Origin of the sequence: Pseudotamlana haliotis (assembly GCF_008806375.1) — a bacterium.
GTDB classification, from domain to species: domain Bacteria; phylum Bacteroidota; class Bacteroidia; order Flavobacteriales; family Flavobacteriaceae; genus Pseudotamlana; species Pseudotamlana haliotis.
In genome coordinates this window covers 1-102,059 of sequence record NZ_WAAT01000045.1, presented here as the reverse complement: position 1 = coordinate 102,059, position 102,059 = coordinate 1, and the positions used below count along the sequence as shown (strand labels likewise).

Sequence of the window (102,059 nt, the reverse complement as noted above, 5' to 3'; positions counted from 1 at the left end):
CAACTTTTGCGCTTGATCCTATTGAAATCTATGGGGTTTCGCCCATTTCAGGTTTTTTATTTTTTAGGTATTTATCAAGGAAATTTAAAATGCTACTATAAGCCTCTATCTGGTTTTCTTTTTTTACAAATCCATGGCCTTCATCTTCAAATAAAACATATTCAACAGGAACATCGTTTTCTCTAACACTTGCAACTATTTCGTCAGATTCTATTTGTAAAACTCTTGGGTCTTTTGCACCTTGTAACACGATTAAAGGCTTAGTGACTTTGTCGGTGTGAAATAATGGTGAAATACGTTTTAAGCGTACAGAGTCTGCTGTAAACGGGTCACCAAGTTCTTTGTACAAGGCCACTCTAAATGATTCCCAATACGGTGGGATGCTCTTTAATGTTCGCATCCAATTGGTCACGCCAAATAAGTTTACACCAACATCAAATTCTTCTGGGGTATAGGTGAGGGCAGCCATAGTCATATAACCTCCATACGAACCACCAATAATACCGATATGCTCACCATCAATTTCGGTTTGTTGTACTAACCAGTTTTTTCCTTCTACACAGTCTTGTAAATCTGTTTCACCATGCTTTTTATCATCCATTTGAAAAAAGGTTTTACCATACCCACTACTTCCCCGATTATTTACTGCTAAAACAGCGTACCCATGGTTAACTAAATACTGAATTAAAGCACTGAAGTTTTGACGAGTTTGTCCGCCAGGCCCACCATGAACCCATACCATTGCAGGAACCTTATTTGATTCTGATGCTTGATGAGGTAAATAATAGATAGCAGGAATTTCTGTACCATCAAATGATTTATAGCGAATAACTTTTGCAGTTACTAAATCTTCTGGATTAATGTCTTTATTTAGTACATGACTTAACTTAGTTTGTTTTTTAGTTTCCAAATTGTATGTGTAAAGATCTGAAGGAGAATTAGAGCCTCCTACGTACATACGCATCCATTTCTCATCGCTACTAAAACCTACACTAGTAATACTTTTATTATCAAAATCTGGTAACACAATAGGCTTCATGGTTTCATAATCTAGGACTTCAATAGTGTTTTTTCCGTCTTCATTAATATAAACCACCATATAAACTTCGTTATTAGTCAATCTAAATCCCGATATATCCCATGATTTTTCAAGTAGTTTTTTCTTTTCTTTAGTATCTAAATGATATGACATTAAATATAAAAACTCTCCGCCGTCATCTGTGGTATAATAAAATGTTTTATTGTCTTTTGAAAAATCTTGAGCAAAATTCGCACTTAAATTAGCATTTATTTTAGTGGTTTTATTAGTGTTTACATTGAAGATGAATAAATCTTCATCATTTGTATTCATGGCTTTTGAGAGTGCGATGTAATTTTCATCATCAGACATGGCGCTGTAGTCTAAACCATCATTATTTTGATAAATCATTTCAGAAGAGTAATCTTCTATTGCTAATTTATATACATCGAAAAAACGAGGATCACGTTTGTTAGATCCGAAATATAAAAAGTTTTCATCCTTAGACCAGCCATAAAATAAGGATTTGGCACCAGGAAAAGGAGTGATATCTGCTATACTACCATCTAACTCTCTAACAAAAAGATGATTAATTTCATCACCGTTGTCATCAGCTTGTAAAAGTATTCTATTGTCATTAGGAAAATAGGATTCAGCAAAAAAAGAGGTGCTATCCGATTGAGTAATAGGTGTTACTTCTCCTCCTTCAATTGGAATAGTATAAGCATTGTATATTCCGGTTCGATTACTTGTTATTAATAGATTGCTGTTGTCTGGAGAAAAGCTTCCACCGTCGACAGATTCATTGTCCATAAATTGTTCAATAGAATATTGATTGACTTGTCTTTCAATTTCCTTAGATTTTTCTTTGCAAGAAAATAAAAGAAGTACCAGTATAAGTCCTGAAATTTTAGTTTTCATGAGATGATTGTTTTTCTTGTTAACTGTTTATTAGTGTGTTAGTTGTGAATATACGAATTATTTTATCGTATATAGCTAATTATCTGAGGCCTAATTTGGAACAACAAAAAAAAACTGTTCAAAAATATTTTCAAACAGTTTTAGAGATATTAAAATATCAATTTCTATAAAAGTAAAAGGCTGAAAGCTGTTCCAGCCTTTTCAATACCTATGATCAATAGAGGTAACTTTTTACTTAATCTTATTTAAAAGCGCCGTGGTTTCAATAGCAGGGTACCAAGAGGATACTGTAGCATCATCAATAGAAAACGAAAAAGTATAATCGTTTGAAATTATAGTGCCAACGTAAGATCCATAACCAAATGTTTGTCCGCCATGCCCTAATGATTGCTCCATGATATTAGTAACACCAGCGCCGTAATAAATAACATTAAGAACCATTGAGTTGAAATAGTCGTTTTTAATAGTGTTTAAGGTATTTGGGTCTTCAAATAATTTGCCCTTATTCCAAGCGGTTATAAAAGTTCGCATATCATCTAAAGTGGATAAAATTTCCCCAGCCGAACCTGCTAAAGTAAAAGGTGTTAAAGTGACTTTGTCTTTATAATGGCCTTGTGGTCTTTTAGCTAAAGGGTACTGAGAACCAAAATAAGTGTCTTTTAATTCCAAAGGGTTTAAAATATTATTTTGAATATATTCTTGATAGCTTTGCTTTGAAAGCTTTTCAATAATCATACCGAGTAAAGTGTAGTTCGTATTACAATAAGTAAACTTTGTACCTGGAATAAATACATTTTGATCAGGGTTAGATTTCGCCATATTAATTAGACGTTCTGGTGTAAAAACTTCAGAAGGATCACTATATAATTCAACTACTTTTTCTTCATCTTCTAGGAAATATTCAGGAAGTCCAGAAGTATGGTTTAAGAGGTTAATTATCTTAACAGAATCGATATAGGTTTTACCGTCTATAGTAAGTAAATCTTTATATAGAGATTGGTTAGGTAAAAACGAAGTTAAGTAATCGTCTAGCTTTAATTTTTTATTTTCTATAAGTTGAAAAATTGATGTAGCGGTAAACATTTTTGTACAACTTCCAATTTCATATAATTCGTTAAATGTGCTAATCGTTTCGTTTGTTCTACCATCAAAGCCACTGTAATATGCTTTGGTATTTGGGCCTTTAATACTAGCAGTCATTCTACATCCATTTGTTGTCGCTACTTTAGCTACTATGGAGTCTAAACCCGATTTAGCAAATTGTGGGATTTCTACTGTAGGTGTCTTATCGATATGTTTATCGATAGATTGTGTGTTTTCTTGATTTTTACAAGAAAGAAGGGTAAAGATAACAACAATTAAAAGTGTGATATTTCTCATTGAGATATTTTAAAAGCTATAAATTAATTCTTTTTTTTTATTTGAAGAAATAAATTACGTATTTCTATTATTTAATAGAGCCTTAGTCTTTTTAATTAGAAGTAATACCAATTATAACCTAAAATGAGCCCTATAATTTTTTTCTATTAAACTCATATTTCAATAAAAAATAAAACCGTAGCGCTGCTACCTCGCTGCCGGCTGTCAGGTACTTTGATTTTGTATTTCATCTGAAGAAAAATAACTCAAATTAAGAATACGACATTATAAAATTAAATTGGTATAAGTTTATAGTTTGGGAGCGTATTATTATAAATTTAAAAAGGCCTGAATAATAATATTATTCAGGCCTCAATATATCGTTTGAAGTCGTAATGCTTGGGTTATTTAAGTTTTAATACCCAATAGAATCAATAATTTCTAATCCGTATCCAATTAATCCAACACGTTTGCTACGCTTTTCAGAATTTGATATTAAGCGTAACTTATGAATGTTTAAATCATGCAAGATTTGAGCACCAATACCAAAATCACGATTATCCATGTTAATTTTAGGAGCTTTGGCTATGGTTTCTTCCGTTTGGTTTTCTTTTAAGAAAGACAACCTATTAAGAATATCCATTGATTGGGCTTCTTGATTAATAAAAAGAATGGCACCTTTTCCTTCGTCGTTAACCACTTTAAACATAGCATTTAATTCGTCGTCAGCCTTGTTGGTAAGCGTCCCTAAAATATCGTTGTTTACAAGTGTAGAATTAATTCTTGTTAAGACAGGTTCATTAGCTTTCCATATGCCTTTAGTTAAGGCGATGTGTACTTGATTGTTGGTCGTTTGTTTATAAGCTCTTAATCGGAAGCTACCAAAACGGGTTTCTATTTGAAAATCTTCTTTTTTCTCAATTAAAGAGTCATGTTGCATACGGTATGCCACTAAATCTTCAATAGAAACAATTTTGATATCATGTTTTTTCGCGACTTCTATAAGTTCTGGAAGTCTTGCCATTGTGCCATCTTCATTCATGATTTCTACAATAACACCTGCTGGTTCTAAGCCTGCTAATCGTGCGAAATCTATAGCGGCTTCAGTGTGTCCTGTACGTCTTAAAACACCACCTTCTTTAGCAACTAAAGGAAAAATATGTCCTGGTCTAGCCAGGTCATAGGGTTTGGTTTCTTCATCTACAAGCGACTTTATCGTTAATGCACGATCGGCTGCAGAAATCCCAGTGGTAACACCTTTTCCTTTTAAATCAACAGAAACGGTGAATGCGGTTTCCATATGGTCAGTGTTGTTACGTACCATCATATGTAAATCTAAATCCTTACAACGGTTTTCGGTTAAGGGCGCACAAATGAGTCCGCGACCTTGAGTCGCCATAAAGTTTATGATTTCTGGAGTAATCTTTTCAGCGGCAGCTAAAAAATCACCTTCATTTTCTCTGTTTTCATCATCTACAACGATAATGACCTTCCCTTGTCTGATATCTTCTATTGCAGAATGGATGGTATTAAGTTTGAATTTTGGCGTTGTATCTTGTGTCATAGGATCTAATATCATGGTGCAAAGATATTGCTAATTTTATTGATTATAAACAAATTGATTTGAAGTCTCTTTTTAATTGCTTTTGTAAAATGAAAAAAGGAATCGGGTAGAGGATGGAGCTCATTAGAATGATAATAAGTTGAGCTGTTTTAATAGTAGCTTCTTTTTGTTTATAGAATTGTAATGTATTTAAAATGGATTTTATAAAATAAATAACGAAAAGGATAAATAGTATAGCAGCTAGTTGAAGAGCCGCTAGTGCTAAAGCTTCTTGTTTGTTATTATTTAATATAAAATATAAAACGACAAGTATTACAGAAAGGCTATAAACAATCATGGCGATTTTTGCATGAGCTGTATAGTTTTTTAGTGTGCTTCTTAATTGCGGACAAATAGCTGCATCTTCCTTATTTACTTCTATTAATGGATTGTGGATTTCGTCTTCAGCCATGTCTTTAAGTAGCATTTTCTTCTGAACGAAGTACACTATAAAAAACAGAGGGAAACCGACTAATACATATAAAATAGAATTCGTTATAAGTTGTTTTTTAACATGTTTCTTGAAATTAGAGAAACTAATAAAGGAACGCGTAAATGCGAATAAATAGATAATACCAATCACAATCCCAACGATAAATAGTGTTTTACCTATAGATTCATAATTGTTGTTTTCTAATATTTTTCCGACCAAAATAAATGGTGCAAAAATGAAATAAATGATTAGTGCCAGTTTAGAATCTTCATCATTAGCTATTTTTAATCGAATGGTTTCGTTAAAGCGGTCATCTGAATATTCACCAGAAAATTTAAGCTGCTGCTTGGTAACTCCTCGAGAATCTAAAATAGCTAAAGCACTGTTTTTATACTTGATGTCATAATTATAGTGCTTGTAGTTTTTTAAAATATCAATGAGTTTGGCATTGTCATAACCAAGTAAAGTGTTATATTCTTCAGTATTAATATCAAAAGTCGAAAGATCTCTCTCTTGAGGTTTAATTTTGATACCAAATAATTTCTTAAGCGGTTCTAAAATACCTTGACTTTCAAATAAGCCTCTATCTGCTGTTGCTCTTTTAGTTAGAAAAATGCCTAAGGGTAACATGATTAATGTAGAGAACCAACTTGCAAGAATAGGATGGAATCCACCGCTTTTAGCACTGTTTGTCGAGAATATTCCAATAAAGTGATAGGTGAGAAAAAGTAGAATAGCAATAACCATTGGTAGTCCAATACCACCTTTACGAATCAAAGCTCCTAATGGTGCTCCAACAAAAAAGAGGATGATGCAGGCAAAGCCTAAGGCAAATTTTTCATGCAAAGATATGACATGTTTATTCAACCAAGTTCGAGCAACTTTTATCGTTTTCTCTTTTGTGGTTAAAATTTGATTTGAACTTATCAGTGCTTTGGTGGCTACATCTACCAATTGAACTTTACTTTTTGTGTCGTAAAGATCAAGGATTTCTCCTGTATAGATCGAGTCCTTAGGTATGGCTTTTGTTGGCGCATCGTATCTCATGAAACCAGAACGTTGGTATAAGGTATTACTAAAATGTTCATGATCTGATTTGCTTTTTTCAACTAAGGAGTCAATGGCTTTATTTAAACCAGGAACATCAAGCATATTGTATTTATCGTCTTGAGATTTTTCTTCAAAATCAACGTTATTAAGATCAGATAAATCAATGTTCATGAGTTTCTTATCGAAACTACTTTTGATAAATGGTTTTTTTAATCGGGCCTTATGGGTTTTAGGTTTAACATCATTATAATAATGCCCATCGGTTAATATAAGGGTAAGGACATTAGAATCTTCCTTACTTGTAAGCTCACCTTTTTTAGCTTTGATTACTGTTGCATTTGTTCGGCCGTCATCACCTTTAATATGAATGGTTACATTATCTAAAAACTGATCACGATCACCATATTTTTTATCAAATTTAATGGTGTAAGCTTCCATTTCATTAAACTGACCTTCTGCTAATAACATGGCAGGTTTTAATTTGGCGATGTTTCGTCTGAGATTATATGAGTTGTATTCAGCCCATGGTATCACATTATTGGAAAAGAAAAAGGTAAGAATACCTAAGCCTACGATAAAAATACTTAACCCAGACATGGCACGCTGTAATGAAATACCTGTAGATTTCATCGCTGCAAACTCATAATTTTCGGCAAAACTACCAAAAACCATGATGGAGGCTAAAAGTATGGTAAGAGGTAATACTAAAGGGATTAGCTTAGGCATAAAGTAAAATAAGAACTTTACAATGACCATGATATCTAAATCCTTTCCAGCTAACTCTTTTATATAAAGCCAAATGGTTTGTAAAACAAAAATCATCATGAGTATTAGAAATACACTGATGAAAGTTTTAAGGTACGAGGTGAGTATGTAGCGATCGAGTATTTTCACTTCCTAGTCTTAGTCTAGATTATTGATGTAATAATCTTTGTATTTTGAAGCATCAAAGGTAAATGTGTTTTTTGATAATTGTTCATTCGTTTGGAATGAATTTACAGTAAGGGTTGTTTTTGTTCCGTTTTCACCTACTTGAATCAAATTGTATATGTGCTTAGTCTTAGCGTCAATACCGAGAAGGATATTTTTGATTTCAGAATTTGAATCGATTGGCGTTAATTTCACATATTGAATTTTTCTACCTTTAATATCTTGTTTGATGTCTAATTCTGAAGTGTAACCATCTTCATAAAATGAAAGCATTTTACTAGGTGTAATTACATCTTTATCGGCATCAATATGTGAAGAAATAGTGACTTCTTCATCTTCAGTGCTAATGCTATAAAGTTTATTACCATCAAAAAGTTGTGTCACCCCCAAGATGTTTAAACGGTATTTTTCACCTTGTAAAATCACATCACCTTTAGTGACTTGTTTAATATTTTCTGAAGGGTTTTCTAAAGCGTATTTAAAATCTAGAGAAATATTATCATAGTTTTTTATTTTACTAGATACTTGGTTTAATAAGTCTTTCGCATTGTTTTGTGCAAAGCCTTGAAACGACAGCGCGATTAATACGATGGTAATGAGTTTTTTCATGGTATAAATTATATTTCGTTTTCTAAATGTTGATCTAAAGCAATTAAATCGGGAACTAAAACCTGTCTGGCTTTACTGCCTTCAAAAGGTCCAACAATGCCAGCAGCTTCTAATTGATCGATAATTCTTCCCGCTCTATTATATCCTAACTTTAATTTACGTTGTAATAATGATGCCGATCCTTGTTGTGCTGTAACAATTACTATTGCAGCATCTTTAAAGAGTTTATCACGATCAGAGATATCTATATCAAGACTTGTGCCACCTTCTTCACCAACATATTCAGGTAGTAGGTAGGCGTCTGGGTAGGCTTTTTGAGCTCCAATAAACTCGGTTATTTTTTCAACTTCAGGAGTATCCACAAAAGCACACTGTACACGAATGAGATCGTTACCTTGAGTGTAAAGCATATCACCACGACCTATAAGTTGATCGGCTCCTGAACCATCTAAAATGGTTCTTGAATCAATTTTAGACGTTACTCTAAAGGCAATACGCGCTGGGAAGTTGGCTTTTATAATACCTGTAATTACATTTACAGACGGACGTTGCGTTGCAATAATCAAGTGAATACCAATAGCACGAGCTAATTGTGCTAAACGTGCAATAGGGGTTTCAACCTCTTTTCCTGCCGTCATAATTAAATCAGCGAACTCATCAACCACCAGAACGATGTATGGTAAAAATTGATGACCGTCATTCGGATTCAGTTTTCGGGCTTTAAACTTGACGTTATATTCAGCAATATTTCTACATAAGGCATTTTTAAGCAATTCGTAACGGTTATCCATTTCAATACACAGCGAATTTAAAGTATTGATTACTTTGGTATTGTCTGTGATAATCGCGTCTTCACTATCAGGAAGTTTCGCTAGATAATGGCGTTCAATTTTATTGAATAAGGTTAATTCTACCTTTTTAGGGTCAACAAGCACGAATTTAACTTCGGCTGGGTGTTTTTTATAAAGTAATGAGGTTAAAACAGCATTTAGTCCAACCGATTTACCTTGCCCAGTTGCACCAGCCATAAGCAAGTGCGGCATTTTTGCTAAATCAACCACAAAGGTTTCGTTGCTAATGGTTTTTCCTAAAGCTACTGGGAGTTGCATCTCTGAACTTTGGAATTTTTTTGAAGCAATCACCGAGCGCATCGAAACAATTGTTGAATCTTTGTTTGGGACTTCAATACCAATTGTTCCCTTGCCTGGAATAGGAGCAATGATACGAATACCAAGCGCAGATAGGGATAAGGCAATATCGTCTTCTAAGTTTTTAATCTTTGAAATACGCACGCCTGCTTCTGGCACAATTTCATAAAGCGTTACTGTTGGTCCAATAGTGGCTTTAATACTGGCAATGCCTATTTTATAGTTGCTAAGTGTATCAACAATTCTATTTTTGTTTTCCTCTAATTCCTCTTGGTTGATCTTGATGCCTTCAGTATCATATTTTTTCAATAATTCAAGAGGCGGGTATTGAAATTTTCCAAGTTCGAGAGTAGGGTCAAATTGACCAAAATCTTCAACCAGTTTATTCGCTAAATTATCTGCTTCCGAAAGTTCTTCTTTAACCTCTTCAACCTTAATTTCTAACTCAGAATCGTCGTCTTTTTGAGGCGGTTTAGGTGTAGATTTAGGAACAAGCTCAATTTCAGATTCTGGTTCAGGTTCTGAAACATTAACTTCAAAAGCGGTTGTTTCCGTCTTGGGTTGTTCGGGCTCTTTTTTGGTTGGTTGGTTGTTTTCTAATGAAGCCTCGTGCGCCTTTTTAATTTCTTCGGCTTCTTCAGCTAAATTGTTGTCAATAGGCACAATCTCTTCATCAGTACTAGAAAGTTCGTCTTTAATATCTTTTTTGGCCGATTTAAAGAAAGCAACAATACTCTCAAAAGTCACTTTAAATCGTATAGCCAAATAAATGATTAATCCGAATACTAGTAATAATATGGTTCCAGTTTTTCCAATATAATCTTGGAGGTAGCTGTTGACTTCAAACCCAACGGTTCCGCCTAGGATATCGTTTCTATTTCCGAAGAAACCAAATAAAACCGATAACCAAATTATAATATAAACACCCCAAAACCAGTGTTTTCTCAGTTTGTCTAGGCTTAAGTTCATTAAAACAAACACCCCTGAAAGTAATACTAATTCTGAGAAAATGAATGAAGCTAAACCAAATCCGCGTTGAATTAATAAATCACTTAACCAAGCACCAAATTTGCTGAGCCAGTTTTTTGTTTTCACCTCTCGGGAAGTGAATTCAGAAAGGGCACTTTGGTCTATTTGACCATTAAATAAATGGGATACAAAAGCAATACCTATGAGCAAACCAGAAATAACAAGAAAGCTCCCTAACACCAGTTTTTGCTGGCTAGACAACTTAAAACTAGGCATTTTAAATTTTTTTCTAGGTGCTTTTTTAGGTTTGGGTTTGTTTTTAGCCATTAATGAGTTGTTGATTCAAATTGAAATACTAATAAATACTGCATTAAAATGTTTCGTAAAGCAGCAAAAATACAAATTACTAACGTTTATCCTAAAGGTAAAAGTATTTTAAAAAATCTTTGGAAGATAGATAATAAAACCAACAATACAAGAAAAAACAGAGGCTATAAAAACAGCCCCTGCCGCAATATCTTTAATTAAACCAATTTTAGTATGGTGTTCAGGGTGTATAAAATTTGCTATTTCTTCTATGGCGGTATTCATACCTTCCATACTCATTACTAAACCAATGGCTAAGGTTTGTGCCAGCCATTCGTAGCTTGAAATATCAAAAACAAACCCGAACACGGTTACGATTATAGCGATGGCACATTGAATTTTTATACTCGATTCCGTTTTTATTAATAAAAACGCGCCTTTAAAGGCATACCCAACACTTTTTATTCGGTTTACTAAAAGGGATTCTTTTTTTTGCATTTTAAAGCGCTTCTAAAGCTGCTTTATAATTTGGTTCGTCAACGGTTTCATTAACTTGTTCGGTGTGTTTTACCACGCCATTTTCGTCTAAAACAACGATACAACGTGAATGTAAAGCTTCCAAAGGACCATCAACAAAGTCTAAACCGTATGCTTTTCCGAAGCTACCATCTTTATAATCTGAAAGGCTAACAACATTTTCGATACCTTCAGCACCACAAAAGCGGCCTTGAGCAAAAGGTAAATCACGAGAAATACAAACGACTTTAGTGTTCTCTAAGTTGCTAGCTTCTTTGTTGAAGGTACGTACAGACTGAGCACAAGTACCTGTGTCAACACTAGGAAATATGTTTAAAACGACTTTGCTTCCTGAAAAATCACTCAAACTTTTAGAGGATAAATCGGTTCCGGTTAAGGTGAATTCTGGAGCTTTTGTGCCTACCTCAGGTAATTTTCCAGAGGTGTTTATTTTGTTTCCTTTTAATGTTACTGTGGCCATTGTTTTGTTTTTATGTTTAAGGAGATAAAAATACTAATAATTACGGGTTTTGTCTAAATTGAGAATATAATTTTAGGTCTCATAGTTTTTCTGAAAATAACTTCAGAGGTTGGACGCTATTGAATAGCGTTAAGCTTCATGATAACTTATTCAATTAGAATATATAAGGTCTTTTTTTACAGTTTGAAATTCAATAAATTTCTGTATTTTTAATTGTTTTTAACTAAAGAAACTGATTAAACGGACTCAAATACTTGTCATCTGTTATTTCTATTCAATAGATATCTAGTATAGTTTTTTGATTATTACGGGGTAGATTATTAACATTTGCTTGGGATTTTTTTTGAACACCTGTTCGTAAATTTGTAATCAATCTCCACGCTCTTAAAATCATTTTTTACAATTAAATCATAATTATAATGGAAGGTTATCAAAATTCATCAGAAAAAAGTGAAAGCAAATGCCCATTTTTTGGAGGCGAACAAAAGGTGACATCAGGTAGCGGTACTAGAAATCGTGACTGGTGGCCTAATGAGTTGAAATTAAATATTCTCCGACAACATACAGTGAAGTCTAACCCTATGGGTGAGGATTTTAACTATGCTGAAGCTTTTAATAGTATAGATTTTAAAAACTTAAAACATGAGGTCATGGAGTTGCTTACGCACTCTCAAGATTGGTGGCCAGCAGATTACGGACATTATGGACCATTTATGATAAGAATGGCTTGGCACAGTGCCGGTACTTACCGTGTAGGTGATGGTAGAGGTGGTGCTTCAACCGGAAATCAGCGTTTTGCACCATTAAACAGCTGGCCTGATAACGGAAATTTAGATAAGGCGCGTTTATTGCTATGGCCTATTAAGAAGAAATATGGTAAACACATTTCTTGGGCCGATTTATTGATTTTAGCAGGTAACTGCGCTTTAGAATCAATGGGCTTTGAAACCTTTGGATTTGCCGGTGGTCGTGTTGATGTTTGGGAGCCAGAACAAGATATATATTGGGGATCTGAGAGCGAGTGGTTAGGCAATCAAGAGCGTTACAAAGATGAAGAATTAGAGGGCCAATTAGGAGCGTCTCATATGGGGTTAATTTATGTAAACCCTGAAGGCCCTAACGGAAAACCAGATCCGCTGGGTTCTGCTATCGATATTAAAGAGACTTTTGGTAGAATGGCTATGAATGACGAAGAAACTGTGGCGCTTGTTGCAGGTGGTCATACTTTTGGAAAAGCACATGGTGCTGCAAACCCAGATGAGTATTTAGCGGCTGAACCTGCCGGAGCTTCTATAGAAGAAATGAGTACAGGTTGGAAAAATAGCTTCGGAACTGGTGTTTTAGACGATACTATTACCAGTGGTATTGAAGGTGCTTGGACACCTAACCCTACAAAATGGGATCATGATTATTTTGATGTGTTGTTAAACTACGATTGGGAGTTAACACAAAGTCCAGCCGGAGCACACCAATGGAAGCCTACTGAAGCTTCAAAAGCTAGAATGGCGCCTCGTGCCGGTGATGCATCGAAGCAACAATCACTTATGATGACTACCGCAGATATGGCGCTTAAAAAGGATGCTACTTATTTAGAGATTTCAAAACGTTTCCATAAAGATCATAAAGCTTTTGAAGATGCTTTTGCGCGTGCTTGGTTTAAATTAACCCATCGTGATATGGGGCCAGTATCTCGTTATTTAGGACCAGAAGTGCCTAAAGAGGAATTATTATGGCAGGACCCAATTCCTGCTGTGGATTATACTTTAAGTGAAGATGATATCAAGGCTTTAAAAAATTTAATTTTAAGCTCGGGATTAAGCATTCCTCAACTAGTTACTACAGCTTGGGCTTCAGCGTCAACATACAGAGGTTCAGATATGCGTGGTGGAGCTAATGGCGGACGCATAAGACTAACACCTCAAAAGGATTGGGAAGTTAACAACCCAAAAGAGTTGGCTCAAGTTTTAGAAGTTTATGAAGGTATTCAGAAAAATTTTAAAGGATCAATTTCTATAGCAGATTTGATTGTTTTAGGTGGTTCGGTTGGTGTTGAAGAAGCCGCTAAAAATGCTGGTTATCTTGTTGAAGTTCCATTTTCAGGAGGAAGAGGTGACGCTTCTCAGGAACAAACAGATGCGGATTCGTTTAGTTATTTAGAACCACAAGCCGATGGATTTAGAAACTTTCTTAAGCCAGGTTTATCGGTTTCAGCTGAAGATTTATTAATCGATAAAGCCAATTTGTTAACGCTTACTGTTCCAGAAATGACTGTTCTAGTTGGTGGCTTACGTGCATTAGGTGCTAACTATGATGGCTCTAAGCATGGTGTGTTTACTGATAAAGTCGGACATTTAACTAACGACTATTTCTCAAATCTTTTAGATTTCAGATATACTTGGAAAGCGTCTTCTGATGACGATGCTTTTTTCTCTGGAAGTGAAAGAAAATCAGGAAAAGAAACCTTTACAGGAACACGTGTGGATCTTATTTTTGGTTCAAACACAGAACTCCGTGCCATTGCCGAAGTTTACGGCGCAGATGATGCACATGAAAAATTTGTACACGATTTTATTGCAGCTTGGACTAAAGTGATGAACTTAGATCGTTTTGATTTAAAAAAGTAGTAATTGATTGATGATGCATGTTATAATCATTCAAATTAATATCGTTGTCATTCAGAACGAAGTGAAGAATCTGTTGATGGTTAATAATATTCCTGGTTAACTCGGAATGCCAAAATCAATATATTTTTGACAAATTAAGGATAATCATTAATTTATAAATTGGGATAAGCAGTTAAACTCTTATCCCATTTTTTTTAACCCTATAATAAATGGAAAACAAAGCTATATTTTTTAGTAAAATACAAGATGGTAATGAGGAAGAAATTATCAGTATGTTGAAAACTCAACCAGATTTGGTTGATGCTAGAGATGACCGCGGATTTCCGCCATTAATTTTGGCTTCTTATTTTGATAAAGATGCCATTGCAAAAACTTTAATTGATTATAAAGCGCCAGTAGATGCTAGGGATGCTATGGGAAACACCGCCTTAATTGGTGTGGCCTTTAAGGGGAATCTAGCCCTAGCTGAATATTTATTGGAACATGAGGCTGATATTAACGCAAAAAACAATCAAGGCGTTACTCCTTTAATCTTTGCTGCCATGTATGATAAGCAAGACATGGTTAACTTTTTGTTAAAAAAAAGCGCTGATAAAACCCTTACCGATCAAGAAGGTAAAACAGCGCTAGACCATGCGAAATCAAAAGGTTTTTCTGAACTTGTTAAAGTGTTGGAAGACTAGGAGATTTAGTGGTTTTTTTTAGGTTTTATTGAAATTAGTCATCTAAAACTTTAATCATTTTAAATGATTTCATCAAATGAAATAAGCCTGGTAGAATGACTGCGCCACCTATAATTAGCGAAATCGCTAGTACATTGATTACCTTTTCAGGAGAAGCCGATTCTATGAGATTAATTTGAGTATTGTAACCAATAATTAAAATTGGAAAATGGGTCATTACGGCTGCGGCTAAGATTAATGTCACTTGAATACCCGCTAGTGCTCTGGAAGTTACTTTTTTAGCCTTTTTGATACTTTGAACTAGTGGGAAAATTAAAATGAAAGATAAAATCACGCCGCCTAGGGTTAGTGGATTTTTTATAAAGTCGGTTACAAAAGTAATTTCATGGTAAAATCCGTAACAAATAACTATAAATCCGATGCCTACAACGGCAGCAGTCGCTTTCTCTGCTTTTGTAACGTAAACGTGTCGGTCATTTGCATGTGATTCTCCAATGAGAAGAATAGAAGCTAAGAATGTGCATAAAGCCGCAAAAAACAGGCCTACTAGTATTGAAAAACCATTAAACCAAGGCTGAACAAAAAGTTCCACGAAGTTGTAGTCTTCAAAAGATTCGGTTATAATAAGTTGTCCTGAAATCATTGATCCCACAGTCGTTCCTAAAAATATTGGGGTTATTAAGCTGGAAATTCGAAACATCCAGTCGTATAAAATTTGCGATTTATCTTTAAAGGCATCATAATGTCTAAATACAAAAGCCACACCACGCATGGTAATCCCTAATAAAACGAGGGTTAAAGGAATATGTAAAAAAACTGATAGGACATTATAGAACTTTGGAAAACCTACCCATAGAATAACGACCAATATGATAATCCAAATATGGTTAGCTTCCCAAACAGGACCCATCACACGATACAGCGTTTTTTTAGTGAGCTGCTGATTTTTTTTAGTAGAAAACAATTCAACAATACCCGCTCCAAAATCTGCTCCAGCTAGAATCACGTAGAGTAACAATGAAAACATTAAAAAGAATAAAACAATATATAGCATTTTACTTCAGATAAGGATGGTTAAGAGATTTTATTTGTCGCATCATAAGCCAAGTCACAGCAATTGTTAATATGCCGTATAAGCCCATGTACATATAGAAGCTGTAAATCATACCAGGCATTGGTGTTACTGCATCTTTGGTTCTCATGATATTATGGATAATCCAAGGTTGTCTACCAACTTCGGTAACTATCCAACCCGCTTCTAAAGCAATAAACCCGAAAGGGCCTAAAAGGGCAAACAGAAGCCAAAATTTTCGTTTTTCCCACCATGATTTTTTTATTAAACTGATAAAAAAGAGTAATCCAACCAATAGAAGTAGGGTACCTATACCCACCATAATTTGGAAGGCGTAATGCACTATAGGCACATTAGGGTGTACATCTTCTGGGAAGTCATTAAGGCCTTTTACTTCAGCGTCAAAATCGCCAAAAGCTAAAAATGATAAGGCTTTCGGGATTTCAATTTTATGGGTAACTTCTCTGGTCTCTTCATTTACAATACCACCAATAAGTAATGGTGCGCCCTTTTTGGTTTCGTAGTGGGCTTCCATGGCAGCCAGTTTAACAGGTTGGCGTTCTGCAATGTCTTTAGCCGATAAATCACCACTAATAGGTTGTAAGATGGCTGCCACTGCACCAAAGGTAATGGCGATTTTAAAAGCTTTTTTATGTAAGTCTAAATGGCGTCTTTTATATATTTGATAGGCATGAATACCAGCAACTGCAAAACCTGTGGCAGTAAATGCCGCTAAAGTCATGTGCAAGGCTTGGGTAAACCAAGCGGGATTTAATAGCGCTTGAACAGGATCTATGTTTACAAATTCACCATTAATATAATCGAAACCAGAAGGGGCATTCATCCAACCATTTGCCGATACTACGAGGATTCCAGAGGCTACACCAGAAACACCAACAATAACTCCCGTAAACCAATGAAATTTTTCAGGGATTTTATCCCAGCCATACAGGTAAAAGCCTAAAGCAATAGCTTCAACAAAAAAGGCAGCACCTTCTAATGAAAAAGGCATACCAATAATGGGCCCGGCATGTTTCATGAATTCAGGCCATAGGAGCCCAAGTTCAAAAGACAAAGCGGTTCCAGACACGGCGCCTACAACAAAGAAAATAGCAACACCTTTTTGCCATGATTTAGTAAGTTTAAGGTATACAGGGTCTTTGGTATTTAGCCATTTTTTGTGTGCTACAATCATAAAAAAAGGCATGACCATCCCTACACAGGCAAATACAATGTGAAAAATGAGGGTAAATGCCATTTGCAGTCTTGCGGCATCTAAATTATCCATAAAAGTTGGTTTAGTGTACGAAAACAAATATAATTGATATCCTTATGTAAACCGTAATTTTTTGGGGCTAAATCTATGTCATAAGCGAAAATTTCACTTTATTCTTTAACAATTTCAATCTCAAATAGCTTGTCCCAACGTTTTCCGGTCACGAAAATAGTCTTCGTTTTTGGGTTATAAGCAATACCATTTAAAACATCTAAGCCTTCATGTTGTGTCACTAAATTTTTAAGAGGTGTGAAGTCAACCACGGCAATTACGGCTCCGTTTTTAGGATTAATGATAGCCACACCGTCTTTTTGGTAACGGTTCGCGTAGATAAGTCCGTCAATCCATTCCATTTCATTAATACCAACAATTTTTCCTTTGTTAGTGTACACTTGAATGTAATCTTCCTCTGTAAGCGTATCTGGGTTTAGTAGCCAAATTTTTTCGGTACCGTCACTTTTATATATGGTATTATCAATATGACATAAACCCCAACCTTCTTTGCTGTTTCCGTATTTAAAAGAATTAATTTTTTCTAGGGTATTGGCATCGTAAACGAATCCAGTGCCTTTTTGCCAAGTGAGCTGATATACTTTATCGTTCAAAACGGTTAAGCCTTCCCCAAAATAAGCATCATCTAAATTGATGTTTTTTAAAATTTCACCCGTTTTATAGTCTACTTTTCTAAGTTTCGATTCTTTATACTGCCCAGTGCTTTCATACAAGGTGTCTTTATAAAACTCTAAACCTTGAGTGTATGAGGTAATATCATGAGGATATTCATTGATGATTTTATAAGTATATACTTTAGGTAATTCACTATTTAATATAGTGAAGGGAGAAGTTGTCGTTTGTTTTTCACCTTCAAAATATACAACCGCTTCTAGTACATGTTTTCCTAATGTTTCATTTTCTAAATTGTAACCAGAATTTATAGGTTCACCATCTAAAGAATAAAAAACAGAGTCAATGGTCTGTTCTTTTACGTTTTCTATGTCCAAATTTAAGGTCTTATTATTAGAAATATTTCCTTTTTTGGCATTGGTTGTGATAGAAAAATCACTTTTTTTTGAATTTCCGTTAGAGCCGCAAGAAAAAACAGCGAGGCTTAAAAATGTGATTGCGAGTTGTTTGAATGATGTCATGTTACGAATATAATTTAAGGCAAGATATTTATTAAAAATCAGTTTAAAAAATCATTGTGATATTTTTAAAAGGTTGTATATTTGCACCCGGCAAGTCCTACACAACCAGCTCCTGTTGAATCCTCCAGGTCGGGAACGAAGCAAAGGTAAATGGTCGTAGCGGTGTGATGTAGGTAGCTTGCCTTTTTTTGTACCCAAAACTCAAATCTTGATAGCACATCTAGCTTCAAGATTTTTTAATTTAGGGCTGTTCGTTTACTTCAATTCAGCTTTAATTAGTCTTACTTTTTATCACAAATTCATTAATTCATCTTTGTTTATAAATCATAATATTTTTACTACAAAAAATAATGATGGTTTGAGATAAATATGTAAATTTGGGATTTTTGTAAGATTTGTCTTCTTGTGATAATAAGAAATTAATTATTTTAAAATGCTTTGTGTTCTGCTTCAGAAGACTTAGTAACGACTAAACTTTAAAATTGATGTTGAAAATTTCATATAAGCTTGGCCTTTTCCTTTTAGTAGGCCTCATGTTGGTAAACTGTAAAGGTGCTCAAACGACCGCAAATAATGATGATATAGTAGTGACTTACGATAGTATTCTTCCTAAGAAAACCTTTTTACCTGTTCAGTTAGAATATGCCGAATTATTAAATACGGTACCTGACTCTATACAAAACATAAAATTGTACAGCTTTATTGATGATTGGATGGGGACGACGTATGTGCTTGGCGGTGAAACTAAAGATGGTATTGATTGTTCTTCATTTTCACAGCTGCTTTATATGGAGATTTACGATAAGTATATTGAACGTACAGCACATAAGCAATTTGAATCGGAATATATCAATAAGTTTCGAGGTATGGAGTTTTTACAAGAAGGTGACTTGTTGTTTTTCCATAAGGAAGGTGAGCAAAAAATTTCACATGTTGGGGTGTATTTGGCCAACAATAAATTTATTAATGCCACATCATACAAAGGAGGAAGTGGTACTAGCGGTGTGAAAATTTGTGATATCACCAATCCGTTTTGGGAAAAGCGTTTTGTAGCCGGCGGAAAAAGAAATGATTTACAATAGTTTGACTTTAAGCCCTATAGATGAATAACGAACTTCAAAACGTATACGAAGAATTATCACAGTGCTTCTACAAGTTAAGAGCAGAAGTTTTTGTTACTGAACTAGAAGAGAAAACAACTTTGAGTGACTCTGATACGGTGGTTTCTTGCAGAAGTACGTTTAATAGGGGGTATCGCAGTGACATTAGCCAACTAACTTTAGTTGATGACCAAAAAGACAATGCTTTTCTAAATTTTGATTTAGCTCGCAACGGACTCTATGATTTACTTCCAGAAGGTGTTTTTCATAAAGTAAATGATAGAAGTAATCACGTTAGCTATACGGCTTACCGGAAACAGCAAAGTAAAGAAGAAGAAGCGGCTCGACTGTTATTTGCACCTATTGAAAATGAGTTTTTCAGGCAACGGGTAGCCATAGAAAAAAAGGAAAAGGCCATAGTTCGCGACTTCAATAATTTGGAGGATGGTTTTTTAATGGACTTTTGGAAAATTGACCAATCGATTCCTCAGGTTTATGCGGCTAAATTGATGCGTTTGTTGCCTTATGCTCATCAAATTGCCGGTGATTTAGAACAGACTTTTTTAAGTCTAGAGAAATTACTAGGTGTTGCTGTTTCTTATAAAAAAGTGTTTGAAACCATAGAGGTTAAGCTACAAACACCATCTGAAAATAGACTAGGGATTGATTTTATTACACACCAAGAGACTTTAAGTGTACAACAGCCTGTAATTTACGTGAGTATTCAGCCTTGTAAAAAAAATGAAGTCGACCAGTTTTTAGGAAAAAGTGGATTGCTACGCTTCGTAGAGGTGTTTTACAGTTTTTTTATTCCTATCGAATACAACGTTAGAACTGAAATTGAAGTCAACCAAGAAAATGAGTTTATACTAGATAAGGAAGTTGGTGCCTATTTAGGTATGAGTACTAGAGTTTAATTATTATGAATACAATGATGGTAAGTTTATTAAATAATGATGTTTTTAAAATAAGTTTAATTCTTGTGCTGCTAAGTTCCTTGCTTATGGCACTGGTGAAGAATGTACGCCAGGTGTTTACTAAAAACAAACTAAAGGCTCTTATTTATGCCTTGGTTTTAGCTTTATTGTTTGGCTTAGCAGGTCTATTAACTTATGACAAAATTTTAGATAATTCGTCAACAAATAGCTATTTAGCTATTGAGTTTGTCTTTTTTATTTTAGGCATTGTTCATGTGTTTGCTCTTCGAAACGTTTTTAAAGAACTTATAGAAAGCAAACAGCCTTTTTTAGGTGAATTGATCTTTACAATGGCCTTTTTAGGTGTTGCTTCAATGGTTTTTGTTCAAGTAGTAAGCAAGTTTAAAGCAGAATTTGTTTGGGTTTATCTTTCAGCGGGCCTAACCTTTATGGTGCCGTTTTTGGTTTTAAAAACCTATGAATTTGCCATGTCTATCCCTGTTGAAGTTTATAAAAAATGGTTTTACCCAATTAACCAAGAAATTAAAGACCCTACTAGTAATGAATTAAGTAATCCGTTGGTTATTAGTTTTGAATTTAAAAAGAAATTGGATGACCAAGAATTACGACGCTTTAAGGTGAAAGCTCCAGAACACATGGAGTTTGGAAAGCTCTTTTACTTTTTCGTAGATGATTACAATGCTTTACACCCCGAGCATCAAATTGAAATTTCAGACGCAAAGAATGAGGCATCGGCTTGGATTTTTTATTTCAAACCACGATGGTGGAAGGGATTGCGTCATATTGATGCGACCAGAACCGTAGAATGGAATGGAATCAGAGAAGAGAGTAACATTATTGTACAACGCATAGAGGCTTAAAGACAAGCCGTATTTAATATTTAAAATTATGTCATTTTTATCAAAATTAAACATCGAAAGCGATGAAATGAATGTGCTAGATTGTTCTTTTGAATTTTCTCAAGGGGCAGATTATAACGGTAGGCCCGCTGAAAACCCGCGTGGCGGACAAATAAGACTACTTGTAGAATCAACTTCTAAAACCGATTTTATGGACTGGGCGATTTCGCCAGAAATGGTAAAAAACGGTGTCATTACTTTCTACAAACGTGAAAACATGGCAAGTCTAAAAAAAGTTGAATTTAAAAATGCCTACTGCTTGCATTATCATGAACATTTTAATGCGCATGATACAGAACCTATGCAAACGCAATTGGTTATTTCAGCTAATGAAATTACCATAAAAGGAACGACTTTTTCTAATAATTGGCCTACAAAGTAAGACCATGTCATTTTATGATATCGTAGCTTAATTGTTTTATAATTTGCTTTATGGAAAATGAAAATCTATTAAAACTAAAAAAACTAGTACAAAGTCAAGCTGATTATGCTTTAGAACTTAGTTTGAGTGATAATCAGAGAGGCTTTAGTCGTACAGGCCTGGGTAAGCACCTAGAGTTTCTTTTGAATTCTAAAAATCATGAAATTGATTTTCTTTTAAGTGAAATATCAAAAGAGCAATTAAAGGAACAAAAGGAAACTCTTGAAGCACCTGATTTCTCCAAATATATTAGATATTCAAGTACTCTATTTTCACACAAGGAGGTTTTTGTTGGTGATAAATGGGTTCTAGTTCCTAATGATGCTTGTGTTGATTTTAAAATGACTTCTTTAAGTAGACAACGCGCATTTTCAGTGACTATCAGCCATGGAAATAACCACGCAACATTTACTTCTACAGAGCGTTTAGAGTCATATCAAGAGCATAAAAAAATAATAGAAGGGCATGATGTCTTTATACAGCTAGAAGATGATTATATCAGTAAAAAAGAACACGATTGGATGCTTTTAGCTGCTCAATCTTATGGTGTTACCAAAAAGCATATAGGCGGGTTAGGGGATGTTACCGAACTTTATAATAGAATTCCAAAAGAATTTAAACGTAGTTACGCCTATAAAATAACGAAGGTCACCAAAAAAGTGGGAAAACCGGCAAAGGCGGGTAAAATATTTCAAGGGGCAGAGAGAATTGCTAAAAAAGGTAAGTTTTTAGGACCTTTAGGAAATGCCTTGACCATTGGAACTATAGGTTATGAATATAAAACTGATACTTGGGATGCACATACTGTTGTAGATGGAGCTCTTTTAGTGGTGGGAGTAGCAGCAGCCTCTTTTGGAGCACCCGCTGTAGTTATTGGCATCGCTATTTACGGACTTTTAGATTATACTTTTGATATAAGTGAGGGAATAGACAAACAATTTGGTAGAAACTCTAGTGTTTGGAAAGAAAGCTCTAGCACATGGGATAAAAAAACAATCTTAAATTTCCCAAAACAAAACACACCATTGTTTAATGAAGTTAAAAAAGACCATACTTACGTAGCTCCGAAATATACAATACCATCAAATACCTATAAAGATTAAATGTTTAAACTTTTATTTAAAAACTTATTATTAGCGAACTACAGTTTTGCTAAACGTTGGGTAAACAAGAAAATGCCAGAAAGAATTATTCCGTCAACAATACATATTTTTATTTCACCTTTTACTTTTATCACCGCAGGTTTAGCATGTGTTATATTAGGTAGTATTACATATAAAATAAAATACCCTGAGTTTGTTTTAGTTCTAATAGCCTTGTTTTTTGGATTTGGCTTACAAAAACCAGTAAAAAAAGCATTTCATCTATGGCAAATAGAGAAGGAATATAAGGCACTTTCAAAAAATGAACGTTGGAATAAAAACACACTTGCTTTTATGTTTTTTTGGATTGGATTTGGAGTGTTTTTATTTCTTGGAGCAAAATTTCTTGGAGGGTATTTGGTAGAATAATAATGATTAGATAACTCAATGACTTTATAGAAAAGTTGATCCAAGTATGACAAAAACTATATTTAAACCATTATTATTGGCGTTTTACTGTACCTCAAAATGGCTTGTGAATAAAAAAACGCCTCAAAATATGGTGCCATCAACAATATTGACTTTCTCTTTTCCTTTTACCTTTATAGCTACAGGAATATTTTGTCTGTATATATTAGGGCTTATACTGAATACCATTAAAAGTCCTATAGTGTGTGTGGCAGGTGTAATATTATTTATTAGTCCGGTTTATTATTTTTCTGGTAAAATTGCTAAAAATGGTATTCATAAATGGGGAATTGAAAAGGAGTATAAATTTTTGACTAAAAATGAACGCATAAATAAAATTGTAACTGCTTTTATCTTTTTTTGGGGTGCGTTTATATTTCAATTTTGGCTAGCAAATATTGCTTTAAGTTCGAAGTAGATTTATTTGTGAGTGATCAGTTAAACTTAATAATCTCTAATAGAGAAAACTAACTAGTTAAGATAGTTAATACATATGTTGCACAAAAATTCAAATATTAATGTATAAATTTTTTTTAGACGTTTGTTACTTGCAGATTATTGTGTCGCAAAATGGCTTGTAAATAAAAAAAATGCCTGAACGAATTATTCCCTCGATGTTACACTTTTTTGCAACACCGTTCGCTTTTATTGGGGCAGGATTGTATTTCGCAGTTATAGGTTTGAAACGTATTTACCTGTTTTAATAGGGCTAGGGATGATCATGTTACCTTTACAATTTTATATAGAGAAAAGCGCTAAAAAAGTAATTTTTAAAAGGGGAATTGAAAAGGAATTTAATAGCCTTTCTAAAAAAGAACGTTTGAATAAAAATATTTTTGCTTTTTTGTTTTTTTGGATAGCTTTTTTCTTGTTTTTCTATTTGGGAGTCACACATGTTGGCGGGTATTTAGTCAAATAAGAATAACGCTAAAGTGTATAAAAAAGTAAATAAGCGTAATATCAATACTTTTTGAAATTATATTAGAAGAAAGAACTGTTAGCTATAAAAGTTATTTAAATACTCAGAGTGCTAAGATTGGTGGATATGATATAATAGAAAATATACCACAAGTTACACATAATAAAGTATTGAGAGGGGATATTTATACATATAAGGAGTTAATTAAATCAATTAATGATGAATTGGATTTTGATAAACCTGTTAGAAAAACTTACTCATACATTCTTAAAAAGATAAAAAATGAAAATCGGTTAGAGCCGATTTACGCCATAGATTCTATAATTAGTATTTAAAACCATGAATGGAAATATATTTTATGTTATTGTCATAATTAGCTTGTTATTATTTTCTTGTCAACCTAAAAAAGAGAATTTAACTTTTGAACATATGAGTTCCAATTTATCCATAAAAGCTTTAAACGGAAGAATTCTTAAAGACAGTACTCTAATAGGCGTGTTTGTTCCACAGGAATTTATATTAAATTCACAAGGTGTTAAGTTTTCAAGAATTCATTTTAGTCTAACAGGAGCCAATGTATTTTTTACGAATAATTCAAAAATTTATGCGGTTAAAAAGGACACTCTTCTTTATGAACCAACAGAAGTTAAAATGTATTGGAATGTGGATAATAAATACAAAGTGTATGTAAGTTATTACTTCTATATTAATAATTCTGAAAAAAATATAATTTTTGATAATTCTGAATATGTTCAAACAAAATATAATAGGGATATATTCAATTTGAAATCAACAAATAAACTCAAAGAAATTTTAAATAAAAAAATCCCTGACAGCTTAAAAGGGTATATTCACCTCAATTATACCAACCCTAAAACAGAACAATTTGATTATCTCAATATTCCTGTTGAGTTTTAATATAAATTGTTGTATTGCTGTTGTATTTCAAAAAATAGAAGAGGGGGGTGTCTGTTAGAGTCTATTGGTGTTATGGGCTCTATATTTATCAATTAAATGAAAAGAATAAAATTATTACTTTGAAGTCTTTTTAACAACATTCTGTTTTTTATTTCTTGGAGCTAAATTTAGGATAGCGGCAAAAAATCAAAAACTAAATGTTTAAACTTTTATTTAAAAACTTATTATTAGCGAACTACAGTTTTGCTAAACGTTGGGTAAATAGGAAAATGCCTGAAAGAATTATTCCGTCAACAATGCATGTTTTTACAACACCTTTTAGTTTTATAATGGCTGGTATATATTGTTGGATATTAGGTTCTTTAGATTTTAAGTTCACATCATTCTTACCGACCTTCATTGGGTTAGGGATAATAATGTTACCATTTCAGTTTTTTGTAGAAATAAAAGTAAAAAAAGCATTTCATCAATGGCAAATAGAGAAGGAATATAAGACACTTTCAAAAACTGAACGTTGGAAAAAAAACACACTGGCTTTTATGTTTTTTTGGATTGGATTTGGAGTGTTTTTATTTCTTGGAGCAAAATTTCTTGGAGGGTATTTGGTAGAATAACAATGATTAGGTAACTCAATGACTTTATAGAAAAGTTGGTCCAAGTATGACAAAAACTATATTTAAACCATTATTATTGGCGTTTTACTGTACCTCAAAATATGGTGCCATCAACAATATTGACTGTTGTTTATTCTAATTGGTATAAAGCTCGCGCAAGGGATAGCAGTGGAAAGCCCACAGGGAAGAATGACCGAGGACTTGCAACGGATAGCCCGACCCGATAGGGTTGCGCCCAAATACTGCAAATAAATGAGCGCCAAAATTTTTGAAAACCGTGGTCTTTTTTAAGCAGCTTCCTTTGGTTTCTTTTAAAACTGAAAGTAAATAAAAGGCTGAAAATCGGTTGAAAAAGCTTGGTAACAAATAATACCCACGGCAACAGAAATTACTGCTTTTAGGTAAATCGGACTCTTAGCATAAAGGTTTTCAATTTGCTCTTTGGTAACGGTTGGCAACCAGTGCGTGATATAACCAATAGCCATGACAATGAAAACGGCTTTGTAATTGACGATAATATCCCAAGCGTAATGCATATCCATGTGATGTGCCACTTGATTGTACCATTTTGCGATGTGTTCCATACTTTCGCCTCTAAAATAGATACGCGTAAACGTGATAAAAATTAAGGTGACAAGGATTTTCCACCATCTTGCAACCCAATGGTTGTATTTTTCATACGGACTTATTTTTCTCCAAAATTTATAGACCACAATACCTAGGCCGTTAAGTCCGCCCCAAATCACAAATTTCCATGACGCACCGTGCCACAAGCCACCAATAAGCATGGTAAGCATGAGGTTGATGTTGGTATTGATGTAGTTTTCTACTTTTTTATTGTACTGTGCAGCAATAAAAATGGCCAAACAGATTCCTAAAGTAACAAATACCACGATTAGATTTTGATAGGCGTAAAGGACTCCTAAAATAATGATGGATAGGATGATGTATGAGGCGACTGAGCCTTTACGGTTTCCGCCTAATGGGATGTAGAGGTAATCTCTTAACCAGGTAGAAAGCGAAATGTGCCAACGCCTCCAAAAATCGCCGGTATTTAAGGCTTTATAAGGTGAATTAAAGTTCACAGGCAGTTTGAACCCCATGAGTAGAGCGAGCCCGATGGCAATATCGGTATATCCAGAAAAATCACCATAAATTTGTAGCGTATATCCAAACATGGCCATGACATTGGTAAAACCTGAAAACATTTCTGGGGAGTCGAAAACGCGGTCTAAGAAATGCATGGCGATAAAATCAGCAAAAATCATTTTCTTAATGAGGCCTTTTAGAATCATAAAAGTCCCACGGTCAAAATCAGATTTGGTTAAAACCGTAGGTGCTGAAATTTGAGGTACAAAATTTTCGGCACGTACAATGGGTCCGGCAACCAACTGCGGAAAGAAGCTCACGTAAAAACCGAAATCGACAATGGAATCTAAAGGTTTTAGTTTTCTTCTGAAAATATCAACGCTATAGCTTATGGTCTGGAAGGTGTAAAATGAAATACCAACCGGAAGTATAATTTTATCTACGGTGAAATAATTTTGGTCATTAAAGCGGTTTCCCCATTCGGCTAAGACGTTAACCACCTCATAGTTGGTTTGAAACAGCATGTTTACTGAATCGGTAAAGAAATAGGCGTATTTGAAATAGCAGAGGACAAAAAGATTGGTCACGACACTTAAGGTCACTAGGGCATAACGTTTTTTCTGATTTTCACTACGGTATATACTGCGCCCTATAAAGAAATCGACAATAGTACTGAATATGAGGATACCAATAAAAAAACCACTAGTCTTGTAGTAAAAGAACAGCGAAATCAAAAACAAGTAGGCGTTTCTTTGCTTGATTTTTTTATAAAACAAACCAAACAGGGTGTAGGCCACAGCAAAGAAAATCCAGAAATTGACTTGGGTGAAAATTAGCGGAAATTCTTCCGAGAATGTAAAAATATCGTATAACCTATTCATCGAGGTGTTTAAAGTAATTTAGTAATTCGGTTGCGTTTCTGCCGGTAGATGCTGCCCATGCATTTACTATGGCGTTTAACATTAAATCAGCTTTGACGCTATAGCCAAATAAAGTAAAATGAACACGGTCTTTAGGCATCAGGTCGTGTTTGTACCATTGTTGAGAGGAACCTAAGCCGCCCATAATTTCAAACATGTCCCAAACCGCCATTTGGTATTCTTGAGCAATTTCTAATATAATTTGTTCTTGAATGACTGTATTTGGGTTGGGTTTTCGTCTGTAATAACTGTCATTAGGCACGGTGAGCAGAATAGCGCAATTGGGATTTTTACGCTGAATCATATTTATAAACCATTTGTAATAGTGCCTGAAACTTTCAGGATCAAATTGGTCTTCAGGGACGTAGGCATCGTTGGTACCTACAGAAATAATAAACAAATCGGGATTGTACAAATCAAATTGTCTTTCAAAATAGGCGCTACGGTCAAAGCGTTTAAAACTAGCCCCGTTTACCCCAATGGTTGTGTATTCAACACCTGGATTGTCGTTTAAAAACTCCATACCCATGATGGCAAACTCAGGATTTATGGTTGTTGAATCTTTAAGCTGAAGCCCTAGTTCTATGCTGTCAATCGTTTTGTTGAAACGAAATTCGCGGTACATTTTAGCGTAATTAATCGTGTCTGAAGCGACTAAAATACTGTCTAAAACCGATAAGTTGTAGTCGTTTTTCCAGCTGTTATAAAACACACGGAACTTATTAAAGGTATAGCGGTTTTTGTTATAATTTTTATAGTTTGCTTTTACAGAAATAGTATCTGAAATATCTCTAAAAGCAGCTGTGATACCTGATAAACCCCAAGCGATGGTATCTCGTGTTAGCGCACAGCGATAGCCTTGCCATTTATCTTCATTTGCGCTGGTAACTCTATAATTTAAAGGGTTGTTAGTATGCGCCAGATGATATGGAAACACAAATCCACGTTGACCTGTGGCATCTGGTGCCATGTTTTGTAAATAAGTGCGTAATTTATTAGAGTAAAAATCGGCTTGAATGTGAGAACCACCAATATGCATGATTTGAAGCTTCTCTTTTTTACCTGAATAAATGCTGTCCAATATAGCAAAGAAAGCCTTGAAAGTAGGTGATTGGTCAGCGAATTTTAAAGTATTGGCTTCAAAATTTATTAGATGGCCTAAGGTAGGTTTAATGCTGTCCAAAACATAGTGCTGAGCATATACCGAAGAAGAAAAAAGAAAAAAAAGAATTAAATACTTCATTTATTTTCGGTTAAATCTAGATAGAGGGACAGAAAAAGAATTTCAGAAATGATTTTAGTTCCAGAGGGTGAAAAATGGGTGTAATCACTCGCTGCAAGTTTTTGGTCCACCCAATACGGCATGGCGTTTTTACCTCCCATGGCATCATAAATACTCCAATAGGCGATGTCGTTTTCGGTCATCACCTCACTTAAACATTCGTTTAAATAAGGTAACAGCGGATAGGTAACCATTTGTCCGTTTTCGGTAGTTGACATATCACTTGGACCAATGAATAAAATATTAGCATCGTTGGTTTTACGTTTTACCCATTTCACATGGTTTTTCATGTAGCCCGCATAGCGTTTCACATGCAGCGAATCTTTAAAATGGGGCACGGCATTTCCGCCATACTGGAAAATAACCAATTTCGGGTCTAAAGCTTGATACATTTGTTTGAACGTTGTACTGTTACTACCAGCAAAAATAGTTCCTGAAGCCCCTCTCATAGCCACGTTATCAAGGTTAATACCACTATCACCATCTAATGTGAGTCCGTAAAAATCTGGGCTAATTTTACTCTCTAAATCTATTTTTAAAGCGTCAGGTGTTTCAGCAAGCTTGATTGTGTACTCATGGTAGTCTCCGTCATTGATGAGTTCGTCCGACTGAATGAGCTCTCCGTTATTAAAAATCTTAATGGTTGTAGGTGTTACAGAGTTCCCATAATGCAACCCGATATTTGTGAATGTTTTTAACCGTAAATATGATCGTGATGGTTTAGCAATATAGATACTACCTTTTGTAATTTGTAAACTGTCTAATAAAAGGTCATTAATACTATCGTAAACTTGCGTAAATCGTGACATGGAGGTGTAGGCCCCATATTTTTTATGTTCAAAACGCGGTGTGCTTCTATCAAAATAAGCATGACGGGTCCAGTTGTCTGAAGCGGCTACATCGTTACTAATTTGTTCGTAAACCTGCACAATAGGCACGAAACCTGGTCCGTGACCACCGTATAAACCCTGTAATCTATTTCTAAGATAGGCTGAAATACGATCGCCTTCCAGCTGGGAATCACCATAATGAATGATGCGGCAACGATTAGCCTCTAAACTTTCTTGTAATTTCGTTAAGTATTCAGCTTTGTTTTCTGGGTACTGAATGCGTTGTACTTTAGAGGTGTCAATTTTTCTAAAATCTGGAGGAGGAGGAGCTACTTCTATTTCGGGCACATCGTCTTCAACTGTTTCAATGGCTGTACTTTCTATAATGGTTTCAACATTGCTAACAATGCTGTCTAGCGCAATTTCTTGAGTTTTTGAAACTCTATTGGTTTGTAGAAAAGATTCAGACTTGGGATATTTTACAGTAAGGTCACCTATAAAAAAACCTTCTTGAGAGGTGCCATTTGGTAAAGGCTTAGAATCTGAAAAGAACGTTATTCCCAAAAGCATCAATAAAACAATGATTAGGTATAAAGAAATTTTTAAAGGTGTGTATTTCAAGATCGTTTAGCTTAGAAATTTTTATTAAAAAATAAAATCAGGGCATAAAGATACATTTCTAGATTAAAACTATCAATGTCCGGTGTGATAATCAGTAATTTTATCTTTTTAATTTTATCTATATTTATGATTTACGATAAAGGGTATCTTAAAACTTCTACTTTTTAACAATTAATTATAGTCTAAAAAAGCTTAGATCTTTAATATTTAGGGAAAACTTCCGCATCTTTGCTTAAAAATTAGTATGGTGAATTTTAAAGATAAGGATCTTATTATTTTTGATTTTGATGGAACTCTCATTAATAGTATTCCAGATTTAACTTTAGCGGTAAATACCATGTTATCGCATTATAAAGCCAAGCGTTTGAGTATCGAAGACGTAACACCTTTTATAGGGAATGGTGCGATGCCTTTGATAGAACGTGCTTTAAAACGTGCTTTGCCTGATCAAGAACTTACCGAAGCCTTTTTAAAGGAAGCTTCTAAGCGTTATTTTGAAGCTTATAAAGCAGTGACATGTAAAGATACTTTTATGTATTCTGGAGTTTTAGAGACTTTAAAATATTTAGATGATAACGGTTATAATATGGCGATATGTACTAATAAACCTTATGATTATATTCAACCAATTTTAGAAAAGTTAGAAATAAAAGACTTCTTTAAAAGTTGGGTTGGTGAAGACTCGTTACCAGAGAAAAAGCCTCAACCTGGGCCGCTTTTTCATTTGGTTAAAGAATTTAATACAACTATAGATAGGAGTATTATGGTTGGCGATTCCAAAAATGATATTCTTGCGGCACAAAATGCAGGTATGGAAAGTATTGGAGTGAGTTACGGTTATAATTACAACGAAAATATAGCAGATTATAAGCCAACTGTAGTTGCAGATGATTTTGCAGAACTTCAAGAGCTATTTTAGTATGCGTGAAATTTACAATGTAGGTATTATTGGTGGAGGTGTTTCTGGTGTTGTAACGGCTTTACAGCTGTCTAAACATGGCATAGATTCTGTGTTGTTTGAACAGCAGAAAAGCGTTGTAAACGGCCCTCCTTTTTGTCATTTACATGCTGGTGGAAATTTATATCCAGATATATCAGTTGCCCAGTGTCAATTATTGATGAAGCAGTCCATAGAAATGGCGCGTATGTTTCCAGAGTCAATTGATGAACGCCCTACATTAATAAGTGTGCCGAAAACTGAAAAATATGAGTTTTCAAATCTGAAACAGCGTCTGGATATGTTGGTTGACTACTATAAGTCGCTCATTGCTGAAGATTCTGAAAATGAAATTCTAGGTGCTCCGGAAGATTATTATAAAATTTATACCAAAGCTGATTTAGAGCGTTTAACTGAATTACCAAGTGTGAAGCAACCAAAGACTTCAGACCAATGGATGACAAACGCCATTAAATTCATAGATTTTAAGAAGTTGAAAATGCCTGTTATTCTAGTTCAAGAATACGGCTGGAATTTATTCAGATTAGGAGCTCAGGCTCAACTAGCCTTAAACAAAACATCTTTTTGTGATTTAAAAACCAATACCAATGTGACTCACATTAAAGATGTTAGGAATGAAAATTTAGATTACAATTGGGAAATAAGCACAAAAGACACGGTTTACAGGGTTAATTATTTAGTGAATTCATGCGGATTTAAAGCCGGAGCTTTTGATGAATTTTTGCATTTGAATAACGAACATCTAATTGAATTTAAAGCCGCTTATGTTTCAAAATGGGATGCTATTCCGGGTTTAATTCCAGAACTTATTTTTCATGGTGAACGTGGTACGCCTCGTGGTATGGTGCAGTTAACACCATATAGTGACGATTATTATCAAATTCATGGTATGACTAACGAGGTAACTTTGTTTAAAAACGGACTGGTAAAATCTCAGGAAAAAGTGCAACAGCCAGAATTTGATGAAGCGATAACTGAAAAGTTAACCCGTGGTTGGGAGCCTAAAGATATTAAGGCACGTACCGAAAAAGCGATTCAGTTGGTTACTCAATTTGTACCTGCTTTTAAATCGGCTATAGTAGGTGGGCCTCCGCTATTTGGTGCACAGCAAATTCCGGGTGATGATCCTAATTTAAGGATAGGTGAGGTGCGTTTTCCGTGTAAAACCTATGCGCGTAGTGAAATTGTAAAAGCCTCTTCAGCTTTAACCGTAGCCAATCAGATTTTAGATGAGGTTCATAATTTAGGAATCGTATCTGAAACACAAGATTCAAACACAGAGAACACCTTGTTAGAAAGCATTCCTAAAAAAGACATTGATGCCTTGGCAGAAGGTCTGGCAGAGCAACGCGGTTACCCAAAGGCTTTATCACGATTGTTAATTGAACGTTCATAAATAGTTACTTCATTTAACTGAAAACTCTGACTGAAAACTTTTATTGAAAAAGATTCCTCCTATCGTCGGAATGACATTACTTAATGAGCAGAACTAGACCTTATTATTAGAACGCTTCCCCAATTCTAAAATTAATACCCCAATCGTCTTTACCAACGGCTGCATCTAATCCTATATTAAATTTCACCTTCTTAAAAGCTGCATAGCGGTAACCTACGCCAATCCCAGGGTAGGCTTTCCAATCGAATTCAGGGGTGTCTGATCCGTAAATAGTTGCAATTCCGGCAAAACCTACTACTCCCATTTTGTTGTTAAAATTATAGCGGTATTCCCCTTGAATGGCCATTAATCCGTCGCCACGGTATTTACCTTGTGAATAGCCACGAATATCTTTTCCTCCAATGGTAACCTGCTGTTGGAAGGCGATATCACCCAAGCCAAATTTTCCAAAAAAACGAGCAGCGATAACATCATGGTTCTTTCGAGAAGAAAAATATCGGTTGTATTCAGATGAAATTTGATTGGCACCAACTTCGTTTCCAAACCAAGTTGGATAAGCTAAATACCTTAACAGGGCTTTTGTACCATCAGTAGGGTAGTAAATTGCATTTCTACTATCATATAATGCATTTAACTCGATAGCATTGGTTTGTGTTATATCTTCAGGTTGTACATCATCTTCATAAAGGGTGTCATAATGGGCAAAGGTGTAGGTGAGTCCGCCATACAGGTGATCTATGATTTTGCGTTGCACCCCTGCACTCACCACCGTCAGGTCTGTCCCGTAGTCATAGAAACCAGGAACTTCGATGTCAGTCATGTAAAATTGAGAGTTTTTGTCACCAGTTAAGAAGAAGAGTTTAGCACGCCAGGTATCTTCTTTAAAATACCATTTATTAAATGCTGCAATGAAATACGACTTATTTGTGGTGTAAACTGCCGACATCCCCGATAATGATTTGGCAGAAATAGTATCGTTCTTATTTAGTTTGTACATAAACATAGGAATAGCTCCAAACATGAATTCTAAATTTCTATTATAACTAATAAATGGCATGACTTGAAAATCGACTTTCTTTTCTTTTAACGTGTCAGTTTGTTTCTTGTTTTCATGTTTTGCTTGCTGTGCCTGTGTAGTATTTAGAAATAAAACAAACAAAAACAGTGGGAGTATGTATCTTTTCATAGTATGATAATCAAAACATGATTGGTTAGTGAAGTTACAGCGAAATAAGTTATTTACGAAATTTTACAAAAAATAATTAGCAACTGTTCTAAAGTAAAGTGACAGATTGTCAGTAAATGTTAAATGGCACAAAGATTGACTTATACAACTCGAAAATAAAAATGAACACAACGTTTCCAGAATCCTGATAACTATTGGGATGGAAATATATAAACAAATAAAAAGTTATGAGTAAAATTATTGGAATTGATTTAGGAACAACCAACTCTTGCGTTTCTGTAATGGAAGGTAATGAGCCTGTAGTTATTCCTAACGCAGAAGGAAAAAGAACAACACCATCTGTAATTGCCTTTGTTGAAGGCGGAGAAATTAAAGTTGGTGACCCAGCTAAAAGACAAGCAGTAACAAACCCAACTAAAACAGTTTATTCTATTAAACGTTTTATGGGAAACAAGTATTCTGAATCTAAAAACGAAGCAGAACGCGTACCATATAATGTAGTAAAAGGTGATAACGATACACCTAGAGTTGATATTGACGGTCGTTTATACACACCTCAAGAATTATCGGCTATGATTCTTCAAAAAATGAAGAAAACAGCTGAAGACTATTTAGGAACTGATGTAAGTCGTGCTGTAATTACAGTACCAGCTTACTTTAATGATTCACAACGTCAAGCTACAAAGGAAGCTGGTGAGATTGCTGGTTTAAAAGTAGAACGTATCATTAACGAGCCTACTGCTGCAGCATTAGCTTACGGTATGGACAAAAAAGGTACAGACCAAAAAATCGTAGTATTTGATTTTGGTGGAGGAACACATGATGTATCTATCCTTGAATTAGGAGACGGTGTATTTGAAGTACTTTCAACAGACGGTGATACACACTTAGGTGGTGATGATGTAGATGAGAAAATCATCAACTGGTTAGCAGATGAGTTTAACGCTGAAGAAAATTTTGATTTAAGAAAAGACCCAATGTCGCTTCAACGTTTAAAAGAAGCTGCTGAAAAAGCGAAGATTGAATTATCGTCTTCAGCTCAAACAGAAATCAACTTACCTTATATTACAGCAACTGCAAGTGGACCAAAACACTTAGTGCGTACATTAACAAAATCTAAATTCGAGCAATTAATTGACGATTTAGTAAAACGTACTATCGCACCATGTGAGTCTGCATTAAAAGCAGCAGGTTTATCAAAATCTGATATCGATGAGGTTATTTTAGTAGGTGGTTCTACACGTATCCCTGCAGTACAAGAAGCAGTAGAGAAATTCTTCGGAAAAGCGCCAAGTAAAGGTGTTAATCCAGATGAGGTGGTTTCTTTAGGAGCAGGTATCCAAGGTGGTGTGTTAACAGGAGATGTTAAAGATGTATTACTTTTAGATGTAACACCTTTATCTCTTGGTATCGAAACTATGGGTAACGTATTTACAAAGCTTATTGAAGCGAATACAACGATTCCTACTAAGAAATCGCAAGTATTCTCTACAGCAGCAGATAATCAACCATCAGTAGAAATTCACGTTTTACAAGGTGAAAGAGCTATGGCTGCCGATAACAAAACTATTGGACGTTTTCACTTAAGTGATATTCCACCAGCACAAAGAGGAACACCACAAATTGAGGTGACTTTCGATATCGATGCTAATGGAATCATTAAAGTATCTGCAGAAGATAAAGCAACTGGTAAGAAACAAGATATTCGTATCGAAGCTTCTTCAGGTTTAAGCGAAGAAGAAATCGAAAAGATGAAAGCTGATGCTGAAGCAAATGCTGAAGCAGATAAAGCTGCAGCTGAAAATGCTCAGAAATTAAATGAAGCTGATTCTATGATTTTCCAAACGGAAAAGCAATTAGAAGAGTTTGGTGATAAATTATCTGAAGATAAAAAACAACCAATTGTTGAAGCTTTAGAAGAATTGAAAAAAGCATATGAGTCTAAAGATGTTGCAGTAATTACGCCTGCTTTAGATAAAATAAACGAAGCTTGGAAAGTAGCTTCTGAAGAAATGTACAAAGCGCAAGCTGAAGCTCAAGGTGGAGCACAACCAGGACCAGATGCTGGTGCAGGTGAGCAACCACAAAACGAAGGCAGCGACGTTGAAGACGTAGATTTCGAAGAAGTTAAGTAAGTAGAGCACCCGTCTCGATGAAAATTGAGATGCTGTGAATCACTTATTCCGAACTCGTTTCGGAACCTCACACAGAGATAGATTCTTAAAAATAAGTAAAGCGCAATCTTAAAGGTTGCGCTTTTTTTATACCGTTTTGTAGCTATTTGTTTATTAGGATTGGTTTAGTACCCCAATTTCCCGTAATATTGCTTGAAAATTAATTTATCTAAAGGTCATGAAAAAAATTATTCGTCTATTTTCAGTGTTAAGTATTGTATTAACCTCGTGTTCTAATGATGATAATGTAGATTTTACATCAGAAGACCTTATAGGCAACTGGCAAAGTACCAGTGTTACTTACGATGGTTCTGCAACGATAACCGTTAACGGTGAATCTTCCAGAGTTAAAATTACAGGAGAATCTATAGATAATTCGATGTCTACACGTTTTAATAATGACCCTAAGGTTTTATTAACTCAAGGTAATTTTAGAATTGAATTGACAATAGATGGGGGAGTAGGATCTATACATTATTCAGGTGTTCAACAACTATTAACAGGGGACAGTTGGAGTCAAGACGGAAGAACCTTAAGAATTTATAATGGTAATGAAGAAGAGAGCTATAGAATTGATGAGTTACTACCAAACACTATGACGCTTACAGATTCACGTAAAGAAAGCCTTGAAATAAATGGCCAAATAACAACTGTTGAATTTGATCTTGTAGCTGAATACAGAAAAGTAAATTAACTAAAACCAAAGTAACCCCAATGAGAAAAATTAGTATTTTATTAATTACCTGTATTTTAGTTTTAACATCTTGTTCTAGTAATGAAAATGAAGCTTCAGATATTTCGGGAGATCTAGTAGGTACTTGGACGGCAACCGATTTAGTTTATGAAGGCTCATATGAAACAACAATAGCCGGAGAAGATTTTGAGACCTACTATTACGGTGAAGCTGACGAGATGACAAATACATTAACCTTTACTGAGTCTCCGAATACCGTAATTTCAGAAGGCAGTTACAATATTAGTCTAGAATATACCATAAATGGTGTAACTGACACCGATTATATTGTAGGTGAAGAATTTTTACAAAGTGGTTCTTGGGAGCTTGATGGTGATGAGCTTATCATAGAAAATGATGACGAAGTAAATCAAGAAGAAGCACCTTCTATTAAAATACTCACGCTAACGAAAGATAAATTAGTGATTAGTAGTACAGAAACTATAGAGTTAGAAGAGAATGGTGTGGAAATCAAAAGTCTTATTAAAATGATTTCAACATTTAAAAGATAGAAAAAAGGCTGTTTTAGACATATAAAAGTTTAAACAGCCTTTTTTACTCACAACAATAAACACTTATAAAATCTGACCTTTTTCGTCAACTTTTATAGTTTTTTTAGAACCATCAACTTTTATTTTAATTTTATATGTTTTTTCAATCGGCTTATTAGGTAAGTAAGATACATAGTAAGTGTTTGTCACAAATGTACAACCAGGATAGGTTTTAACTACAGCGCACCTTACAACATAAGGCAGTGTAACATCTTTAAACTTTTCCATAGATTTTGTTAATTCACCAGCATGATTAAAGTGAGCCACAATGCTTCCTTCATATTTATCATGCTCTTCAAAGACTACGCGGTAGTCACTTTTATTGGCTTTGCTATAAACAGACTGTTTAGTAATATCGTAATTAGCGACAGTACTTTCTAAAGCTGAAATGCGCTTAGCCATATTGACTTCTAAAACATTTGATAGGTAATTACTGTGTACTGCAGTGGCAGTCTTGTATTTGAGTAAGAGCACATCATCAGATTCAAAACTCGATTGAGCGGTTATTAATGGGGTGAAAACGAGGCAACAAAGGCCGATTAGAAGATTTTTCATGATAAAAGGTTTAAATTAAACAATTGTCTTTACCATTAATTTACTGAGTAGAGAGAGATCTGATATTTAAGGTACCCTAAATTATATATTATTTTCAAAGAAAAATGCTACTTAAGTATCATATTAACAATGTTTTATGTTAAAGTTTTTTTATTGGTTGACACGATCAATAAGTCGTGCCATGTTTAGTATTTTAATTTGCTTGTTCTTGATTTCAATAATGCCTTCTTCTTTAAATTGTTGAACATTTCGATTTAAAACGGTCCTTGTGGTGCCAATTAATTGTGCCAATTCCTTGTGAGGAAGGCCGTTTATGAGTTCCAGTTTTAAGGTTGTTGCATTGGTATGTTGTAACAGTAATTTGGCCAGTCTCTTAGCGGTCGAGTCTAAGTTTGAACTGGTCACATAATCTTCTAAACCTTTCATTTTTATCATACTATATTCCAGAGCATTTTTGTAGAAAGTGATATTATTTTGCATCCACTGCTTTAAAAAAAGGATTGAAATAGAGAAGAATTCCGTATCATCTAATGTTTCGTAATACACGTCGTGGTGACACCAATTAAATAATTGATACATATCAAAAGCATCATGTTTACTTAAAATAAATAAAGTGATTTTACGATCTTTTTCAGGATTATAATAATACACTTTTAATCGTCCGGATAATATGATGTAGAAGCTGTTTTGTGTCTTACTGGTATCTAAAAAGCAAATGCGTTTGGTCCAGGTTTTTTGTTTTCCATTCAGAATGACCTCCTGTAACCCAGCATGGGAAACATCATTAAATAAAGGATTTTCTTTAAGTACATTGAAGATTCTATTATCTTGATTTTGCATCATCATAGCACAGCTATTTAAGTGATATCGGCTAATAAAAACTTGGGCGGCTATAATTATGCAAAGAGAGGGTTAAATATAATCATTAATTGTCTGAAAAACAGATAGTAGTCCTGTGTTTATAAGATTTTTTTTGTGAAAAGTATTTGATTCTCTCAAGTTTACCCCTTTTTTAGGAATACAACTATGCTATAAAGCACAGAATACCTGCTTTATAATTTATAATTCGACTACTTTTGTTTTAAAATTAAACCATGCATTTTTCTGAAAATATTAAACGTACAAAAAAACCTAAAAATTTAGCGGTAAAGCTGAATTCTAAAGGCGAACAGTTTGTTTTAAAGGGACATCCTTGGGTGTTTTCTAATAATATTATAAAAATAAATGATGATGCAAAATCGGGTGATTTGGCCATTATTTTCGGAAAACGACAAAACCGTATTATAGGGCTTGGTTTATACGATGGCAATTCTCCCATTCGTATTAAAATGTTGCATAGCGGATTTGAAAAAGTAGACATTAATGCCCAGTTCTTTCAGAAAAAAATTGATGAGGCTTATAAAAAGCGAAAAGGGCTCCTAAAAACCAATACCAACAGTTACCGTTTGTTGTTTGGTGAAAATGATGGTTTCCCAGGGTTGATAGCTGATGTCTATGCTAAGGTTTTAGTAGTTAAAATATATTCTGAAATCTGGCTCCCTTATATTGAAATGATTATTCCAAGTCTACAAAAAACGTCTCAAGCTGAAACTGTGGTTGTGCGTTTAAGCAGAAGTTTAGAGCAATCTAAACAGCACCAACTTCAAAATGGTGAGGTGGTTTACGGAACCTTAAAAAATGAAGTAGTACAGTTTGTAGAGCATGGTGTCAATTTTTCAGCAAATGTTATAAAAGGCCATAAAACCGGTTATTTTTTAGATCACCGTGCCAATAGAAAACAAGTCGGCTTGTGGAGTAAAGGAAAAACCGTATTGGATGTGTTTTCATATGCAGGCGGATTTTCAGTACATGCTTTGTATAACGGTGCCAAGGAAGTGACTAGTTTAGATATCAGCAAGCAAGCTTTAGAAATCGCTGTTGAAAATGGTAAGTTAAATGATTATACAGGTAAGCATAAAATCATTGCAGGAGATGCTTTTGAAGAATTAGAAGCCCTAATAAATGATAAAATTACTTTTGACGTCGTGGTCATTGATCCACCAAGTTTTGCAAAACAAGCCTCTGAAATTCATTTGGCAAAGAAAAAATATGCACAATTGGCGCGATTAGGGGAGCGGTTAACCTCAAAAAATGGATTATTGGTATTGGCTTCATGTTCATCACGTGTACTTTCAGAAGATTTCTTTGAAATTAACTCCCGTGTTTTAGATAAAACAAATAGAAACTATAAAGTCCTTTTACAAACCGATCATGACACCGATCACCCTATTGGATTTCCTGAAGGTGCTTATTTAAAATGTGGGTATTATCGTTTTTTAGATAAGAAGTAGCATGTTTCTGACGTTTTAATTTAATACCAATTATAACTCAAAAAACGCACGTTCCCTTTGAATAAACGATTTCAAATCTGTTGGTTTTTTACCTGTTAAACGTTCATAACAATTTGAGATTTGAGGCGCTTTTTGAAAACGCGGTAAAAAATGCAATAAAATCATCACGATAATCATACCACCGACCATGCCTTCACGTTTCTTTATTTGGTAAAATTTAAACGGATTGACATTTCTGTAGCTAATAGGTCGGTTTATTAGCGAATTGATGAGTTTAGTAACGTATTCAAAATTTTCATTTTCTAAGCCTGTGATCTCAATAGCTTGATTTTTAAAATTCTCAAATTTATCGAGAAAAATGGTCGCAACCTCGCCAATATTTTTAAGGTCTATCCAGTTGAATTTAGCATGGCCTGCGGGTAAAATAATTTCACGTTTTGTTCTAATATCTTTAAGCAATGTGGTCGTTAAATTTTGCATGAAGTAACTGGGGCGAATGAAAATGTAATCTAAACCAAACTCTTGAATGAGACGCTCGATTTTATTATGAGGGATCACTTTGCTCTTTTCCGCACCCTGAACCGAGAGAAAAACAACCTGTTTAATACCCTTTTCTTTAATTTTTGAGATTAATGGCTTGAAGTAGCATTCAATATCTGAAATGTGTGGCGGACGTAACAAAAACACGATATCTATTTGGTCTAAAGCAGCATCAAAGGTACTAGAATCTTCAAAGTCAAAACGTCTGTAATCTAAATTCGTAAAATCATTAAATTTATTTTTTGCTTTATTAATAGCCCGAACAGCAGCAAAAATGTGGTGTCCAGAATCAAGTTTTGATAATTCACGTACCACTTCAAATCCTATATTTCCAGTAGCCCCAGTGACTAGTATATTGCTCATAATGCTAAATTCTAGCGAAATTAAGTATTAAAATTACAGATGTTATTTTAATTATAAAATGATTAATATCATTAAGTGTATAAAACCTGTATTTGTTATGCGCGCATCATATTTTAGTATATTTGATAAAAAACCACATGGCTAAACGACTTACTGAACTTTTAGATATCAAGCACTCTATTATTCAAGCCCCTATGTTTTTAGTATCTAATGTAGCAATGGTTAAAGCGGCGATGGAAAGTGGTATTGCTGGTTGTATTCCTGCTTTAAACTATAGAACCTTAGACGAGCTAAAAGATGCCATTCATAAATTGAAAACTGCCAAGCCTAAACATGGTGCTTTTGGGTTTAATTTGATAGTCAATAAATCTAATGTAAAACTTAAAGGACAGCTAGACGTCATTTGTGAAGCCGGTTGTGATTTTATAATTACTTCATTAGGAAGTCCAGAAGAAACCATAAAAGCAGCCCATCAAGCTGGAATAAAAGTATTTTGTGATGTGGTCGATTTAAAATATGCTCAAAAAGTAGAGGCTCTAGGGGCCGATGGCATCATTGCGGTAAACAATCAAGCTGGCGGCCATCGTGGTGATAAGAGTCCGAAAGCTTTAATAGAAGAATTACGAGCCCATTGTAAGCTTCCTATTATTTCGGCAGGAGGTGTTGGATGTAAGGCTGATATAGATAACATTTTGAATTATGGCGCTAGCGGTGTTTCGGTGGGAAGCCTTTTTATAGCTTCAGAAGAATCAGGAGTGACTTCAGAATATAAACAAGCCTGTGTAGAATACGGCGCTGATGATATTGTGATGACTCAGCGGATTTCAGGCACACCTTGTACCGTAATAAATACACCTTATGTTCAAAAGATAGGCACCAAACAAACTTGGCTAGAATCGGTTTTAAACAAAAATAAAGCTTTGAAAAAATGGGTGAAAATGATTCGCTTTTCCATAGGAATGAACGCAACAAAAAATGCAGCAACCAAAGCGACTTATAAAACGGTTTGGGTAGCTGGGCCTAGTATTGAATTCACCAATAAAATCTTACCTGTAAAAGCCATTATTGAGCGGTTAGTGCACTGAAAAAGACTTTATTTATTTCGTTAAAACTTCATAAAGTTTGCTCCAGTAGCTATACTTAATGTTTATATTTGAAACGAATTTAAATCCCCTAAAAGGATAAAAACATATTCCTATATTAAAAATCAAACAATGAAAAACAAATTAACATTATTATGCGTGGCTATCTTAGCAATAGTCTTACACAGTTGTGGTCCTTCTATTAAAGTTACAGATACATGGAAAGCTCCTGATATTAATCAGGTTAAAGGGGACAAAATTTTAGTCATCGCTAGAATGGATGATTTAGCTTCTAGACAGTTATTTGAGCAAGAAATAGTGAGTGCTCTTAAAAGTGAAGGTGTTGATGCAGCACCAAGCTATGTAGCCTTCCCAGATATTAAGGTTAATAAAAAAATGAGTGAAGAAGAAGTGAATGAGCATATTGAAAAGTTTAAAGCTGAAGGTTTTGGAGCTGTAGCTTTAACGGTTTTAAAAGATGTAAAAACGGAAATAAATACTGAACAATCTGGAGGTTATGTAGCCGGTGGTTATTACCCAGGGTTTTATGGAGGATATGCTGGTTTTGGCGGTTATTATGGTTCTTTTTACTCGCCTTACGGTATGGGAGGTAACTATATTCCAAGCTCTCAGCGTACTTATGAATCTGATATTTATAAGTTAGAAACTGTTGTTTACGACTTAAAAAGAGAACACACAAAGCAATTGGTCGCGGTGGTGAATACTGAAATCACAGACCCTGATTCAGCTTCAGGAGTTGCTAAACCTTATGCTCAAAAAGTTTTGGAGCAGTTTACAAAGTAAAATACTAGTATAATAGTATACAGTTATTTGAAGCTGTTTCAAAAGAGTTTAATCATGTCATTCTGAACTCCTGCCTGCCGGAGTTCAGAATGATCAAAGATTTTCTTTCGAAATAGCTTCATTCATTTAATTGAAGTATTAAAATTTTATAAAACATATTTTCAATGGAACTATCTAAAGAAGACGTTTTAGCAAAGGCAAATGCCGTATGTAAAAATACATTAATGGAAACCTTGGATATTGAAATCATAGATTATGGCGACGATTTTATTCTTGGGAAAATGCCGGTGACTTCCAAAGTATATCAGCCCGATGGTGTGTTACACGGTGGTGCAACTGCAGCCTTAGCCGAAACTATGGGAAGTTTTGCAGTGCAATTACTTATGCATAACAAAGATGTGTTTGTAAGAGGTATTGAGGTTTCGGCAAACCACTTAAAAAGTGTTAGAGATGGTCATGTATACGCCAAGGCGGTTTACCTGCATAAAGGAAGAACCACCCAGCTTTTAGAAATTCGTGTGACAGACGACCACGATAATTTGATTTCGTTGTGTAAATTGACTACTATTGCACTCCCAAAATCGAAATAGATTTACATGACTTCAGGAGCTTTTTTCGAACGTATTATAACACAGTACGAAAACAATTTACCCTTTGTAGCTTATAGAAAACCTAATAGTTTAGAGTTGAAAGGGCTGCTTCAAAATAATGCAGATTTGTTATTTTCTGAAAATTATTCTGAGAAAGGTTATGTCTTTGCACCGTTTGATAGTACGGAAGATACCATTTTAATGCCTTCGGAAGTTTCAGAAGCGATTTCTACGGACTTTGAGCCCTCAACTGAAATAGAATCTTCTAAAATTGAACCTTCAGAAGACCCTTCGGCGAAAGCCTTTCATATAAACTTAGTACATAAAGGGGTTGAAGCTATTAAAAACCATACGTTTAAGAAAGTCGTTTTGTCAAGGAAGGAATCTGTAGGTATGACGGAAACGAATCCTATTAAGATTCTGAAAAACCTCTTGAATACCTATAAATCGGCTTACGTGTATTGTTGGTTTCACCCAAAAGTAGGCTTATGGTTAGGGGCTACGCCAGAGACTTTAATAAAAATAGAAGGCAATCGTTTTTCTATCATGGCTTTGGCTGGTACACAGAATTATAATGGTGATACGGCAGTGACTTGGCAGGAAAAAGAGCTCCAAGAACAGCAGTTTGTTACCGATTTTATTTTGAATCAATTAGAGCCTTTAGCAGAAAGTATTAAAGCTTCAAGTGTTGAAACTGTTAAAACTGGAAATCTTCTGCATCTAAAAACCATGATTTCGGCACAGTTAAAAGCCGCGGTATCTTTAAAGACGATAGTTCATGCCATTCATCCAACACCAGCGGTTTGCGGACTCCCAAAGGAAAGCGCTAAAACCTTCATTTTAGAAAATGAAAATTATAAGCGTGAATATTATACCGGATTTTTAGGCGAATTAAATATAGAAAAAACGGTAGCGCCCCGTTCGGGAAGACGAAATATTGAAAATAGAGCCTATGCTTTAACCAGAAATAGCACGCAATTGTATGTGAATTTACGTTGTATGCAGCTTAAAAACAATGAAGCGATATTGTATGTTGGGGGCGGAATTACCCAAAGTTCGGATGCCGAAAAAGAGTGGTTGGAAACCGTTTCAAAATCTTTAGTCATTAAAAGTGTTATTTAATTATTGGTTTTATTATTTTTGAGATATAACTAAGATTATCTGAAAAATGACTTATCCAAAAACCGCTCTTGCACAAACTGTTGTGGAGCTTTGTAAATCAAAAGGTGTAAAACATATTGTAATTTCTCCGGGTAGCCGAAACGCGCCCTTAACTATAGGGTTTACCAACGACCCATTTTTTAAATGTTATAGTATTGTTGATGAACGTTGCGCAGGCTTTTTTGCCTTAGGTATCGCACAGCAATTACAAGAACCTACAGCTGTTGTTTGTACATCGGGTAGTGCATTGTTGAACTATTATCCTGCAGTTTCAGAAGCTTTCTATAGTAATATTCCGTTGGTGGTACTTTCTGCCGATCGTCCTAAAAACTTAATCAATATTGGTGATGGGCAAACCATTACCCAGGCGAATGTCTTTGATAATCATTCTTTATTTTCAACCGATTTAAAATTAGATTTAAAGGATGAAAAACACATTCACTCCAATGAAAGTGTTCCCGTAATGGTTAAAGTGGAAGACCGTTTTGAACGTTTATTAGGTTTACAGAAAAATATTCAAACCAATAACGAGGAAGAAATAAATATGGCCATCAATATGGCGCTTATGAAAAAAGGTCCTGTACATATTAATATTCCGTTTGACGAACCACTTTATGAGGTTGTTGATAAATTAAGTGTTTCTCCTAAGACCGTAGAAGTAGTTGCTAAGAAGCACGATATTGAAGATTATGTTTTACAGTCTTGTTTAGAAGAGTGGGATACTTCTCCTAAAAAAATGATTTTAGTAGGAACCAATATGCCTAACAAAATCGAGAAAAAATGGTTGGATGAAATTGCTGAAGATGACAGTATTATTGTTTTAACAGAGTCAACTTCAAATATACACCACAAAGGTTTTTTTCCGAGTATTGATCAGCTTATTGATTCATTAACTGATGAAGAGAAGGAAGAACTGCGACCAGATATTTTAGTGACTTTCGGTGGCTTAATTGTTTCTAAAAAGGTAAAACAATTTTTAAGAAACTATCAGCCAAAACACCATTGGCATATTGACCGTAAACAGGCTAACGATACGTTTTTCTGCTTAGATAATCATATTGAAACTACGCCTAACCACTTTTTTGAGTCTTTTTTACCTAAAATATTGCACTTTGTTAAAAGTCACTACAAAACACATTGGTTAGAAGTTAAAGGAAAACGTTTAAAGAAACATAAGGAGTATATCGTAAATGCACCTTATTCAGATTTAAAAGTCTTTAGTAAGGTATTAAAAGCGATTCCAGATGATAGTATTTTACAAGTGGGTAACAGTTCAGCCATTCGTTATACGCAACTTTTTAAAGTGAATAAAACTTTAGAAGTGTACTGTAATCGTGGTACTAGTGGTATTGATGGTTGTACTTCTACAGCATTAGGTTGTGCAGTGGCTAGAGTGGATAAGCCTACGGTTTTACTAACCGGAGATTTAAGTTTCTTGTATGATAGTAATGCCCTGTGGAATAATCATATCCCTATTAACTTCAGAATTATTATTGTAAATAACGAGGGTGGTGGTATTTTTAGAATCTTACCAGGACATAAAAACACCGAAAATTTTGACACCTATTTTGAAACAAATCATAGGCATACAGCAGAGCATTTATGTAAAATGTATGGTTTAGGCTATGAAGCGGTTTCAGATGAAGATAAATTAAACGCGGCATTACCAGGTTTCTTTACTGAAAGTACACAACCAAAGGTTTTAGAGATTTTTACACCAAAGAAAATCAACGATGAAGTCCTTCTTGGGTATTTTGAAAATTTAAAAGAAACACCTAATAAAAATACAGCATCAGACGACTAGGAAGAGGAGTAGTAAATTGGTTTTATGATGCTGAGCCTTGCTGAGCATCATAACTTCTAATATTTAGTATAAACACAAAGAGATTGCCTGAAAAGATTACTTTTCAAGCAGTCTCTTTTTTTTATTTTCAATAAAATTTTCTTTATCAATATCACTACCTTTGCCGCATGATAACATTAGGACAAGTAAATACGCTAGAAATACTTCGTGAATCTGAACACGGTATCTATTTAATTGATAACGAAGACAACCAAGTGTTGCTTCCTAGTCGCTATGTGCCAGACAGTTTTAAAATTTGGGACAAATTAGATGTTTTTGTTTATCTAGATAATGAAGAACGTCCTGTAGCGACTACCGATATGCCTTATATTAAACGTGGCGATTTTGCTATGTTACGCTGTAATCAAGTTACCGATTATGGGGCTTTTTTAGACTGGGGCTTGGTTAAGGAATTGTTCTGCCCGTTTAAGGAGCAGGCCTTTAATATGAAAGCTGGTGGCTGGTATTTGGTACATTGTTATTTAGATGAAAAAACGGAGAGATTGGTTGCTTCAAGTAAAACCAATCGCTTTTTAGATAATACCAATTTAACCGTGCAACAGTTTGATGAGGTTGATTTAATAGTATCGCATCCTTCAGATATTGGTATGAATGTTATTGTAAATAAAATACATTCTGGGTTAATTTATAAAGACCAGATTTTTAAAGACATTAGTGTTGGTGATAAACTAACAGGTATCGTTAAAAAAGTACGCCCAGGAAATAAATTAGATATTTCTTTAGGGCAAATAGGCTACCGTAATATAGAGCCTAATGCCGAGCGTATTTTACACGAGCTACAAGACAATTCGGGTTATATGAATCTTACTGATAAGTCAAGTCCTGAAGCTATAAAAGAGCAGCTTCAAATGAGTAAGAAGAACTTTAAAAAAGCTATAGGCGCACTTTATAAAGAACGCCAGATTGAAATAAAACCAGATGGTATTTATTTGGTATAAGCGGTAATTATTTTTCTAAAGTTTGACGTACCCAAGTTATAGCTTCTGCTAAGGAGTTAAAATCTTGCTTGTTAAACTTGAAAAAATGATTTTCTATTTCAGTAACTTTCTTTGAACTAAGGTTATAAGTAACCGTAGCGTATGTCTTAGCATTTGGAAATGCTTTGTTAAATAGGTACGCTTCTGTAATATCAATAGAGTAGGAGTTCACTCTGTTACTTATAAATCCGAAGTCTTGTTCTCCAAAGGCCTTTTTTATAAGTCTGTGGCATGGTTCAAAACTTATAAAATTAACTTTAACCCCTTCATTAAATTCAGCAATAACATAGTTATCAAAAAAATAAAGGAGACCTAAATCTGTAGTTTCTTGATGTTTAGAAATTTTTAATATAGAGGTTTCACTTTTAGGCATATATGAATTGAATTAAGTGCGATTAAATTATAGTTGACTTTTTTTTAGCAATTTTATCATTTGTAGGTAATTGCTAATTTTAAGGTAGGTTTTTTATTAATACTAATATATATGAAATAATTTTATTAATGATTATACGAATTCTTTAAAATTTATCAGTTTTGAAAAAAATGACATGCTTAGTTCATTTAGTTCTATAAACAATAAAGTTTCATATTTCATTACTTAGTTAATTATAATTATTTTTGCCGAATGATTAATCAAGATACTATTGTTGCTCTTGCAACACCATCTGGCGCGGGTGCCATTGCCGTAATTCGTTTATCGGGAAAGGATGCTATAACTTTAGCCGAAGCTCAATTTAAATCGGTTTCAGGGAAGCAATTGGCTAAACAGCCCACGCATACGATTCATTTAGGTCATATTGTAGAAGATCAACGTACTATTGATGAAGTTTTAGTTTCTGTTTTTAAAAATCCGAATTCATATACCGGTGAGCATGTTGTAGAAATTTCGTGCCATGGTTCAAGTTATATTCAGCAGGAAATTATACAATTATTTTTAAGAAATGGTTGTAGAATGGCAACCGCAGGTGAGTTTACCTTACGTGCTTTTTTAAACGGTAAGTTAGATTTAAGTCAGGCGGAAGCTGTAGCCGATTTAATTTCAAGTGATAACGAAGCGAGTCACCAAATAGCCATGCAACAGATGCGTGGTGGTTTTTCTTCGGAAATCGCCAAACTTCGTGAGGAACTCTTAAATTTTGCATCGCTTATAGAGTTAGAGTTAGATTTCGCTGAGGAAGATGTCGAATTTGCAGATCGTACCCAATTTAAAGAACTTATTTCAAGAATCACCTTTGTTTTAAAACGATTAATCGATTCGTTTGCTGTTGGAAACGTGATTAAAAACGGTATTCCAGTAGCTATTGTTGGCGAGCCCAATGTGGGGAAATCCACTTTGCTTAATGCCCTTTTAAACGAAGACCGCGCCATTGTGAGTGATATTGCCGGAACCACAAGAGATACCATTGAAGACGAATTAGTAATTCAAGGTATTGGTTTCCGATTCATTGATACCGCGGGAATCCGTGAAACCAAAGATGTGGTTGAAGGCATTGGTATCAAAAAAACCTTTGAAAAGATTGAGCAATCGCAAGTGGTTTTATACCTCTTTGATGCCACACAGTTTGTAGATAATGCAGAGCAATTTCAAATAGAAATCGAAAAAATAAAAAACAAATATCCTTTAAAGCCTTTACTTATTGTTCCGAATAAAATAGATAAACTATCGGCGGAAGAAGAAAAACAACTAGAAACGTTTTTGGGTGCTATTGAAAACTCAAAATACATCCTTTTAGCAGCTAAAGAAAATAGGGGAGTAGAAGCGCTTAAAAACGCCTTAATTGGTTTTGTAAATACAGGAGCGCTAAGAAATAACGAAACTATTGTAACCAACATGAGACACTACGATTCGCTACTTAAAGCCTTTGAAGAAATTCAAAAAGTACAAGATGGGATTGATATGAATTTATCTTCAGATTTAATGGCTATTGACATTCGTCAAGCACTTTATCACTTCGGTGAAATAACTGGTCAAGTCACTAATGATGAGTTGCTTGGGAATATATTTGCTAATTTCTGTATTGGCAAATAATACACTAAAAAATACTAAACTATATTTTACCAAGTTAAACATAATCAGATACTTAAAGTTTTTTAAGTCTTTTTGAATTTAGTTGTTTATAGTATTTTTCAATATTTTTTGTACCTATTTTGTACCTCGTTTCTATTTTTAATATTACATTTGAATTTTTGGATAAATTATGGCACCTAATTACACTTAATGTATCTTATTACATCTAAATGATACTTAATTAGGGTGTTTTATTAAAAGCAAATGAGTTCTAATATTAGAATTGAAAGAATATGTGAAAATTGCAATAAAACCTTTATTGCTAAGACAACTGTTACTCGTTTTTGTGGGCTTAAATGTGCGAATGTTGCTTATAAGAAAAGAACCCGAAAGAGTAAGATTAAAAAATCGAATACACAAACTTTAAAGATCAAGCTTCAACCCTTAGAAATGATTCAAGCAAAGGATTATTTAACAGTAAAAGAAGCTGCAACATTGTTAAGTATTTCAAAGCGGTCTGTTTACAGATTAATCGAACTGGGAAAACTCGAAGCCTCAAACCTTTCCGAAAGATTAATACGCATAAGAAAGTCTGATATAGAAAAATTACTGATTAAAGTTAAATACAGTTAATTATGGCGAATATAACGGTGCGAAAAAAGAAATTAGCGAATGATAAATTGAGTCTTTATCTTGATTATTCTTCTCCCATTATAAGCCCCAAAACAGGTAAGCCTACAAGACGTGAGTTTTTAAAATTGCAGATTTATGCAAAGCCTAAAGATGAAGCAGAAAGGACACATAATAAAAAAACTATTGAGTTTGCGGAAATCGTCAGAGCTAAACGTTTGGTACAATGGAGGGATAAGGAGTTTGGATTTAAAGAAAACATTAATCTAAACGTTAGTTTTAATGCCTTTTATGACAGCGTTGTGTTAGAAAGACGAAATAGGGGTAGTTACTCAAACTATTTAGCATGGAAATCTTCATTTAATTATTTTAAGGACTTCATTGGTGGAGAAATCAAAACCCATCAGTTAAATGATAATCATGTTAAGAAATATCGTGAGTATTTATTAACGGTAAATAATCTTAGAGTTAAGAATACACAAAAACTAGCCATTAATACAGCTTCTACTTATTATAAACATTTTATTTCAGTATTAAAGCAAGCATACAAAAGAAGTTTAATACCAACCAATTTAGCAGATGAAGCTGTATATATAAAGGAAGAGCAAACACATAGAGAATACCTAACAGAAGAGGAATTGGACTTACTGTGGAAAACAGAAGTTAAAATAGAAAAAATTAAGCACTTAACATTTTTTGCTGCCTTAACAGGGTTTCGTTTTTCTGATATTATAAGTTTAAAATGGGAGTCTGTCTATAAAGATAAGCACCAAGGATATTACATAAAGCTAACAGAACAAAAAACTGGTAACATTAATAATCATCCAATATCTGATACGGCTTATACCCTTTTAAAAATACAAGGTACTACTAGAGGACAAGTTTTCACTAACATAAAATATACTCAAATAACAAGACCATTAAAAGAATGGATTATACGGTCAGGAATTCGTAAAAAAATATCATTCCATAACTTTCGTCATAGTTACGCTACTTTGCAACTGGCTAATGGTACAGACATTTACACGGTATCAAAATTACTAGGACATAAAAACTTATCTACTACTCAGATTTACACTAAGGTTATGGATAAAAATAAAATTGAAGCAGCTAACAGAATTAATTTAGATTTAGATGGATTATCTTAAAATATATAAAGAACAATATAATTACACATGGGAGGCTATAAAAAATAATACTTTAGAAGCACTAAAATTAGCCAAGTCAAATAAAAGTAATTTTGATACTGAGTTTAAGAATGTTCTTAAAGGATTAAATGAAAGTCAAACTAAAATCATTGAAGAATTTAAAAAAACAGGTTTATATAGTTGTTATGAAATATTTGAAAAACGCTATTCATTAATCGACAATGACTTAGCTTTTGATGAAATAATATCTTTTGTCTTGAGTAATCAAATAAAAAATGAATTTATAAAGCAGCAAAACTTAGATTACGAGCTTTTTATTAAAAAACTGGCAGAGCAGCAATCAATTGATCTAACTGAAAATCATTTTAGAAATTACATTCAATATTATGAATTTATATATGCCACAGGCAAATTAGAATATTTTTATGCTAAAAACTTTGATAGAATAGGCTATCAAAGTTCAGAAGAGTTTAAGGATATGCTAAAAATTAGATATCCTGAAAGTACTCAAAATGGGGGAGCAATACTAAATGTTATTGAACAGGATTCAGATGAAAACTCTGTATCTAACAAGAATAAAGCTCCATTTGATGTTGTTAATACTAAAGACCGTATTAAAAATGAATTTAATATAAAGGAAAGAGCAATACTATTACACTTATTAAAGAACAGGTTAAACTTGAAGGAAATTGTTTCAACTGAATTAATCAAACTAGTATTAATAATAGGATCTACTGATAAGTTTGAAATATTTAATAAGGAGGCTCATAAGAGTTATCTCTATAAGCAAGTGCATAAAGGATATTCAGTATTTAAAGAAACAGAAGCTAAAGATAAAATAACAAGCTTAAAAGTTAAACTCGAAAACAATGGTTTGAAATCTATTGCGGATGAATTGCAATTTGGTTTTGGGAGTTATTTTAATAATAAGAAATAAATTTTAAAAATATTTATTGATAATTTAGGATGTTTTTCATGTTAAAATACTTTTAACTTATTGTTTTTTAGGGGATTGAAAAATACCTAGTATATCCCTAGCATATCCCTAGCTAAAAAATACTAAACTCTTGCCATTACTTTTGAATCAAAATATTAAAACAAAATATATGATTTTAAAGTATGAACTTTCAGCAGAAGGAATTAAAGTACTGGCTGAAGAAATTACAAAAAACTTAAAAAAAGAATCAGGTTTTTTCCTGAACAATAGTGAAGATGTATATTTTACTATTGATGAACTTGCCCAATTTATAAATATGACCAAAGGGTCTATTTATGGGCTTGTTCATAAAAATGCAATTCCTTACCACAAGAAAGGAAAACTTTACTTCCTAAAATCTGAAATACTAGATTGGATTAAAAGTGGTAAACGTGAGACAAAAACTTCACTTCACGACAAAGCGAATGAGTATTTAGCTCAAAATCCATTTCAATAGCCGTAAGTCTAACGTTAAATTAATGAAAAATGGATAAATACACATATAGTTGTAAGTATTGCGGTGGTAGCTACATCCCAAAAAGAAGACACAAACAGAAATATTGTAGTAGCAGTTGCAGGGTAGGTGCTTTTAAAAAAAGAAAAGCATTAAGACAAAATTTACCCGAAGCTCCTAAAAACGCTGATTCTCGAACCGTAGAAAATATGAGTTTGTCAGGAATAGGTAATGCTGCGGTTGGAACCTTGGCAACAAACCTTGTTACAAATATCTTCACTAAAGAAGAAAATAAGCCAGCCACCAAAGGAGATATTCAAAAACTCTTAGGCTATGGAATAAGACAAAGTGTTCTAATCAAGAATTTGCCCGTAAGAAGTGATGGATCAAGAGCCTATTTTGATGCGGTTAAGCAAATTTTAATTTATAAAAAATAGCTATGTACAATAACTTGGAAATAAATCAACCAGAGGGAGTAAGTAGCTTAGAGAACCTCTATAAAGACCTACTGTCAATAAAAGCAAACGATCTATTAAGTAGTAAAATTATAGATAATTTAATAGCAAAGGTTAAAGTTATTATTGAGATCTATCGATGCAAACCGAGATTACCGCTTTATGATATTGAAAAAGCTATAATAGAACTTTGTAAAGCAGACAAGTCCATACAAGGTGTAACTGTTAAAATTTTATTTGTTTCAAAATTTCAAAATATTGATACGAGTAAGTTAGGTCTAATAAAAGTAAATGTATAGATATGGAAGATAAATATTTACGAATAGGTACTACCTATTACAAAAACGTAACAAAACCACTACTTAGTGAAGACAGTATAAATTTAATAATCCCTTGGTCTAAAAATGAATTAATGACCGATTATGGAAAGGAATTCATAAAAAGAATTGATAAATATGATGGTTTTTGTCTAATTCCATCGCATACTAACTACAAAATGGTTATTGATGGGTTTTATAATCGATATGAAAAATTAGAGCATAAATTTATTGAAGGTGAGTTCCCAGTTACGACAAAATTTTTAAAACATATTTTCGGTGAACAGTATGAATTGGGTATCGATTATTTAAGTGTTTTATGGCGTTATCCTTCGCAAGTATTGCCAATTTTATGTCTTGTTAGTAATGAGCGTAATACAGGAAAAACAACTTTTTTGAATTGGATGAAGCTCATTTTTCAAAATAATATGACTATTAATAATAATGAAGACTTTAGAAGCCGATTTAATTCAGACTGGGCATCTAAATTGATTATTGCTGTTGATGAAGTATTATTAGACAAAAAGGAAGATAGCGAACGACTAAAAAACTTATCTACGGCAAAAACCTATAAAAGTGAAGCCAAAGGGAAAGACAAAATTGAAGGCAGCTTTTTTGGCAAATTTATTCTATGCTCTAATAATGAAGAAAATTTCGTGTATATAGATAATTCTGAAATACGCTACTGGGTGCGAAAAATTATTCCTTTTGATCTTTCAAAAGACAACCCTAACTTATTGGATACCCTAAAGGAAGAGCTACCTCAGTTTATCTATTTTATAAATAAAAGAAGTATTGAAAGCCCAAGAAAAACAAGAATGTGGTTTACAAAAGAACAGATTCATACTTATGCACTTGAAGTGTTAATGAATGGGAATAAAACCTTCTTAAACAAAGAATTAGAGCAAATATTATCTGACGAGTTTATTAAGTTTGATACCGATGTATTAAGGTACTCTGTTGGCGATTTGGTGGGTAAACTTTCTGAAAATAATATTAGAACCAGTTCTCATAAAATATCTGAACTTTTAAAGACTAAGTATCAACTAGAGCCTAAAAACAGTACTTATTTGAAATATCATATGTCTTATTCAATACAAAATAAGCCAATTGTGGAAGCAAATATGTTTAAAGGTCGTCATTATACCTTTAGCAAAGATCTGTTTAAAAATTTAAGTTGATTTGTTGCTGTTATTGCCTTAATTACTATGCTAGCTAGTATTTGGGGTAACAACATTAACTCAACTTTAGAGCAACAATTACAATTTGGCAAATGTTGATGTAATGTTTCTCTATTGTTTACAGTCTTAGCGCTTTATTTACTTGACTTTTTTCAAATTTAGCAACAAGCAACATAAAAAATAAAGTTTAGCTGTTTTCAACAATAGTAATTTCATCTTCGTTTAAGCCGTATAGTTCATAAACCATAGCATTAATTTCTTTATCGGTTTGGTTAATTTGGTTTTGTAAATCTTGTGCTTTTTCTTTGTTGTCTTCAAAAAGGTCTAACCACTCAAATTCATCTTTTTTGGTAAGGGTAGGAACTTCCTCTAAACCTTCTTTAACACGTAATTTGTTATTAGATTTCACGGCTCTGTTTAGCTCTTTTATGAACTCTCCAAATCCTAACTCGTGCCAGTTTTGTAGTTTGCGTGAAACTTTAAATAAGGAAAAACTCTTTACGAAATACCTTTTAAATTTCTCAAAAACAATAATAACATCTGATTTTGCTAATAATAAATCATCAACTTTAGTTTTTGCTAGTTGTTGAAGGTCTAATTCGACTATTTTAATAGGAAGTTTTTTAAATTCTGCAACTCTTATTTTTGGAAACAAAGTATCGAACTCATTATTGGAATAGCGAAAATAAAATGACATTAATTTAGAATTTAAAATACTAATTATGTATTCTATAATAAAATTAGATTGAGTATCGTCATCAATTCGAGCAATATACAAACTACGATCAATAATAAATTGTTCCCTTATCAAAGTGCTAACAAGAGTCTTACCTAATATTTCTCTAAAATAATTCTTGATCCTTCAAAGTATTTCTCCTGTCGAGGTGCAGCCAACCAATCTCCGTAACTTATGAAGTGCTCTTCATCCCAAGTATAATTATAAGTACTTACGTGTTTTCCTTTTAATTCAGGAACAAACGACTCATCCTTCTTGTAATTTGCGTGGTATGCTCTATTTTTTATTATTTCAGAACTTTGTCCAGTATATTTATCATAAGGGTTTACACCTCTTGTGACGTCCATTATTTCTCCAACGGAAATAGTCTCATTTCTAACCTTTTGAATAATAGGTAAAATAGTTTCGCTAATTTCAACATCAAAAATGTAATCTTCATTTTTTAAAAACCTACTTTGATTGATATGATGTTTTAAAAAAACTTGTTTTTCTGCAATCTCTATTATTTGGATATTTTGATTAGAGCTATTATTTTTTTCAGCAACAAAGACTAGAGTATCTACAGAAGCATCAGGAAATACATTATCCAAATTTGGAATTATAACATTAAAATCAAGATTATTTAATACGTATCGTCGAGAATCAGACATCTTAATGTTTTTGAGCCAAGAATTTGGAACAATAAAACTTATTGCACCTTCTTTTTTCAATATATCTGTCCCTTTTTCCATAAAGGAAACATATAAATCTATCTGATATTGAGCAGTTTGATAATGTTTATTTATGTACTTTTTAGTTCCTTCATCAAGAGATCTTGCAACATATGGCGGGTTTCCAATAATCACATCAAAACCACCTTTTTTAAACACTTTAGGAAATTGTGCTTCCCAATTAAAGGCTTTATCTCCTGCAACGGCTTTGCTATCAATTAGAGAGTTTCCACATTTAATATTAGAGCTTAAATCGTTTAGTTTACGTCTGGGTTGTGCGGTACGTAACCACAAGGAGAGTTTTGCAATCTCTACAGATTCTTCGTTTAAATCGATGCCGTAAATATTGTTTTCTAAAATAGTATTTTCAATATCAGGGAACTGTAAACCACCACCTAATACTTTAGTTTTTAACTCATCAATATAATGGTGTTCTTTTATTAAAAAGTCTAAGGCTTGATTAAGAAATGCACCCGAACCACAAGCAGGGTCACAAATGGTTAGTTGCAGTAGCCAATCTCTGTAAGTATCTAAGATGTTTACTAATTTGGCAATGGTGGCTTTATTTCTGTTTTTACGTCCTTTAAAATATTCTTCTTCCTTAAAGCCTAATTCTATTTTCTTTTCATCGCAAAGTTTACCTATGGTATTTTCTACAATGTATTTTGTAATATATTTTGGTGTATAGAAAACCCCATCTTTTTTACGTTTAGATTTTTGTTTATCGAAATCGGCACCTTCAATTTCGGCATTTACGCTTTCAATTTCGTTAAGAGAGTTTTCAAAAATATGACCTAGAATATTAACATCTACTTGGCTTTCAAAATCGTAAGCTGCCAATTTACTGGTATGACTAAAAAGTAAATCGTTGCTAATACTAAGGTTATCTAGTAAAGGATCTTCTTTAAACAACCCACCATTATATGCGTAAATTTCGGCTCTACTGGCTGTTCCTTTTCTACCTTGGTCAAGGAAATTAAAATACTGTTTAAAAAGATCGTATAAAGGTCTGTCGTCTCCAAAATCTACATCAGCTTTCCATTTGTCTAGTATTTGTTGTGTACTGTTAGGGGGGAGTAAGCCTCTATCTTCGGCAAAGAAAATAAAGAGATAACGGTCTATTAATTTTTGCGACTTTTTAAATAGGGTAAGCTTTACATTTTTTTCGAGTGCTTTTAGTTCGTCCGCAGTTGCTTCATCTACATTAGTACTCGAAATACTGTTGTTTTGTTTAAGTCGTTTAGCGTTTTGCTTTACTAAATCACGGTATAATTCACGTTTAAAAACAGAATAATCTTTATAGAATTGTTTTGTAATTTGTTCTTCTACAACAACTGATGATTCTTTTATGTTTAAAGGAATGTTGTTTATAATATTGTCTTTTTGAAGACATAAATACAGCAAAGAAAATCGCTCTAGTGTCAGTTCAAATAAATTAAACTCTTCAAACTCGGTGGCATCATTTATATAAAACCTAAGTTTTTCAAAATTAGATGTAATAACATAGGTACAGTTTTTTTGATTGGCTTTATAATCAAAGGCTTGTTTACGTATGCTTTCTAAATCTTTAGTATTTGTACCTTTTAACTCGATAACACCAATAGCGATATCTCCAATTAAAATGGCGCCATCTGCTTTTCTAGAATTGGTTTGGTTTTTATATTCTGCAACTAAGTTAAAATTGGCATTAGGTTTTAAAGTATAGTCTAAAATTTTTACAAAAAGCTCAGTTAAAAAAATACCTTGATATTCTTCTTCTTTAGAAGCTCTAATGTTTTCTTGAATTGTAGGGTTTAAAAAGTACTTTGTGTATTTAGAATACGCCTTTGTAACCTTAGTTTGATCTTGTAATTGTAGTTGGTTTTTTAATACAGAAACTTGAAATAATCCCATTTAATTTTGATGTAAGCGATTGGTGCTTAAAAATAGGTGTTTTTTTTATTTTTCAGAGGTTCTTTTTAATATCATGCCGTTTTCTTGTATTGTTGGTGAGGTTTTAATTAACAATAAACGAGAAAGACGAAATGTTAGGTAATAAGTTTAATATTTATTTACCAAAAGCTAAAACTCGTAAAATACAGCTTGTTTATTATAATTTATTTAGTTTTAGTACCTTAATTGTACCTCGATACATATAAGTATCTGTAAGTCAGTTAAAATCAATTTCTGTATTGGAAAATAAGCGCGCGCTTTCAATTTAATGATCCCTCCCTATTACGCTTCAAAAAAGCATAGAAGATTTTTTAAATACTATGGGTGAGCATGTTGGTTTTTAAGAGTAACTAGCTCTTAATTAAAAGTTACCCAATAGCGCTTCCATGTTCATTATATAATTCTATATTTATACAACAATCTCTTTTTAGCAGTCATTTAATTACTTAAAGTAATTATATTGCAATACATACCATATTACAGCATATGAGTTGTAGGTATTTAAGTTTTTACACCGAAAAATGACAGAACAAAAACAACAATTAGAACAACAACTCTGGAACATTGCCAACACCCTAAGAGGTAAAATGGACGCCGATGATTTTAGAGATTACATACTAGGTTTTATTTTCTATAAGTATTTAAGTAGAAAAATGGAGCTCTACGCAAACGAGATTTTAGAGCCAGATGGTTTAACCTTTTCAGAGGTTGAAGGGCATGAGCAAGAAGCCGAATTATTAGAGGCGTTAAGAGATGCTGCTTTAGATAAATTGGGGTATTTCTTAGCACCTTCAGAATTATTTTCTGAATTGGCACGTCGAGGAAATGCAGGCGGTAAAAATCAATTTATATTAAGCGATTTATCTAAAGTGCTTACGCATATCGAGCAAAGCACTATGGGATCGGAAAGTGAAGACGATTTTGGAAATCTGTTTGAAGATTTAGATTTAACAAGTTCTAAATTAGGGAAATCTGAAAACGATAAAAACGAACTCATTGTAAAAGTTTTGGCGCATTTAGATCAGATCGATTTCGACTTAGAAAATACCGATAGTGATGTCTTGGGAGATGCTTACGAATATCTTATCGGGCAGTTTGCTAGTGGTGCAGGGAAAAAAGCAGGCGAGTTTTATACCCCGCAACAGGTGTCTAAAGTCTTATCTAAGTTAGTAACGGTTGGGAAAGACCAATTAAAATCGGTTTACGATCCTACTTGTGGTTCAGGCTCATTGTTGTTACGTGTCGCTAAAGAAGTTAAAGACGTTAGTGCGTTTTACGGGCAAGAAATGAACCCAACCACCTATAACTTATGCCGAATGAATATGATTATGCACGATGTGCATTACAACAAGTTCGACATAAAAAACGAAAACACTTTAGAAAAACCACAACACGAAGACTTACGTTTTGAGGCTATTGTAGCCAATCCGCCATTTTCTGCCAAGTGGAGTGCCAATGCTTTGTTTATGAGTGACGATCGGTTTTCTGCTTACGGAAAACTAGCACCAAGCTCTAAAGCCGATTTCGCATTTGTACAGCATATGGTGCATCAGTTAGCCGATAACGGTACCATGGCGGTTGTACTACCACATGGGGTGTTGTTTAGAGGTGCAGCCGAAGGCCATATTCGTAAATACTTAATTAAAGACCGTAATTATTTAGATGCTGTTATAGGCTTGCCTGCCAATATATTTTATGGCACCAGTATTCCTACCTGTATTTTAGTGTTTAAAAAAGAACGCCAACACAAAGACCATATCCTGTTTATAGATAGCAGCCAATATTTCGAAAAAGTAAAAACACAAAACTACTTACGTGAAGAAGATATTGCTAAAATAATAGATACCTATAAATCCTACTGTCATGCAGAGCGCAGTCGAAGTGAAAGCGAAGCATCTCATGAAGCCATTGACAAATACAGTTACGTAGCCACACTTAAGGAAGTTGCTGAAAACGATTACAACCTAAACATACCCCGCTATGTCGATACGTTTGAGGAAGAAGAACCTATAGATTTAAATGCCGTAACCACAGATCTTAAAGCCTTAGATGCAGATATGCAAAGCACCGATGCCACTATAGCCGATTTCTGTAAGCAATTAGGCATTAATACACCGTTTTAACGTCCTTGCGAGCTGTCCTTGCGAGATGTCCTTGCGAGGAGGAACGACGAAGCAAACTCATGAAGCAACCAAAAACCATCAAGCAAACCGAAAACCAAAAACCACCTTTATGAACCCAACCCCAACAACAAACCCCTCCAAACACATCCCAAAACTACGATTCAAGGAGTTTGAAGGGGAGTGGGAAAGTAAACGATTTGGTCATTTATTAAAATCTTCCCGCTTGGGAGGGAATTATGCTAATAATGAAACCCCTAATGAAAATCCATTGATAAAAATGGGAAACTTAGGAAGAGGTAATATTTCATTAGATAAAATTCAGTATGTAGAGGAAGGAGAATCTTTAAACGACAAAGATTTAATTCAATTTGGAGATTTGTTTTTTAATACGAGGAATACTTTGGATTTAGTTGGTAAAGTTTCAATTTGGAGGAATGAATTACCAAGAGCATTTTATAATTCGAATTTGATGTATATTAAATTTGAAAATAATTTTTTTATGAATTATCGATTGAATTCTTTTCAAGGAATTAAAGGTTTGAGAAGATTAGCGACAGGAACGACTAGTGTTGCGGCTATCTACACCAAAGATTTACTAAAATTAAAATTAACAGTCCCAACCCTCCCAGAACAACAAAAAATAGCCACATTTTTATCATCGGTAGATAAAAAAATACAGCAACTCACCAAAAAGGAAGCTTTATTAGAGCAATACAAAAAAGGTGTGATGCAACAACTGTTTAGCGGTAAACTTCGTTTTAAACCAGATGGCTTTACGGAAACACATTCCAAGGCGTCTTTGCGAGACGGCACGACGAAGCAAACTGATGCTAACCAAACCAAATATCCTAATTGGGAGGAGAAACGATTGGGGGAGATTGGTTTTTTAAAGAACGGTTTAAATAAAGATAAAAAAGAATTTGGATATGGCTCTCCATTTGTCAATTTAATGGATGTTTTCGGGAAATCAGAAATTCAGAATAAATCATTTGATTTAGTGAATTCAACCGACAAAGAGAAAGAGAGTTATAGTGTTCTTAAAGGAGATGTCTTGTTTATAAGATCTTCTGTAAAAAGAACAGGAGTGGGAGAAGCTGTAGTTGTACGTGAAGACTTGCTTAACACGGTTTATAGTGGGTTTTTGATTCGTTATCGAGACCAAACTAATAATCTAATTCTAGAGTATAAAAAATACTGTTTTAGCTCTCAGTCTTTTAGAAAAGAACTTCTTTCTTATGCTACATCTAGCGCTAATACTAATATTAATCAGGAATCATTGAATAAGTTAAAGGTGAATATCCCGTGCCTCGAAGAACAACAAAAGATAGCCAGTTTTTTATCAAGTATAGACACTAAAATTGAAGCTGTAAATACCCAAATAAGCCAAACGCAAAGCTTTAAAAAAGGGCTGTTGCAGCAAATGTTTGTGTAGAGGCGTCACTGCGAGGGAGGCACGACCGCGGCAGTCTCTTGAGAGGGAGCAGGAAACACGAAAAGGGACACGGGGGTGCATGGTGAGATTGCTTCACTGCGCTCGCAATGACGTGTACGATTGGTGAGATTGCTTCGTCGTACCTCCTCGCAATGACGGTAAGAATTAACATTATGACACCAGGATATGTTTACATAATAACCAATAGGAATAACACCACATTATATGTTGGTGTGACTAACAATTTAAGTCGGCGTATACAGGAACATAAAGAAAAGCATGATAAAAAATCGTTTAGTGCGCGGTACAATTTAAATAAGTTAGTGTATTTTGAAACCTTTCAAATGATAGGCGACGCTATAGGCAGAGAGAAACAATTAAAGGCAGGGAATCGCGCTAAAAAAGTGGCGTTAATTGAAGATGTGAATCCGGAGTGGTTGGATTTGTATGACGATGTTATGTAACTGTCACTGCGAGGTTGGGGTGCTCACAGTTTTTTGAACCTACTAAAAACCTATTATTCTCAAATACCTAGATAAAATACCTGTTTTTCATAATAAAAACCTATTTTTCATCTATATTTGAATACCTGAAATTCTTAAACAATGCATGTAAATACTCAAATTTCAATAAGAATACCTGCTTTTCACGGAAGACAACTTCCCGAAGAAGGTATCATTATTGGCTATGGAGCACTTATTAATCATTTAGAATTGCAGGTGCCAATACCTGAATTTTTATCTGTTATAAGTGATAAAAATAAAAAATACGACATAGCAGGATGGAAAGTGTTTACGCCAAAATACAAACCAGAAGAATCTATTTACAAACAATTGGTCTTTGCCTTAAAATATGAAGGCGTTAACCTCTTAATTTTTAAAAAGCTATTCGAAAAACTGAACAAAACAGCAGTTAAAGACCTATTACAAATAGAGCCAACTGGAATGTACAGCCGAAAAATATGGTTTTTGTACGAGTGGCTAATGAATGAAAAATTAGACATACCAGATTTAACCATAAAAAAGGCCGTTCCATTAATAGATGAAAAATTACAATTCGCCATTGAAGGCGTGAGCTCACCACGTCACAGAATTATTAATAACCTGCCAGGCACCATTGATTACTGTCCGTTAATTCGAAAATCGAAAAAACTAGAACATTATATTTCCGAAAAATATTCAGAAAAAAAAGCAAGCTATTTAAGTGGTTTAAGAAAAGATGTGTTACAAAGAACGTCTGCATTTCTTTTGTTAAAAGATTCTAAAGCGTCATTCACCATAGAGGGCGAAAGTCCTAAAAGTAAACGCGCTGCACGATGGGGACAAGCCATTGGTCAGGCAGGAACTAAAAATTTAACCAAGGACGAATTAATACGCTTACAACAAGCCGTTATTGAAAATGATCGCTTTGTAGATATGGGATTTCGTAAAAAAGGTGGTTTTATTGGTGAGCATGACCGATCTTCTGGTGCGCCCTTACCTAATCATATTTCAGCAAAATGGGAAGATCTAGATCAGTTAGTCTCAGGACTTCTTACAACCAATACTAAATTAATACATAGCGACTTAGATGCTGTTTTAACCGCAACAATTACAGCTTTTGGCTTTGTGTTTATGCATCCCTTTGAAGATGGGAATGGCAGGATTCACAGATACTTAATTCATCATGTACTTGCTAAAAAACGGTTTTCTCAGCAAGGTCTAATTTTTCCAGTATCCGCTTCAATTTTAGATCATATAGACGATTACCGAAAGGTATTAGAGCAGTATTCTTACCCTTTATTAGATTTTATTCAATGGGAAGAAACTAAAGATCATAACGTAAACGTACTAAACGATACTTTAGATTATTACAGATATTTTGATGTCACCAAACAAGCCGAATTTCTGTATGATTGTGTAGATGATACGATAGAAAACATTATACCTAAAGAGATTATTTACCTCACACATTACGATGCGTTTAAAAGCTATTTAGATGAGGAATTTGAAATGCCTGACACATTAGTGGCACTTCTAGTTCGTTTTCTAGAACAAAATAATGGCGCACTTTCAAGACGAGCCCGAGAAAAAGAATTTGTATCCCTTAAGGACTCAGAGGTTATTGAGATCGAGGATACATACAAATCTATATTTAATTCCTAATTATGAGTCATCAATCAGAATTAGCCTTAGAGAACAACCTAATCCAACAGTTAATTGGTTTAGGGTATCAGCCTGTTGCAATTCCAGATGGCGATACCTTGGTTTCCAATTTAAAAACACAGTTAGAAGGGTTTAATAAAACAACCTACACGCCTAAAGAGTTTGATGGTATATTAAACCATTTGGCAAAAGGCAATGTGTTCGATAAAGCCAAAACCTTAAGAGATCGTTTTAGCTTCACAAAAGAAAACGGAGATATTGCCTATGTGCAGTTTTTTGATTCCGAAAATTGGAACACAAACAAGTTTCAAGTCACTAACCAAGTCACACAAGAAGGATCGTTTAAAAACCGATACGATGTAACACTATTGGTAAATGGTTTGCCCTTAGTGCAAATAGAATTAAAGCGCAGAGGGATTGAAATGAAGGAAGCTTTTAATCAAATAAATCGCTATCAAAAACATTCCTTTTGGAGCAATCATGGGCTGTTTCAATATGTACAACTTTTCGTAATTAGTAATGGCGGAAACACCAAATATTTAGCAAATAACGCCCTGCAATCTGTTAAACAAACCTTCTTTTGGGCAGATGCAACCAATAAAAACATTACAGAGTTAGATGCTTTTGCTAAGGCCTTTTTAAACCCAGACCACTTGGGTAAAATGATAGCGCATTATATTGTAATAAACGAAACACATAAAATATTAATGGTGCTTAGGCCATACCAGTATTTTGCTACCGAAGCGCTTATTAAACAAGTTAAAACCACAACCGAAAATGCTTATATATGGCATACCACAGGTTCTGGTAAAACCTTAACGTCTTTTAAAACGAGTCAGATTTTAATGGATTTGCCCGAGGTTTATAAAGTGGTTTTCGTGGTAGATCGTAAAGATTTAGATTACCAAACCATGAAGGAATTTAATGCCTTTAAAGCAGGCAGTGTAGATTCTACCGATAATACAACAAGTTTGGTTAATCAGTTTTTGGGCAAGCACAAAGACAAAAAAGGGCATGCTAAAGATTCCGACTTAATTATTACCACCATACAAAAATTGAATAATGCCATTTCTGGACATTACCGTTCGCAATTAGCACCCTTAAAAAACGAACGTTTTGTGTTTATTTTTGATGAATGCCACCGCAGTCAGTTTGGAGAAACACACGGTAGGATTACAGAGTTTTTTAGTGGCAGTCAGTTATTTGGTTTTACGGGAACACCCATTTTTGCCGACAATGCCTCTAAAAACGATTTAGGGAAACGCACCACCAAAGATTTATTTGGTAATTGTTTACATAAATACGTGATTACCGATGCCATACGAGACGAAAATGTATTGCGTTTTGGTATTGAATATTACCGTGTGTTTAAGCATAAAAACAAACCACAGTTTGATCTGATGGTCGAGGACATCGACAAAAAAGAAGTATTCGACGACCCGAAATACATCGAGTCGGTAACCAATTATATTATTACCAACCACGATAGAAAAACATTTAGTAAAGCCTACTCAGCACTATTTGCGGTAAGTAGTATTGATGCTGCTATGGCATATTACGAGATGTTTCAGCAAAAGAAAGCTGCAGGAGAGCATGATTTACGTATTGCGACTATTTTTACTTATGGCGCCAATGAAGACGCTTTTGATGCTCAAGACTATTTACCCGATGAAGAACTCCAACAAGCTGCAGAACCACAAACGGCTTATCAAAGCAGTCATACTAGAGATAAATTAGAAGGTTTTATACAAGATTATAACCAAATGTATAATACCAAATTTACCACCAAAGACGGTAAGTTATTTGAAGGGTACTTTAAAGATATTAGCAAGCGTTTAAAAGAACGTGAGAAGATTACTTTTAACGATGAAAAAGACCGTTTAGATTTGGTTATCGTCGTGAATATGATGCTTACTGGTTTTGATGCCAAAAAGGTGAATACCTTGTATGTGGATAAAAACTTAAAACAGCACGGTTTAATACAAGCCTTTTCCCGAACTAATAGAATTTTAGGCGAACAGAAGTCGCAAGGCAACATATTGTGCTTCCGTAACCTTAAAAAAGCGACTGACGACGCTATTACACTCTTTTCTAATAAAGATGCCATAGAAGTCGTTATAATGCCTGAATATGAAGATGTCGCTAAGAAGTTTGACGAAGCTTTTGAAGGTTTAAAAGAAATAACACCAACCTACCAAAGTGTAAACGATTTAGAAAGCGAAGTAGAAGAGGCTGCTTTTGTGCAAGTTTTTAGAAAACTGATGCGAAACCTAAATGTATTACAATCGTACACCGATTTTAATTGGGAAGATTTGCCTCTTGATGCCCAGGAGTTTGAAGATTATAAAGGCAAGTATTTAGATTTATACGATAAAGTAAAACGAGATACTCAAAAAGTAAAAGTCTCCATTCTTGATGATATTGATTTTGAGTTAGAGCTTATTCATCGCGACCGTATTAATGTAGCCTATATCATTACGTTATTAGCAAACTTAAAAGAAGATAAAACTACAGGAGCTGCAGCTAAGAAAAAAGCTATTTTAGATCTGTTAGGTGGCGATGTGAAATTAAGGAGTAAGCGCGAACTCATTGAAAAATTTATTGAAGAAAACTTACCAAACATTAAAGATACAGATACGATAGAAGAAGCATTTGATACTTATTGGCAAGAACAAAAAATACTAGCTTTAGGCAAAATTTGTGAAGATGAAAATTTAGATAAAGCACAGTTTAAAGCCTTAATAGATGCCTACATCTATAGCGGCCAACAGCCCATTAGAGACGATGTATTTAAGTGTTTAGACAACCGCCCAAGTATTTTAAAAGCTCGAAGTATAGGCGAAAGGATACTAGATAAAATGAAAAACTTTGTCGAAGTTTTTGTTGAAGGTATGCGGGCTTAGGTGTTGTTTTGGGTGAATTTATTTTTGCAGTTAACGGTTTTGTGTATGATTTCGTTGCGTGGTTAAGCACTAAAGTTAGCAAATAAATCACAGATAGAAAGTCCGCGAGGCCTTTCGTAAGTAGGCTATAACTAGCAATGAATTATACACGGTGTTGCCAACAGTATTTATTTCCACAGTTCAAATTTTCCGTTTTTAAATTCAAATATTTTGTCCGAAACTAAATGGTCTCCTGATTCATTAATTTCGTTAATTGTATTCTTTAATTTCTCGATATTCTCTTTGTCATTTGTTCCAGTAACAAACACAACATCTCTTGCAGGAATTCCAATTATTAAATTTCCATTGACTGGAAAGTTTTCTTTATTCCAAATGTCAAATAAAATCAAACTTGCTTCGTAATCTCCTCCAGATGTTAGCATAAAATAACCATTTTCTCCGTGTCTTTCCATTTTAGAAACTACCGAATTTAGATTTTCTATTGCTTTTTCTTTTATTGTTTCAATTCCGACATTCAGATGCTCAAATTTTTCTTTTGTGAAATAGCTAATTGTATTTTCTTTATCCTCTGCATAAAATATGTATAATTCAGAATTATACTTTTCGTAAACGTGAGTGTTTTCAAAATTCTCAATGATTTTAGAGCTCTCTATTAAATATCTTTTGTCTTTAATTACTGGAACTATTCTTTTTAATTGGATTGGTTCTTCTGGAAGAAATAGGTCTTTCGAAGCGAATGTATATTTTTCAATTACGTTCTTTAAATCTTTTGGTTCATTTTTATATTCAGCGTAAGAGTTGTCCAAAAAATGTTGGTAATTGTCAGAATCTTTTAGTTTAGTAACAACTTCAAGTCCGTTGATTGAAACTAATTCCAAACCTTTAACTTTCTTTTTTAATTCAGCGAAGAATTTTTCGGCAAATTCCGATTCAGTCAAGTTAGATTTTGATTTAAAAAATGAAAGCATAAATGTTAACGATTCGTTTTTTTTATATTGTTGGCAACTATAATATATAGAACATAACGCTCTATATACTCCCAAATATAAGGTATATAATTGCCTTTTACACATTTTTCTTACCTCATTCAACTGCGCAAAATCCTCACTAAGTCCAAGTATTCCTTAGCTTACATCTTTGCTTGTTTCATTTCGTTAAGTAAATTTATATTACAAAATGAAGGCTCCTGCCTTACGCTCTTGTTCCAATCGTGAAATACCATATGTATTAGCATATAATTTCCATTGTGAAACAACAGCCAGAACTTCATCAATTATAATATTTCCCTTCTCTTTTTCTATTCTAAAATAGGGAGCAACTTCTAAAGCTAAGTCAAGATCTAAAGCATTATCATCTTCAGAAATATTTAATTTCAAACCCATCCCTGTTTCTACAGGATTTATATCGTAAGCTGGTGATAGTACCCAACCTTTTTCTTTCAATAAAAAACCGTGGTTCCTTAGATGATCATCTGTATTAGAAACACAAATACTAAAAACAATTCTTCGCCATAATTGTTTTAAGTCTTTTTCTGGATTCGCCCCGTGTTTTGTGATGAAATCTACCAACTCTAGATAACTAGCCCCAGAAGATGCATCTATGCCATCAGTATAGCCTAACAGTGTCATTGCAGATGCGAAATGAATTCTTTTACCTGAACGCGTTCTGTCAAAACGCTTAGTTAAAAACGTGTGTTGATTACTACTGAATTTTTCAGCTTTAGAATCCGCCATGTCAATACCAGCTTGAATGGCTAATTGATAAGTTACCATTTCCCAAGCACCAATATCGTCACCATCATTTTTACTCGGAAATTTAGCGATCCATAAATTTCCTTCGTTATCTAAAACACTTGCTTTTGGTCTTGCCCCACCTAAAGAAGAACCTGGGGAAACTAACATTTGCAACCACTTTAAATAATCAGGATCATCTAAGCTATCATCATCTTCCAGTCGTAAGCTTATTTGCTCTAATTCCCTAATTGACGTCCAAGGTGGACTTGCTAATTCTTTATTGTCATTCAAAAAAGAACCTTCTTTATCTAATTTAAAACGCAAAGCCCCCATTCTATGACCATCAAAAACACCTAATAGAAAATCCGTTTCAAACAATTTATCCGTTTTCCTGTCTTCTTTCCTAGCTAAAGCAGCTTCTCTTCTTTTCATTAGCACTCTACCCCAACGGTCTGGAGAGGAATCTAAAAATAATCCAAAATTTGACTTTTCATCATTCAAATATTGAACGCCTTCAAATAAGCCTAACTCTGGATCTAATTGATATGCATAATTAGATTGCAACCATTCTTTATTATAAGCAAAAGAAAATACCTCTTTCCCCCTCAAAGTCTCTGAATATAATTCGCCAATCAAAATAGGTGTAGCTAATTTGAACCAATCTCCATAAACATATATAGTCCTTTTCATTTTTTAGTTTCTTTTTGGTGCACGCTCCTTAGTTGTCAATCCTATATCTTGTAGTTTCCTTCCTAGAACATCATCTTTTGCAATATTTAAAACGTCTTTTTCTAAACCGAGTACATTTAAAACTTTAATGTAAATACCAATACTAACAGAACTTTTCCCTTTTTCTATAGAGTATAATGTTCTTCTGCTAGTACCTGCTCGCTCTGCAACTTGATCTGCACTTAATTTTCTTCTAAGACGAGCTAACTTTATTTGCTCGCCCATTTCTTCTAATAAACGCTCTAGCTTAGGTAGTAATATTGAATTGCTTTTAGACATAACTTGTAATATATTATACAAATATACGATTTTTGAGCAATATATTACTCGTTATAAAGGTAAGGTTGATAATGACCAAAAAGAACGAGATTAAGGCATATTCAAAAACTTAAATAAATTTGAAGAAGTAAATAATCTAGAAGGAATACTTTATTTCGAAAGCAAAGCGCCAATATCAAATTGTTTTATACGATAAAATCATTACAAACAACACCTAATTCGACACCTGTAAAAATATAGCCCTGCAAACATAATTCTTGTAGTGCTTTTCTGCATATAAAGAGGAAAATGCACTTATAGTATATAATTAGTATTGATAGTACTTCTCTTAAAAAATCAGAAAAAAGAATGTCTTACGTATAGAATTTCATGAGTTGATTTAAAGAGGGGTTAGTACTAACTCTTCATAAAAAGGTTATGTTAGTTAACAGGAGCTTTTAAGCAATATTCATAAACTATAAGGTTTTATGGAAAGTTTACTTCGTGTGCATCATTCCATCACAATTATTTTCTAAAGTGTAATTCAAAGTTTCTCCTAAATAATTATTGTATTTTTACGGCTTCAAAATTTTAGAATTGCATGTCGAAAGTTGTTTTAATTACTGGAGGGTCTTCTGGTATTGGTAAATCTATAGGTATATTTTTAAGTCAAAAAGGTTTTGTGGTTTACGGAACCAGTAGAAGTCCTAAAAAGTATAAGGATAGCCCGTTTCCTATTTTAGGCTTAGATGTGAAAGACAATCAAACTATTAGCCAAACGGTTGAAACGATTATCCAAAAGGAGGGAAGACTCGATGTCGTTGTTAATAACGCCGGTGCGGGTATTACAGGGCCTATTGAAGAAATTCCTGAAGCTGAGATTAAAAATAATTTTGAAACCAATTTTTTCGGCCCGATACGTGTCATCAAAGCCGTTTTACCGCAAATGCGTAAACAGGGAGAAGGCTTAATTATAAATATCACTTCTATTGCAGGCTATATGGGCTTGCCTTATCGTGGGGTTTATAGTGCTAGTAAAGGGGCATTAGAGTTGCTTACCGAAGCGTATCGCATGGAATTGAAAAGTTTCAATATTGAAATGACCAATGTTGCACCAGGAGATTTTGCTACTAATATTGCGGCAGGACGTTATCATGCACCACTCTTAGAAGATTCGCCATATAAAAAGCCTTATGGTGATACTCTAGATTTAATGAATACCCATGTTGATCATGGAAGTAATCCTAATTTAATGGCGGAGGCTGTTTATAAAGTTATTCAAACCAAAAAGCCTAAAGTACACTATAAAATAGGTGCTTTTATGCAGAAATTTTCAATCGTATTAAAGCGCATTTTACCAGATACGGTTTATGAAAAGCTTTTGATGAATCACTATAAGTTATGATTATTGGTTGATTAGACCAAGTAGATTGTCTTCAAAGTAGTAAGAGAAAATATTAGAGTTACTATCTAAAATTGTACTGTTTTGATCTACAATTATGGACTTAGTAATTGGGTAAATGATAAGTTTTTCAGAAGCAGATTCAGAGTTTTCAAACTGATATTCTCCAGCGTACTTGAAATTGAAGGTATTTAATAAAGTTTTTGCTTTGTCAATACCATAGTCATCAATGTTTATTGAGATAAAATCAACCTCAGGGTATTTCCTTCTTAGTTCCTTGATTTTATAATGACTGTCTTTAAAATGTTCATAATAGACATTAGACCAAAAACTAATGACGGTAAGTTTATTGATTTGATTGCCCAATTTTAAGCTGTTTTTGTTGTAATCAACAAGGTTTATCGTAGGCAGGGTAGAGCCTGTTTTTAAACGATGAATGGATTCAGCATAACGAGTCATGCGTACTTTTTCAGAAGCATTACTACTTTTTTCCTGATAAAAGTTTAAAACCTTTTTATTGTTAGTTTCATTATTACTTTTAGATAAGTATTTTAAAGTAAAATGATATAATAAGTCATCTTTGATTTTACTTTTAGATACCAAGCTGTCAACCAATTTTAAACGTTCAAAATTGTAGCAAAAGGCACGGGCTTCACGAGACTTCCCATTGTCATGACTTTTATGAACTTTTAGAGCTAGGTTACTAACATTATGTTTTAAAAATTGGCGGTAATTGTGGTAATCACTAAAAATAGTATCGTTATAATTGATGGTTTTTCTATAATCGTAAAAACCTTCAGGTAAACTTTTTAAGTTTTTAGCTTTGTTTCTTCCGTGATGCGCAAAAGGATAGACTTCTTTGTTGGAGTAGTAACTATAAGTGTTATTGGCTTCCACTATTCTAACAAATAAAGATGACGGATTGTATTTGTCTGTAAAGCGAGCAAGTTTTTCATCTTTTAATACTTTTATAGAATCAATTTTTTGCTCGTAGATTTTAGGTTCAAGCTGTGATAGCCTTATGATTGCTTTTTCTTCCTTTTCATGGTCAAGAAAATCTTCAATTAAATAGTTGTTTTTTTTAGCCCCTTTTCCTGTGAAAACCAAAGATTCATCAAAATCTAAAGTGTTTAACCTGAAAAACACACTGTCTCTAGGTTCCAAGAAAGCGATTTGTGCTTCAAGTCCGTGCTTAAAAGTGTAAATGCCAGATTTAACCGGGTTAATTTTATAAATAAAACGATTGACCCCATTTAGTTTTACAGTATCTAAAACGACATCATCCTTAGTTAAAATAACATAATTTGAACTGGGGTTGATAATTTCACCGCCCAAATAGGCATAGCTACATGGCGCTATCTCATCTTTGCAACTGGATAAAGTTACTAGTAAAACTAAAAATGAAAAGTAAAATCTCATAATAGGCGTTAGGGTGTCGTTTGTGCACAAAAGTATACCATGTTATGAAATTCGGCTGTTAAGAGGCTGTTAAAAGTTGTTTTACCCACAATTTTGAAGCCATTCTACACAATAAAATTGCAGGATTTAAGTTTCGTCTTACCGATTCATTTTTCTACTTTTGCAAAAATTTAAATCAAATTATGTTATCAGTATCAAATCTTTCTGTCCAATTTGGAAAACGCGTACTTTTCGATGAAGTGAATACCACTTTTAACAATGGAAACTGCTACGGTATTATTGGAGCCAATGGTTCAGGGAAATCAACGTTTTTAAAGATTATTTCTGGAAAAATGGACCCCACTTCTGGCCATGTGTCTTTAGAATCCGGAAAACGTATGTCGGTACTGGAGCAAAATCATAATTTATATGATGAACATACGGTTATAGAAACCATTTTAATGGGAAACAAACCCTTGTTCAAAATTAAAACTGAAATTGATGCGCTTTACGCCGATTACTCTGATGAAAATGCAGAGAAAATAGGGGAGTTACAGGTGCAGTTTGAGGAAATGGATGGATGGAATGCCGATAGCAACGCAGCCTCTATGTTATCCAACTTAGGGATTAAAGAAGAGTTTCATCACGTTATGATGGCCGATTTAGATGGTAAACAAAAGGTACGTGTGTTATTAGCTCAGGCTTTATTTGGAAACCCAGATGTGCTAATCATGGATGAGCCTACCAACGACTTAGATTATGAAACCATTTCTTGGTTAGAAAACTTTTTAGCCAATTATGATAACTGTGTGATTGTGGTTTCTCACGATAGACACTTTTTAGATGCGGTTTGTACACATATTTCAGATATTGACTTCGGAAAAATTAACCACTATTCAGGAAACTATACGTTTTGGTATGAGTCTTCGCAATTAGCGGCAAGACAACATGCGCAACAAAACAAAAAAGCGGAAGAAAAGAAAAAAGAATTAGAAGAGTTTATTCGTCGTTTTTCTGCCAACGTAGCAAAAAGTAAGCAAGCTACCAGTAGAAAGAAAATGATTGATAAATTGAATATTGCTGATATTCGTCGTACCAGTCGTAGATATCCAGCTATTATTTTTGAACGCGAAAGAGAAGCTGGTGATCAAATATTAAATGTTGAAGGTTTAGCCGCTTCTATTGATGGCGATGTGTTATTCAAAGACATCGATTTAAATCTTGCCAAAGGCGATAAGGTTGTGGTATTCTCAAGAGATTCTAGAGCAACAACCGCTTTTTATCAAATTTTAAATGATAAAGAAAAAGCCGATGCTGGTAAATTCATGTGGGGGGTAACCACGACACAATCGTACTTACCATTAGATAACAGTGAGTTTTTTAATAACGATTTAACCCTTATCGATTGGTTGCGTCAGTGGGCAACGACTGAAGAAGAGCGTGAAGAGGTAAACATTCGTGGTTTCCTTGGAAAAATGATTTTTAGTGGTGAAGAAGCCTTTAAAAAATCATCAGTACTATCAGGAGGTGAAAAAGTAAGATGTATGTTATCACGTATGATGATGATGCGTGCTAATGTTTTACAATTAGATGAACCTACCAATCACTTAGATTTAGAAAGTATTACTGCGTTTAATAATTCCTTGAAAAACTTTAAAGGAACCATCTTGTTTACAACGCACGATCATGAGTTCGCACAAACAGTTGCTAACCGCGTCGTAGAATTGACACCAAACGGAGTCATAGATCGTTACACTACATTTGATGAGTATATGCAAGACCCTAAAGTTAAAGAGTTACGTAATAAGATGTATACGGTTTAGGTATTATTCTTTTAAGTTCTGTGTAGTCCTAAAAAACGATACAGATTATTAAAGGATTAAAATTATTAATTAAAGCTGAACTATGTTAACATAGTTCAGCTTTTTTTAATTTATACTGTTTTCTTTTTAATTTTTGTTGTTTGTGCATCATATTTGGTGTCAAAATATGGTTTGACAGATTTGGTCTCAATGCGTTATAATGATTGACTGCATCTTTAATTATCAACTTTTTCGTTTCTAAATTAGTGTCATACTTAGCTATTTCAAATTCTTGATTTCAAATCCCATTTACTCGTTTAGCTATAGCATTTTAGTATGGATCATATTTTTCAGACATACTAGTAGTTATTGTGTTATCTTTTAATATTCGTTCGAGCAATACTGTAGCCCGCTGTCAGAGTGTTGTATTAAAGGATAATCATTATATTTTCTTCCTTCTAAAGCCATTTCAAGAGCTCTTATTGAGCCTTCCATTTCAAGAATAGGTGATATATGGTATCCCATTATCTTTTTTGGTAAGTTTGGAGCACCAACGTCGTAGGTTACCACCATACGTGTATGTTTAAAGGGGAGTCTCTTACTTTAAATTTTATTTTTCGGTAATAATCATAGGGGCCTGGAACGTTTATCCTATCATGATCGGAGCAATGATTGGCGTGTGTGGTTCCAAGATTAACCCATTTACCAACATGAGCATTGTTATGGTTTATGGGGTTTACTCTTTTTTTGTATTGCACATTAACGTTTTGAAAGCATAGAAATAATGCTAATAATGATGCACACAAGTAACTGTGGTGTTTTTTTATGAGGGTTTGAGTTCTAGATAATCTTAAAAAAATCCTCAACCCTATTAAATAATCTTCTTTATAACACGTAATTTGTGTGTATGCTGATTTTTTTCAGCATTGTAGATCCCTGTATGGTCTAACCTGTCAATTCTAACTTTTCCATGCGCATGAATGATATAATTATCTTTCATAATAATACCTACATGGATGATGTTTCCTTCGCTATTATCAAAAAAAGCTAAATCACCAGGCTCACTTTCTTCGATGAAACTTAAAGCATCGCCTTGTGTGGCCTGTTGAGAGGCATCTCGTAATAATTTATAGCCATTGAGTTTATAAACCATTTGTGTAAAGCCAGAACAATCAATACCAAAGGGCGTTTTTCCTCCCCATAAATAAGGGGTGTTTAAATAAAGAAAAGCCGTTTGAATGATATTTGATTTTTCGACTTGATTTTGAATAGAACTGCCGTCGTAAATATGATTGAGAAGTGAAAGTCCGTTTAATGTTGATCCAACTGAAATTGGAAAAATCTGTTGATTTTCATCTTCAATAAATTCAACTAAATCTGTTGAAAGTTTTATCTGCTCTTGATTGATGCTTTTATAGCTTTCTTCTGAAATTTCGAGATATTGTTTATTGTCTATCCAACCTTCATAATTATCAAAAGCCAGTCTAATTTTACTCCATTTTTTGCGTTGTTCAATAATTTTGAAAACTTCGCCATAAAGTACCTGTGAAACCAATTCGCTAGGGTCTGCAGGTTCATTTCGAAGCGGAACAATGCTTAAATTACAAATACCGTATTGCATTAAATACTTTTAATTTCGTTCTATAACAATTGCTGATGCACCGCCGCCTCCATTACATATAGCCGCTGCTCCAATTTTTGAATTATTCTGTTCTAATATATTAAGTAATGTAATGAGGATTCTCACTCCTGAACATCCTAAAGGATGCCCTAAAGATACAGCACCACCGTTTACATTGACATTTTTATCTGTTAAGCCTAATAGTTTCATATTAGCCAAGCCAACCACAGAGAAAGCTTCGTTAAATTCAAAGTAATCGACATCGCCTATACTTATACCAGCTTTGTCTAAGGCTTTAGGAAGCGCTTTGGCAGGTGCTGTAGTAAACCATTCTGGCTCTTGTGAAGCATCTGCATAACTTTTAATAGTAGCTAATGGTTTTAAACCCAATTCGTCAGCCTTAGCTTTACTCATTAAAATTACAGCTCCAGCACCATCATTGATGGTTGAAGCATTGGCCGCTGTTACGGTGCCTTCTTTTGTGAAAGCAGGGCGCAGTTGTGGGATTTTATCTATCTTAACATTAGTAAACTCCTCGTCTTTAGAAATCTCTATTGGTTCTCCACGACGTTGAGGCACTTCAACAGGAACTACTTCATTATCAAATTTTCCATTTTTCCACGCCTCCGTAGAACGCTTATAAGATTGAATAGCATAAGCATCTTGAGCTTCACGGCTAAAGTCGTGTTTAGTTGCACAAGCATCAGCACAAACTCCCATAGCATTTCCATCGTAAGCATCAACCAAACCATCTTTTTGTAAGCCATCAATTAGTGTTGATGGTCCAAATTTAGTTCCTGTACGGTTGTATAAATAATGCGGAATAAGACTCATGTTTTCCATACCACCAGCGACCACAATTTCAGCATCACCAAGCATTATAGCTTGTGCGCCTTGCATAACAGCTTTCATACCTGAAGCACAGACCTTATTGACTGTAGTACATGGTACGGTTTTAGGAATTCCAGCGTAAAGCGCTGCTTGTTTAGCAGGAGCTTGACCCGTTCCAGCCTGAATCACGTTACCCATTAAAACTTCATCAACCAATTCAGGGTTTAAATTAATTTTACTTAATGCTCCCGAAATAGCAGCAGCCCCTAATTTAGGCGCTGGTACGGTAGATAAGCCACCCATAAAACGACCTATTGGTGTTCTTGCTGCAGAAACTATAACGACTTCTTGTACCATGGATGAAATTATTAGTTTAGTACTTGCGAAAGTAGCAATTTTTTAGGAGAATTTTGAACGATTGGAGGATTATAAACAAGGCTAAAAGTCTATAATTTTATTACATTTGATACTTCCAAGCCATAATTAAATACGATATTTGAGGATAAATACTAGTTCTTGTTTAAAATGACCTTAATAAAACACACATTTTTCCTTTCTATTTCAGAATAAAAAGAAGCCGTAGCTCAGGCTATGCCATTTTTTCCTGCTTCAAATAAAGAAAAAAATCATCATTTTATTTTAAGATCATTTCAAACAAGAACTGGTATAACAAGATGATTTTTACGATTGTTAATGATAACCTATAAAACAGGAATGCAAAGACTAGATGAAAGACTTCATAAATAAATTATATAAAAACCATTCCCTTATTTATAAAGGTTTATTATTCATTTGTACCACTTTTTTAATTGTGTATTTGTTTCCGAAAAGCGGAAAATTCAAATACAATTTTGAAAAAGGAAAACCTTGGCAATCAGAGAATTTATATGCACCATTTGATTTTGCAATTCGGAAAACAGAAGCCGAAATTGCTGAAGAAAAAAAGAATGTTTCAGAGAAGACTTTATTGTATTTTAATCTTAATGATACCATTGAGAAAAGTGTAATAAATGAGTACGCCATTGCATTCCAAAATCAATTGGTAGACTCCTTAAGCCGCTCAGAAGCCAAAAAATTAGAAAGGGCTGGAGAAGCGATTATTTCAGAATTGTACGCTTACGGTGTACTTGATGAGAGCTTAAATTACCCACAGGACCAGTTTGTCGCGATTTTAGATGGTAGAGAGCAGGTGCAAAGCGGATTTTATTCCAATTTGGTGGAGCAAAACGCGATAACTCCAATTATTAATGATATTTTAAACAAAAATGGCTTATCTGAGTATAAAAACGAATTCGTTTCGTTGTTTTTTGATTTGGTTAAGCCCGACCTTAGTTTTAATAAGGTTATAACAGATAAGGCGCTTCAAGATGAACTTGATAAAATCGCTTACATACGAGGTAGTGTGGTTAAAGGCACGCTCATTGTTTCAAAAGGTGAAGTGGTTGAAGGCGGAAAGTATCAGATTTTAAAATCGCTACAGTCTGAATACGAATCGCAAGTTTGGAATGAAGCCGATTACAATTGGGTGTTATTTGCCTATACTTTATTAGTGGCCTTAGCCTTGCTGATGTTGCTCTTGTTTTTGATGAAATATCGTATTGAAGTTTTTGAGAACAATACCAAGGTCACCTTTATTTTCTTCAACATATCGTTAATCATTTTTATAACCACCTTGGTTGTTAATTATAATTCTAAATACATATATATTGTACCTATTTGTGTATTGCCGTTAGTTTTAAAAGCGTTTTTTGATTCGCGATTAGGGTTGTTTGCGCATGTACTTACTGTGCTTCTCATTGGTTTTATTGTACCCAATAGTTATGAGTACATGTTTCTTCAAATTATAGCTGGTATTGTTACGATTTTAACCGTTTCTGAATTGTATAAGCGGGCCAATTTGTTTATTTCAGTCGGACAAATTACCTTAATTTATATCATTGCCTATTTTGCCTTTTTTGTCATTCATGAAGGCAGTGTAGACGATTTAAAATGGGAAACTTTTATTTGGTTTATCTTATGTGGTTTGGCAACATTGTTTGTTCAACCATTAATCTATGCTTATGAGAAATTATTCGGTTTGGTTTCCGATGTTTCACTTTTAGAGTTATCAGATACTAATTCTAAACTTCTTAAAGAGTTAGCGAATAAGGCACCAGGAACGTTTCACCACTCGTTAAATGTGGCTAATTTAGCAGAATCTTCAGCTAATGAAATTGGAGCTAATGCTATGCTCGTAAGGGTAGGAGCGCTGTATCATGATATTGGTAAGATGAAACAGCCAACCTATTACACCGAGAATCAATCAACAGGTATTAATCCGCATGATGAGCTGTCTTCAAGAGAAAGTGCTAGGATTATTACAGATCACGTGATTAACGGTGTAGAGATAGCTAAGAAGCATAATCTTCCAGATCGTGTGATAGATTTTATTAGAACGCACCACGGTACTAGTGTGGTGTATTATTTTTATATGCAAGAGAAGAATGCTTTTCCAGATATTGAGGTTGATAAATCAGATTTTAGTTATCCAGGACCAAAACCTTTCAGTAAGGAAACGGCTATCCTTATGATGTGTGATAGTATTGAAGCGGCTTCTAAAAGTTTAAAGGAACCAACATCAACTAAAATAGAAGCTTTTGTTGAAAATATCATCAATAAGCAAATAGAGGAGGGGCAATTTCTTAATGCTAACATTACTTTTAAAGAAATTGAGTCTATTAAAAAAGTGCTAAAACACAAGCTTGCAAATATTTACCATTTACGAATAGAATATCCTGAATAAAATTTAAAAAAAGTAGCTTAAAAAGTTGTGAGATATCCTTCTTTGATATATTTTTGCAACCGCAAATTATTGCAATAGTTCTTATATAGAATAATGGAGAGGTGCCTGAGTGGCCGAAAGGAGCGGTTTGCTAAATCGTCGTACCTAGAAATAGGTACCCAGGGTTCGAATCCCTGTCTCTCCGCAAATTTCTTTTTTAGAAATTTAGATAACCATTATTCGGGGTGTAGCGTAGCCCGGTTATCGCGCCGCGTTTGGGACGCGGAGGTCGCAGGTTCGAATCCTGCCACCCCGACTAAAGTAAATACCAATAGAATCTAAAACCTTGTAAATCGTATGATTTACAAGGTTTTTTGATTTTTAGGCAATTATTCTAACAATGCTTTTATAAGCCCTCTATATGAGAGGTCTATTTTGTTTTTAATTATCTTCTAAGGCAGCCGTAATACTGCTAACAATTTCAAGTGTTTTTGTGAGTTCGTCATTATTTACAAAAATCTCTTGAAAACCAGGAAAAGTTCCTCCTCCAAATCCTGCTAACCTTGCAGATTCGGTTTGATCTTTTACAATCGGACTAATATTTTCATTTTCCAATTCGGAAACAATGCGCTTAACGATTATGAAATCGCCTGTATATACTTTTGTGAAATTTGAATCAGACATGATATTAGGTTTTTATGTTCTATACTAAAGATACGAAATATAATTATTAGTAGCAGTAGTTGGTAATAGCTAGTTATATATAAAAGCAAAAAAGCCATATCAACATTAGTGATACGGCCCTTTTTTTATAAATAGTTTTAATAGCAATCTATCTCAATTCAGCTCCTAACTTTGTTTCAAAAGTGTTTTGAAGCTTTTTCATGATTTTATCAATCTGCTTATCGTTAAGCGTTTTGTTTTCATCTAAAAGAGTAAAACTCACTGCGTAACTCTTTTTACCTGCTGGTAAGTTTTTACCTTGATAGACATCAAACAAATTCACGTCTTTTAAAATTTGCTTTTCACTTTGTTTTGCAAGTGTGTAAATGGACTCAAACGTAACGTTTTCATCTAATAATAAAGCAAAATCACGACGTACAGCTTGGAACTTAGGAATGGCCTTAAATTTAATTTTATTGTGCTTAACGACTTCTAAAATAGCATCCCAGTTAAAATCTGCGTAAATAACCTCTTGAGCGATGTCAAAATGCTTCAGAATAGATTTCTTCACAATTCCGAAATCAACCAACTTATTTTTTCCTAAGCTCATGGTTAAGCCTTCAGAAAACAAATCGCTAGAAATAGGCGTTTCTTTAACTCTAGAAATACCCAAACGCTCTAAAACGGCGATGGCAAGTCCTTTCATTAAAAAGAAATCACTCTTTTTATTTTGGTCGTGCCATTTTTCTGCACTGTGATTTCCTGTAATAAAAAGTGATAAATGCTTAAATTCTTCACGTTTGTCATCAAAACCATGGTAAGTATTACCAAATTCAAAGAATTTTAAATCGGCACGTTTTCTATTAATATTAAAGGCAATAGATTCTAATCCAGAAAACAATAAAGACTGTCTTAAAACTGATAAATCACCACTTAAAGGGTTTAGCATACTAATGTTGTGTTCGTCCTTTAACTGTTCGCTTAGCGTGACGTAATTAGGTGTTGTTAACGAGTTTGAAAGGATTTCGTAAAAGCCTTGAGACGCTAACTGGTTACCTATAATATTTTGGATTTTATAATCTTCAAATCGCGATGTTGTGGCGATTGATGCGTTTAATTTCTTGGTCGTTTTAACATTGTTGTACCCGTAAACACGAAGAATTTCTTCAATAATATCAGCTTCACGTTGTACATCGTTTCTGTAAGCTGGTACGGTTAAACCTAAACCAGTTTCGGTAACGTTGTTCACTTTAATTTCTAAAGAAGACAAAATACGCTTAATGATTTCCTTCGGAATTTCTTCACCAATTAATTTTTTGGCATTATCAAAACTTAAGCGGACTTCAAAATCGTTTATTTTCTTCGGATAAAAATCAACTATATCACTAGTGATTTCTCCACCAGCAATTTCTTGAATAAGTAAAGCAGTACGTTTTAAAGCGTATTCAGTGATGTTAGGGTCAATACCACGTTCGAATCTAAATGAAGCATCAGTATTTAAACCGTGACGTTTGGCAGTTTTTCGAACGCTCACTGGGTTGAAGTAAGCACTTTCTAAAAAGATACTCGTGGTACCATCGGTAACACCTGAATGGGCTCCACCAAAAACACCAGCAATACACATTGGTTTTTCAGCATCACAAATCATTAAATCATCGGCGTGTAATTCGCGTTCAATACCATCAAGAGTTGTAAATTTAGTTCCTGCTTCAAGGGTTTTGACTTCAATTTTATGACCTTCAATTTTATTAGCGTCAAAAGCGTGAAGTGGCTGACCTAAATCATGCAAAACATAATTTGTAGCATCAACGATATTGTTAATCGGACTTAAACCTATAGCTTTTAAACGGTTTTGCAACCAAGCCGGAGACTCCTTAACTTTTAATCCAGAAATGGTTAAACCACAGTAACGTGGTGCCAATTCTTTATCATTGACATCAACATCAATTTTTAGGATACGACTATCTACCCTAAAAGCACTTACCGATGGGGTAATCAATTCAATATTAATTTCTTTTTGAGCAAAACCGGCTTTTAAATCTCTGGCGGTACCATAATGACTCATGGCATCGGCACGGTTAGGTGTTAATCCGATTTCAAAAACCTTATCATTTTCAACTTCATAAAGTTCTGCTACAGGAGTTCCAACAGCGATAACTTCGTCTAAGACCAAAATACCATCATGTGATTTTCCTAAGCCCAATTCATCTTCAGCGCAAATCATTCCGAAACTAGCTTCACCTCGTATTTTTCCTTTTTTGATGGTCCAAGCTTCACCTTCTTCTGAATAAAGCGTGGTACCAATAGTGGCTACAGGAACTTTTTGACCCGCAGCAACATTAGGAGCGCCACAAACAATTTGTAGCGGCGAATCTTCACCTATATTGACTGTAGTGATTTTAAGCTTATCGGCATTTGGGTGTTTTTCGCAAGTGAGTACCTCGCCAACAACAACACCTTCTAAACCACCTTTAACCGATTGAAAAGTATCTAAACCTTCAACCTCAAGTCCTAAATCTGTAAGTAATTCGCTAGTTTGTTCTGGTGACCAATCTGTTTTTATAAATTGTTTTAACCAGTTATATGAAATTTTCATAAATATCTATCCTAATTTAAAGGCTGCAAAGATAAAATATTGAAGCAAGCATTCAAACAAAGCGCTGCGATTTGTGAATAATAATTTTCAGCTGAAATGACTATGTTCCGAAGGACTGAAAATAGCCTTAGAATGTACCTTTTAAAACTGAAACGTATTTTATTTAAACCTTGATGATAATCTTCTTTTTATACATCCAAAAACCTAAATAGCCATAAATAAAAACTACAACAAGACCATAAAATAATGAGGCTAATTTAGGTCCTATACTTTCAGGAAAAAATAGGGTTTCAAATAGCCAAGAATGGATGTTATGGTTTTCATTAACTGGAATGTTGTACATGCATTTTGAAAGTAAACTTGATAAGAAATATACGGTGATGGCGTTGACGCCTATGTATTTAAAAATAGTACCAAATGGATACTGTTTCACATCTCTTAAATAATAGATTAGAGCTAAAATGAGCGTTCCCCAGCCGCTGGTTACGAGTACAAAACTACTGCTCCAAATAGCTTTGTTTATTGGGAAGACTAAACTAAAAGCATAGCCAGAGATTAGTAAACTAAAAGCAGTAATGACTAAGGTTTTTAGTGGTGCAATACGATTTAGAATTTTACCAATTAATACGCCAATTAGACTGGAAGCGATGCTAGGTATGGTGCTTAAAAGCCCTTCAGGGTCGTAATCGGGCTGCCACATATGCTTGCCTAGAATTTTTAAATCTAAATAGTTAGCCCAATTGTTAGGTGCGCGATCAAAAGTGAGGGCACCAAGTTCGTTTGGTAAAGGCACAAAACCTAGAAAGGCATAATAGCCTATTAAAATAGTGAGTATGATTGCTGCAAGCTGTTTCCAATTAAAGTTTAAATACAAAACAGCGGTGATAAAAAACACGATACCAATGCGTTGTAGAACTCCTGGAATTCGCCAAGTTTCTAAATCTACTACAAACGGAAAAAGTGGTGTGAACAAGTTTAAAAACAATCCTAAACCGATAAGTTTTAAACTTCTAATGCCTACTTTTTTATAGGTGCTTGACGTATTGGGTTTGTTCTTATAAGCGTAATAAATTGAAATCCCTACAATGTATAAAAAGAATGGAAATATGAGATCTGTAGGGGTGAGTCCGTGCCATTCAGCATGCAGGAGTGGGGCATAAACATGTCCCCAATCTCCTGGTGTGTTTACCAAAATCATGGCAATAATAGTTATACCCCGTAGGATATCTACGGACTCAATTCGTTTTGATGTCACCATAATTATTTTAGTTTTAAGCCTTTTTTAATCCAAGTTTATGTCCGAAAAAAGCATAATAAAGAATGAAAGCATAGCACGGTAATAGTATCCAGTACCCGTATGAAGCAGCTTCAGCAGTAGCTTGCGTGGTTTCACTACCTAAAGCAATAAGGGATTCTTTTTTACTATCTACCATAGCTCCATAAAGAGGTGGAATGATAGCGCCTCCAGAAATAGCCATAATTAATAGGGCAGAAGCTGTTTTTGTAAATTTCCCTAATCCGGTAAGTGCTAATGGCCAAATAGCAGGCCAAACTAAAGCATTGGCAATACCTAGGGCAGCTACAAACAACACAGATGTAAACCCTGTGGTAAACACAATGCAAAAAGATAAAAGGATACCTAAAACAGCACTAGATTTTAAAGCAGTTGCTTGACTCATGTATTTTGGAATTAAAAATACGCCAATAGCATAAGTCGCAACCATGGCCATGAGTGTATAAAGCGTGAAGTATTTAGACTCTTCAACAGGTATGTTAAGTGAAATTCCGTAAGAAATAATAGTATCTCCAGCGATAACTTCTACACCAACATATAGAAATAAAGCTAATACGCCTAACCATAAATGTGGAAATTGAAAAATGCTAGATTTTGCCGCTTCTCCTGTTTTTGAAGCTTCTATTGGTTCGGCTTCAACATTTGGTAGAGGTGCTTTTAATATTAATAATCCTAAAACGACTAAAACGACAGCCATAATAATGTATGGTGTCACGACACTATCTGCCATAGTATTAAGTAATGTGGCTTTTTCCGAGGCATCGACAACCATAAGCTTTTCTTTGATTTCATCGATTCCCGAAAGTAAAATAGCTCCGAAAATTACAGAACCTAATCCCCCTGCTACTTTATTGGCAATCCCCATGATGGCGATACGTTTTGCAGCACTTTCTATAGGGCCTAAAATGGTAATGTATGGGTTTGAAGCCGTTTGTAATAGGGTCATACCAGCACCTTGAATGAAAATAGCGGTTAAAAACATCCAGTAGGTTCTGGCTTCGGCTGCTGGAATAAAAATTAAGGCGCCTACAGCCATGATGATTAAACCAAGTGACATGCCTTTTTTATAGCCGATTTTATTAATAATATACGATGCAGGCAAAGCCATAACTACAAAGGAAATATAGGATGCTGAAGCCACTAAATAAGACTGCGCATCGGTGAGTTCGTTTATGGTTTTCATGAATGGGATAAGTGCCCCATTAATCCAGGTTACAAACCCGAATATGAAAAATAGTCCCGCGATGATTAAAATTGGAACTAAGGTATTTTTTTCTGAAGTAGAATTGGGTGTTTGGTTATTAGACATGGTTGTTTTTTGAGTTATTTATGTTAGTTTTCTTTATCGTCGTTTATATTAAAAATACGTTCTTTGGCGAGTTTGAGATAATTGCGCCCAATAGGTATTTTTCGGTTTGAAATTTCAACAGTATTTCCTTCCAAAGCACTTATTTTATTAATTGAAATGGTATAAGAACGATGAATACGCATGAAATTGGATTGTGGTAATTCCTCTGTAATAGCAGAAAGTGACTTATGAACCACATGATCGCCCATTTGAGTAATCACCTTGATGTAATCTTTAAGGCTTTCTATATATAGAATATCATTTAAATTAATTTTTACAAGTTTCTTGTTAACCTTTAAAAAAATATGAGGTTCTTGTTGTAAACTCGCATCTACAGCCATATTACTCACAAATACTTGTTGGTAAATTTTATTAACCGTTTTTAGGAAGCGATTAAACGGAATAGGTTTTACCAAATAATCTAAAATATTCAGTTCAAAACTTTTTATGGCATATTCCCGATAGGCCGTAGTGATAACAATAAGTGGTTTATAACTGAGGTTATCAATAAAGGCAAAGCCCGTCATTTGAGGCATATTGATATCTAGAAATATAACATCAATCTTTTCTTGCTCTAAAATACGGTAAGCCTTAAGCGGATTATTGAAGGTCTCAACAATCTCAATGTGGTCAAAGTTTTTTAAATGACTCTCAATTACTGTAATAGCAAGAGGTTCGTCATCTATAATGATGCATTTAATTTTCATTGGGTAGGTATTTTTAAATACAATTTATATAGGTTGCCTTCTACTGTAGATTCTAAAACGTAATTATTGGCAAACAGCAGATTTAAACGTCGTTTAGCATTTTGATTTCCAATGCCATTGGTTTCAGTGTTTATAACATTTGGGTTAAAATTATTAATGATATTTATTTCAATAAAACCAGAGTTTAAAACTTTAAAACTCATGTTTATTTTAAGCTTGTCATTTTGTTTCATACCGTGCTTAAAGCAATTCTCTACAAAGGAAAGTAGGAGTAATGGTGGTACACAGATTTCTTCAATATCTCCAGTAATATCCATTTCGGCTTCAACAGCATCGTTAAAACGAATACGCTCAATGTCTATAAAGTTATTGATATGATTAATTTCTTGTAGCAAACTGGCTTTCGAGCTTTTTACTTCATATAAAATATATTGCATCATATCAGACAGCTTTAAAACTAAGTTGGGCGCATTGTCTGATTTACTAAGGGTTAAAGCATATAAGTTATTTAGCGTATTAAAAAAGAAGTGCGGCTGAATTTGAGTACGTAAATATTTAAGTTCGGTACTCATTTGTAGTTTTGCTAAATCTTCGTTGAGTCGTTTTTCTATAGACCAATCAATAACAATTTTAATGGCTGTGGTAAAACCAATCACATAAAGTTCACCTAAAACTACGGCTATGATATGGTTAAGTTCCATAAAATTACCTGGAGTTTCTGCTTCAGGCCATATTTCTTCAGTCACTAAAACATAGTTTAAGCCAGTTCTAACTAAATACACCATAAACAACATGGTACTTAAATAAAGTATATATGTCCAGTATTTTTTCCGAAGAATAAATCGTGGGATCAAATAATAGATGTTGATGTATACTATTATAATATGAATAGGAAACTCAACTAAGTTAGACTTAAACGAATACCAGTAATCATTAAAATAACTTCCCCATCTCACAAAATTAAAAAGGAAGTAGCTCAGCCAGAATACGATATGGTATTTGACTGGAATGTTAACTGACGGTTTGTTGTTCTGTGTTGAAATAATTTTAGCTTTATGTTGATTTTGTTATTAAAATCTTATTAAGATTCAACAATTTTAGTGATATATTTATTAATTAGCAATAAAAAGACGAATACTTTGAAAGTCAATATTCACTTATCGTTTACAAAATGTTGTCTGTGTGTTAAATCGTGTCGTTTATATAAATTTTTTTAAAACAAATTTAATATTAGATAGTTTGGCTCAACTTAAAAAAACAAAACAATCAAATTATGAAACAAAACTTACAACAACTTTTCTTGTTTTCCTTTCTACTATTTGCTGTCCAATTTACCTATGGGCAGGAGAAGGAAATTAGAGGAACAGTAACTTCTAAGGCAGACGGGATTCCGTTACCTGGAGTTAATGTAACGGTACAAGGTACTACTAACGGTGCACAAACAGATTTTGATGGACATTATTCACTTATGGTGAATTCTGGTGACGTTTTAGCTTTTTCTTATTTAGGTATGACTACTAAATTAATTACAGTAGGTCAACAAGACGTCATTAACGCTCAATTAGAAGAAAATGCTGAAGAACTTAACGCTGTGGTGGTTACGGCCTTAGGTATTAAAAAGGAACGTAAAGCCTTAACATACTCGGCTCAGGAAGTAGGCGGGGATGAATTAACACGTGTTAAGCAAACCAACCCAATTAACAGTTTATCAGGTAAATCTGCTGGATTGACTATCACAAGGAGTTCATCCGGTTTAGGAGGAGCTACAAAAGTGGTGTTAAGAGGTAATACTTCTACAACTAATAACGATCCGTTATATGTTATTGATGGTATTCCTATGTTAAACAGTGGTAACGGTTCTAACGGAAATGAGCCGGGAACCGATATTTTTGGTAGCCAAACTGGTAACCGTGATGGTGGTGATGCGATGTCATTAATTAACCCAGACGATATTGAAAGCATGACCGTTTTAAAAGGAGCTTCGGCTTCAGCGCTTTACGGTAGTCAAGGTGCTAACGGTGTGATTTTAATTACCACTAAAAAAGGTAAGGAAGGGGCATTGGCTGTAAACTTCAATTCTAGTTTTACAATGGACAATGTGATGTCTTTACCAAAATTACAATCGGAATACCAAAGTGTATCGGTAGGTCAACCTATTGCTGAAAACGGTCGTGTAGCTGATCCAAAATCATGGGGAGCTAAAGCCAGTGGCTTAAGTAACGACCCAAAAGAGTTTTTTAATATGGGGTATACAGCCATTAATGCTTTGTCCTTAACTGCTGGAAACCAAAAAGCTCAAACCTACTTTTCTTATGCAAATACTTTAGGTGAAGGGGTAATTCCAGGAAATGAGTTAAAACGTAACAATTTAACTTTACGTGAAACAGCTAAATTTTTAAAAGATAAAATAGATGTTTCTGCAAGTGTTAATTTATCAGACCAACGCATTAGTAACAGACCAACCAATGGTTTATACTCAAACCCATTAACTGGGGTGTATTTACAGCCTGTTGGAATTGATAGAGACATCTACAAAAATACATTTGAGTACTTTAATACGAATTTGAACCAAATGGATCAATATGCTTCTTCTTTTGATGAGAATATTCAGCAAAATCCATACTGGTTAATTAACCGCAACCCTAGTGAGGATATCGCACAGCGTGTGTTGGCAAATGTATCGGTTAAATATCAGATTACAGATGCTATTTCTTTACAATCTAGAGGAAGTTTTGATAAATCATTCTTTACTTTTGATAAAAGACAATATGCAGGAACAGATCCTGTAAATTCAGGAGATAACGGACGTTATGTTCTAGAAAAAACAGAAAACACACAACAGTATATTGACTTTATTGCTTCTTATAATAAAGACTTTTCAGAAGCATTTACCTTCTCAGGGCTTTTAGGAACAAGTTTAACCAAGTACCAAATTGGAGATCAAGTATATTTAGATTCTGGCCGTGATGGTGCTGGATTACAATTCCCTAACTACTTTACGATATCTAATTTTGAAACGGTCAATAACATTAGGCAATCTGTAACTAATAGAGAGGTGCAATCTGTTTTTGGATCTGCTAACTTCGGATTTAAAGACATGCTTTTCTTAGATGTAACAGGACGTACAGACTGGTCTTCTACCTTAGTTTATACTGATTCAAATTCATTTTTCTATCCATCGGTTGGTTTAACGGCTGTTTTATCTGAAATGTTTGATATGGGTGATGGTATTGACTTCGCTAAAGTTAGAGGTTCTTATGCTGAAGTAGGTAAAGATATTCCTGCATATGTAACAATTCCTTTGAATCATATTAATACAACTAATACCAATTTTGCTCCAGCAACTATTGCACCTAAAAGAGGAGAAACTCTTGAACCAGAACGCCAAAAAGGATTTGAAATTGGAACAGAGTGGCGATTCTTTGGTAACCGACTCGGATTAGACTTTACTTACTACGATACCAGTACTTTTAATCAAATATTTTATATACAAGCAGATCCAAACCCATTTGGGTATGTTCAGAATATTGTAAATGCTGGAGAAATATCTAATAAAGGTTTCGAAATCGTTTTAAATGGTAAACCTGTGGTAACCGATAAATTTAAATGGAATACAGCATTTAATTTTGCCCAAAATGATAACCAAGTGGTTGCTGTTCACCCGGATTTACAAGATAATGAAGCCATCATTACTCCAGGAGGAATAAATGGATATGAATACTCATTAATTGAGGGTGAGGAATTTGGTAGTATTAAAGGTAGATCATTAAGACGAGATGCTAATGGTACACCAATGGTAAATTCTTCAGGAACATTAATGTCTACCGATTTTGAAACTGTTGCTCACGCACAACCAGATTTCACTTTAGGTTGGAACAATAACTTCGAAATAGGTGATTTCAATGTGAACTTCTTAATTGATGGTAAGTTTGGCGGTGATGTGATGAGTGTTACTGAAGCCGTAAATGATAAATATGGTGTTTCTCAAACTACTGCAAATGCCAGAAACAACAATGGAGGAATGATAAATGTTGTTGATGAAAGCGGAACTGCTTCACAAATTGGTGCTCAAGAATATTATAATGCTGTTGCAGGTCGTGATGGTATGTTAGGAGAATATGTGTATGATGCAACTAACGTGAGTTTAAGAGAACTTTCAATAGGATATAAATTATTATTAGGTGAAAGTGATTTCATTGATAATATTAATTTTTCAATCATAGGAAATAACTTATTCTTTTTTTATAAGGATGCACCATTCGACCCGAACATTGCTGCAAGTACAGGAATGGGATTACAAGGGGTAGATATTTATAATCAACCTTCAACCAGAAGTGTAGGATTAAACATTAACGTAAATTTCTAAAGAAAGATGAAAAATATACTTAAATATACAATGGCATCATTGGTTGCCATGAGTTTAACAAATTGTACAGGAGACTTTGTAGATGTTAATACAGATCCTTATGGATTTTCTCAAGAAAGTTTAACCCAACAAAACAATCATATTGGTTCTCGATTTGCTCCTATGTTTTCAAATATCATTCGAGTAGAACCAGCTTGGAATTACCAATTACAGCAAAATTTAAATGCCGATGTGTTTTCAGGGTACATGACCGCACCAACACCATTTGCAGGTAATATCAATAACCAAACTTATGCACTAGTTAATGGTTGGAATGGCTTTATTTGGTCTGATGCTTATGATGCAAATGATGGGAATGGTGTGATGCCTTACGCCAAAGAAATCAAAGAACAAGTAGATGTGTCTGGTGATCTAAGTGGGGTTAAATTTGTGTACTTAGCTAATATTATTAAAGTTATGGGTATGCATAGGGTGTCTGATATTTTCGGTCCAATTCGTTATTCAAAATATAATGATTATGACACTACTGGTGAATACGATGCTCAAGAGGTGGCCTACAAAACATTTTTTGCAGAGTTAGAAGAGGCTATAGATGGGTTAGAACCATTTATTGGAGATTTACAGTTTGTTCCTTTTGATATGTCAAACTTAAAAGGAAAGCCTGTTGAAGGTAATATTGCTAGGTGGAGAAAGTTTGCGAATTCATTGCGTTTACGTTTAGCTATTCGTGTATCTAAAGTTGATCCTGCATTAGCTCAAGCTGAAGGTGAAAAATCGTTATCTAGTAATGCTGGTCTTATGGAGTTAGACAATATGTTAGTAGAAATGGCAGGGTTTGCTCACCCAGTTCAAACGATAAGTCGTGTTTGGGGAGATGTTGTTATGAGTGCCGAAATGGAAGCTGTTCTTAAAGGTTTTAATGACGGTAGAATTTCTAAATTCTTTACCGCGCCTGCTGATGCTCATTTAGGAGATTATAAAGGAGTAAGAATGGGTATTGAAATAGAAGCGAAATCAGAATACGGGGGGCATTCTCTTATAGGGTCGGCCGTAGATGGTACTAACAAAGTTTGGATGACAGCAGCAGAAGTACACTTCTTAAAAGCTGAAGCCGCCTTAAGAGGTTGGGCCGGAGCTGGTGATGCTAAAACCAATTATGAAGCAGGTGTTCGTGCCTCTTTTGCACAACTTGGGGTTAGTGATGTTGATAATTATTTAGCAGATACTACCAGTACACCAAATGATTTTGTTGATGCGTTAAATTCTGCAAATGATTACACTTACCCTAGTGATGTCAAAATTGCATACAACCTAGCTGGTACTAATGAAGAGCAGTTAGAACAAATTATTACGCAAAAATGGATTGCCATGTTTCCTGATGGTCAGGAAGCTTGGAGTGAATTTAGACGTACAGGATACCCAAGAGTATTTCCTGTGGTAATTAACAATAGTGGTGGAGATATCGATACTGATATCCAGATTCGTAGAATCAATTTTGTTGATGCTGAGAAGAATACCAATGGCGCTAATGTCGATGCGGCAATTAGCACCTTAAAAGGCCCAGACAATGGAGGGACAAGACTTTGGTGGGATACCGGAGCACCAAATTTTTAAGTTTAGGTTGATTAAACGTTTAGTTTAGTTTAGTTTGTTGATGGTAAGCAAGCGGAGAATTTCGGTTTTCCGTTTGCTTTAATAAAAAAGTATTTAAAAGAAAAACAGTATATCGTGAAAATCGCAAATCATAAAAATATCGCATACACCAAAGCAGGTATGTTTGAAGAAACTCGATTTGAAAAAATACACAATGTTATTTTTGAAGATTCTACAGAAGCTTCAGTGCTTGTAGCACATGAAATAGCAACATTAATTCGAGAAAAAGAAAAGGAAAACAAACCTTGTGTATTAGGTTTAGCAACGGGTTCTTCACCTATAAAAGTTTATGAAGAGCTGGTTAGATTACATATAGAAGAAGGCTTGAGTTTTGCAAACGTAGTCACCTTTAATTTAGATGAATATTTACCCATGGACAAAGGTAACCTACAAAGTTACTTTTACTTTATGCATGAGCATTTATTTAATCATATCGATATTTTAGATGAAAATATAAACATTCCTGACGGGATGGTTAGTAATGAGGACCTTTATCAGTATTGCATCGATTATGAGATGAAAATTAAATCCTATGGCGGACTTGATTTTCAACTTTTAGGTATTGGTAGAACTGGACACATCGGTTTTAATGAGCCAGGTTCTCACTACAATTCAGGTACACGTAGCATTACACTCGATCATATTACCCGTGTAGATGCTGCTCCAGCGTTTTTAGGTATTGAAAATGTGCCTAGAAAAGCCATAACCATGGGAATTGGTACAGTTTTAAGTGCTAAACGTATCGTTTTACTAGGTTGGGGAGGTAATAAAGCTGAAATTCTTAAAGAAACTATTGAAGGTGAAATTACGCCTGAAGTGCCTGCAACTTACCTACAGAACCATGAAAACACCACTTTTATTATTGATGAGGCAGCAGCTTCAGAATTAACTCGTGTTAAAACACCTTGGTTAGTCACCACTTGTGTTTGGAATGACGATTTAAAATTAAAAGCCATTGTTTGGCTTAGTGAGTTAACCGAAAAACCATTTTTAAAGCTCACCGATAAAGATTATAACAATAACGGTATGTCTGGTTTGCTTACTGAAGAAGGCACCGCTTATGATTTAAACATTAAGATGTTTAATAAGTTACAACATACCATTACAGGTTGGCCAGGCGGAAAACCTAATGCCGATGATACCAATAGGCCAGAGCGTGCTACCATACCCAAAAAACGTGTAATTATTTTTAGTCCGCATCCAGATGATGATGTGATTTCAATGGGTGGTACTTTTGATAGGCTAGTGGAGCAAGGTCACGAGGTTCATATTGCTTATCAAACCTCTGGTAATATTGCAGTTTCAGATGAAGAAGCTCTAAAATTTGCTGAAATTACCCAGTCGCTTTGCCCAGAGTGTAAGGAAACAGAAACGATTATCAATTTCCTCAAAAACAAAACTGATCATGATATTGATTCGGTTGAGGTGCGTCAGTTAAAAGGATTAATTAGACGCAGTGAGTCTTTAGGTGCTACGCGTTATTTTGGTTTGAGTGATGAACAGGTACACTTCCTTGATTTACCTTTTTATGAAACAGGAACCATTAAAAAGAACAATATTTCACAGGATGATATAGATGTCATGTGCAGCTTAATTTCTGAAATCAAGCCACATCAAATTTATGCAGCAGGTGATTTAGCTGATCCACACGGAACACATAAAGTGTGTTTAGATGCTTTATTTGAATCTTTAAAAGTTTTGAAAAGTGAATCATACATGGATGATTGCTGGGTTTGGTTATACCGTGGGGCTTGGCATGAGTGGGAGTCTTACCAAATTGAAATGGCTGTTCCTATGAGTCCAGACCAGGTTTTAAGAAAAAGACATGCCATTTTTTATCACCAATCGCAAAAAGATGGTGTGATGTTTCAAGGAGGTGATTCTAGAGAATTCTGGGTTCGTGCTGAAGATAGAAACCGTTTAACGGCTAAGAAATATAACGATTTAGGCCTATCTGAATACGCGGCTATTGAAGCTTTTAAACGTTATCATTTTTAAAATATTTTGAAAAAATTACTCTTAATAATTTTGGCGTGGACTTGTTTCAACTGTAAAACTGAAACAACTACTTATGGGATTACTGGAACATGGAAACTGGTCTATGCTGAGGTTGTTGAGAATGATTCAACTAAAATTAAAGATTTAAAAAACACCGAATTCATTAAAATTATTAATGATTCACATTTTGCTTTTTTCAATCAAGGCATCAAAAACGATGCACATTTTTATAGCGGAGCAGGAACTTATACCAAAGAAAGAAATAGGTATGAAGAGATTCTAAAGTATACTTCAGCTCAAGAATTAAAAGACCACAAATTCTCTTTTCAAATTGAATTTAAAGGAGATACACTAATCCAAAGCGGACAAGAACTCATTAAAGAAGCAGGAATTAATAGAACGATTACCGAGAAGTATATCAAGATGAATTGAGTCCTAAAACTAATCAAATGAAAAAAATTATACTATTAATAATCATAAACTTAACAGGCGTTTTGGGTTTTGCTCAAGAACCATTGACTGCTAAGTATGATTTAATGCCTTGGCCAAAAGAAATAAAAGAAAACAAAGGTAAATTTGTTATAGATAGTAGTCTCACTATATCTATAACCTCAATAAAATCAGAACGTGTTGACCACGCGGCCACACAGTTTTTAAGACGCTTAACCAATAGAACAGGCGTGTTTTTAAATGAAGGCTTTCCATTAGAAAACAAAAAAGGAGATATTCAAATTCAATTTGATGCCGTCTCTAAACTTGATATAAAAAATAACGAATCTTATACGTTAATTGTAGATCCTTCTGCAATAAAAATTACAGCAAAAACAGATGTTGGAGCTTCTAGAGCTTTAGCTACTTTGTTACAATTAATTGATAATAATACGACTGAATATTTTATTCCTGGTGTTAGCATTACTGATGAGCCCCGATTTGTTTGGAGAGGACTTATGATTGATGTGTCTAGACACTTTCAACCTATAGCTGTTTTAAAACGCAATTTAGACGCTATGGCTTCCATGAAAATGAATGTGTTTCACTGGCATTTAACCGATGATCAAGGGATACGCATTGAATCTAAAATGTATCCGAAGTTAACCGAGCAGGCTTCTGACGGACTTTTTTACACGCACGAACAAATCAAAGATATTGTGGCTTACGCCGATAAGTTAGGTATTCGTGTTATTCCAGAAATTGACGTTCCTGGACATGCCTCAGCTTTTTTAACCGCTTATCCAGAACTTGGAAGTAAAGACGGGTATGACTATCAAATTGAACGTTTTTCAGGGGTTTTTAATCCTACTTTTAACCCAACCATTGATGCAACATATACCTTTCTTGAAAATTTATTTGCTGAAATAACGCCATTATTTCCAGATGAATATTTCCATATTGGGGGTGATGAAAATGAAGGGAAACACTGGGATGAGAGTAAAGCAATTCAAAAGTTTAAAAAGAAACATAAGTTAAATACCAACCACGATTTACAGACCTATTTTAATGTGAAACTTGAAAAAATACTGAATGAACAAGGTAAAAAATTAATGGGCTGGGATGAAATCATGACACCAGACATGCCTACCACGGCTGTGATTCACTCATGGCGCGGTGAAAATGAAGGTTTAGCCAAAGGCGGAACTTTAATTGAAGCGGCTAAACAGGGTTATCAAACGGTTTTATCAAACGGATTTTACATTGACAGAATGCAGTCTGTAGTTGATCATTATACTATAGAACCCATTGGAGATGTCAAATTAACTGAAGCAGAACGTGAAAGAATTTTGGGCGGTGAAGCCACCATGTGGAGCGAATTGGTAACACCTCTAACGATAGATTCTAGAATATGGCCTAGAACTGCAGCTATTGCAGAACGTTTTTGGTCACCTAAGGAAATTAATAATGTTGAGAACATGAGAAAACGTTTAGAAGTTGTGTCTTTTCAATTGGAAGAATTAGGATTGACTCATATTAAAAATAGAGCGGTTATTTTAAGAAGTATGACTAACAACCAAAATATTACTTCGTTACTAAACCTGTCTAACCTGTGTGAACCTTTAAAAATTTACGCTAGAAATTTAGATGGTATAGAATATAAAACCTATTCACCTTTCAATTTGTTTGCTGATGCATGCGTGGCTGATGCTTCCGATGCTTTGAAATTCAATAAAGTCGCTTCCGAATTTGTACAAGGTGGAGACAATAAAGCAGTGATAGGTTTTTTCACAACTTGGTCAAATGATTATAAGTCTTTTATTCAGCTTGAAAAGAACCCGAAAATCACGCCTTTAGAGCCGTTATATAAGAATTTAGCCTTGGTTTCAGGGTTATTATCAGAAGCCCTTCAAACGAAAAAAATCTCAAGAGAAAATCTTAAAACCATTCAGAATACTATGATTTTATTAAGAGAACCTGTTGCTGATGTAGAATTGGTAATTGTAGGTGCTTTAAATGATCTAACAGCATATTGTGAATCAAATTATTTAAAAAAATAAGTCATGGTTTTAATAGCAGATAGCGGTTCTACAAAGTGTGATTGGATTCTTTGTTCACCAGAAAATAAAGCCCCGATTCGACTAAAAACGAAAGGCTTAAATCCGGCGATTTTATCAAAAAAACAATTTGAAAAAATCATTTTTGAAAGTGAATCGCTTGCAAAGATAAAAGAAGAGGTCACTGATATTAAGTTTTTTGGAGCGGGTTGTGGCACAAAACGAAATCAGAAAAAGGTAAATGCCATTTTGGGCGCTTACTTTCCAAATGCGATTGTGTATTCCAGTGAGGATACTATGGCAGCTGTTATGGCTACCACTAAAACACCAGCTGTAGTTTGTATTCTAGGTACGGGGTCTAATTGTTGTTATTTCGACGGTAGAAATATTCATCTAAAAGCACCATCTATGGGGTATTTACTTATGGATGAGGGTAGTGGTAATTACTTCGGAAAAGAACTTCTTAAAGCCTATTACTATGATACCATGCCAGCTGATTTGAAAGCTGTATTTTCTGAAACCTTCAATTTAAAAGAAAAATCAGTTATTAAAGGTTTGTATAAATCGGCTCGACCAAATAAATATCTAGCTTCATTTGCACCGTTTTTATTTCAAAATGAAGCGCATCCTTTTATGAAAAATATGCTAGAACGTGGAATGGAAGTTTTTATAGACAATCATGTGTTACGTTATAGAGAAACTCTAAAAAATGTGCCCATTCATTTTGTGGGATCTGTTGCTTTTTACGGACAAGACTACATCAAAAAGGCACTTAAGGCCAGAGGTGTTGAAGCAGGTGTTTTTGTTAAAAGTCCGATTGAGAACATCATAAAAGATCAAATTAATATTAAACAGGAAGCGTATCAAAATACATAGTTTATTAACACCTTCAAAGAAAATCATGCAAGACCGTAAACTAGACTTAGAAGCATCAAAAATTGCTGTACTGCCAAGTATGGCTATGTATAATAAGTTTTTAAACTGGGTGAGTGGTGAGTTTGAGTTGTTTCTTCAAGATGATAACTACGGGTTGAAAGTGTATTTTCCTCAAGGACATTTGAATATTAGACTTGTACAGTCTCATAGTACTAATATTTATTTCGAAATTTATGTCAAGAGTAAAAACCGACCTTTAGGAACTCGAATTCATAATCAGGCATTAGATGTTTTAAATCAAGTTTATAATGTAGAAAAATCCTAAAATAAAAGAGGTCTTTTTTGCATAAAAAATTTGTCTCGTCCTGAGATATGCTATAGGTTAAAATAAATATTTAGCTTTTTTTAATTCAGCTACCGATTTATAACCTAGTTGTTCTACGGCTATTTCAAGACAGGAGTCTAATGCCAAGACATCTAAATCCATTTTTTAGTAAAAGATCTTTGAGTTGTTTAATTTCCTTTTTGAAGGGCTTTAATTCTTGATATTTAGCTTCGCTGAACCACTTCGTTAGGTTTCCTCTTTAGTTTCTACTTTGATTCTGGTGTTCATGGGTTGTCTTTACGGTTATACTTTTTAAACCACTCATTAACGGTTGTAGGCGCGATAAAATAGAGTTTACAAAGTTCGCTTTTTGTGTGTTTATCGATTGTAAGTTCTGCTAGAATTTTCAGTTTAAAAGGTTCTGAATACCATCCGATTACTTTGTCATTTTTTGTACATAATTGTGCTAAATTATGTAGCCTTATTTCAGGACGGGTCATTTGGTTGTCTAACGGTTACCATATAATTGTGAAGATCTTGAAAATCAGTATACTTTGATGAATCTTCTATATTGAATTTTATGTATAACATGTTTTGTTTATTTTTAATAAATTTAGTTAGCCAGTCTTTTTTATTTACTTGTATTTTCTGGTATTCATATATTAAGTATAGAAGTTTTAGTTTAATATTTAATTACAGTTTTTGTCTTGTTTAATTTTTGTGATTTTTTCTCTTAATTGTTCAGTAAAATCAGTATAGTAAGCTCCAAGGTGATTAGATTTGTGGAAATTAGCATAACTTGGATCAAAAAGATCATCTGAATAATGCCCCCTAAATTCTCTAAATAATTCGTTATACATACGATTTAATGTGTTTTCTGATTGTATTGCTATTTTTCTATTTTTTTCTTCCCTAGAATCTGAAGATAAAATTACTTCTTCTTCCTTTAATGTTGGGATTATTTTAATTGACTGGTATTTTGCTGGTAATAAGTAATATAGTTTTACTATAGAATCTTTTGTTTTAATATAGTTATTTTTAGCAACCGTATCAAAATCATCACAAAACTTTAAATAACTCATCAGTCTCTCACAATTTAATCCAGAATAATTGTTCTCTTTTTCGTACTCTAACATGTTAGAATACTTGTGTATTTCTATGGAAAGGTCATTATGGTATTTATTTAATTTTTTAAAAGATAAATAGACATCCCAAATTTTAAACAAGTCAGTTTTACTTTCAATTATATTATTTTTATTAGTCATTTCTACTAAAGCAATAAATTTCTTTTGATTATTATCAATAGGACCTATTGCTTTATTTATCTCTTCAATATGTTTTATGCTTGTGTCATATATAAATTGTGAAACATTATATTCATCTAAACCAGTTGGTTTTGGCTCTTTTATAATAGCTTGAAATAGCTTTTCTGTTTCTTTTAACTGTGTTTGTAATAACTTTAATTGAATTTCATAATCTTCAATTTTATCTATTTTAAATTTAAGACTGTCTAGCTTATATACAGCTTTAATGTTTTTTTCATATTGTGGTTTAATTTTTTGATTGAAATTATTCAAATAAGATTTTAAAACTGGATTGTCATCAGTTTGAGTGTAAGATAGAAGTGGGAAAAGCAAGAATATTACTATAATAAATTTTGTTATTTTCATATATTATTTGTTTAAATATAATGTTTGTAATTTAATGAATTAAAAAAAAATAATTGGTTAGATTTAAACCGTTATTTAACTTCTATAATCTCACCTGGTTTCCATGTTTGGTCTATCCATGGTTCAAGCGGTCCATACATTCGTAAAATATTAAACCAGCTTTTGTTAGGTGTGGTTTGTAGCCAGTTTCCTTCTTTACCTGCAGGTGCTTCTGGCGCAAAATAAATGTCATAAGAGCCATCTTCATTTTTCTCAATGCCTTCGGTCAGGCTACCTACCGTTGGGAATAATTGGCTTGTTTGTAATTGACAGCGGGTTTGCGTATCGTACATCGTAATTGCCCAGAAGTTGTTTACAGGAACATTAGGAGGCAAGTGTAATTTGTAAGTTTTAGAACCATTAAAGGGTTTGTTGTTGTTATCCAACATACCCAATGCGTAATCAGAACCAGCACCTGCATGGGTTACTGCCATAGCAGGAGTTACGCCACCTGCATTAAAGTAGAAAAACACACGAGCCTCTAGATCCATAATCCCATCAGACTCAAAAGAAGTATTTTTATTAGCATAAGCCATCACCCAATTTAAATCGGTGTCAGGATAAATTTCAACACCAGGAATGCGAGGTGCATAAGTAATAGAACGCCCTGCTGCATTGCCTAAAGTTGCAGCCTCTGTAAGTAGCTTTTTCATTCTGGTGTCAGGGTTGAATGGTTTCCCATTTACGATACCAATAGCGGCTAATTCTCCACGAATTTCATCATCAATCGCATTTTCAGGTTCTCCTTGAACGATAGTGTTCAACATCTCATAATACTCCAATGTTGATGGGAAAATGGTTTGAAAAGAACGACCAGACATATTAACTAATTCGGTTGGTGCTGGATTGGCTTTATCTTTTAATGGATAAACTCTTAATCCTTGTTCAAAATTAGCAACTGCAGCATCTAGACCATCTTTAATAGACCCTCTTAAGAAAACGAAGTTTCTATTTGTTGGTGGTTTTAGAATAAAATAACCTTCAGGTATTTCTCCAGTATATCCTGGAGGAATTACCAGATACTTTCCTCCTTTACCCTTATCTGGTCCTGTTACACCCATATTACCAACAAAACGTTGCCAAGCATCGTCTAAAAAACCTAGCATTCCTGGTGGAATTTGTATCACTGTTGGGCCATCTTTTGTCAAATCTGTCCAAAAATAAGCGTACATAGTAGACGTGTTAGATGTAATCACTGGTGTACGTGAATCCATTAATTGCTCCCAAATAGCAATTTTATTTGACGCATCAGCACCTTGTTTCGCTACAGCTTCTTGTAGACTAAAAATAGAAACAGGTCCAATATTATCGAGGTAAACATCAACGGCACGAGCACGATCTAGGTAATCGTAAACTAATTCAGTGGTATTACCAGTAGGTACACCATCGAAAAATGTAAGCTCGCCAGCAACAGTTTGTACCTTGTCCGCAATCGATGTTGCTTTGGTTCTTATCTCGTCTTTCGATAAACTTTCATTAGAAGTAGTTGATTCCTTCTTTACTACAGATTCAACTTTTACTGATTTCTTCTCAGGTTGGTTGCAACTTACCATCAAAGCAAATACACCAACGAGTATTGTAATGGTTTTTAATGATTTATTTTTCATTTCACTTATATTAATTATTATTAATTTGTAGTTTCATCGATTTAATGGTTTACAACGATCTCGTATATGAAACGTAGCGTGCAAAAAGACACTATCGTTTTGGATTATACACGAGCCGAATTTTTATTTTTTTTTCTAAAAGCCAAATTTAAAAATTTGGTGGTCTTCGAAAACACACAAAAACCTTTCGGAAAGCCTATGTTAACTATGTTTTATATACATTGTTAGCCCTCGTTTTTTTCGTTCCGTCTTTCTATTCAATCGTTAAAGATGTCCCTCATTTCTATTTTCCTCTTTGGTTTTGGATTCCATTTATTTACATTTTTATATTATCGTTCTCGTCAAATTCAAAATGTTGATTGTAAGCAACTTCAAATATATGTCCATCAATATCTTTAAAGTATCCACTATATCCACCCCAATCAGCTTTTTTCGCTGGTTTTATTATTTCAGCTCCCAATTCCGCTACTTTCCTGAGTACGCTGTCAACTTCATTTTCCGATTTGGCGTTATAAGCGATGGTTATTCCCGAAAATCCGCTACCAATATTAGATACGTTAGCATCTTTCGCTAAAGCGTCTTTTGAAAAAAATGAAAGAACAATTCCGTTCATTTCAAAAAATGCGATTTTATCTTTGCTTGCTTTTGATTTTTTCCAATTAAGTCCTCTCTCGTAAAAATCAAGCGTTTTTTTCAAGTCCGAAACACCGAGTGTAATAATGTTCAAATTTTGTCGCATTATTGTTTTTTTAAATGAGGGCTAACGTGTTTGTATATGGTTTGTTGCATGGTTTAAGCAACTAATTTAGTAAATAAAAACCGACCAAGAAAGTCCGTGAGGACTTTCGTAAGTAGGCAAGAAGCAAGCAATAAATTATATACGGTGTGCCTGTTGCACAAGTTAAGAAAAAAGTAGTAATGCAATTGCTTAAAAAGTGAACGTTTCTTATTTTTATATATGGAGGAAAAAAAGACTTATCAAGAGAAGCTATTCAATCAATTTAGGCTTAGCGAACGCGTTCCAAAAGACAATTTCTACCGTCGTCTTTATACAGGTACAGATCTTAATTTTCTTTATAAAACCACTCAAAAATTCTATGGATCCAGTGGACAAAAAAGCATTGACCCTATCGTGTTTTTTAAGCTTTGTTTGGTTGGCTATCTAGAGAATATTTCTAGTGATCGTAAGCTTATTTCACATTGAAGTGTCTACCTTTGGTGTGACGGTTTTATATAGAG

At 34.1% G+C, this 102,059-nt stretch carries 84 protein-coding genes, 2 tRNA genes, 1 other RNA gene and 1 pseudogene; 50 read left to right on the top strand and 38 right to left on the bottom strand.

The annotated features are described in order from the left end of the window. Positions 1-28: 28 nt before the first annotated feature. The 8 genes from F6U93_RS10215 to tpx all read right to left on the bottom strand — a co-directional run bounded on the left by F6U93_RS10215 (position 29) and on the right by tpx (position 11,343). The gene (locus F6U93_RS10215) at positions 29-1,939 is read right to left on the bottom strand and encodes a S9 family peptidase (protein ID WP_150939458.1); all 1,911 of its coding nucleotides are present in this window, start codon (positions 1,937-1,939) and stop codon (positions 29-31) included. 231 nt (positions 1,940-2,170) lie between these two features. Further along, positions 2,171-3,319 (bottom strand): serine hydrolase domain-containing protein, encoded by a 1,149-nt coding sequence (locus F6U93_RS10210; RefSeq protein ID WP_150939456.1) that lies wholly within the window; start codon positions 3,317-3,319, stop codon positions 2,171-2,173. Positions 3,320-3,713: 394 nt separating this feature from the next. After that, complete coding sequence (gene ribB / locus F6U93_RS10205; RefSeq protein WP_225312659.1) at positions 3,714-4,877, bottom strand: 3,4-dihydroxy-2-butanone-4-phosphate synthase; 1,164 nt, start codon at positions 4,875-4,877, stop codon at positions 3,714-3,716. 28 nt (positions 4,878-4,905) lie between these two features. Further along, positions 4,906-7,278 carry an LptF/LptG family permease gene (locus F6U93_RS10200; RefSeq protein WP_150939453.1) on the bottom strand — a complete coding sequence of 791 codons (2,373 nt, stop codon included), beginning with the start codon at positions 7,276-7,278 and terminating at the stop codon, positions 4,906-4,908. A 9-nt stretch (positions 7,279-7,287) separates the two neighbouring features. Next, positions 7,288-7,923 (bottom strand): LolA family protein, encoded by a 636-nt coding sequence (locus tag F6U93_RS10195; RefSeq protein WP_150939451.1) that lies wholly within the window; start codon positions 7,921-7,923, stop codon positions 7,288-7,290. A gap of 8 nt (positions 7,924-7,931) precedes the next feature. Next, a complete protein-coding gene (locus tag F6U93_RS10190; RefSeq protein WP_150939449.1) occupies positions 7,932-10,367 on the bottom strand; it encodes a DNA translocase FtsK in 2,436 nt (811 codons plus the stop codon). Between the two features lie 108 nt (positions 10,368-10,475). Beyond that, the gene (locus F6U93_RS10185; RefSeq protein WP_150939447.1) at positions 10,476-10,844 is read right to left on the bottom strand and encodes a diacylglycerol kinase; all 369 of its coding nucleotides are present in this window, start codon (positions 10,842-10,844) and stop codon (positions 10,476-10,478) included. 1 nt (position 10,845) lies between these two features. Then, complete coding sequence (gene tpx / locus F6U93_RS10180; RefSeq protein ID WP_150939445.1) at positions 10,846-11,343, bottom strand: thiol peroxidase; 498 nt, start codon at positions 11,341-11,343, stop codon at positions 10,846-10,848. Between the two features lie 419 nt (positions 11,344-11,762). Here tpx and katG point away from each other — a divergent pair, with 419 nt between their 5' ends. Further along, entirely contained in the window at positions 11,763-13,967 is a 2,205-nt protein-coding gene (gene katG, locus F6U93_RS10175) for a catalase/peroxidase HPI (RefSeq protein ID WP_150939443.1), read from the top strand. A gap of 209 nt (positions 13,968-14,176) precedes the next feature. Then, complete coding sequence (locus F6U93_RS10170) at positions 14,177-14,650, top strand: ankyrin repeat domain-containing protein (RefSeq protein WP_150939442.1); 474 nt, start codon at positions 14,177-14,179, stop codon at positions 14,648-14,650. Positions 14,651-14,684: 34 nt separating this feature from the next. Here the strand turns inward: F6U93_RS10170 and F6U93_RS10165 are convergent, their stop codons facing one another. The 3 genes from F6U93_RS10165 to F6U93_RS10155 all read right to left on the bottom strand — a co-directional run bounded on the left by F6U93_RS10165 (position 14,685) and on the right by F6U93_RS10155 (position 18,143). Beyond that, complete coding sequence (locus F6U93_RS10165; protein WP_150939440.1) at positions 14,685-15,704, bottom strand: cytochrome d ubiquinol oxidase subunit II; 1,020 nt, start codon at positions 15,702-15,704, stop codon at positions 14,685-14,687. Position 15,705: 1 nt separating this feature from the next. Further along, entirely contained in the window at positions 15,706-17,010 is a 1,305-nt protein-coding gene (locus F6U93_RS10160) for a cytochrome ubiquinol oxidase subunit I (protein ID WP_150939438.1), read from the bottom strand. Positions 17,011-17,108: 98 nt separating this feature from the next. Continuing rightward, positions 17,109-18,143 carry a glutaminyl-peptide cyclotransferase gene (locus F6U93_RS10155; protein WP_150939436.1) on the bottom strand — a complete coding sequence of 345 codons (1,035 nt, stop codon included), beginning with the start codon at positions 18,141-18,143 and terminating at the stop codon, positions 17,109-17,111. 88 nt (positions 18,144-18,231) lie between these two features. On the opposite strand from F6U93_RS10155, the gene ffs reads away from it, so the two are divergent. The 10 genes from ffs to F6U93_RS10105 all read left to right on the top strand — a co-directional run bounded on the left by ffs (position 18,232) and on the right by F6U93_RS10105 (position 25,502). Further along, positions 18,232-18,330: signal recognition particle sRNA small type (ffs, locus tag F6U93_RS10150), an RNA gene on the top strand. 298 nt (positions 18,331-18,628) lie between these two features. After that, positions 18,629-19,225, top strand: a complete 597-nt coding sequence (locus tag F6U93_RS10145; protein WP_150939434.1) for a C40 family peptidase — start codon at positions 18,629-18,631, stop codon at positions 19,223-19,225. Between the two features lie 20 nt (positions 19,226-19,245). Then, entirely contained in the window at positions 19,246-20,160 is a 915-nt protein-coding gene (locus tag F6U93_RS10140; protein WP_150939433.1) for a hypothetical protein, read from the top strand. A 5-nt stretch (positions 20,161-20,165) separates the two neighbouring features. Beyond that, on the top strand, positions 20,166-21,041 hold the full coding sequence (locus tag F6U93_RS10135) for a TssN family type VI secretion system protein (protein ID WP_317132843.1): 876 nt from the start codon (positions 20,166-20,168) through the stop codon (positions 21,039-21,041). 28 nt (positions 21,042-21,069) lie between these two features. Then, entirely contained in the window at positions 21,070-21,462 is a 393-nt protein-coding gene (gene tssD, locus F6U93_RS10130) for a type VI secretion system tube protein TssD (protein WP_150939428.1), read from the top strand. A 50-nt stretch (positions 21,463-21,512) separates the two neighbouring features. Further along, on the top strand, positions 21,513-22,604 hold the full coding sequence (locus tag F6U93_RS10125) for a hypothetical protein (protein WP_150939426.1): 1,092 nt from the start codon (positions 21,513-21,515) through the stop codon (positions 22,602-22,604). Continuing rightward, entirely contained in the window at positions 22,605-23,012 is a 408-nt protein-coding gene (locus tag F6U93_RS10120; protein WP_150939423.1) for a hypothetical protein, read from the top strand. 46 nt (positions 23,013-23,058) lie between these two features. Further along, positions 23,059-23,469 carry a hypothetical protein gene (locus F6U93_RS10115; protein WP_150939421.1) on the top strand — a complete coding sequence of 137 codons (411 nt, stop codon included), beginning with the start codon at positions 23,059-23,061 and terminating at the stop codon, positions 23,467-23,469. 840 nt (positions 23,470-24,309) lie between these two features. Beyond that, positions 24,310-24,888 (top strand): hypothetical protein, encoded by a 579-nt coding sequence (locus F6U93_RS10110; RefSeq protein WP_150939419.1) that lies wholly within the window; start codon positions 24,310-24,312, stop codon positions 24,886-24,888. Positions 24,889-25,085: 197 nt separating this feature from the next. After that, positions 25,086-25,502 (top strand): hypothetical protein, encoded by a 417-nt coding sequence (locus tag F6U93_RS10105; RefSeq protein WP_150939417.1) that lies wholly within the window; start codon positions 25,086-25,088, stop codon positions 25,500-25,502. A 311-nt stretch (positions 25,503-25,813) separates the two neighbouring features. Here F6U93_RS10105 and F6U93_RS10100 read toward each other — a convergent pair whose 3' ends face one another. From F6U93_RS10100 to F6U93_RS10090, 3 genes are read right to left on the bottom strand one after another with little or no spacing between them, the layout of a single operon-like run. Next, the gene (locus F6U93_RS10100) at positions 25,814-27,472 is read right to left on the bottom strand and encodes an MBOAT family O-acyltransferase (protein ID WP_150939414.1); all 1,659 of its coding nucleotides are present in this window, start codon (positions 27,470-27,472) and stop codon (positions 25,814-25,816) included. Continuing rightward, the gene (locus F6U93_RS10095; RefSeq protein ID WP_150939412.1) at positions 27,465-28,754 is read right to left on the bottom strand and encodes a GDSL-type esterase/lipase family protein; all 1,290 of its coding nucleotides are present in this window, start codon (positions 28,752-28,754) and stop codon (positions 27,465-27,467) included. The genes F6U93_RS10100 and F6U93_RS10095 overlap by 8 nt, the downstream gene beginning before the upstream one ends. Continuing rightward, positions 28,751-30,244, bottom strand: a complete 1,494-nt coding sequence (locus tag F6U93_RS10090) for an SGNH/GDSL hydrolase family protein (protein ID WP_150939410.1) — start codon at positions 30,242-30,244, stop codon at positions 28,751-28,753. The genes F6U93_RS10095 and F6U93_RS10090 overlap by 4 nt, the downstream gene beginning before the upstream one ends. Before the next feature lie 244 nt (positions 30,245-30,488). On the opposite strand from F6U93_RS10090, the gene F6U93_RS10085 reads away from it, so the two are divergent. After that, the gene (locus tag F6U93_RS10085; RefSeq protein WP_150939408.1) at positions 30,489-31,163 is read left to right on the top strand and encodes a phosphoglycolate phosphatase; all 675 of its coding nucleotides are present in this window, start codon (positions 30,489-30,491) and stop codon (positions 31,161-31,163) included. A 1-nt stretch (position 31,164) separates the two neighbouring features. Further along, a complete protein-coding gene (locus F6U93_RS10080; protein ID WP_191963498.1) occupies positions 31,165-32,598 on the top strand; it encodes an NAD(P)-binding protein in 1,434 nt (477 codons plus the stop codon). A gap of 106 nt (positions 32,599-32,704) precedes the next feature. Here the strand turns inward: F6U93_RS10080 and F6U93_RS10075 are convergent, their stop codons facing one another. Continuing rightward, on the bottom strand, positions 32,705-33,784 hold the full coding sequence (locus F6U93_RS10075) for a BamA/TamA family outer membrane protein (protein ID WP_150939404.1): 1,080 nt from the start codon (positions 33,782-33,784) through the stop codon (positions 32,705-32,707). A gap of 227 nt (positions 33,785-34,011) precedes the next feature. Here F6U93_RS10075 and dnaK point away from each other — a divergent pair, with 227 nt between their 5' ends. From dnaK to F6U93_RS10060, 3 genes are all read left to right on the top strand, one after another. After that, on the top strand, positions 34,012-35,919 hold the full coding sequence (gene dnaK / locus F6U93_RS10070) for a molecular chaperone DnaK (protein ID WP_150939402.1): 1,908 nt from the start codon (positions 34,012-34,014) through the stop codon (positions 35,917-35,919). Between the two features lie 217 nt (positions 35,920-36,136). Then, positions 36,137-36,652, top strand: a complete 516-nt coding sequence (locus F6U93_RS10065; protein WP_150939400.1) for a hypothetical protein — start codon at positions 36,137-36,139, stop codon at positions 36,650-36,652. 20 nt (positions 36,653-36,672) lie between these two features. Continuing rightward, positions 36,673-37,203: a lipocalin family protein gene (locus tag F6U93_RS10060; RefSeq protein ID WP_150939398.1), complete on the top strand. Its 531-nt coding sequence runs from the start codon at positions 36,673-36,675 to the stop codon at positions 37,201-37,203. Between the two features lie 63 nt (positions 37,204-37,266). Here F6U93_RS10060 and F6U93_RS10055 read toward each other — a convergent pair whose 3' ends face one another. Then, positions 37,267-37,797, bottom strand: a complete 531-nt coding sequence (locus F6U93_RS10055) for a hypothetical protein (RefSeq protein ID WP_150939396.1) — start codon at positions 37,795-37,797, stop codon at positions 37,267-37,269. A gap of 150 nt (positions 37,798-37,947) precedes the next feature. Beyond that, a complete protein-coding gene (locus F6U93_RS10050; protein ID WP_150939393.1) occupies positions 37,948-38,643 on the bottom strand; it encodes a Crp/Fnr family transcriptional regulator in 696 nt (231 codons plus the stop codon). A 248-nt stretch (positions 38,644-38,891) separates the two neighbouring features. On the opposite strand from F6U93_RS10050, the gene F6U93_RS10045 reads away from it, so the two are divergent. Further along, positions 38,892-40,127, top strand: coding sequence for a class I SAM-dependent rRNA methyltransferase (locus tag F6U93_RS10045; protein WP_150939391.1), 1,236 nt, complete (start codon positions 38,892-38,894; stop codon positions 40,125-40,127). Positions 40,128-40,157: 30 nt separating this feature from the next. Here F6U93_RS10045 and F6U93_RS10040 read toward each other — a convergent pair whose 3' ends face one another. Further along, positions 40,158-41,030, bottom strand: coding sequence for an NmrA family NAD(P)-binding protein (locus F6U93_RS10040; protein WP_150939389.1), 873 nt, complete (start codon positions 41,028-41,030; stop codon positions 40,158-40,160). A 137-nt stretch (positions 41,031-41,167) separates the two neighbouring features. Here F6U93_RS10040 and F6U93_RS10035 point away from each other — a divergent pair, with 137 nt between their 5' ends. The 6 genes from F6U93_RS10035 to F6U93_RS10010 all read left to right on the top strand — a co-directional run bounded on the left by F6U93_RS10035 (position 41,168) and on the right by F6U93_RS10010 (position 47,469). Then, positions 41,168-42,115 (top strand): NAD(P)H-dependent flavin oxidoreductase, encoded by a 948-nt coding sequence (locus F6U93_RS10035; protein ID WP_150939387.1) that lies wholly within the window; start codon positions 41,168-41,170, stop codon positions 42,113-42,115. Positions 42,116-42,244: 129 nt separating this feature from the next. Then, positions 42,245-42,916, top strand: a complete 672-nt coding sequence (locus F6U93_RS10030) for a hypothetical protein (RefSeq protein WP_150939385.1) — start codon at positions 42,245-42,247, stop codon at positions 42,914-42,916. A 164-nt stretch (positions 42,917-43,080) separates the two neighbouring features. Further along, positions 43,081-43,506, top strand: coding sequence for a PaaI family thioesterase (locus tag F6U93_RS10025; protein WP_150939383.1), 426 nt, complete (start codon positions 43,081-43,083; stop codon positions 43,504-43,506). 6 nt (positions 43,507-43,512) lie between these two features. After that, positions 43,513-44,628 (top strand): chorismate-binding protein, encoded by a 1,116-nt coding sequence (locus F6U93_RS10020; protein WP_150939381.1) that lies wholly within the window; start codon positions 43,513-43,515, stop codon positions 44,626-44,628. A 46-nt stretch (positions 44,629-44,674) separates the two neighbouring features. Next, complete coding sequence (gene menD / locus F6U93_RS10015) at positions 44,675-46,471, top strand: 2-succinyl-5-enolpyruvyl-6-hydroxy-3-cyclohexene-1-carboxylic-acid synthase (protein ID WP_150939379.1); 1,797 nt, start codon at positions 44,675-44,677, stop codon at positions 46,469-46,471. A 167-nt stretch (positions 46,472-46,638) separates the two neighbouring features. Continuing rightward, positions 46,639-47,469, top strand: a complete 831-nt coding sequence (locus tag F6U93_RS10010) for a CvfB family protein (RefSeq protein WP_150939377.1) — start codon at positions 46,639-46,641, stop codon at positions 47,467-47,469. A 7-nt stretch (positions 47,470-47,476) separates the two neighbouring features. Here F6U93_RS10010 and F6U93_RS10005 read toward each other — a convergent pair whose 3' ends face one another. Next, positions 47,477-47,881 (bottom strand): hypothetical protein, encoded by a 405-nt coding sequence (locus F6U93_RS10005; protein ID WP_150939375.1) that lies wholly within the window; start codon positions 47,879-47,881, stop codon positions 47,477-47,479. Positions 47,882-48,133: 252 nt separating this feature from the next. Between F6U93_RS10005 and mnmE the strand changes: the two genes are divergently transcribed. From mnmE to F6U93_RS09965, 8 genes are all read left to right on the top strand, one after another. Continuing rightward, on the top strand, positions 48,134-49,537 hold the full coding sequence (mnmE, locus tag F6U93_RS10000; protein ID WP_150939373.1) for a tRNA uridine-5-carboxymethylaminomethyl(34) synthesis GTPase MnmE: 1,404 nt from the start codon (positions 48,134-48,136) through the stop codon (positions 49,535-49,537). A 243-nt stretch (positions 49,538-49,780) separates the two neighbouring features. Further along, a complete protein-coding gene (locus tag F6U93_RS09995) occupies positions 49,781-50,149 on the top strand; it encodes a helix-turn-helix domain-containing protein (protein ID WP_150939371.1) in 369 nt (122 codons plus the stop codon). Positions 50,150-50,151: 2 nt separating this feature from the next. Continuing rightward, positions 50,152-51,294 (top strand): tyrosine-type recombinase/integrase, encoded by a 1,143-nt coding sequence (locus F6U93_RS09990; protein WP_150939369.1) that lies wholly within the window; start codon positions 50,152-50,154, stop codon positions 51,292-51,294. Then, positions 51,281-52,231, top strand: coding sequence for a hypothetical protein (locus F6U93_RS09985; protein ID WP_150939368.1), 951 nt, complete (start codon positions 51,281-51,283; stop codon positions 52,229-52,231). Before F6U93_RS09990 ends, F6U93_RS09985 begins: the two co-directional genes overlap by 14 nt. A 142-nt stretch (positions 52,232-52,373) precedes the next feature. Continuing rightward, complete coding sequence (locus F6U93_RS09980; protein WP_225312656.1) at positions 52,374-52,727, top strand: helix-turn-helix domain-containing protein; 354 nt, start codon at positions 52,374-52,376, stop codon at positions 52,725-52,727. Between the two features lie 29 nt (positions 52,728-52,756). After that, a complete protein-coding gene (locus tag F6U93_RS09975; RefSeq protein WP_150939364.1) occupies positions 52,757-53,161 on the top strand; it encodes a hypothetical protein in 405 nt (134 codons plus the stop codon). A gap of 2 nt (positions 53,162-53,163) precedes the next feature. Further along, the gene (locus tag F6U93_RS09970; RefSeq protein ID WP_150939362.1) at positions 53,164-53,478 is read left to right on the top strand and encodes a hypothetical protein; all 315 of its coding nucleotides are present in this window, start codon (positions 53,164-53,166) and stop codon (positions 53,476-53,478) included. A gap of 2 nt (positions 53,479-53,480) precedes the next feature. Next, positions 53,481-54,677: a primase-helicase family protein gene (locus F6U93_RS09965; protein ID WP_150939360.1), complete on the top strand. Its 1,197-nt coding sequence runs from the start codon at positions 53,481-53,483 to the stop codon at positions 54,675-54,677. 187 nt (positions 54,678-54,864) lie between these two features. On the opposite strand, the gene F6U93_RS09960 is transcribed toward F6U93_RS09965, so the two are convergent. Both F6U93_RS09960 and F6U93_RS09955 read right to left on the bottom strand, forming a co-directional pair. Further along, the gene (locus F6U93_RS09960) at positions 54,865-55,455 is read right to left on the bottom strand and encodes a TaqI-like C-terminal specificity domain-containing protein (protein WP_262713937.1); all 591 of its coding nucleotides are present in this window, start codon (positions 55,453-55,455) and stop codon (positions 54,865-54,867) included. Between the two features lie 53 nt (positions 55,456-55,508). Continuing rightward, on the bottom strand, positions 55,509-58,016 hold the full coding sequence (locus tag F6U93_RS09955; RefSeq protein WP_150939356.1) for an Eco57I restriction-modification methylase domain-containing protein: 2,508 nt from the start codon (positions 58,014-58,016) through the stop codon (positions 55,509-55,511). 560 nt (positions 58,017-58,576) lie between these two features. Between F6U93_RS09955 and F6U93_RS09950 the strand changes: the two genes are divergently transcribed. The 5 genes from F6U93_RS09950 (at position 58,577) to F6U93_RS09930 (ending at position 66,657) form a co-directional block, all read left to right on the top strand. Beyond that, positions 58,577-60,178 (top strand): type I restriction-modification system subunit M, encoded by a 1,602-nt coding sequence (locus tag F6U93_RS09950; RefSeq protein WP_150939354.1) that lies wholly within the window; start codon positions 58,577-58,579, stop codon positions 60,176-60,178. A 109-nt stretch (positions 60,179-60,287) separates the two neighbouring features. Next, a complete protein-coding gene (locus F6U93_RS09945; protein WP_191963496.1) occupies positions 60,288-61,610 on the top strand; it encodes a restriction endonuclease subunit S in 1,323 nt (440 codons plus the stop codon). A gap of 173 nt (positions 61,611-61,783) precedes the next feature. Continuing rightward, positions 61,784-62,074, top strand: a complete 291-nt coding sequence (locus tag F6U93_RS09940) for a GIY-YIG nuclease family protein (RefSeq protein ID WP_150939462.1) — start codon at positions 61,784-61,786, stop codon at positions 62,072-62,074. A gap of 141 nt (positions 62,075-62,215) precedes the next feature. Continuing rightward, positions 62,216-63,754, top strand: a complete 1,539-nt coding sequence (locus tag F6U93_RS09935; RefSeq protein ID WP_150939350.1) for a Fic family protein — start codon at positions 62,216-62,218, stop codon at positions 63,752-63,754. A gap of 2 nt (positions 63,755-63,756) precedes the next feature. Continuing rightward, positions 63,757-66,657 carry a type I restriction endonuclease subunit R gene (locus F6U93_RS09930; protein ID WP_150939346.1) on the top strand — a complete coding sequence of 967 codons (2,901 nt, stop codon included), beginning with the start codon at positions 63,757-63,759 and terminating at the stop codon, positions 66,655-66,657. Between the two features lie 167 nt (positions 66,658-66,824). Here F6U93_RS09930 and F6U93_RS09925 read toward each other — a convergent pair whose 3' ends face one another. From F6U93_RS09925 to F6U93_RS09915, 3 genes are all read right to left on the bottom strand, one after another. Continuing rightward, entirely contained in the window at positions 66,825-67,595 is a 771-nt protein-coding gene (locus F6U93_RS09925; RefSeq protein ID WP_191963495.1) for a DUF1444 family protein, read from the bottom strand. Between the two features lie 231 nt (positions 67,596-67,826). Continuing rightward, complete coding sequence (locus tag F6U93_RS09920; protein WP_150939342.1) at positions 67,827-69,080, bottom strand: type II toxin-antitoxin system HipA family toxin; 1,254 nt, start codon at positions 69,078-69,080, stop codon at positions 67,827-67,829. Positions 69,081-69,083: 3 nt separating this feature from the next. Beyond that, complete coding sequence (locus tag F6U93_RS09915; protein WP_225312654.1) at positions 69,084-69,419, bottom strand: helix-turn-helix transcriptional regulator; 336 nt, start codon at positions 69,417-69,419, stop codon at positions 69,084-69,086. 559 nt (positions 69,420-69,978) lie between these two features. Between F6U93_RS09915 and F6U93_RS09910 the strand changes: the two genes are divergently transcribed. Next, a complete protein-coding gene (locus F6U93_RS09910) occupies positions 69,979-70,782 on the top strand; it encodes an SDR family oxidoreductase (RefSeq protein ID WP_150939340.1) in 804 nt (267 codons plus the stop codon). On the opposite strand, the gene F6U93_RS09905 is transcribed toward F6U93_RS09910, so the two are convergent. Beyond that, positions 70,783-72,198 carry a TlpA family protein disulfide reductase gene (locus tag F6U93_RS09905; protein WP_150939338.1) on the bottom strand — a complete coding sequence of 472 codons (1,416 nt, stop codon included), beginning with the start codon at positions 72,196-72,198 and terminating at the stop codon, positions 70,783-70,785. 182 nt (positions 72,199-72,380) lie between these two features. Here F6U93_RS09905 and F6U93_RS09900 point away from each other — a divergent pair, with 182 nt between their 5' ends. Beyond that, positions 72,381-74,000 (top strand): ABC-F family ATP-binding cassette domain-containing protein, encoded by a 1,620-nt coding sequence (locus tag F6U93_RS09900; protein WP_150939336.1) that lies wholly within the window; start codon positions 72,381-72,383, stop codon positions 73,998-74,000. Positions 74,001-74,360: 360 nt separating this feature from the next. Here the strand turns inward: F6U93_RS09900 and F6U93_RS09895 are convergent, their stop codons facing one another. The 4 genes from F6U93_RS09895 to F6U93_RS09880 form a co-directional block, all read right to left on the bottom strand. Beyond that, a complete protein-coding gene (locus tag F6U93_RS09895; protein WP_150939332.1) occupies positions 74,361-74,552 on the bottom strand; it encodes a hypothetical protein in 192 nt (63 codons plus the stop codon). Beyond that, positions 74,543-74,737, bottom strand: coding sequence for a hypothetical protein (locus F6U93_RS14875; RefSeq protein WP_150939331.1), 195 nt, complete (start codon positions 74,735-74,737; stop codon positions 74,543-74,545). The genes F6U93_RS09895 and F6U93_RS14875 overlap by 10 nt, the downstream gene beginning before the upstream one ends. Before the next feature lie 113 nt (positions 74,738-74,850). After that, positions 74,851-75,600 (bottom strand): C40 family peptidase, encoded by a 750-nt coding sequence (locus F6U93_RS09885; RefSeq protein WP_150939329.1) that lies wholly within the window; start codon positions 75,598-75,600, stop codon positions 74,851-74,853. A 9-nt stretch (positions 75,601-75,609) separates the two neighbouring features. Next, positions 75,610-76,788: an acetyl-CoA C-acyltransferase gene (locus F6U93_RS09880; protein WP_150939327.1), complete on the bottom strand. Its 1,179-nt coding sequence runs from the start codon at positions 76,786-76,788 to the stop codon at positions 75,610-75,612. 370 nt (positions 76,789-77,158) lie between these two features. Between F6U93_RS09880 and F6U93_RS09875 the strand changes: the two genes are divergently transcribed. From F6U93_RS09875 to F6U93_RS09865, 3 genes are all read left to right on the top strand, one after another. Then, positions 77,159-79,213 carry an HD family phosphohydrolase gene (locus F6U93_RS09875; RefSeq protein WP_150939325.1) on the top strand — a complete coding sequence of 685 codons (2,055 nt, stop codon included), beginning with the start codon at positions 77,159-77,161 and terminating at the stop codon, positions 79,211-79,213. Between the two features lie 95 nt (positions 79,214-79,308). Continuing rightward, positions 79,309-79,397: transfer RNA gene (locus tag F6U93_RS09870), tRNA-Ser, on the top strand. A gap of 36 nt (positions 79,398-79,433) precedes the next feature. Further along, positions 79,434-79,508, top strand: a tRNA-Pro gene (locus F6U93_RS09865). Between the two features lie 125 nt (positions 79,509-79,633). Here F6U93_RS09865 and F6U93_RS09860 read toward each other — a convergent pair. The 6 genes from F6U93_RS09860 to F6U93_RS09835 form a co-directional block, all read right to left on the bottom strand. Beyond that, positions 79,634-79,876, bottom strand: a complete 243-nt coding sequence (locus tag F6U93_RS09860) for a putative signal transducing protein (RefSeq protein WP_150939323.1) — start codon at positions 79,874-79,876, stop codon at positions 79,634-79,636. Positions 79,877-80,024: 148 nt separating this feature from the next. Beyond that, positions 80,025-82,451, bottom strand: coding sequence for a phenylalanine--tRNA ligase subunit beta (pheT, locus tag F6U93_RS09855; protein WP_150939321.1), 2,427 nt, complete (start codon positions 82,449-82,451; stop codon positions 80,025-80,027). A 163-nt stretch (positions 82,452-82,614) separates the two neighbouring features. Then, positions 82,615-83,709 (bottom strand): acyltransferase family protein, encoded by a 1,095-nt coding sequence (locus tag F6U93_RS09850; RefSeq protein WP_150939319.1) that lies wholly within the window; start codon positions 83,707-83,709, stop codon positions 82,615-82,617. 13 nt (positions 83,710-83,722) lie between these two features. Further along, on the bottom strand, positions 83,723-85,054 hold the full coding sequence (locus F6U93_RS09845) for a sugar MFS transporter (RefSeq protein ID WP_150939317.1): 1,332 nt from the start codon (positions 85,052-85,054) through the stop codon (positions 83,723-83,725). A gap of 23 nt (positions 85,055-85,077) precedes the next feature. Beyond that, positions 85,078-85,800, bottom strand: coding sequence for a LytR/AlgR family response regulator transcription factor (locus F6U93_RS09840; RefSeq protein WP_150939315.1), 723 nt, complete (start codon positions 85,798-85,800; stop codon positions 85,078-85,080). Then, positions 85,797-86,585: a sensor histidine kinase gene (locus F6U93_RS09835; RefSeq protein WP_225312652.1), complete on the bottom strand. Its 789-nt coding sequence runs from the start codon at positions 86,583-86,585 to the stop codon at positions 85,797-85,799. The genes F6U93_RS09840 and F6U93_RS09835 overlap by 4 nt, the downstream gene beginning before the upstream one ends. Positions 86,586-87,073: 488 nt before the next feature. On the opposite strand from F6U93_RS09835, the gene F6U93_RS09830 reads away from it, so the two are divergent. The 7 genes from F6U93_RS09830 (at position 87,074) to F6U93_RS09800 (ending at position 97,504) form a co-directional block, all read left to right on the top strand. Beyond that, entirely contained in the window at positions 87,074-90,166 is a 3,093-nt protein-coding gene (locus F6U93_RS09830; protein WP_150939311.1) for a SusC/RagA family TonB-linked outer membrane protein, read from the top strand. A 6-nt stretch (positions 90,167-90,172) separates the two neighbouring features. Next, positions 90,173-91,780: a RagB/SusD family nutrient uptake outer membrane protein gene (locus tag F6U93_RS09825; RefSeq protein WP_150939309.1), complete on the top strand. Its 1,608-nt coding sequence runs from the start codon at positions 90,173-90,175 to the stop codon at positions 91,778-91,780. 159 nt (positions 91,781-91,939) lie between these two features. Further along, positions 91,940-93,817 carry a glucosamine-6-phosphate deaminase gene (gene nagB, locus F6U93_RS09820; protein ID WP_394349748.1) on the top strand — a complete coding sequence of 626 codons (1,878 nt, stop codon included), beginning with the start codon at positions 91,940-91,942 and terminating at the stop codon, positions 93,815-93,817. A 6-nt stretch (positions 93,818-93,823) separates the two neighbouring features. Continuing rightward, positions 93,824-94,249, top strand: a complete 426-nt coding sequence (locus F6U93_RS09815) for a hypothetical protein (protein ID WP_225312649.1) — start codon at positions 93,824-93,826, stop codon at positions 94,247-94,249. Positions 94,250-94,266: 17 nt separating this feature from the next. Then, a complete protein-coding gene (locus tag F6U93_RS09810; protein WP_150939303.1) occupies positions 94,267-96,306 on the top strand; it encodes a beta-N-acetylhexosaminidase in 2,040 nt (679 codons plus the stop codon). A gap of 3 nt (positions 96,307-96,309) precedes the next feature. Further along, a complete protein-coding gene (locus F6U93_RS09805) occupies positions 96,310-97,179 on the top strand; it encodes an N-acetylglucosamine kinase (protein ID WP_150939301.1) in 870 nt (289 codons plus the stop codon). A gap of 25 nt (positions 97,180-97,204) precedes the next feature. Further along, a complete protein-coding gene (locus tag F6U93_RS09800) occupies positions 97,205-97,504 on the top strand; it encodes a hypothetical protein (protein ID WP_150939299.1) in 300 nt (99 codons plus the stop codon). Between the two features lie 689 nt (positions 97,505-98,193). Here F6U93_RS09800 and F6U93_RS09790 read toward each other — a convergent pair. From F6U93_RS09790 to F6U93_RS09780, 3 genes are all read right to left on the bottom strand, one after another. Further along, complete coding sequence (locus F6U93_RS09790) at positions 98,194-99,174, bottom strand: hypothetical protein (protein WP_150939297.1); 981 nt, start codon at positions 99,172-99,174, stop codon at positions 98,194-98,196. Positions 99,175-99,245: 71 nt separating this feature from the next. Further along, positions 99,246-100,820, bottom strand: coding sequence for a DUF1254 domain-containing protein (locus F6U93_RS09785; protein WP_225312647.1), 1,575 nt, complete (start codon positions 100,818-100,820; stop codon positions 99,246-99,248). A gap of 316 nt (positions 100,821-101,136) precedes the next feature. Continuing rightward, positions 101,137-101,559: a VOC family protein gene (locus F6U93_RS09780; RefSeq protein WP_150939295.1), complete on the bottom strand. Its 423-nt coding sequence runs from the start codon at positions 101,557-101,559 to the stop codon at positions 101,137-101,139. A gap of 219 nt (positions 101,560-101,778) precedes the next feature. Between F6U93_RS09780 and F6U93_RS09775 the strand changes: the two are divergent. After that, positions 101,779-102,021, top strand: a pseudogene (locus F6U93_RS09775) (transposase); the annotation flags it as partial. Positions 102,022-102,059 lie beyond the last annotated feature (38 nt).

Bases quoted from the DNA above. Each gene is read 5' to 3' on its own strand.
- ribB (WP_225312659.1), bottom strand. From the start codon at position 4,877: ATGATATTAGATCCTATGACACAAGATACAACGCCAAAATTCAAACTT.
- F6U93_RS10035 (WP_150939387.1), top strand. From the start codon at position 41,168: ATGGCTAAACGACTTACTGAACTTTTAGATATCAAGCACTCTATTATT.
- F6U93_RS09945 (WP_191963496.1), top strand. From the start codon at position 60,288: ATGAACCCAACCCCAACAACAAACCCCTCCAAACACATCCCAAAACTA.
- F6U93_RS10115 (WP_150939421.1), top strand. From the start codon at position 23,059: ATGACAAAAACTATATTTAAACCATTATTATTGGCGTTTTACTGTACC.
- F6U93_RS09785 (WP_225312647.1), bottom strand. From the start codon at position 100,820: ATGAAAAATAAATCATTAAAAACCATTACAATACTCGTTGGTGTATTT.
- F6U93_RS09850 (WP_150939319.1), bottom strand. From the start codon at position 83,709: ATGGTGACATCAAAACGAATTGAGTCCGTAGATATCCTACGGGGTATA.
- F6U93_RS09875 (WP_150939325.1), top strand. From the start codon at position 77,159: ATGAAAGACTTCATAAATAAATTATATAAAAACCATTCCCTTATTTAT.
- F6U93_RS10065 (WP_150939400.1), top strand. From the start codon at position 36,137: ATGAAAAAAATTATTCGTCTATTTTCAGTGTTAAGTATTGTATTAACC.
- F6U93_RS09825 (WP_150939309.1), top strand. From the start codon at position 90,173: ATGAAAAATATACTTAAATATACAATGGCATCATTGGTTGCCATGAGT.
- pheT (WP_150939321.1), bottom strand. From the start codon at position 82,451: ATGAAAATTTCATATAACTGGTTAAAACAATTTATAAAAACAGATTGG.
- F6U93_RS10170 (WP_150939442.1), top strand. From the start codon at position 14,177: ATGGAAAACAAAGCTATATTTTTTAGTAAAATACAAGATGGTAATGAG.
- F6U93_RS10045 (WP_150939391.1), top strand. From the start codon at position 38,892: ATGCATTTTTCTGAAAATATTAAACGTACAAAAAAACCTAAAAATTTA.
- F6U93_RS09910 (WP_150939340.1), top strand. From the start codon at position 69,979: ATGTCGAAAGTTGTTTTAATTACTGGAGGGTCTTCTGGTATTGGTAAA.
- F6U93_RS10155 (WP_150939436.1), bottom strand. From the start codon at position 18,143: ATGACATCATTCAAACAACTCGCAATCACATTTTTAAGCCTCGCTGTT.
- F6U93_RS09885 (WP_150939329.1), bottom strand. From the start codon at position 75,600: ATGCAATACGGTATTTGTAATTTAAGCATTGTTCCGCTTCGAAATGAA.
- dnaK (WP_150939402.1), top strand. From the start codon at position 34,012: ATGAGTAAAATTATTGGAATTGATTTAGGAACAACCAACTCTTGCGTT.
- F6U93_RS09970 (WP_150939362.1), top strand. From the start codon at position 53,164: ATGTACAATAACTTGGAAATAAATCAACCAGAGGGAGTAAGTAGCTTA.
- F6U93_RS10075 (WP_150939404.1), bottom strand. From the start codon at position 33,784: ATGAAAAGATACATACTCCCACTGTTTTTGTTTGTTTTATTTCTAAAT.
- F6U93_RS10085 (WP_150939408.1), top strand. From the start codon at position 30,489: ATGGTGAATTTTAAAGATAAGGATCTTATTATTTTTGATTTTGATGGA.
- F6U93_RS09985 (WP_150939368.1), top strand. From the start codon at position 51,281: ATGGATTATCTTAAAATATATAAAGAACAATATAATTACACATGGGAG.
- F6U93_RS09955 (WP_150939356.1), bottom strand. From the start codon at position 58,016: ATGGGATTATTTCAAGTTTCTGTATTAAAAAACCAACTACAATTACAA.
- F6U93_RS09780 (WP_150939295.1), bottom strand. From the start codon at position 101,559: ATGCGACAAAATTTGAACATTATTACACTCGGTGTTTCGGACTTGAAA.
- F6U93_RS10100 (WP_150939414.1), bottom strand. From the start codon at position 27,472: ATGAATAGGTTATACGATATTTTTACATTCTCGGAAGAATTTCCGCTA.
- F6U93_RS10195 (WP_150939451.1), bottom strand. From the start codon at position 7,923: ATGAAAAAACTCATTACCATCGTATTAATCGCGCTGTCGTTTCAAGGC.
- F6U93_RS10105 (WP_150939417.1), top strand. From the start codon at position 25,086: ATGTTTAAACTTTTATTTAAAAACTTATTATTAGCGAACTACAGTTTT.
- F6U93_RS10120 (WP_150939423.1), top strand. From the start codon at position 22,605: ATGTTTAAACTTTTATTTAAAAACTTATTATTAGCGAACTACAGTTTT.
- F6U93_RS09900 (WP_150939336.1), top strand. From the start codon at position 72,381: ATGTTATCAGTATCAAATCTTTCTGTCCAATTTGGAAAACGCGTACTT.
- F6U93_RS10135 (WP_317132843.1), top strand. From the start codon at position 20,166: ATGAATACAATGATGGTAAGTTTATTAAATAATGATGTTTTTAAAATA.
- F6U93_RS09895 (WP_150939332.1), bottom strand. From the start codon at position 74,552: ATGGTGGTAACCTACGACGTTGGTGCTCCAAACTTACCAAAAAAGATA.
- F6U93_RS10055 (WP_150939396.1), bottom strand. From the start codon at position 37,797: ATGAAAAATCTTCTAATCGGCCTTTGTTGCCTCGTTTTCACCCCATTA.
- menD (WP_150939379.1), top strand. From the start codon at position 44,675: ATGACTTATCCAAAAACCGCTCTTGCACAAACTGTTGTGGAGCTTTGT.
- mnmE (WP_150939373.1), top strand. From the start codon at position 48,134: ATGATTAATCAAGATACTATTGTTGCTCTTGCAACACCATCTGGCGCG.
- F6U93_RS10125 (WP_150939426.1), top strand. From the start codon at position 21,513: ATGGAAAATGAAAATCTATTAAAACTAAAAAAACTAGTACAAAGTCAA.
- F6U93_RS09805 (WP_150939301.1), top strand. From the start codon at position 96,310: ATGGTTTTAATAGCAGATAGCGGTTCTACAAAGTGTGATTGGATTCTT.
- F6U93_RS10110 (WP_150939419.1), top strand. From the start codon at position 24,310: ATGAATGGAAATATATTTTATGTTATTGTCATAATTAGCTTGTTATTA.
- F6U93_RS10030 (WP_150939385.1), top strand. From the start codon at position 42,245: ATGAAAAACAAATTAACATTATTATGCGTGGCTATCTTAGCAATAGTC.
- F6U93_RS09950 (WP_150939354.1), top strand. From the start codon at position 58,577: ATGACAGAACAAAAACAACAATTAGAACAACAACTCTGGAACATTGCC.
- F6U93_RS09995 (WP_150939371.1), top strand. From the start codon at position 49,781: ATGAGTTCTAATATTAGAATTGAAAGAATATGTGAAAATTGCAATAAA.
- tpx (WP_150939445.1), bottom strand. From the start codon at position 11,343: ATGGCCACAGTAACATTAAAAGGAAACAAAATAAACACCTCTGGAAAA.
- nagB (WP_394349748.1), top strand. From the start codon at position 91,940: ATGTTTGAAGAAACTCGATTTGAAAAAATACACAATGTTATTTTTGAA.
- F6U93_RS09965 (WP_150939360.1), top strand. From the start codon at position 53,481: ATGGAAGATAAATATTTACGAATAGGTACTACCTATTACAAAAACGTA.
- F6U93_RS10185 (WP_150939447.1), bottom strand. From the start codon at position 10,844: ATGCAAAAAAAAGAATCCCTTTTAGTAAACCGAATAAAAAGTGTTGGG.
- F6U93_RS10210 (WP_150939456.1), bottom strand. From the start codon at position 3,319: ATGAGAAATATCACACTTTTAATTGTTGTTATCTTTACCCTTCTTTCT.
- F6U93_RS09940 (WP_150939462.1), top strand. From the start codon at position 61,784: ATGACACCAGGATATGTTTACATAATAACCAATAGGAATAACACCACA.
- F6U93_RS10025 (WP_150939383.1), top strand. From the start codon at position 43,081: ATGGAACTATCTAAAGAAGACGTTTTAGCAAAGGCAAATGCCGTATGT.
- F6U93_RS10165 (WP_150939440.1), bottom strand. From the start codon at position 15,704: ATGCTATATATTGTTTTATTCTTTTTAATGTTTTCATTGTTACTCTAC.
- F6U93_RS10145 (WP_150939434.1), top strand. From the start codon at position 18,629: ATGTTGAAAATTTCATATAAGCTTGGCCTTTTCCTTTTAGTAGGCCTC.
- F6U93_RS10190 (WP_150939449.1), bottom strand. From the start codon at position 10,367: ATGGCTAAAAACAAACCCAAACCTAAAAAAGCACCTAGAAAAAAATTT.
- F6U93_RS09975 (WP_150939364.1), top strand. From the start codon at position 52,757: ATGGATAAATACACATATAGTTGTAAGTATTGCGGTGGTAGCTACATC.
- F6U93_RS10010 (WP_150939377.1), top strand. From the start codon at position 46,639: ATGATAACATTAGGACAAGTAAATACGCTAGAAATACTTCGTGAATCT.
- F6U93_RS10040 (WP_150939389.1), bottom strand. From the start codon at position 41,030: ATGAGCAATATACTAGTCACTGGGGCTACTGGAAATATAGGATTTGAA.
- F6U93_RS10060 (WP_150939398.1), top strand. From the start codon at position 36,673: ATGAGAAAAATTAGTATTTTATTAATTACCTGTATTTTAGTTTTAACA.
- F6U93_RS09790 (WP_150939297.1), bottom strand. From the start codon at position 99,174: ATGAAAATAACAAAATTTATTATAGTAATATTCTTGCTTTTCCCACTT.
- F6U93_RS10215 (WP_150939458.1), bottom strand. From the start codon at position 1,939: ATGAAAACTAAAATTTCAGGACTTATACTGGTACTTCTTTTATTTTCT.
- F6U93_RS09840 (WP_150939315.1), bottom strand. From the start codon at position 85,800: ATGAAAATTAAATGCATCATTATAGATGACGAACCTCTTGCTATTACA.
- F6U93_RS10160 (WP_150939438.1), bottom strand. From the start codon at position 17,010: ATGGATAATTTAGATGCCGCAAGACTGCAAATGGCATTTACCCTCATT.
- F6U93_RS09930 (WP_150939346.1), top strand. From the start codon at position 63,757: ATGAGTCATCAATCAGAATTAGCCTTAGAGAACAACCTAATCCAACAG.
- katG (WP_150939443.1), top strand. From the start codon at position 11,763: ATGGAAGGTTATCAAAATTCATCAGAAAAAAGTGAAAGCAAATGCCCA.
- F6U93_RS09800 (WP_150939299.1), top strand. From the start codon at position 97,205: ATGCAAGACCGTAAACTAGACTTAGAAGCATCAAAAATTGCTGTACTG.
- F6U93_RS09905 (WP_150939338.1), bottom strand. From the start codon at position 72,198: ATGAGATTTTACTTTTCATTTTTAGTTTTACTAGTAACTTTATCCAGT.
- F6U93_RS10080 (WP_191963498.1), top strand. From the start codon at position 31,165: ATGCGTGAAATTTACAATGTAGGTATTATTGGTGGAGGTGTTTCTGGT.
- F6U93_RS09920 (WP_150939342.1), bottom strand. From the start codon at position 69,080: ATGAAAAGGACTATATATGTTTATGGAGATTGGTTCAAATTAGCTACA.
- F6U93_RS09830 (WP_150939311.1), top strand. From the start codon at position 87,074: ATGAAACAAAACTTACAACAACTTTTCTTGTTTTCCTTTCTACTATTT.
- F6U93_RS09935 (WP_150939350.1), top strand. From the start codon at position 62,216: ATGCATGTAAATACTCAAATTTCAATAAGAATACCTGCTTTTCACGGA.
- F6U93_RS09990 (WP_150939369.1), top strand. From the start codon at position 50,152: ATGGCGAATATAACGGTGCGAAAAAAGAAATTAGCGAATGATAAATTG.
- F6U93_RS10140 (WP_150939433.1), top strand. From the start codon at position 19,246: ATGAATAACGAACTTCAAAACGTATACGAAGAATTATCACAGTGCTTC.
- F6U93_RS10095 (WP_150939412.1), bottom strand. From the start codon at position 28,754: ATGAAGTATTTAATTCTTTTTTTTCTTTTTTCTTCTTCGGTATATGCT.
- tssD (WP_150939428.1), top strand. From the start codon at position 21,070: ATGTCATTTTTATCAAAATTAAACATCGAAAGCGATGAAATGAATGTG.
- F6U93_RS09810 (WP_150939303.1), top strand. From the start codon at position 94,267: ATGAAAAAAATTATACTATTAATAATCATAAACTTAACAGGCGTTTTG.
- F6U93_RS10005 (WP_150939375.1), bottom strand. From the start codon at position 47,881: ATGCCTAAAAGTGAAACCTCTATATTAAAAATTTCTAAACATCAAGAA.
- F6U93_RS10020 (WP_150939381.1), top strand. From the start codon at position 43,513: ATGACTTCAGGAGCTTTTTTCGAACGTATTATAACACAGTACGAAAAC.
- F6U93_RS10050 (WP_150939393.1), bottom strand. From the start codon at position 38,643: ATGATGATGCAAAATCAAGATAATAGAATCTTCAATGTACTTAAAGAA.
- F6U93_RS09860 (WP_150939323.1), bottom strand. From the start codon at position 79,876: ATGTCTGATTCAAATTTCACAAAAGTATATACAGGCGATTTCATAATC.
- F6U93_RS09835 (WP_225312652.1), bottom strand. From the start codon at position 86,585: ATGGTGTATTTAGTTAGAACTGGCTTAAACTATGTTTTAGTGACTGAA.
- F6U93_RS09845 (WP_150939317.1), bottom strand. From the start codon at position 85,054: ATGTCTAATAACCAAACACCCAATTCTACTTCAGAAAAAAATACCTTA.
- F6U93_RS09880 (WP_150939327.1), bottom strand. From the start codon at position 76,788: ATGGTACAAGAAGTCGTTATAGTTTCTGCAGCAAGAACACCAATAGGT.